The organism is Parahoeflea alexandrii (assembly GCF_027214025.1).
Classification (GTDB): Bacteria; Pseudomonadota; Alphaproteobacteria; order Rhizobiales; family Rhizobiaceae; genus Hoeflea; species Hoeflea alexandrii_A.
This window is the reverse complement of sequence record NZ_JAPWHB010000006.1, coordinates 1-112,915: the sequence shown is the minus strand read 5'-3', so window position 1 is coordinate 112,915 and position 112,915 is coordinate 1. Positions and strand designations below refer to the sequence as shown.

The window sequence follows — 112,915 nt, the reverse complement described above, 5'->3', positions numbered from 1 at the left end:
ATGGCTCATCGTTGCCTTGGTCACCTGCATGGCGCTGGCGAGAGCCCCGGGCGTCTTGCCGTTGCCTGCACGGGCGAGATGCACGACGATGGCAAAATGGGATGGGTGAACACCGTCAGGCAATACCTTGCCAAGCAGCGTTGTCCCGAGCTGATCAATGATGGCTATTTCATTGAAGAACGCGAAAACCTGACCTGCCTTGTTCCCCGAGTCCATTCCGCTCAAAAATCCCTTGCCCTCAACGCCATCAGTCTTCGGGGGCTGACAATATAGTTAAACGACCACACTATTTTTTGAAACCGGTATATGCGACCGTCCACCCTCCGTCGTCAACACCAACTGCCCCTATCTCTGATCATCCACCTTCAGGTCATTGCGGGTGCGCAGACAAAATGACCGCTTATGCATCAGTCACCGCATCATGCGGAGCCCCTCCTGAAAACCGGGCCGGGGGCAGCCCCTGCACCGCTCGGGCAGGTGCAGGAGGCAGCGCTGCCCTGCGGGCCGTAATTCGTGCTGCGCTCACGGTCGACGTTCATTGCGATTACCCCCTCGGCGATCGCCGGCATGCCGAGAAGCCGTCAGCCTGGCGTGGCAGCCTGCATCCGCGGTGCCTTCGAAGCGGCATGCCGGTTTCCACTTGTTTGACATCGAACATTTTTAATTCGACATCAAGCAAATAGAGTTCAAGGCCCGGCATTCCCGCTCATTCGATGCGTCAGGAACCAGGATCAGGGTTTTGAATGTGCGACGGGCTTGACATTGCGGCCCTTGGCCAGCCAATCGCGATAGGCCTCGGCATCGCCGAATTCCATGAAACCGTCGAAAGACCCATGCGGATCCAGCGTCCGGCGGGCATGCTTGATCGGACACCAGTGGGCTTCCGTACGGCCGGCAATCTCGCGCGCATAGGCGATGACGCCGTTGCCGTAGCCGCAATAGACGCAGTTGATCTTCTCGATGAGGTTGAGATAGGCGAGCATGTGGCGATCAATGACCACATGATCGGAGCGGCGAACCAGATCGATGCCGTAGACTCTGAAACAGATATGCTGGTAGATCGTCACCGACAGATCCAGCAGGGCGAGCGGCACGATCAGGCCGTAGATGACCGGGGCGGTGAGAACGGTGGCAATGCGCGCGCCGGTGATGTAGCGCCACAGGCCGGTCCGGTAGGTTTTCTGCAGCGCCTGCACCTCGCGGTCGAAGCGTACCTTGCCGCGCTGTATCCTGTACCGGAACTCCGCCCGGCGTTCCTCAAGCTGCCGGTCAAGCTCCTGCTCCAGCTCCTGGCGCGCGGCGCGCAGGCGATCCTGGATCTCTTCAAGCAGGGGTTTGTCCATGGCGCGACGTCTCCGGTTTCGTGCCGGGACAGTAGCACCGATTTGCGGGCCGGCGACATGCGTCAGATCAAACGGCACCCTGGCCGCTTCAGCTCCGCCCGGCGACCACAGGGGCTTTGACCTGTTGTACCCCCGGTGTTCGGTCGAGGAGCCTTCGAAACCCTCCTCCCAGCGGGCGGGATTTCGGACGGGCGAATGCAGACCGCAAGATCCGCTTGGCAACAGCCATGCGAACATAAAAATGCCGGGACGAGCCCGGCATTTTTTCGGAGCGGTGATCGCGCGGCCGGGCCTAGAGCATCCCGCGTTCAGGTGAACCCGTCTGAACGCAGACAAGATGCTCTAGATTCAAAGTGTTAGAGCGTCCTTTGTGCGTCCAAGTGGACGCACGGCACTCTAGTGCGACGGCCTGATGAAGGTGCCGTTCTGCAATTCGGTCACGGCCTGGATCAGTTCCTGGCGGGTGTTCATGACGATGGGGCCATGCCAGGCCACCGGCTCCTGGATCGGCTTGCCGGAGACCAGCAGGAAGCGGATGCCCTGCTCGCCGGCCTGAACCGTGACCTCGTCGCCGGTGTCGAACACCACCAGCGTACGGTCGCCGGACATGTCGCGGATCTGGATTTCCTCGCCCTCGACTTCCTTTTCGACCAGCACGCCAAACGGCCTGGAGGCATCGCGGAACGTACCGGAGCCGGCGAAGATATAGGCGAATGCCGAACGGTAGGCGTCGACCTTGAAGGTCTTGCGCTTGCCCGGCGGCACCGAGATGTCGACATAGGACGGCTCGGCGGCAATGCCGTCGACCGGGCCGCGCTTGCCCCAGAACTCGCCGCAGATGATGCGCGCCGCAGTGCCGTCGTCATCGATTTCGACCGGAATGTCGGCGGCAGTGACATCCTGGTAGCGCGGCGCCGTCATCTTCATCGACGACGGCAGGTTGGCCCAGAGCTGGAAGCCGTGCATCTTGCCGGCGAAATCGCCTTTCGGCATTTCCTGGTGCATGATGCCGCTGCCGGCGGTCATCCACTGCACGTCGCCGGCACCGAGCGTGCCGGTGTTGCCGAGGCTGTCGCCATGCTCGACGGTGCCGGCCAGCACATAGGTGATGGTCTCGATGCCGCGATGGGGATGCCAGGGAAAGCCCTTGAGATACTTCTCGGGCTGGGAATTGCGGAAATCGTCAAACAGCAGGAACGGATCGGTGAGCGACGGATCGTCGAAACCGAAAGCGCGCTGAAGATGCACACCGGCACCTTCGAGATGCGGCACGGCAGTGGACTGGTGACGGACTGGCCTGATGGACATGGAAGTCTCCTGAAGATCGTTGCCGGATAAAGGGCCGGCAGGATTTGCGTTGACCGGAATGTAGCGGCCTGGGCGGCCTCTTATAAGGGTCTACATGGAAACGGATTGTTCAATTTCGGGCACCCATCGCAGGAACTCCGGCGGGTGGCATGCGTTGTCTGTCTATCAGCAGGAAAGGAGACAGAGATGAGCCTCAAGATGGATTCCAAGCTGGAGACCGAACTGACGCCGGAAGAAGTGTCCGAGCACGACAGACTGACGACCGACGAGAAAATCGAACGGATCACCAGCATGAAGTTCGACCTCGAGCGGCAGACAGGCCGTGGCACCGCGGATCTCGACCAGGTCGAAGCCCGCATGGCGTCGATCAATATGGCGCTGTCGCGCCTGAAGGACCGTAAGGACTGACGTAAGGCCTTGCGCGCCCCTTGATCTGATCAGCTGCGGCCGAGCGCCGCCAGCGGGATCTGGGTTGTCTCCTTGATCTCCTCCATGACAAAGGAGGCCGAGACGTCTGCCAGCTTTACCTTTGCGATCAGCCGCTGGTAGAGCCGGTCATAGGCCTTGACGTCAAAGACGCGGGCGCGGAGCACGTAATCGAGATCGCCGGAGGTGCGGTAGACCCCGACGATCTCGGGAAAGCCCGCCACCGCCTCGCGGAACTGCCTGAGCCAGTCGGCGTCGTGGCTGGCCGCTCGCACGAAGATGAACACGGAAAGGCCGCAGCCGGCGGCTTCCGCGTCGAGGATGGCGACCCGCTCCTTGATCAGCCCGCGCTCCTCCATCAACTTGACGCGGCGCCAGCAGGCATTGCGCGACAGGTTGACCCGCTCCGACAGCGCATCCACCGACAGGGTGCCATCGCGCTGCAGCTGGCCGAGGATTCGGATATCCATATCGTCGATCTGATGCATAGAGGGATATATATCCCAATATTTCTCCGCACTAAAGGACAAATGGGACATTTCTCCTTTTGAATCGGGCTATCCTCTCAGGAACCAATTCAAACGAGGGATACAAGCGCATGTCCAACCAGATCGCCCGGCTTTTCACCGCCCACCCGCAATCGGTCGACGAGACCTATTTCGAGCATCTTGTCTTTGCCGGCAAGTTTTCAGCCAAACTGTTTGCCGCCGGCTTCTGTGCCCTGATTCACGCGATCCTGCCGTTTACCTTTGAGAAAACTGCAAGCCGTATGATCAACGAGATGCATCACCGGATGCACAACCGGAGCAAATAGAAACGCATGTGCCGATGGGCCGCCTACCGTGGAACACCGATCCCGCTGGAGCAGATTGTCTCCGCCCCCGGCCATTCGCTGATCGAGCAATCGCATCACGCCACCCAGGCCAAGACCGCCACCAATGGTGACGGCTTCGGCGTCGCCTGGTATGGCGAGCACCCCGAACCGGGGCTTTACCGCGACGTGCTGCCGGCCTGGTCGGACTGCAATCTGAAATCCCTGGCGCGGCAGATCCGCTCACCGCTGTTTCTCGGCCATGTCCGCGCCTCGACCGGCGGGGCGACCAGCCGCGACAATTGCCATCCCTTCGTCAACGGCAAATGGTCGTTCATGCACAACGGCCAGATCGCCGGCTTCGAGACAATCCGCCGGCCGATGGAAGCAGCCCTTTCCGACCGGCTCTACCAGGCGCGGCACGGCACTACGGATTCCGAACTCCTGTTCCTGCTGGCGCTCGAATTCGGGCTCGAGACCGATCCGGCGGCGGCTTTCGGCGAAGCCATCCGCTTCGCACTTTCGGAAGCGGCCCGCGCCGGCGTGCGCGAACTGGTGCGGTTCACCGCGGCCTTCTCCGACGGCGATGCGCTCTACGCGATCCGCTACGCCAGCGACGAATTCGCCCCGACGCTCTATTCCGCGCCGACCGGCAACAACCAGGGCCATTGCCTGGTGTCCGAACCGTTCAAGGACACCGACACCAAATGGCACGAGATCCCCGCCGGCAGCATCGTCACGCTCACGGCATCCGGCATGAACTCGAAGCGGTTCGAACCGATGCAGGCGGCGGTGAAGGTTGCCGAGGTGGCTTGAGGGCCAAAGTGGTCTGCGGACGGGCTGAAGTTGGCCGCGGACGCCGCCACGAAGTCGTCAAACCTTGCTCAGAGGCACATCCTGCATCTACCGAGGGCACTTTCGGCCCAAAGCCGACGTTGAGTGCTGTCAGGCAGAAATTGTGAAGCTAGCTAATCCGGAGTCCAATTTGCAACGCGCCCATCTGAGATCGTTGTGTCGTACCGCTCAATGAACTTCAACATTTTTTCTGTATCCGCATACGTCTCTGCCCACTTAGTCGCACCGTCTGCGACGGCCAACATAAGTAGATAGAGGTTAAACGGCTTCGGCAGGCGCGGGTCTAACTGTTCCATAGAAGCGACCCCTCCGATGTAAGGCATTATGGACGATACCTTTCCAGCGAGCACCTGTCTCGATGCGAGGTTGGTCATGTGAAGAACCGAATTTCGAAATTCCCAAACCTCAGCGGCACTAATTCCGATAGGCGTGAGGTCTACATATGTGTCCAGCCAGTTAGTGAAATTGCGCGGGACGTCTCCATGTTCCACAAAAGCGAGCGTATCCACGCACGACATAAGCAATTTTGCCGATGATACGTGGTGGCCCGCATTGAAAAGCAATTTGATGGCTTTGAAATAGTCGTCGTTGAGCAACTCGGTTAAGTGGAATTTGTTATCCCGCACATATGCGGTCAAATAATCCGGTACTGATCCACGTCCTTCAATATGTGAAACAACATCCCCACGAAGCGGACCTGTAGAAATCTGCTTATCTACGGTTGGAATGCCGTCGACAACTGGTGTTACGCAATGTATCACTGTTTGAGGCGCTCTATAGTGCAAAAACGCCTCCTCAAAATAGTGAGTTACCTCGCTAAAACGTTGCGCCGATAGCCACTCATCGGGAGTGAAGGTCCTTCTGAAGTCGAAACGCCTGGCCTTCGTGTGGTCAGTCTCTACGTTGGCTAGCAGGTGCTTTAGTTTGGCCTCGTCACTGCCCGCTATACGGTGATGGCGAGCACCATATTGCCGAGCTAATCCCTCATCGAAATAAATAAAAATATTGAAGGCGCGTTCCTCGAACATCGATGCTCTTGTATCTGTCTGATCATGAAATTTCTGGACAATTTAAGGTGGCGTTACAACTAACTGCAACGTAAATCTACAATGTTTGCACCGATAGTTTCTTCCTTCACAGCGGCGTAGAGGCGAGCGGCTAGGTGTTTGATCCAGGCATTTGATAGATCGGATTTGACCTGAAGTGCTCTGTTTCGCTTGTCCATCATTTGCAGTTGAATTCGTATGCGGCGCAAGTCCGCTCTCCGCCCATTCCTGACGCTGGTGCAATTCAAGCCAAGACCGCATTGTCCGGAACTCGGACAGTTACAGTTCCTTTTGTTGAAAAGCATCACGATGGCTTACGCCATATTCTCCGCAATCCTCTCGGCCAATCTTGCCGCTGTCTCGTCCTTGCTCAGATCCGGCCAGTCCTCGACGCCGTCCTTCGAGACGATGCGGACGCGGTTGCGGTCGCCGCCCATGATGCCGGTGGCGGGGGAAACGTCGTTGGCGACGATGAAATCGGCACCCTTGCGGGCGAGCTTGGCTTGCGCGTTGGAAATCACGTCGGCGGTTTCGGCGGCGAAGCCGACCACCAGTTTCGGGCGGCTCGCATGGTGGCCGATGGTCTTGAGGATGTCGGGGTTTTCGGTCAGTTCGAGCGGCGCGGGGCCCTCGCCTTCCTTCTTCTTGATCTTGTTGTCGGACGAAGCTGAAACGCGCCAGTCGGCCACGGCGGCAACAAAGACGGCGATGTCGGCGGGCAGGGCCTTGGTGACGGCTTCGAGCATGTCGCGGGCGCTTTCGACATGGATGACATTGACGCCGGCGGGATCGGGGATCGTCACCGGGCCGGAGACCAGCGTGACTTCGGCGCCAAGGCGGGCGAGATGGGCGGCGATGGCGTGGCCCTGCTTGCCCGACGAGCGGTTGGCGATGTAGCGCACCGGGTCGATCGGCTCGTGCGTGGGGCCGGAGGTGACGATCGCGGTCTTGCCGGCAAGCGGCTTCGGCGCGTCATCCATTAGCGCCTCGATACCGGCCACGATCTGCAGCGGCTCGGCCATGCGGCCCTCGCCGGCTTCACCGGATTCGGCCATCTCGCCAGCCATCGGGCCGATGAAGCGGATGCCGTCTTTTCTGAGCGTTTCGATATTGCGGCGGGTGGCGGGATGGGACCACATCGCCGGATTCATCGCGGGCGCGATCAAGACCGGCCTGTTGGTGGCAAGCAGCACGGTGGAGGCGAGGTCATTGGCAAGGCCGTTTGCCATTTTCGCCATCAGGTCGGCGGTGGCGGGGGCGACGCAGATCATGTCGCAGTCGCGCGCCAGCCGGATATGGCCGACATCCTGCTCGTCCTCGCGCGAAAACAGGTCGGTGTAGACATGGCCGGAGGACAGCGCGCCGACGGCCAGCGGCGTGACGAATTCCTGCGCACCGGCGGTCATCAGCGGCCGCACCTCAGCCCCGCGCTCGCGCAGGCGGCGGATCAGGTCGAGCGACTTGTAGGCGGCGATGCCGCCGGAGATGATCAGGAGGATACGTTTGCCGGAGAGAGTCATGGAGCAGGGTCCCAGGGGTTGATGAGGGTGACGCCACACCCTTCGAAATCGCGGACATTGCGGGTGGCGATCGGCAGACCGCGCCGGACCGCGATGGCCGAGATCTGGGCATCGAGGACGGAAACGGGACGGCCCTTGGCTTTCCGGGCGCTTACGACCCGGGCGTAATATGGCGCATCCGCGTCCTCGAAGGGCAAGATGCGGCCCTGCTCATAAGGGAGGAGGAAGTTTGCTACAAAGCTTTCCAGGGTCGACCTGCGCCAGCCTTCGGGAAGAAGTTCGATACCGAGCAGAATTTCGGCTTTCACGATAGCAGGGACATAGAGCCCGTCTTCAGGCACCGAACTGAACCAGTCGACAACCGCGCTTGAAGGAACCGGAGCTGCAAACTCCGAAATGACATTGGTGTCCAGAATCATTGCCGGTCTTGCCAATCAGCAAAAACCTTGCGTTCGCCCGCCAGTTCGGTCCGCTCCGGGATCTCCAGTTCTGCGGTTCCGTATTTCTCACGCAATCTGGCGACACGATCCCAGAGGCTTTCCTTTCCCTCAATGGCGGCTTTGTCAGCCCCGGAAAGACCGGCGCGCAACAGCACGCGGGCCTCTTCTTCCATGGACACGCCATGACGGGCGGCGCGCTCGCGCAGCGCCTGCTTCACAGAGTCATCCAGATTGCGAATGGTCAGAGTTGCCATGGTGAACCTCCCCAAGCTGGGGTCTTCCTGTGACTGCAATGTAGGCATTGCATGCATTGCAGTCAAACGGGACGCAGGCCGGACTCTGTGAAGCATCCTCCCCGGGCGGCTATCGCGACGGAAACGCGCTGGCCAGAGGAAAACGGCAACCCGGCCGATGCCGGGCTGCCAGGTCTCGTTCGGTCAGGCCGCCTTGACGATCTCGACCACCTCGATTTCGAACACCAGGTCCTGCCCGGCCAGCGGGTGGTTGGCGTCGACGGTGATTTCCTGTTCGCCGATGGCGGTGATGACAAGCGCCACCTGGCCTCCCTGCGGCGTCTGGGCCTGCAGCTGCATGCCTGCCTGCGGCTCGAGTTCCGGCGGCAGGGCACTGCGCGGGATCTGCTGAACTTTCGCCGCATCATGCGGACCGTAGGCTTCCTCGGCCGGAATGGTGACCGTCTGCCTGTCGCCGACCTTCATGCCTTCGACTTCGCGGTCAAGACCGCTGATGATCTGGCCGGAGCCAAGCTGGAACTCCAAAGGCTCGCGTCCCTCTGAACTGTCGAACCGGGTGCCGTCTGGCAGTTTGCCGGTGTAGTTTATCCGCACGGTGTCGCCGGATTTGGCCTCGCTCATATGTTCATCCAATGCTTGTGTGTGTCCCGGCGCGTCAAAAAGATGGAAGCGCCTGTGGCGTTCCGCTGCCGGGTTTCCTGCCCTGACGGCACATGTTTTGCCGTCGGCGAATGCTGGACCGGCGCCTGATGGCCGGTCCAGTGCGTCCATTTTGCGCGAAAAGGACCGGAATTGCAAATCCGGCGGCTCGTTTCGGCATCACCCCCGTTCCGGGTTCAGGATGGCGGAATTCACCTCAGCCGCTTGGCGTGCGTCGCCTCGGTCTCCTCGACCACCTCAAACCCGAGCTGCTCGTAGAAGCTTCGTGAGGCAGGCGTCGAGCGGAGGCGGACGCGGGGAAACCAGATCGAGGCGCCGTCGAGGGCCCGGGCGACCAGCGCACGGGCGACGCCCGCGTGACGATGGTCAAGGCTGACATAGAGATGGCGGATGCGACCGGCGTTCTCGCTCACATAGGGATCGCGGTTGAGGCCGCAGAAGCCGATCAGGGTCTCGTCTTCGAAGGCGCCGATCAGCCGCTCGCCGGGACCGTCGAAGCGATTTTCGCCCGACTTCCAGTCATGCCGCATGCGCTCGACAAAGGGGTAGCCATCGGCCCAGGCCTCGTCGGCCAAGGGCTCCACATCGATGTCGTCAAGGGAAATGGGCCGGTAGAAGGTCACACTCACCATATAGGGTGGAAGGCGAGCGCCATCCAGACCGCGGCGGCGGCAATGATCCACAGCGCCACGCGACCGGACCGGGTATGGCGCGCCTCGGCCTTGCCGATGGCCTCGGATGTGGCGGCATCAAAACGCAGGCCGTGCTCGGCCATGTCGCCGACCTCCTGCGAGAAGCGCTCGGTGCGGGCCGCAAGCTCCGGCAATTGCTCGGCCAGCCTGAAGGCGGCGATGGCGCCTTCGCGGATGTCGCCGGCGATGCGCTTGGGCCCGAGATTGTCGCGGATCCAGTCGCCGACCACCGGTTCGGCCGCCTTCCACATGTTGAACTTCGGGTTGAGCGTGCGGGCCACGCCCTCGACCACGACCATGGTCTTCTGCAGCATCACCAGTTCTGGCCGGGTTTCCATGTCGAACAGTTCGGTGACCTCGAACAGCAGCGTCAGCAGCCGCGCCATCGATATGGTCTCGGCCGGCTGGCCGTGGATCGGCTCGCCGATGGCACGGATCGCCTGGGCGAAACTCGCCGGATCGTGCCGGGCCGGCACATAGCCTGCCTCGAAATGCACGTCGGCGACACGCCGGTAATCGCGGGTGATGAAGCCGTAGAGGATTTCGGCGAGGAAGCGGCGTTCCTTCTTGCCGAGCCGGCTGACGATGCCCATGTCGACGGCGACGATCATGCCCGCAGGATCGACGAAGAGATTGCCCTGGTGCATGTCGGCATGGAAGAAGCCGTCGCGCAGGGTATGGCGCAGGAAGGACTGGATCAGCGTGTCGGCGAGCTGATCGAGATCGTGGCCTGCAGCCTTCAGACCGGCGACATCGCTCATCTTGATGCCATCGATCCATTCCATGGTGACCACGTCGCGGCCGGTGCGCTCCCAGTCGACGCTGGGCACCCGGAAGCCGGGATCGTCGCGGGTATTGTCGGCCATTTCCGACAGGGCGGCGGCCTCGAGCCTCAGATCCATCTCGATGCGGGTGGTCTGCTCCAGCGTCCTGGTGATTTCCACCGGGCGGAGCCGGCGCGAGGACGGGATGAACCGCTCCTGCAGTTCGGAGACCAGGTAGAAGGCCTCGAGATCGCGCTTGAAGCGCTGGCGCACGCCGGGGCGGACCACCTTGACGGCGACCTGGCGGGTGCCGTTTTCGTCGGAAACCTCGGCGGGATGCACCTGGGCGATGGAGGCCGCGGCAATCGGCGGATCAAAGCGCGAGTAGAGATCGCTGATCGACCGACCAAGCGAGGATTCGATGGCGGCACGCGCCTGAGCCTCGGGGAAAGTCGCCATCCGGTCCTGAAGGCCCGACAGATCATCGGCGATATCGGCGCCGACCACATCGGGGCGGGTGGCAAGAAACTGGCCGAGCTTGACCCAGGACGGGCCCAGCCGCTCGACCGCGCGGGCCAGCCGGTCGGTGCGCTCGGCGCTTTTTGCCCTGCGTTTGGCCAGCAGGCCCGCCACCCGGTGGCCGAATTTCGCGGGCGCGGGAAGCTCGTCGGCGGGCAGCGAGGAAACCACGCCCTCGCGCACGAGGATCAAGCCCGCCCGCATCAGGCGCAGATAGGTGCCAAGACTTGCCATGCCGGTCAGATCTTCCAGGCCGAATGAAGGGCCGCAATGCCGCCGGTGTAATTGGTGTAGCCGACGCGGGAGAAGCCGGCGCGTTCGATCATCCTGGCGAAATCGGCCTGGCGCGGGAACTTGCGGATCGATTCAACCAGATACTGGTACGGCTCGGCCTCGCCGGCAATCGCCTTGCCCATGGCGGGAATGCCGTTGAACGACCAGGCATCATAGACCCGGTCGAGAATCGGCATCTCCACCTCCGAGAATTCAAGGCAGAGAAAACGACCGCCGCGGCGCAGGACCCGGTAGGCTTCTCTCAACGCCTTGTCGATGTCGGGGACATTGCGGATGCCGAAGGCAATCGTATAGGCGTCGAAACTCGCGTCCGGAAACGGCAGTTCCTCGGCATTGGCTTCAACAAACTCGAGGTTGTCGGCATAGCCCTTTTTTGCGGCGCGCTCGGCGCCGACGCCGAGCATCGAGCCGTTGATGTCGAGAACAGTGCCCTTTGCCTGCTTGTCGGAGGCGGCGACGATGCGGAAGGCGATGTCGCCGGTGCCGCCGGCCACATCGAGAAAGCGGAACCCGGGACGGCGCGGCGGGTTGAGGCTTGCCACCATCGCATCCTTCCAGACCCGGTGCAGCCCGCCCGACATGACATCGTTCATGATGTCGTAGCGCTTGGCGACCTTGTGGAAGACGTCGTTGACCAGGCCCTGCTTTTCGCCGTCCGACACGGTCCGGAAGCCGTAGCTGGTCTGCATCCCGCCATCCGTGGAAACGCGCTGTTCTGACATCTTCTAATCCCGTACTTCTTCCACTCAGCATCAAACCGGCCGGCACCTGGTCAGGAAACCGGCCAATTGTGCCGCGACCATAGCGGATCGCTCCGCTCCACGCTATCTAGGCATGACACACCAGCCTGCGGCATAGCGCTTCGCCTTATAGGCCAGCCATCCGCATATTGCCACCAGCCCGGGGAGGCGCTTTTGCCCGAATTGCCAGAAGTCGAAACGGTCCGCCGCGGCCTCGCGCCGGTGATGGAGGGGGCCGATATCGTCCGCGTCGAGCAACGGCGCGGCGACCTGCGATTTGCCTTCCCCGCCGGCTTCGCCGAACGGCTCACGGGCCGGCGGATCGTTTCGCTCGGCCGCCGGGCGAAATACCTGGTCGCCGATCTCGACGACGGCATGGTGCTGGTCAGCCATCTGGGCATGTCGGGTTCGTTCCGGATCGAGGCGGACGGGGACGGCAGCCTGAAACCGGGCGTGTTTCATCACGCCCGCTCGAAGGACGACAAGCACGATCACGTGGTGTTTCACGTCGACGGGCCGGCGGGCCGGGCGCGGGTGATCTACAACGACCCGCGCCGCTTCGGCTACATGGACCTGATGGCGCGGACCGCGCTGGCGGAGCATCCCTGGTTCAGGGGTCTCGGGGTGGAGCCGACGGGCAACAGTCTCGATGCCAATGAACTGGCGGCGCGGCTGGCCGGCAAGGCGGCGCCGCTGAAGGCGGTGCTTCTCGACCAGCGGATCATCGCGGGACTTGGCAACATATATGTGTGCGAGGCGATGTGGCGGGCGGGCCTGTCGCCGCTCAAGCCGGCGGGAGCGCTGGTGACCCGGACCGGCCGGCCGCGCAAGGCGCTCGAGGTGCTGACCCAGGCGATCAGGGAGGTGATCGACGAGGCGATCTCTGCCGGCGGCTCGTCGCTCAGGGACCATATCCGTACCGACGGGACACTCGGCTACTTCCAGCACGGATTTTCCGTTTATGACCGCGAGGGAAAGGCTTGCCCCCGGCCCGACTGTGGCGATACGGTCCGCCGCATCGTGCAGAGCGGGCGATCGACATTCCATTGCCCGCGCTGCCAGAAAAGCTGACCGGACCATATTGCCTGCCGGGAGCCGGCCCGAAAGGCTGCAACAAGGAGAGACACGCGATGGCGCTCAAGACTTTGAAGACTGAAACACGCGGCCGGGTGGCCATCATCACGCTCAACCGGCCGGACGCGCTCAATGCGCTGAATTCGGAACTGCTGGGTGAATTGCGCGAGACGCTAGCGCAGTATGGCGCCGACGACAAGATCGGCGCGATCGTGCTGACCGGTTCGGAAAAGGCCTTCGCCGCCGGCGCCGACATCAAGGAAATGCAGCCCAAGGATTATGTCACCGTCTATATGGAAGACTTCTTCGAAGGCTGGAGCGCGGTTTCCTCCGCCCGCAAGCCGGTGATTGCGGCGGTGGCCGGCTATGCACTCGGCGGCGGCTGCGAGCTCGCCATGATGTGCGATTTCATCATCGCCGCCGACACGGCGAAATTCGGCCAGCCGGAAATCACCCTCGGGGTGATCCCGGGCATGGGCGGCACGCAGCGGCTGACCCGCGCGGTGGGCAAGGCAAAGGCGATGGACCTGTGCCTGACCGGACGGATGATGGACGCCGAGGAGGCAGAGCGGTCCGGACTTGTGGCGCGCGTGGTGCCGGCGGCCGAACTGCTGGCGACAGCGACCAAGGCGGCAGAGAAGATCGCCGGGTTCTCGCTGCCGGTGGCGATGATGGTGAAGGAATCGGTCAACCGCGCCGACGAGGTGACACTGGCCGAGGGCCTGCGCTTCGAGCGGCGGCTGTTTCATTCGCTGTTTGCGACCGAAGACCAGAAGGAAGGCATGGCCGCCTTCATCGACAAGCGCAAGGCACAGTTCAAACACCGCTGACCAAAAGCGGTGCGGGTGGCGGGTATTAAGGATTTTCGCGTTGACGAAAGCCGCGATACCCGGTATACGCCCGCCATCGAATGGCAGCTTTAGGGCTCGCCGTGGTTTTCTCGCATTCCGCATGTCAAAGCGACACACCTCGCAAGAGGCGCTTTCCGGTCGGAATAGAGCATGTGACACTTTGAGAGGCATTCATGGCCAATACAACTTCGGCGAAAAAAGCGACCCGCAAGATTGCCCGCCGCACTGACATCAACAAGGCACGCCGCTCGCGTGTCCGTGGTTTCCTCCGTCTCGTCGAGGAAGCCATCAGCTCCGGCGACCAGGCAGCTGCAGCCGCGGCGCTGAAGGCCGCCCAGCCCGAACTGATGCGCGCCACCAGCAAGGGCGTGGTGCACGCCAATACAGCGGCACGGAAGATTTCGCGGCTGTCGAGCCGGGTGAAGGCGCTGAGCGCCTGATCGACCGAAAATACAGTTAGTCGACTAAAGGCCCGGCTTGTCCGGGCCTTTTTCGTTTTGCCACAACGACTTGCGCAAAACCGATTCCGGCAGTCCGTTCCGCATTGTCACGCCGCTGTCACGGTGACATCAAATATTAATTATTTTCAATGGTTTGCGGGAGGTCACAGATTCGCCTCTGGATAATCAAACCGGATTGAGCGGATATCCTGTCAAGCCCTGAAATTTTGTATCCAAGGCTTCCTGCCGGACGCAAAAACAGCTGAGCCGGTGAAAAGGCAATGAATCCAATCGCCTGTTCGGCAGGCCCGTCGAGAGCTTTTTTCAACCTTTGCGAGTCAATCCCTAAAGTGTGAATGAAACGTAAATAAGCTGCTTGATCTGACCATCCCATCCTGCCTAAATAGCCCTCGACAAGGGGCACGGAGCCGGTCGGTTCCAAGGATAGTTTGCTTCATTTCAGTAAGTGTTTTCCACCCTGCTCCTTGTTGCGCGGCGCTCGTGCCGGGCAAACCCAGATAAAACCATCAGTTGCACTGGCTCTCTCTTTCGCCATGCGATGGACCTTTGACCCGCCGGAACCGAGGTTTCAGCGGAACGGTGAAGATTTGTCCAATCCGGCGATACGAGGTCGCAGGAAGGGACGCAAACAGGAGGAACGCGCAAACGACGGCGGGGGGCACCCGCAGCAGAATGGACATGACGATCGGGACACTGTCCGAGCCGGACCATGATGGTCGGGACGGCTTACCTAAATGTGGCAACAGGGAATACAGCGGCGATGCAAACACAGATGACAACAGCGCGTAAAGCGGCACAATGGAGCGCACAAGAAACCAGCGCCCAACCGCTTGGCGGGGATGTTTGCCCGACGACTGACAAAGGGGCGGACATGAACAAGAATACCAAGGCCTTTGATCGGGTCATGGCGCGGTTGAAGGCGCAGGTCGGACCGGAAGTTTTCACAAGCTGGTTCGGACGGCTCAAGCTTCAATCGGCATCCAAGAGTGTCGTGCGGCTGTCGGTGCCGACCGCATTCCTGAAATCCTGGATCAACAACAAGTATCTCGATCAGATCAGCGCGCTGTTCAGCGAAGAAGACCCGGATATCCTGAAGGTCGAGATCGTCGTGCGATCGGCGACCCGGGCGAGCCGCCAGGTGCCGGAGACGGAAGCCGAGGCGCCCGCCAACGCATCCACCACACAGCCGGCGCCGGTGGCCGCACGCAAGGACATGCACCTGTCGGTCAAGGGCGTGGGAGCGCATCTTTCGGCCTTTGCGAAGGGACCGCAGGCCGCCAACACGGTGATCGGGTCGCCGCTCGATCCGCGCTACACATTCGAGAGCTATGTCGAAGGCTCGTCGAACCGCGTGGCGCTCGCGGCGGCCAAGACCATTGCCGAAGCCGGCACCGGCGCGGTGCGCTTCAACCCGCTGTTCATCCATTCCAATGTGGGCCTCGGCAAGACCCACCTGTTGCAGGCGATCGCCGCGGCTGCCAGCCGCCATGCGCGCAATCCACGGGTGGTCTACCTGACAGCCGAATATTTCATGTGGCGCTTCGCCACCGCGATCCGTGACAATGACGCGCTGTCGTTCAAGGAATCGCTGCGCAATATCGACCTGCTGGTCATCGACGACATGCAGTTCCTGCAGGGCAAGTCGATCCAGCACGAGTTCTGCCATCTTCTGAACATGCTGCTCGATTCCGCCCGCCAGGTGGTGGTCGCCGCCGACCGCGCGCCGTGGGAACTGGAATCGCTCGATCCGCGTGTCCGGTCGCGGCTGCAGGGCGGCGTCGCCATCGAAATCGAGGCGCCGGACTTCGACATGCGGCTGGAGATGCTGCGCCAGCGGCTGGCGATCGCGCAGATCGAGGACGGCACGCTGGATATCGGCGAAGACATTCTCGCCCATGTGGCGCAGAACATCACCTCGAGCGGCCGGGAACTGGAGGGTGCGTTCAACCAGCTCCTGTTCCGCCGCAGCTTCGAGCCCAACCTGACGCTCGAGCGGGTCGACCAGCTGCTCGGCCACCTGGTCAATGCGGGCGAGCCGAAGCGGGTGCGCATCGAGGACATCCAGCGGGTGGTGTCACGGCACTACAATGTCTCGCGGCAGGAACTGGTATCCGACCGCCGCACCCGCGTCATCGTCAAGCCGCGGCAGATCGCAATGTATCTGGCCAAGACCATGACGCCGCGTTCGTTTCCGGAAATCGGCCGCAGATTCGGCGGACGCGACCACACGACAGTGCTGCATGCCGTCCGGAAGATAGAAGAGCTGATCAATTCGGACACCAAGCTCGGCCACGAGATCGAACTGCTCAAGCGGCTGATCATCGAATAGACCGCAAACCCGGGCGCTTATCCCCAGAATCCCGGTCCGGCCCGAAAGGTCCGGGCCGGTTTTTGTTGCATATCAGGGGCATAATCTGCCATTTTGCTCGCCCGGGCCTGGCGCAGCCAGCGCCAGTCTATGGCCCAGACCGGACAAAAGCCGGACAAGACAGAATTTGAAAGGCCTGCGCAGCCACGCGCGGGCCCCCAGCCAAGCGGTAGTCAAATCATGCGTGTCACCCTCGAGCGTTCCAATCTCCTCAAGTCGCTGAACCACGTGCATCGCGTGGTCGAGCGCCGCAACACCATTCCGATCCTGTCGAATGTGCTGCTGAAGGCAGAGGGCGCAACGCTGGACATGAAGGCAACCGACCTGGATCTCGAAATCACCGAGGCGACGGCCGCCATGGTCGAACAGGCCGGCTCGACCACGGTGCCTGCGCACCTGCTCTATGACATCGTGCGCAAGCTGTCCGACGGGTCTGAAGTGCTGCTGTCGACCGATGCCGACGGGGCGACGATGACGGTTGCCTCCGGCCGCTCGAAATTCTCGCTGCAGTGCCTGCCGGAATCGGATTTCCCGGACCTGACCGCCGGTGCCTTCAGCCACACCTTCCGCCTGCCCGCGACACAGCTGAAGATGCTGATCGACCGGACCCAGTTCGCGATCTCGACCGAGGAGACGCGGTATTATCTCAACGGCATCTTCATGCATTCGATCGAGAGCGACGGTGCGCTGAAGCTGCGCGCGGTCGCCACCGACGGCCACCGACTGGCGCGCGCCGACGTCGACGCGCCTTCGGGATCCGAGGGCATGCCGGGCATCATCATTCCGCGCAAGACCGTCGGCGAATTGCAGAAGCTGGTCGACAATCCGGATGTCACCGTGACCGTAGAGCTGTCGGACGCCAAGATCCGTTTCACCATCGGCTCCGTGGTGCTGACCTCGAAGCTGATAGACGGCACATTCCCGGATTACCAGCGAGTGATCCCAACCGGCAACGACAAGGAACTGACCGTCGATTGCCAGACCTTCGCCCAGGCGGTCGACCGGGTGTCGACGATCTCGTCCGAGCGCGGCCGCGCGGTCAAGCTGGCGATCGCCGACGGGCAGCTGACGCTGACGGTGAACAATCCGGATTCAGGCAGCGCCACCGAGGAGCTGGCCGTGGGTTATGACCGCGATCCGCTGGAGATCGGCTTCAACGCCAAGTATCTGCTCGACATCACCAACCAGTTGTCCGGATCTGACGCGGTGTTCATGCTGGCCGACCCCGGTTCGCCGACGCTGGTGCGCGACACAGCCGGCGATGACGCACTCTACGTGCTGATGCCGATGCGGGTGTAGGGGCGCTTGTCCTTACGCACCGAAACGGGCTGCCGGCCGCACTGCGGCTGAGCGGGGAATTGCATGGCCGCCAGGGTGCACATCGAAAAACTCAAGCTTACCGGGTTTCGCAATTATGCGAGCCTGTCGCTCGATCTCGATGAGCGCCATGTGGTGCTGACCGGCGACAATGGCGCGGGCAAGACCAATCTGATGGAAGCGGTTTCGCTGCTGACGCCCGGCCGGGGCATGCGGCGGGCTCCCTATGGCGACCTGATCAGGACCGGACCGGGCGCAGATGCGGAACCGGCCACCGGTTTCAGCGTCTTCGCCAGGCTTGAAGGCATGGCCGGCCCCGTCGACATCGGCACCGGGGTGGACGGCGGCGAGGAGAGCGGATCGCGCCGGGTGCGGATCAACGGCGCTCCGGCGCGCACCACCGACGAGCTTCTGGACCATCTCAGGCTGTTGTGGCTGACACCGGCAATGGACGGGCTGTTCACCGGATCGGCGGGGGACCGGCGGCGGTTTCTGGACCGGCTGGTGCTGTCGGTGGATCCGGCGCATGGCGGCCGGGCGCTGAACTACGAACGCGCCATGCGCAGCCGCAACCGGCTGTTGTCCGAAGGCCGGACCGACCCGACCTGGCTTGACGGGCTGGAAGCCCAGATGGCGGAACTCGGTGTGGCCATGGCGATGGCGCGCAATGAAGTGGTGAGCCTGCTGTCGGACCTGATCGAAAGCAATGCGGAGCACAGCGTGTTTCCCGCAGCCACCGTCCGGCTCGAAGGTTTTCTCGAAGACGAGGCGCTGGCATCGGCGAGCGACATGGAGGCCGCCTTTGCCAACATGCTCGAGACCGGGCGGCGGCGCGACGCGGCCGCCGGACGGACGCTGTCGGGACCGCACCGCTCGGACCTGATCGTGCATCACCGGGCCAAGGGAATGCCCGCGGCGCTGTCCTCGACCGGAGAGCAGAAGGCGCTTCTGATCGGGCTGGTGCTGGGGCACGCGCAACTGGTGCGGGCGATGACCGGTCATGCGCCGATCCTGCTGCTCGACGAGATCGCCGCCCATCTTGACGAAGGCCGCCGGGCGGCATTGTTTGACCTGATCGAAGCGCTCGAGTGCCAGGCCTTCATGACCGGAACCGACGTTTCGATGTTTGCAAGCCTGGGGCCGCGCGGACAGATCTTCTCGGTGGCAGGCGGACAGCTGACGCCGCACGGGAATGGTTCCGCCGGTTGAACCGTGAACATAAGCTGGCGCCCTCTCGCGTCCGGAGACTGCCGATGGATAGCTCACACCTCAATCCCGACGAAGTCGCGCGCTACGCCCGGCACATCGTGCTTGCCGAGATCGGCGGGGCCGGCCAGCAGCGGCTGAAGGCGGCGCGGGTGCTGGTGATCGGCGCGGGCGGGCTGGGCTCGCCGGTGCTGAGCTATCTGGCTGCGGCCGGCATCGGGCTCTTGGGGGTGATCGACGACGACACCGTCTCGCTGTCCAACCTGCAACGGCAGATCCTGCACGACACGGCAAATGTCGGCATGGCCAAGACCGAGAGCGCCCAGCGGGCGCTCAAGCGGCTCAACCCGCACACAAGGGTGGTAACCCACGAATTGCGGCTCACCCCGGACAACGCGGTCGATGTGCTGACCGGCTACGACATGGTGGTGGACGGGTCGGACAATTTCGAAACGCGCTACCTGCTGGCCGACACCTGCGAGGCGCTGAAGATCCCGCTCATCACCGCCGCCGTCGGGCGCTTCGACGGCTCGGTCACGGTGCTGACCCCATATGAGACCAAAGCGGACGGCACACTCTGCCCAGGTTACCGCGACCTGTTTCCCGAAGCGCCGCCGGCGGGGCTGGTGCCCTCCTGCGCTGAAGCCGGCGTTGTCGGCGCGCTGACGGGGGTGATCGGCACGCTGCAAGCGATGGAAGTGATCAAGCTGATCACCGGCGCCGGAGAACCGCTGATCGGCCGGCTGTTGCTCTATGACGGGCTGGCAGCGAGCTTCCAGACCATCCGCTACGGGCGGAAGGGCTGACCTTCTTCAGTTCCTGATCGGCAGCACGCGATCGGGTGGACGGTGGCCGTCGAAGAAGGTGCGGATGTTGATGATCACCTTGTCGCCCATGTCGATGCGGCCCTCGATTGTGGCCGATCCCATGTGCGGCAACAGCACCACCTTGCCCTCCGTGGCAAGCTTGACCAGCCGCTTGTCGACGGCGGGCTCATGCTCGAAGACATCGAGGCCGGCACCGGACAGGCGGCCGTCGCGCAGCGCCTTGATCAGCGCGTCCTCGTCTATGATGCCGCCGCGGGCGGTGTTGACTATGTAAGCGCCGGGTTTCATCAGCTCCAGCCGGCGCGCCGACAGGAGATGGAAGGTGGCGGGGGTCGAGGGGCAGTTGACCGAGACGATGTCGACGCGCGCCAGCATCTGGTCGAGGCTGTCCCAATAGGTGGCCTCGAGCTGGTCTTCGGTGGCGGGATCGACGCGGCGGCGGTTGTGGTAGTGGATCGACAGGCCGAAGGCCTTGGCGCGGCGGGCCACCGCGGTTCCGATGCGGCCCATGCCGATGATGCCGAGCCGCTTGCCGCCGATGCGGTGACCGAGCATCCAGGTCGGCGACCAGCCTTTCCAGGCGCCGCCGGAACCGACGATCACATTGGCGCCCTCGGTCAGCCGCCGCGGCACGGCAAGCATCAGCGCCATGGTCATGTCGGCGGTATCGTCGGAGAGCACGTTGGGGGTGTTGGTGACGGTGATGCCCTTTTTCTGCGCGGCCTCGACATCGATGTTGTCGACGCCATTGCCGAAATTGGCGATCAACTTCATCTGCGGGCCTGCCTGCTCGATCAGCGCCGAATCGATCTTGTCGGTCACGGTGGGGACCAGGACATCGGCCGAGCGCATGGCGGCGACCAGGTCTGGCTGGGTGCGCGGTTCGTCGTTGATGTTGAGCTCGGCATCGAAAAGCTCGCGCATACGGGTTTCGACTGCGTCGGGCAGACGGCGGGTGATGTAGACCTTCGGTTTTTTCTTGTTCGGCATCTTATACAGGTCCGGCGTTGAGAGCTTTTTAACCAAACTCGGCGACAGTGACGTATGCGTAACGCTTTTTCTATCAGACCCTCCGGCGATGACAATCCAAAGCGCCGGTATTGCTGTTTAAAAAGCGCTGCAAGCCCGCTCCCGGTATTCGTCGGCACTCGCCGCGCCTGATGCCGCCGGTCGCACAGCGTCCGGCCAGAGAGCCGGGAAACACGGGCTTGAAACAGGAACAGAGCGGCGCCGCGTTGCCTGGCGCCCCAACCCAAAAGGTGTGAGTCATGCGTCGCCTTTCCCTTTTTGCCGCAACCGGCCTGGCCCTGACCGGCCTGACCCTCAGCCCGATGCTCGGCACAGGTCCGGATTCGGGCTTTGCCGCCCGGGCACAGGCCGCGGCCAAAGGCCCGAGCGGATTGCCCCTGCCCCGGTTCGTCAGCCTCAAGGCCAAGCGCGTCAACCTGCGTGTTGGCCCGGGCCAGGATTATGCGGTGGCCTGGCTCTACACCAAGTCCGGCGTGCCGATGGAGGTGATCCAGGAATATGACAACTGGCGCCGGGTGCGCGATGCCGAAGGCACCGAGGGCTGGGTCTACCAGTCGCTGCTTTCGGGCGAACGCACGGCGATGACCGCACCCTGGAAGAAGGGTGATGCGACGGACGATTTCATCAACATGCATCGCGAGGCGCGCAGCAATGCCGATATCGTCGCGCGGCTGGAGCCCGGCGTGGTCGTATCAGTCAAGGCCTGCGACGGCGACTGGTGCGAAGCCCAGGCCGACGGAACCAGCGGGTGGGTGCAGCAGAGCGAGATCTGGGGCGCCTATCCGGGCGAGGCCTTCAAGTAGGATTGCCGCACCGGTTTCCCCGGAAACCCGGGCGGAACGCGATTCAGGCGCAGTTGCCCACGCCTGAATGCAAATCACACTCGATTTCGAAATCCATCCCGCCGCTCGCGCAAGGCGCATGCGGCGGTCGATCCACGTTCGCCTCAGAGAATGCGCACGGCGCCCTTTGCGGCGCTGCTGGCCATTGACGCATAGGCCTTGAGCGCGGTGGAGACGGCCCGCTTGCGCGGCTTTGACGGCTGCCAGCCTTCCGCCTCGCGCTTCGCACGGCGTTCGGCAAGCGTCGCCTCGTCGACGGCCAGGTGAATGCTGCGGCCGGGGATGTCGATCTCGATCATGTCGCCGGTTTCGACCAGGCCGATGGTGCCGCCTTCGGCGGCTTCCGGCGAGACGTGGCCGATCGACAGGCCGGAGGACCCCCCCGAGAAGCGACCGTCGGTGACCAGTGCGCAGGCCTTGCCCAGCCCCTTGGATTTCAGATAGCTCGTCGGGTAGAGCATTTCCTGCATGCCGGGTCCGCCGCGCGGCCCCTCGTAGCGGATCAGCACCACGTCGCCGGGCTTGACCTTGCCGGTCAGGATGTCCGAGACGGCATCATCCTGGCTTTCGAAGATCCGCGCGGGGCCCGAGAACTTCAGGATCGAGTCATCGACGCCGGCGGTTTTGACGATGCAGCCGTCCTCGGCGAGATTGCCGAACAGCACGGCGAGGCCGCCATCCTGCGAAAACGCATGCTCGGCATTGCGGATCACGCCGCCGGTGCGGTCGAGATCGACGTTGGTGTAGCGGCGGGACTGCGAGAAGGCGGTCTGGGTAGGAACACCGCCAGGTGCAGCGCGATAGAAATCATGCACTTCCGGATCGTTGGACTGGACCACGTCCCATTTCCTGAGCGCGTCAGCCATGGTCTTTTCATGGATGGTGCCGACCGAGACATCGAGCAGTCCGGCGCGGTCGAGTTCGCCCAGGATCGCCATGATGCCGCCGGCACGATGGACGTCTTCCATGTGCACATCGCTCTTGGCAGGCGCGACCTTGCACAGCACGGGAACCTTGCGCGACAGCCGGTCGATATCGGCCATGGTGAAATCGACCTCGCCCTCATGGGCGATGGCCAGCAGATGCAGCACCGTGTTGGTGGAACCGCCCATGGCGATGTCGAGCGTCATGGCGTTCTCGAAGGCCGCGAAGGATGCGATCGAGCGCGGCAGGACGCTGGCGTCGTCGCCGTCATAGTACTGCTTGGCGAGAGAGACGATTGTGCGGCCGGCCTCCCGGAACAGCCGCTCGCGGTCGGCATGGGTGGCGAGCGTCGAGCCGTTGCCGGGCAGCGCCAGCCCCATGGCCTCGGCGAGACAGTTCATCGAGTTGGCTGTAAACATGCCCGAGCAGGAGCCGCAGGTCGGGCAGGCCGAGCGTTCGATAGCGGCGACGTCGGAATCGCTGATGTTGTCATCGGCGGCGGCGACCATGGCGTCGACCAGATCGAGCGCCTTCTCGGTGCCGTCCTCGAGGATGACCTTGCCGGCTTCCATCGGACCGCCGGAGACGAAGATCACCGGGATGTTGAGCCGCATCGCCGCCATCAGCATGCCGGGCGTGATCTTGTCACAGTTGGAAATGCAGACCATGGCGTCGGCGCAATGGGCGTTGACCATGTATTCGACGGAATCGGCGATCAGTTCGCGAGAGGGCAGCGAATAGAGCATGCCGTCATGGCCCATGGCGATGCCGTCATCGACGGCAATGGTGTTGAATTCCTTGGCGACGCCGCCGGCCTTTTCGATTTCGCCGGCCACCAGCTGACCCAGATCCTTGAGGTGAACATGGCCGGGCACGAACTGGGTAAAAGAGTTGACCACGGCGATGATCGGCTTGCCGAAATCGCCGTCCGCCATGCCGGTTGCCCGCCAGAGCCCGCGGGCGCCTGCCATGTTGCGGCCATGGGTGGATGTTCTCGAACGATAGGGCGGCATGTGTTTTCCTCTTGGCTCCCGAAACAAAGTCTCGCACACGGCAGGGCGCGCACGGATACGTCGACACCCTAGTAATCGGTTATCGGCGGCATTTCCAGAGCGGTCGGAACGATGATTGCAGCAAAGCCATCACACCAAGATCGGGTTTTCCCTGAAGGGCTTCCCCTTCCCTCACCGAAACCGGTGCGGCGCGGCACGGGCTGCCAGCGCGGGCCGGGCGTCGATCCGGCGAAGCCCGGACGCCGGGCAGGTGTGGTTTTACTCCGGTCCCGGTGTCATTCGCGGTTCACAATGACATGGCAATGGCTGCCGCGGGGATATGTTTCCTCTGTGAACGTGCAGGAGGTCATTATGGCTGGTACAACAATTCAATTTTCTCGTCGCAATCTCTTGAAATCAGGCGCCGTCGTCGGCTTGACGGCGGTTTCGCCTTTTCTGACTTTTCGCGCCGGCGCCGCCGCAGAGGGAGAGCTGCAGATGGTGCCCGCCACACCCAATCCGAATGGCGCTTTCGAACGGCTGTTCCTGCTGAAGGGAGACCCTTTCTCCGGACCGATCAGCACGATCATCACGGCGGAAGGCAATCCGGTGCCGCAATCGTCGCTGGAACCGGGCGAGCGCCGGGTGTTGCGGCTGATGCATTTCAATGATCTTCACAATCACATCACCGACACCCATGGCAAGAAGGGCGACACGCACCGGCTGTCGCAGATGGTCAAGAAGGTTCGCGAAGCCAAGGCCGCGGCCAAGGACAACGAAGCCGTGCTGTTCCTCTCGGGTGGCGACGACCATACCGGCTCGGTGTTCGACGAACTGCTTGGCTGGTCGCCTGAAGGCTTTGTCGCGGACCCGGCCTATCGGAGCTATTCGGCGGCAGGCGTCGACATCGCGGTACTCGGCAATCATGAGTTCGATCGCGGCTGCGAGATCCTGAAGGCCGGCCTCAAGGCCGACGCGAAGTTCCCCGTGCTTTCCGCCAATGTCCGGGGTTCGAAGTTCATGTCGATGAACGAAGACTACGCCTGCGCGGCGATTGCCGAAGTGAAGGGGATGCGCATCGGCTTCATCGGCCTGACGACAGCGGTCGACACCCGTGTCGGCCAGCCTTCGGATCCGGACCTGACGGTCTCCAGCCCGGTCGAGGCGATCCGCAACGTGCTTCCGGCGGTGGCCTCCGTCTCCGATGTCGTCGTTATCCTGTCGCATTGCGGCTACGGCTCGGGCAACCACATGAGCGGCAAGGCCGCAACCAACCGGATGATTGGTGAAGGCGACTTCGACATCGCCGCGGCGGCCGGGCCGCTGACCGACAAGCCGATCGTGCTGATCGGCGGCCATTCGCACACCCGCCTCAATGCCGAAGGCATCGACCCTGACAACGTGATCGATGGCGTACTTCTGACCCAGGCCGAAGCCAACGGCTCTCATCTCGGCGAGATCGCAATGTCGATCGCGGCCGACAACGGCCGCAAGGCCTGGTTCTCCTCGGTCGGCCTGCATCCGGTGAAAACCCGCGATGACCGGGTTGCCGCCGACGATCCGAAATACGCGGGCCTCGAGCATGACGGCGATTTCGACGCGGAGTTCGAAGCCGAGCACATCGCACCACTGCTCGCAGCGCTTGACGAGAAGCTCACGGAAGTCATCGGCAGCGTCGAGCAGGACGAACTGGTATCGACCGAACGCACGATCGCCGATCGCTACATCCGCGAATGCGCCATCGCCAATTTCATGAACGATGCGCTGGTCGAGCGGTCGTCGACCTTCGCCAATGGCAAGATCGACATCGCCATGTTCAACGCCACCGGGCTTTCCGCCGGCGTCAGCGAGGGGCCGTTGACCTTCAAGCAGTGGTTCGACGTCATGCCCTATGCCGACAATGTCCATGTCGCGACCATGACCGGGACCGAGATCCAGGAGATGCTCGACAACAACGCCAAGCGCATCCTGCGTCCGGAAGAGCTGGCGGGCGGCGAAATCAAGCTCGAAAGCTTCGTGTCACGCGGCTTCCTGCATTTCTCCAAGGCCATCCGCTATCGTATCGAATACGGCACCTCGGCGGCCGAAGCGCGCGCTGTCGATGTGGAAGTGAACGGCCGGCCGCTGGCGGAGCAGATGGACAAGAGCTTCACCATCGCCTTCAACACCTACATCTCGCTCGGCGGTTTCGGCGAATCCTGGAACGGCAAGCCGATCGGTGGCGGCGTTGCCGGCGATATCCCGAGCATGGATCTGCGCAAGCTGAACTATCTGCACACCGGACTTGTCTACCGCAACGAGATCATTGCCTTCATTCGCGATGCCGGTGTGATTTCGGCAAAAACCGGCGCAGTGCTGGACGGACGGCTGCAGACCGCCAACGCCTGACAAGTCTATCATGGGCCGGCCGGATCCGGTCGGCCCATGAGACCCTGATCCCTGGAGCGATCTTGCCGTGACGTGCACAGCTTAACGTCTCACAAGGAGGATGCCGCACGGTCTCTGCGTCGGGATGTCAGCGCCTGGGACGGACGCGGATGACCACGTCGACATGGGTGATTTCCATGCCTTCGGGCGCATCGGGCAGATCGGTCACCGAAATGTTGCCGACCGGGATATCGAGCACGCTGTTGGAGCCTTCCACCACGAAATGATGGTGATCGGAGACATTCGTGTCGAAATAGGTCTTGGCGGTTTCCAGCGACAACACCCTGAGAAGGCCTGCTTCTGTGAACTGGTGCAGCGTGTTGTAGACGGTCGCCAGCGAGCAGGGTACGCCGACGCCGACGGCCTCTTCGTGCAGTTCCTCGGCGGTGAGATGCCGGTCGCCCTTGGCAAACAGCAGATCCGCCAGAGCGACGCGCTGACGTGTCGGGCGAAGCCCTGCCCCGCGCAGCCGCAAGGCCGAATCGCGGTCGGCTGATTTTGATCCGTGCGCACCTGGCATGTTCAACGGCGTCCGATCGATGGATTTCATGTGTTTCATATATCTTTTGTGGGCATTGCTTTCAATAGACCGGCGAAATCCACTTTCCGCCGCCCCTCCCTCTTTCACTTGAAGGCCTCATCCGGTATTCGGGGATGCCGTGCGCGCTGGTTTCACCCAGGTGCGGGCCTGTGCTAGTTTGCACATGACAAATTCAAGCCGCGCGGAAAGACGGCGAACGAGGAGACGCTTTTTTCATGGTCGACAGGCAATCGAGCTACACATACGAAGAGATCCTGACATGTGCGGAAGGCGAACTATTCGGCCCTGGAAATGCACAACTGCCGTTGCCGCCGATGCTGATGGTACACCGTATCACCGATATTTCGGAAACCGGTGGCGCCTTCGACAAGGGCTACCTGCGCGCCGAATTCGACATCACGCCAGACCTCTGGTTCTTCCCCTGCCATTTCAAGGGCAACCCGGTGATGCCCGGCTGCCTTGGCCTTGACGGCATGTGGCAGCTGACCGGCTTCTATCTTGGCTGGCTCGGCGAACAGGGCCGCGGCATGGCGCTGTCGACCGGCGAAGTGAAGTTCAAGGGCATGGTGACGCCTTCGGTCAAGAAGCTCGAATACGGCATCGATTTCAAGCGGGTGATGCGCGGACGGCTGGTGCTCGGCATCGCCGATGGATGGCTCAAGGCCGATGGCGAGACGATCTACAACGCCACCGATCTGAAGGTCGGCCTTGCTAAGGACAAAACCGCCTGACACCCCCGCTGAAGGCGTGCGAAAGAGGCGCCGGGAAAATTCAGGACCCTCACCATGAAAGGGCAGGACATGAGACGAGTCGTCGTCACGGGCATGGGGATCGTATCCTCTATCGGCAACACCGCTAGCGAGGTGACCGAGTCGCTCCGCAACGCCAAATCAGGCATCAGCTTCAGCGAGGACTTCGCCGAACATGGCTTCCGCAGCCAGGTATGGGGCGCACCGACGCTGGACCCGACCGACATGGTCGACCGCCGCGCCATGCGCTTCCTGTCGCGCGGCGGCGCCTGGAACCATGTCGCCATGAAACAGGCGATCGAGGATGCCGGCCTTGAAGAGGGCGACATAAGCAACGAACGCACCGGGATTGTCATGGGTTCGGGCGGACCGTCGACACGGACGCTGATCGACGCCGCCGACATCACCCGCAAGAACGGCAGCCCGAAGCGCATCGGCCCGTTCGCGGTGCCCAAGGCGATGTCATCGACGGCATCGGCGACGCTTGCGACCTGGTTCAAGATCCACGGCGTGAACTACTCGATCTCGTCGGCCTGCTCGACCTCGGCGCATTGCATCGGCAATGCGGCGGAACTGATCCAGTGGGGCAAGCAGGACATGATGTTCGCCGGCGGCCACGAGGACCTGGACTGGACCATGTCGAACCTGTTCGACGCCATGGGCGCGATGAGTTCGAAATACAACGAGACCTCCCCCTCCACGGCCAGCCGCGCCTATGACGTCAGCCGCGACGGCTTCGTTATTGCCGGCGGCGCCGGCGTACTGGTGCTCGAGGAACTCGAGCACGCCAAGGCCCGGGGTGCCAAGATCTATGCCGAACTGACCGGCTACGGCGCGACGTCGGATGGCTACGACATGGTGGCCCCCTCCGGCGAAGGCGCCATCCGCTGCATGCGCCAGGCGCTTTCGACGGTGAAGGGCCGGGTCGACTACATCAACACCCACGGCACCTCGACGCCGGTGGGCGATTCCAAGGAAATCGGCGCGATCCGCGAAGTCTTTGGCACCGACATGCCGCATGTGCAGTCGACCAAGTCGCTGACCGGGCACTCGCTCGGCGCCACCGGCGTGCAGGAGGCAATCTACTCGCTTTTGATGATGAAGGAGAACTTTATCGGCGAAAGCGCCCACATCACCGAACTCGACCCGGAATTCGACGGCGTGCCGATCGTGCGTTCGCGCATCGACAACGCGAAGATCGACACGGTGCTGTCGAACTCGTTCGGCTTTGGCGGCACAAACGCGACGCTCGTCTTCCAGCGTCACAACGGGTGATGGGCATGGACGGGATCATGAAGGGCAAGCGCGGCCTGATTATGGGCGTGCTCAACAACCACTCGATCGCCTGGGGCATCGCCCAGCAACTGGCGGCAGCCGGCGCCGAGTTGGCATTCACCTACCAGGCCGAAGCCTTCGAAAAGCGGGTCAGGCCGCTGGCCGAAAGCGTCGGTTCGAAACTGCTCTTGCAGTGCGACGTCGAGGACGTGGCGACCGTCGATGCGGTGTTCGAGACGCTCAAGGCCGAATGGGGCACGATCGATTTTGTCGTGCACGCCATCGGCTTTTCCGACAAGTCGGAACTCAAGGGCCGCTATGCAGACGTGACCACGCGCGAGAATTTCTCCCGCACCATGGTGATTTCGGCCTACTCGTTCACGGAAGTTGCGCAGCGCGCGGCACCGCTGATGAGCGAGGGCGGTTCGATCCTGACGCTGACCTATGGCGGCTCGATGCGGGTGATGCCGAACTACAACGTGATGGGCGTCGCCAAGGCCGCGCTTGAAGCCATGGTGCGCTATCTCGCCGCCGATTACGGCCAGGATGGCATCCGCGTCAACGCCATCTCGGCAGGCCCTGTGCGGACGCTCGCGGGCGCAGGCATCGGTGACGCGCGGGCGATGTTCAACTACCAGAAGAAGAACGCACCGCTCAGACGCACCGTCGACATCACCGATGTCGGCAAGTCGGCGCTCTACCTGCTGTCGGACCTGTCGTCGGGTGTAACCGGCGAGATCCACTACGTGGATTCGGGTTTCAACATCACCTCGATGCCGATCGTCGAGGAGCTGAAGCGGACCGATACGGAACAGGCCTGAGGCGTCCCCGCCAGCCGGAAACCAGAGGCCCCGGATAGGAAAATCCGGGGCTTTTTCATGCACAGGCCGTCTGACTACTCTTCGAACACCAGCGCGTCCGGATCAGCGCCGAGTTGCTTGAGGGCGTCGTTGACGCTTTCGATCATCGGGTCAGGTCCGCAGACATAGAAGTGCTGCGAGGTATTGCCAATCAACCGTTCGAGCATCGCCTTGTCAACATGGCCGTACTCGAAACCGTTCTTGTCCTCTTCACTGAGCACATGGATCGTTTCCAGACCGGGCATCGCCTCGAACTCGTCGCGCAGGATGATATCGTCTTCGCGCTTGTTGGCGAAAATCAGGCGGTGGCCGGAGAGCTCGCCTCGCTCCCGGAGCATGCGCAGGATGGCGATGAACGGGGTGACACCGGCGCCGCCGGCGATGAAGGTGCCCCTGCCCTTGTACTCGATCGTGCCCCACGGATCGCCGACGATGAACCTGTCGCCGACACTCATATTGCCGATCTGTTCGGTCAGCCCGTTGTGCTCGGGATAGATCTTGATGGTAAACTGCAGTTCGTCCCATTCAGGAAGCGCGGTGAAGGTGAAGGGGTTGTCCGCGTCACGCCAGCCATCCTTGTCGATGGCAACCTCCGCAGCCTGCCCCGGCGTAAACGCAAAGCCCTCGGGCTTTTCGAAGGTCAGTTGGCGGACATTGTGGGTGACTTCCTCGATCCTGGTAACGGCTAGCGTGTGGCCCATGGAGTGTGCTCCTGCGTTGGTGTTGCAGGGGCAATGCATGAGCAAGGCGGATTGTTCCGGGAGCAAGCGGAATAGCAGCCGGGCAACCGAAGCCCGGCTCAGAACGCTTTCGAAAACCGGGCGGCAACCGCATGGCTTTCCGTCCGGGCTCCGAGCTCGCCGAGATAATCCACATCGAGGTTTGCATCATTGGCAAAGCGCAACTTCAACCCGGCCTGGATCTGCGCAGTGTCACGATCGATCGGCGTGCCGGAGATGCGGAAGGCGTTTCCGCCGGCAAAGCGCATGGTCGAGGCCGGGTCTGGATCGCCAATCACATGGGACCAGCCGAGTGAGCCGCTGACTGTGGCGGTGTAGCCCTCTCCGACCGCCAGCTGCCGTTCGGCGCGCAGGCCGAGGGTAGTGAAGCCGAGGGTCTGCGATGCCGCTGCCATCGAGAGCGCTGCGGCGCCGCCGCTCTCGGTAAAGGCGCCGCTGTGCTGATGGACAAGGGCGAAGCCGGCGAAGGGCTCGAACCGGGCAAGCGGCGTGTGGAATGAATAGCCTGCCTCGCCGAAGACCTGGGTGGTGGAGGCCCTGTAGTCCGCGCTCAATGCGTTGCTCAGCGCGCCGACAGCCACATTGCGGCTGGTTGCGACATCGTGCAGGGCATAGCTGGCGCCCAGCCGCACGCCGAGCGCGCCGACCTGACCGCCTGCATAGGCGCCGAACGTGTAGCTGTCGGCCTTGCTTGAAGATGACCGGGGCCCGACATTGAAGCCGGCGTTGCCATAGCCGGCCATCAGCCCGCCGCGCCAAGCGTCGAAAAGTTCGACATCAGCGCCGACGAAAAGGCCTCCGGTGCGGTGTCCGATAGCGGCGGCATTGCCGTTGCCCCGGCTGTTGCCCCAGCTGCCATAGGCCTGCCCCCAAACGGCCACGCCGCCGCTGACATTGAGTGCGTCGCCGGAGCCGCCAAGCGAGGTCATCGGCATGGCGCCGGCGTCCAGTCCCTCGAAGGCGCTGCGAATGCGGTTGCTGGCAGCGTTGCGGGCAAAATGGCTGTCCTGGACAAACCGGCCGGCGGTGGACGGGTAAATTTCTCCCGACAAACTGTCGAAAGCTGTTCTGGCGCCATCGGCGCTGAGCCCGACAACGGCGTCATAGACCGCATTGCCGGCGGTCAGGCTGGCCACGCCACTGGCCACCGCGCGCTGGTTTGCCGTGCGGCCGACGGATGCAAAGTTTGATGCATTGCGGGTCAGCGTCAGGGTCACAGCGCTGGCGGTGTAACCGAGAGCAGCATCGAGAAAAGCAAAATTCTCGCTGACCGAGCCGAAGGTGCCGGTGACACCGGTGCCCGCGGTTATGATTGTGTAGGTGGTGGACGGGGCATAGGTGGAGCCATCATCTATGCCGTTTTCCGCCGAGACGCTGACTGTTGCGCCATTGTCGATGGTCACCGAGCCGGTGGCGGCGATCCGGTCCGAATTGCCGTCCTTGTCGACCTCCACGGCATAGGCGGAGCCGGCGGCGAAGCTGGTATTGCCAGTCACATTCAGCGTACCGATGGAATTGCCCGGCGCGATGGTGCTGCCGGAGTTGGCGGTGAAACCGCCGATCGTGCCGGAACCGCCCAGACTGCCGCCATTCAGGGTCACGGCACCAACGCTGCCATTGACCACCAGCCTGCCAGCCGAAACCGTCGTGCCCCCGCTATGAGTGTTCGCCCCGGTCAACGTCAGAGTGCCAGCACCCGATTTGGTCAGCGAGCCCGTACCGCTGATCACGCCGCCATAGCTGGTGGTGCCCGACTGGTTCACCGTGAGCCCGGCATTGCCCAGTGCAACAGTTCCGCCGGTGCCGGAAAGCGCCGACATTGTGAGAGCATGACCGTTGAGATCAAGAGTGCCGCCATTGACCGTATAGGCCGTATTCGCGGCGAATGCGCCCGCCGAGCCAGCCCGCAATGTACCGGCCTCAACCGTCGTGCCGCCGGTAAACGTGCTCGTGCCTGTCAGGGTCCAGGTGGAGGTACCCGTCTTCGACAGGCGTTCGAAGCCGGTGTATTTGGTGCCGATTTGGCCCGCATCGAAGCTCGCGCCCGGGGTGGTATCGCCTCCAAAGACAAGCGTGTCGCTGCTGCCACCTGCAACCACATTGCCGGTGATCGTCGATCCGTTTCGAAGTTCCAGCGTGTTGGTGCCGGAGGTGAATACGATTGCATTGGCGCGGGTGCTTGTGCTGCTGGAGAGCCCGCCGGAAATCGTGCCGCTGTTGATGATGATCAGGCCTGAGCCGGTGACGCCGACGCCTCCTGCGGCATCCCCCCTTCCCGAGCCGCCGTCGCCGCCCGTAATGTCATTGTTATTGATCACGGTCACGCCAGACACCGATGTGGACAGACCGGCCCCACCCGTGCCGCCATAGCCACTGGATGCGCGAACGCTGCCAAACCCTACACCGCCCAGGCCACCTTGACCGCCGTGGCCGCCTGTGATGACGGAGCTATTGGTGACAGTCACAGCAGCAGTCACCGCGACGCCATGACCACCTTCGCCGCCGCCGCCACCGCCGCCGCCCCCGTGAGTGCTGCCGTGGTTGCCACCAACAGCCCCATTACCGCCGTCCGCCCCCGTTCTGGCCCCTATAATCATTACCGGGATGGGGATTACTGCTCCGTGCGCGCCCCCCATGCCGCCATCACCGCCGACACCTCCAGTACCACCCGTGGCACCGGCTCCACCTGCGAAGCCACCGGCACCGCCTCCACCACCACCGCCATTGCCCGCGGTATTGGAGCCGATGTTTCCATTGGCTCCGCCGCTTCCCGCTTCACCACCGCCACCGCCACTCCCCGGATTGCCGAAAATGCTGGCTGTGCCCAGTCCGCCATCGCCACCCCTGCCACCACCGGCCTGAGCGGCTCCTGCACTCATGCAGACCGAAACGGCAAGCGCGGTGCTGAGTAGCAGAGCAGACCTGAAACTGCGTAATGTGCCCGGTCGTGCCCGGCCCGCCGTTGCGCAAACCGCGCCAGTCGTTGTGTTTCGTGTGACCATGGTTTCCCCTCGGCGCGTTGCCACGGGCAAGCCGCCGGTTCCGCACGAAGGCAGCCGGCGCGGCTCTGTCGCGGCGCAAATTGAGTCATTTGCTGCCTTATGGCGCTTGAAAAGCGGAGAGAGTATCCCCTGTTTAGGGGTTATTGTTTGTTTTCAATTCCTTGCCGAGCCAAAGAGCCATCAGGCTGGAGCGGCTGGACACCCCGTATTTGCGAAAGATCCGCTTCACATGGTCATGGGTGGTGTGCGGGCTCTGGGTGTTCTGCGCAGCGATCTGCTTCTCGGACAGACCAAGCAGGAGGCCCTGAAGAACCGCTTGCTCGGTCGCGGTCAGCGGAGACGAGGCAACCCCTGCACCTTCTCCAAGCATCTGGTGCCGGAAGAACCAGCGCAGCCCGCGCAACGCATGTGAGACAAATCTCAGCTCCTGCACTGAGAAATCCGGCTTGCTGAAGCTGCGATGAAACCCGATCTGGATTTCCGCATCCTGATTGATCGGAATGCCGGCCCAGATCGAGTCCTTGCGGTCAAGCGCCCGATAGTAACGCTGGTAGGACGGCCCCTCGAACCATTCCGGCGTCGCCAGCTCGTTCAACAGCAAAACCCGGAACCTGCCCGCCAGCTCGACATTGCGCGTGGTGGTGATATCCGGTTCGCCCTTCTCCATTTCGGCGAAGGCCTCATCGATCGCCTCGCTGGTATTCCTGCCAGGAACCAAAGTGAAACTTGTGAGCGGACGCCAGCCTTTCATCGGGTCTCGGCTTTGGCTCGATCCGAGCCGGACACACCCGATCCAGTCCGCATTCTGGGCGTCGATCAAATCGCAGAGTGTTCTGAGCAGGAACGAGCGGGACGCCCAGATGTCGCCGGCATCAAAATCTGCCAGGTCATCCCAGAGAGCGTAAATTTCGTCCGCATTTGGCAGGTCGGAAAGCATGCAAACTAGGTAGTTCAAACACCGCGCGCTGCACAATCCCGATCGTGCCTCACACCGGGAAATACCAGGGTTTTGCACGACGCATGTCCGGCACCGTCAACAGTATCCTCGCTTCAGGGCAACAGGTCACCGGTCAAACAAGACAAGCCCCTGAGTCATTCATCCCAGGGATTGCGGGATGTGATGGGGTTTCGAGAACGAATTTCCTGAACCGCGCGCCATCGTGATCGATCTCGCCGGCAAGACGGGCGCCCAACCGGGCCAGCGCTCCGAGATTACGGCGCGAAGGCGGCAGCAGGAAGGTCACGAAGGGAATCCGCTCGTCGGCTCGTGCAAAGGCCAGTGCCTGGCGGGCGATGCGCGCACCCAGGCCGAAAGATTGCGGCTTCAGCACCAGGCCAAAGTCCCATTCTTCCCCCTCCTTCTGAAAGCCACCCCAGCCGACATAACGATCGCCGTCAAAGATCGCCCAGTGGCCCAGTCCATCGCGACGCCAGCAGGCTTCCTTGGCGGCAACAAAGCTCTGGGCGACCTCGAGATCCCATGCAGATGTCAGCAAGGGCATGTGGTCGCGCATGCGCGGATCGGACATGTGCGCGACCAGCACTTCCGGCGCCAGGTCCGCAAGACGCCCGAAGCGGATGTCCGGATCCGGTGCCGGCTCCATGTCAGTTGGTACCGACTTGGGAACGGGCTTCGCGGACTGCGTCCTGCCTGTCGGCATGCATCATCCGGGACAGCGCGGTGCCGCGATTGCGCAGGAAGTCGAACAACCGGGCGTCATAGTCGGCGCCGACCGCAGCGCGCACCGACGGCCTGCGGGCGAGTTCGGCGCGCCAGGCAACGAGCTTGTCCAGGCCGGCGAAGAAGCCGAAATCGGCAATCTGCTCGACCGTGTCGAAATAGCGGAAGACCGGAGCGTAAACGGCGTCAACCAGGCTGAATTGCTTGCCTGCAAACCAGGGGCCCTCACCCAGTTGTGCATCGACACGGCGGAACCGGTTACGCAGCACGGTTGCCCGGGCATCAAGCGCTTCGGGGCCGTGTGCGGTATAGAAGGCCGCGATATCGGCCAGGATCTCGGCCCCGAAGCCGATCCAGGCGCGGTGGCGGGCGCGCTCGACCGGATCTTCGGGGTGTAGCGGATGCGCCTGGGTGTCCTCCAGGAACTCCAGAATGGCACCGGATTCGAACAGGGCCGCCTCGCCAACCTTCAGCACCGGCGTGCGTCCCAGCGGCGAGATGGCCAGAAACCAGTCGGGCTTGTTGGCGAGATCGACGGTGATGCGGTCGTGGGCCACCTGCTTTTCGGCAAGCGCTATGGCTATGCGCTGGACATAGGGGCACAGCGCGTGGCTCACGAGTGTGAGTGAATTGGTCATGGATTTCTCCCGAGATTGGCCGGGCCGGCGCGGCGAACACCGGCCCGGCGCTCACGCCGCAGATTACAGCTCGACTGCTGCGGTGTGTTCGATGGTCTTCCAGTTCGCGTCGGCCTTGGAAATGGTGCCGGCCTTGTCCTTCAGGAACGCCTCGTAGACGTCCTTGTTGAGGAAGACGTAGAGCTTGTCTTCGACGACTGCGGCGTAGCGCGGATCGCCGTCGAACTTCTTACCGACGGACACGCCGAAGGCGCAGAAACCGCCGTGCTGGGGCGCATAGCGGGCCGGGTTGGCCTCAAACTTCTTCAGGTTCTCCTCGGAGGAAAAATAGAAGGCGACGCCATCGTGGGCGGCAGCATAGGACGCGTTGCCCTCGAGGTGCTTGCCGCCATCGAGCAAGGCTACCGGATCGGCGCCATGCAGGCCGAGCGGCGCGCCGCCATAGGTGAGTCCCGGAGCGACGTTGAATTCGTCGGCGGCCATGGCCGAACCGAAGGCGCAAAAGGCGCTGAGCGCGGCGACAGCGAAAGTGAGTTTGCGGGTCATGGTCATTCCTCTTCTGTGTAACGGGGGTATCGGTTGGTGTGGTTGGGTGGAACAACCCCGATCCTCGCGGATCGGGGGCGTTGTCATCTGCGGCGGGGAAAGGGGAACCTCACGAGCAGCGTCGACGCCGCTCCATAGAGCCCCAGATCCTGCCGTTTTTTAATGTCAGAAAGTCCCGTTTTTACGCTCGATCGTCCGAAGATCTGTACGAAGACGAATAATCCTGTAATCTGGCCTCATGTTGGACCTGCTCAGCGATATCCTCACCCGCCTGTCCCTTCGCGGTACGCTCTATTTCCGGACGAGCTTCACCGAACCATGGGGCGTGCGCGTTCCGGCCCACCGCGACGTGGCGCGCTTCCACTTCGCCCACCGCGGCGAGGCGGTCGTGCGGGTCGAGGGGCAAACCCATCCGGTCGTCCTGGCCCAGGGGGACCTGGTGATCATACCGCACGGGGCGGCGCATGTGCTGTCCTGCCGGCACACCGGACCGGAGGAGGCGCTGCCGCTTGATGACGTGCTGGCGCGTTCGGGTTTCTCCGGACACGGCACGCTTGTATGGGGCGGCGAGGACGGACCCCAGGACACGCAGTTGATCTGCGGCCATTTCGCGCTGGCGGAGGGATCGCGGCACATGCTGTTCGACCGGCTGCCGCCGCTCATTCACCTGCGCGGCTATGGCGAGGAAGCCGGCCCCTGGCTAGAGGCGACGCTGCGGGTGATCGGCGCCGAGGCCGGCGGCGCCCGGCTCGGCGGCGACCTGATCGCTCTCAAGATGTCGGAGGCGATCTTCGCGCAGGCGATCCGGGCGCATATCGAACAGACCAGCGGCACCGAGAGCGGCGTCGCGGGTTTCGCCGATCCGCACCTGTCGCGGGCACTGGCCGCCTTTCACCGGCGGCCGGCGTCCGACTGGAGCGTCGAGAAGCTCGCCCGCGAGGCCGCACTGTCGCGCACCGGTTTTGCCGAGCGCTTTGCCTCCAGGCTGGGCGTGACCCCGATGGCCTATGTCACCGCATGGCGCATGCAGATCGCCCGCGAGGCACTGGCGACGCGCGGTTTCTCGGTGGCGGAGGCGGCGGAAGTCTCCGGTTACGCCTCGGAATCGGCCTTCAGCCGCGTCTTCAAGAAGGAGATCGGGCTTTCACCCGCGGCCTTCCGGCACGCCTGCACCGAACGGCAACGCGCCGCCTGACCCTTCGTCCGGATTTCCGGACGAACTGACCAATATCCCGAACAATCGAATGTTCATCGTTCCCGTCAGGCAGCCTAGTCAGATGGGGCGGCGGATGGTCCGTCGCCTCATCACCTGCCGAAAGGACTTACCTCATGCGCTTTGTCACCAAGACCATCCATGCCTGGCTCGACTATCCGGTCGCCTTCGCACTCGTCGCGCTGCCGTTCCTGCTTGGACTGGGGGCCGACCAACCACTCGCGCTGGCGATTTCGCCGTTGGTCGGCGTGGCGGCCTTCCTGCTGACCGTGTTCACGGATCACGAGCTGGGGATCATTCGGGTGCTGCCGTACCGGCTGCATCTGGCTGTCGATCTCGCGGTGGGGCTTTTGTTCCTGGCGCTGCCCTTTGCGCTGGGTTTTACAGGGCTCGATGCGGGCTACTACTGGCTGAACGGCGCCGCCGTTGTTGCCGTCATCGCCCTCTCCAAACCCGAAGGCGAACCGGAAGCCGAAAGCTTTGCCAACTGATCCGGGCAATCGCCCGATCACGGGGCCGTGCAGGCTGCCCCCGCAAGGCTCAAATGCCGTCCGGCAATGCCGCCCCGCAATTCCGGTCTGAAAGATATCCCGGGCCCGCCGCTCCACGGGCCTCTTTCATTTCATCTCCCCAAAAGAGACGTTCCTGCCTGGCGAAGTCTTTTTGGTGTTCGCGCGGCCGGGCGGCGCTTACGCTGAAAGTTCCCGCGCAGACGAGGTCCCGGGCAGCGTGGTCTCTTGTGCCGGCACCGGCCCCTCCGCGGAGCCCGGCGGCGGGGCGGTCCGGGTCAATCCCATACGGCGCCCGATCAGGCTCGCGGCCCGCCCGAACGGCGCCACCAGGCTTCCGATCAGGGTTTCGAGCGGCTCGTCGCGCTCGCCGAGCCCAAATTCGAAACGCTCGTCCTTGCGCGGCACGTAAAGCGTGCCGAACAGCCAGTCCCAGAGGGACAGGCAATAGCCGAGATTGCGGTTGAAATGACGCGGATCGGTGCTGTGGTGGACCTGGTGATGCGCGGGCGTCTGCAGAATCCGTCCCCAGAAACCCTCCAGCGTGAACGGTATGTGCGAATGGCGCAGGTGCAGCACCGTATACCAGAACACGACCAGGATGGCATTCGCCCCGCCGAGCGCCAGGGTCTGGGATTCGCGGCCAAACAGGTAGATCACCGGCGCGTGGACCAGCGCCACCGCCGCCCCCATCAAGGCCGGGAACATGAACAGCTCGACCGGGTGCTGGCGCCATTCGGTCAGCGGCGTCATCACTTCGGCGGAATGATGGACCTTGTGAAACTCCCAGAGCCAGTCGACGCGGTGCATCAGCCAGTGACTGAACCAGTAGCCGAACTCGAGGGCCAGGAAGCTCAGGAAGACAGTCATCGCGGTCAGCAGGTGGCTGGGTGTGCCATTGGTCTTACCCGGTCCGAACAGGGCTTCAAGGCCCGCCAGAGAAGTTTCGAGCACATGCGGCAGGGCGCCGAAAATCACTGTCCCCTGCACCAGGGCATAGATGGTTCCGACCAGATACAACTTGAAATCAAGGCGCGTCGAGGGATGGTTGAAGATTCTGCCGGGCAGCACGAAGGCGCGCAGACCCCGCCAGCTCCGGCGATGGCCGCGCCGGAAAACAAGATAGATCGCCGCCGCCGTCAGCGCGGCACCGAGATAGGTGGCCCAGAAATACTGGCCCTGAACCGTCAGCAGCGTGAGCAGCGGCGCAGCCAGATAACTGAGAATTTCGGTCAGAGCGTGTTCCATGCTGGCCCCCAAGCAACCGGGCCAGCATGAACTTTCACGGTTAATGTCCGGTCAATAAAAAAACCCCCGGACCTGTTCGATCCGGAGGTTTGATTCATTCAGCGGGCTCGAGCATTTGTCGGCCCAAGCCTGAAGCCCGGGCTTATTCGCCGGCTTCGACTTCCTTGCCGGTTTCCTGGTCGACGACCTTCATCGACAGGCGGACCTTGCCGCGTTCATCAAAGCCGAGCAGCTTGACCCAGACCTTTTGGCCTTCCTTGACCACGTCGGAGGTCTTGGAAACGCGCTCTGCAGCGAGCTGCGAGATGTGGACCAGACCGTCCTTGGGGCCGAAGAAGTTCACGAAGGCGCCGAAATCGGCAACCTTGACGACCGTGCCTTCATAGATCACGCCGACTTCAGGCTCGGCGACGATCGAGTGGATCCACTTCTTGGCGGCCTCGATTTCCTTGCCCGAGGACGAGGCGATCTTGATGGTGCCATCGTCGTCGATGTTGATCTTGGCGCCGGTCTTCTCGACGATTTCGCGGATGATCTTGCCGCCGGTGCCGATGACGTCACGGATCTTGTCGACCGGGATGTTCATGACTTCGATGCGCGGAGCGAATTCGCCCAGCTGGCCACGGCTTTCCGAGAGCGCATTGCCCATTTCGCCGAGGATGTGCAGGCGGCCGTCCTTGGCCTGGCCAAGTGCGATCTGCATGATTTCCTCGGTGATGCCATCGATCTTGATGTCCATCTGCAGGGCGGTGATGCCGTCGGAGGTGCCGGCGACCTTGAAGTCCATGTCGCCCAGGTGATCCTCGTCACCGAGAATGTCGGAGAGAACGGCGAACTGTTCGCCTTCCTTGATCAGGCCCATGGCAATGCCGGCGACGGGCTTGGCCAGCGGCACGCCTGCATCCATCAGCGCCAGCGAGGTGCCGCAGACGGTTGCCATCGAGGAGGAACCGTTGGATTCGGTGATCTCGGAGACGACGCGCAGGGTGTAGGGGAACTGCTCTGCGGACGGCATCATCGGGTGGATGGCGCGCCAGGCGAGCTTGCCATGGCCGATTTCGCGGCGGCCGGGCGAACCGGTACGGCCGGTCTCGCCTACCGAGTAGGGCGGGAAGTTGTAGTGCAGCATGAAGGTGGCCTTGTAGGTCCCCGTCAGGCTGTCGACATACTGCTCGTCCTCGCCGGTGCCGAGCGTGGCAACGACGATGGCCTGGGTCTCGCCGCGGGTGAACAGCGCAGAGCCGTGGGTGCGCGGCAGCAGGCCGACTTCCGAGACGATCGGACGCACGGTCGACAGATCACGACCGTCGATGCGGCTCTTGGTGTCGAGAATGGCGTTGCGGACGACCTTGGCCTGCAGCGACTTGAAGACGGCGCCGATGACTTCGGAGGTGAAGCGGGGCTCTTCGCCGTCAGCCGGAGCGAAGTGCTCCTTGACCTTGGCCTTGACCGCGTCGATGGCCGCATAGCGGGCAGCCTTGTCGGTGTTGGTGTAGGCGGCGCGCAGATCGACTTCGCACATGGCGAGCATTTCGGCTTCGAGTTCGGAATGATCCGGAGCGGTGAAGTCGCGCGGCTCCTTGGCAGCGGCTTCGGCGAGCTTGATGATCGCGTCGATGACCGGCTGGAAGCTCTTGTGGCCGAACATGACGGCGCCGAGCATGACGTCTTCGGCCAGTTCCTTGGCTTCGGACTCGACCATCAGAACGGCTTCCGAGGTGCCGGCGACGACCAGATCCAGCGAGGATTCAGGCATTTCGTCGACATGCGGATTGAGCACGTAGTCGCCGTTGATGTAGCCGACGCGGGCGCCTGCGATCGGGCCCATGAACGGGATGCCCGAGATGGTCAGCGCAGCGGAAGCGGCGACCAGAGCCAGGATGTCCGGGTTGTTTTCCAGGTCGTGCTGCAGAACGGTGATGATGATCTGCGTGTCGTTCTTGTAGCCATCGGGGAACAGCGGGCGCAGCGGGCGGTCGATCAGACGCGAGGTCAGCGTCTCGTTCTCGCTCGGGCGGCCTTCGCGCTTGAAATAGCCGCCGGGGATCTTGCCGGCTGCATAGGTCTTTTCCTGGTAGTTGACGGTCAGCGGAAAGAAATCCTGGCCGGGCTTCGGCGACTTGGCGGAAACGACGGTGGCGAGTACGGTGGTTTCGCCGTAGCTGGCGATAACGGCACCGTCAGCCTGACGGGCAACCTTGCCGGTTTCCAGGGTGAGCGGACGGCCGCCCCATTCAATCTCGACCTTGTGGGTATCGAACATGTCTTGTCCTTCGTATGCGGGTAAGTGGGCGTGGGCCGCTTTCCGGCCGCGCACTTCACTGTCCCGTTGGTTTCGAGCGCATCTCGGGCAAGACAGCGGGAGGCTTTGAGGGGCCGCGTTCGAAGAGCGGCGAAAGCATCCGGCAATCCTGCCCCATGACAGGCTATCTTAATGTCTTGCGAACCGGACTACCCGGTTCTTCGGACGGTTGTGGCGCGAGTTTCAGGCGATTGAGCCCGGTGGCGCGCGCCTTGGCGCCAGGATCCCGTTCCGGATCCTTGAGGACCGGAGGCGGGGAAAATGGTCCGGCGGGCGGAGCACATGGCCCGCCCGCCGGAAAACCGTTTAGCGGCGGATGCCCAGACGGGCGATCAGCGCTGCATAGCGCGCTTCGTCCTTGCGCTTGACATAATCAAGCAGCGAACGGCGCGTGGACACCATGGTCAACAGCCCGCGACGCGAATGGTTGTCCTTCTTGTTGTCCTTGAAGTGGCCGGTCAGGTTGTTGATCCGTTCGGTGAGAATGGCAACCTGGACTTCCGGCGAGCCGGTATCGCCCGGCTTGGTGGCGTATTCCTGGATCAGCGCAGCCTTGCGCTCAGCAGTAATCGACATCGTCAAATCCTTTCAGTCTGGATGGATATGGCGCCCGCTGCCGGGATGTCGTCCAGCAAGGGCCTCGAAACGTCAGGCAGGCAGGACCTGTCATGACGGCTGGGCTATAGGCCAATTAAAGCCAAAATGAAAGGGAAATGTGGCCAACGCCCTTGCCGGGCCCATCCAGGCTCCGGTCAGGCCTTGAACACCCGGCGGGGACGGAACTCGCCGCCGGCGACTTCGCCGATCGAGAGCAGTTGCCCGCGGACGAAGGCGCAGGCGTCATCGGTGGCGACCGGCGCGTCGCGGCCGCGCAGGATGATCGGATTGCCCATGCGGATGCGATGGGCCTGATCCTCACTGACATCGATGCGCGGCAGCATGCCGAGCGCCTCGCCGGCTGGCACCAGAAAAGCGTCGAGGGCTGCCAGCCGTTCGGTGTCGTCCTCGATCTCCTCGAGTGCGACCAGATCGGCGAGCGGCACCATCGCGTCTTCCGGGAACGGAGCAACCATGGTGCGGCGCAGGGCCGAGATATGGCCGTAGCAGCCGAGCTGGCGGCCGAAATCGCGGGCCAGCGCGCGCACATAGGTGCCCTTGCCGCATTCGACCTCGAACACGGCGTGATCGGCGTCGGGACATCCCAGCAGCGTGATGCGGTGAATCTCGACCTCGCGGGCGGGGATCTCCACCAGCTCGCCGTCGCGCGCCATGTCATAGGCCCGCTCGCCGGCGATCTTGACGGCGGAAAAGGCCGGCGGAACCTGTTCGATCACGCCGGTGTACTGGGGAAGGATCGCTTCTATGGCGGCCTTGTCAGGACGCGCATCGGAACTGGCGATCACCTCGCCCTCGAAATCGTCGGTGTTGCGTTCCTGGCCCCAGGCGACGGTGAATTCATAGATCTTGCGGCCATCCATGACGTAGGGAACCGTCTTGGTGGCGTCGCCGAGCGCGATCGGCAACATGCCCGAGGCCAGAGGATCGAGCGTGCCGGCGTGACCGGCCTTTTCGGCCTTGAACAGCCATTTGATCTTGGAGACAGCCTCGGTGGAGCCGAAATCCCACGGTTTGTCGAGAACCAGCCATCCGGAAATCGGCCGGCCCTTCTTCTTGCCACGACGACCCATCTCAGGCTTTCCCTTCGCCTTCGGACCCGGGGCTTTCAGCCGTCCCTTCCGCGTCGTCGCCGTGATCGAGATCACGGGCGACTTCGGGCGAGCGCAGAAGCGCGTCGATCTTGGAATAGTTCTCGAAGCTGGTGTCGTCGCGGAAGCGAAGTTCCGGGATGCTGCGCATCTGGCGCAGATCCGGCGACACGCGGCCGCGGATGAAGCGGGCGTTCTTGTTGAGCGCCGCAATGGTTTCCGAGTGATCCTCCACGCCGAGCGGCGTGACATAGGCGGTTGCCACCGTCAGGTCCGGCGACATGCGCACTTCGGTCACCGAGATGAGCGTGTTGGACAGGATCGGATCGCGGATTTCTCCCCGCTGCAAGACCTGGGTGATGGCCGCCCGGACCTGTTCGCCGACGCGCAACATGCGCTGGGAAGGAGCCGAGGAAGATGACTTGGGCATGGTGTTCCAACCGAAATTGCGGGCTCAACGGCCCGAGGCAGCGCAAGATGGATGGCGACCCGGCGCGTAAGGCGCGCCGGGCGTCAACCGATCAAAGCGTGCGTGTGACGTGCTCGACGCGGAAGCACTCGATGACATCGCCTGCGCGGATGTCTTCGTAGTTCTCGAACGCCATACCGCATTCCTGGCCGCCATTGACTTCGGCGACTTCGTCCTTGAAGCGCTTGAGCGTCTTGAGCTTGCCTTCATGGATGACAACGTTGTCGCGGATCAGGCGGACGCCCGAACCACGTTCGACCTTGCCTTCGGTGACGCGGCAGCCGGCAACCTTGCCGACCTTGGTGATGTTGAACACCTCGAGGATCTCGGCATTGCCGAGGAAGGTCTCGCGACGTTCCGGCGACAGCATGCCCGACATCGCCGCCTTCACGTCATCCACCAGATCGTAGATGATGTTGTAGTAGCGGATTTCGACGCCGTCGCGTTCGGCCGCATCACGGGCCTGCTTGTTGGCACGGACGTTGAAGCCGATGATCGCCGCGCCCGAAGCTTCGGCAAGGCTGATATCGGATTCGGTGATGGCGCCGGCGCCGGAATGAATGATCCGGGCGCGGACTTCGTCGGTGCCGAGCTTGTCGATGGCGCCTGCGATGGCTTCGATCGATCCCTGCACGTCGCCCTTGACCAGGAGCGGGAATTCCTTGCTGCCGGTATCCTGCAGCTGGGTCATCATCTGCTCGAGAGAACCACGCGTTCCGCTCTGACGGGCGGCTGCCTTGTCGCGGGCAAGCCGCTGGCGGTATTCGGCGATTTCACGCGCCCGGGCTTCGTTTTCGACCACGGCAAAGCGGTCACCGGCCTGCGGTGTGCCCTGGAGGCCAAGGATTTCGACCGGGAAAGCGGGTCCCGCTTCCTTGACGTGTTCGCCGCGGTCATTGACCAGAGCGCGCACGCGGCCCCACTGGTCGCCGGCCACGAGGATTTCACCGGGCTTGAGCGTACCGGTCTGGACCAGAACGGTGGCAACCGAGCCGCGGCCGCGATCAAGCTTGGCCTCGATCACCACGCCTTCGGCGGTGCGATCCGGATTGGCCTTGAGATCGAGCACTTCAGCCTGCAGCAGGATGGCATCGAGCAGCTTGTCGAGATTGAGCTTCTTGGTCGCCGAAACCTCGACGTCGAGAACCTCGCCGCCCATGCTTTCGACGAAGACCTCGTGCTGCAAGAGATCGGTCCGGACCTTCTGTGGATCAGCCGTCGGCTTGTCGATCTTGTTGATCGCCACGATGATCGGAACGCCGGCAGCCTTGGCATGATTGATCGATTCAATCGTCTGCGGCATCACGGCGTCATCGGCGGCAACCACCAGAATGGCAATGTCGGTGGCCTGGGCGCCACGGGCACGCATCGCGGTAAAGGCGGCATGGCCAGGCGTATCGATGAAGGTGATCAGCTGACCGTTCTTCTCGACCTGGTAGGCACCGATATGCTGGGTGATGCCACCGGCCTCGCCCGAAACCACGTTGGCGTCGCGGATGGCGTCGAGCAGCGAGGTCTTGCCGTGGTCGACGTGACCCATGATGGTGACCACCGGAGGCCGGGAAACCATTTCGCCACCTTCGTCCTCGACATTGAAAATGCCAAGTTCGACGTCGGATTCCGACACGCGGCGGACAGTGTGGCCGAATTCACCGGCAATCAGTTCGGCAAGGTCGGCGTCGATGACGTCGCCCGGCTTCATCATCTGGCCTTCCTTCATCAGGTACTTGATCACATCGACAGACCGTTCGGCCATACGCTGCGAGAGTTCCTGGATGGTGATGGTCTCAGGCAGCTGCACTTCGCGGGCAATCTTCTCGCGAGGCTCCTGCATCATCGAGCGGCGCATCTTTTCCTGACGGCGGCGCATGGCAGACAACGAGCGTCCGCGCGAATTGCCGTCATCATTGAGAGCGGCGGTCAGGGTCAGCTTGCCGCGACGGCGGTCTTCCTCGGCCTTCGGACGTGCAGGCTTGGGCGTTTCAGGGCGAACCACCTTCGCACCCGGACGCGCCGGGCCACCGGGACGGGCAGCGGCGCCGGGACGTGATGGAGCTTCTTCTTCCTCGCTTTCGCGCCGGCGGCTGCGAGGAGCTTCCTCGGCTGCGGGCGGGACAGCTTCGGCCGGTGCGTTGACCGCCGCTTCCTGGGCGGCGAGTGCCTCGGCTTCGGCTTCCTTTGCAAGACGGGCGTCTTCGATCGCCTGGAGGCGGGCCTTCTCGGCTTCCTCCACTGCGCGACGGGCGTCTTCCTCGGCGCGGCGCGCGGCTTCTTCCTCGGCGCGCTTGCGTTCCTCGACGTCACGGATGCGGCTGTCCTGCAAGGCGCGGCGACGCGCTTCGACTTCGCTTGCGGAGAGCTGGTTGAGCACCGCGCCACGTGGCGCAGGCTTGGGCGCCGGTGCGCGCGGCGCGGCTGCAGGAGCCGCGGCGGATGGCGCCGCGGCGCTTGGCGCGGCCTTGGGGGCTGCCGCAGGCGCTGGCTCAGCCGGTTTTTCGGCGGCAGCAGCCGGCCGCGGCTTGAGGGTAACCGGCGGCACCGGCTTGTCATCCTCGGGACGGTTGATGCGGCGCTTGCGCGTCTCCACCACAACCGCCTTGGTACGGCCACGGCCCATCTCCTGGCGAACCATCCCCTGTTCCACAGAGGGGCGCTTCAGCGAGAAGGTCTTCTTGCCGGTAACACTGATTGTCTTGTCGTCGTTGCTGTCGCTCATTCCGTATCCGTTTCCGCGGGAAACCGCATCGCACCCATGCGCGCCGGCTTCTTGATCGATCGCTCAGGGGCTTTACACCCCTTAGCCCGTTTTAGGCCGGCCCCGCATCGGGACCGTTCCTGTAGCGCGCAAGCATCTTTGCGCGCTTCACTACACCCTCACCGGCCTGCCCTGCAAGCGCGGCGGCATGGATAAAAGCGCCTTCGCCCATGACAAGCGCCAATTCGTCGGCCGAAAACAGCCGAAAGACGGGTATCTCCGCCTCAGTAACCCCCATGGCCCGCGCCGTATTGGCCTGGCGCAATTTGCGTACGCCGTCGTCCGCCGCATCGGTCGCATGCATCAGCGCGAGTGCCGCGCCGGAGCGGATGGCGTCATCCACCTTACCAGATCCGGTGATGAACTGGCCCGATTTTCGCGCCAGGTTCATCATACCGAAAAGGCTGTCGCACAGCAGCCTGTCAACCATACCACCCAAATCGGGATCGGTGGTCACTTCCGTCTTGAGCGCCCGGCCGAAAAGCTTGCGCTTGACCGCCAGGTCAACCACCGACCGCTCCGCCGTCACCCAGCAGCCGCGCCCCGGAAGGGCGTGGCGCAAGTCGGGAACCACGGACCCGTCGGGCCCTGCGACAAACCGGATCAGATCATCCGGCTGGCCACGCTCCCTGGTCACTATGCACATCCGGTCGTTCACGGGTTCGATCCTGACCTTCACCGCACTGCCTCCGGGAACGACGGGCCTCAGGCCTCGTCGCCGGCCGCTTCCATTTCAGCGTCAGCGTCCTCTGCTTCCTCGGCGACCAGTTCGTCCTCGGTGATCCAGCCTATGGCAAGACGCGCCTGCAGGATCATCTGTTCGGCTTCAGCACGACTCACGTCGAGACCGGTGAACAGGCCGTCGAACCGCTTGGTTTCGCCATCCTTGCGCTCCGACCAGCCGGTCAGGTCGTCAACAGCGCAACCGGCGAAGTCCTCGACCGTCTTGATGCCGTCGCCACCGAGCGCCACCATCATCTGCGTGGTCATGCCCGGGATCGAGCGCAGCTCGTCCTCGACGCCCAGCTCCTTGCGCTTGGCATCGAGCTCGGCCTCAACCTTGTCGAGATACTCGCGGGCGCGGGTCTGCAGCTCGTTGGCGGTTTCCTCGTCGAAGCCCTCGATCGCGGTGATTTCGCCGATATCGACGTAAGCCACTTCCTCGACCTGGCTGAAGCCTTCGGAGGCGAGCACCTGGCCGACCATCTCGTCGACATCGAGCGCTTCCATGAACAGCTGCGTGCGCTCGTTGAATTCCTTCTGGCGGCGCTGGCTTTCCTCTTCCTCGGTGAGGATGTCGATGTCCCAACCGGTCAGCTGCGAGGCGAGGCGGACATTCTGGCCGCGACGGCCGATGGCCAGCGACAGCTGCTCGTCGGGCACCACGACCTCGATGCGCTCGGCGTCCTCGTCAAGCACCACCTTGGTCACTTCGGCCGGCTGCAGCGCGTTGACGATGAAGCTTGCAGGCGACGGCGACCACGGGATGATGTCAATCTTCTCGCCCTGCAGTTCGCCAACGACGGCCTGCACGCGGCTGCCGCGCATACCAACGCAGGCGCCGACGGGATCGATGGAGGAATCGTTGGAGATGACGGCGATCTTGGCGCGGCTGCCCGGATCGCGGGCGACCGAGCGGATCTCGATGATGCCGTCGTAGATTTCCGGCACTTCCATCTGGAACAGCCTGACCATGAACTGCGGATGGGTGCGCGAGAGGAAGATCTGCGGGCCGCGCTGTTCGCGGCGGACATCGTAGACATAGGCGCGGACGCGGTCGCCGTAGCGGAAAGCCTCGCGCGGGATGGTCTCATCGCGGCGGATGATGCCTTCGCCACGGCCGAGATCGACAATGACATTGCCGTATTCGACGCGCTTGACGGTGCCGTTGACGATCTCGCCGATGCGGTCCTTGAACTCATCGAACTGGCGGTCGCGCTCGGCTTCGCGCACCTTCTGCACGATCACCTGCTTGGCCGACTGTGCGGCGATGCGGCCAAAATCCATCGGCGGCAGCGGATCGGCGATGAAATCGCCGAGCTGCGCATCGGGGTTGCGGTCGCGGGCCAGCGCCAGCGGGATCTGCAGCGAATAGTCTTCGGCGTGATCGACGACTTCCAGCAGGCGCTGGAGGCGGATTTCGCCGGTCTTGGCATTGATGTCGGCGCGGATGTTGGATTCCGACCCGTAGCGCGAGCGTGCGGCTTTCTGGATCGCGTCCGCCATTGCGGCAATGACGATCTCGCGGTCAATGGACTTCTCGCGAGCGACCGCGTCAGCGATCTGAAGAAGCTCAAGCCTGTTTGCACTGACTGCCATGTCTGTCTCCATATGTCGGGCCGCGGCTTGCGGCCCTGCTCTGGTTTGGGTCCGTCAACCGGACCGGATCAAAGGCGCCCCGAAGGGCGTTCCCAAATTCGTTCAACCCGTCTCAGGCCGGATCGCCGGCTTCGGGATCTTCCGGGATTTCCCCGGCGTCGTTCTCATTGGCCGCCTGCGCCGCCTTCGCGGCCTTGTCGGCGCGCAGCGATTCGCGGATCAGATCGTCGGTCAGCACCAGCTTGGCCTCGGCGAGCGCCGAAAACGGAATGACCGCGATGTTCTCTTCGCCGTAGGCCGGCTGGTCGCGCTCTACCGAGAAACCGGTTTCGGTTACATCGCGGATGTAGCCGCGGAACCGCTTGCGGCCGTTGATCAGCACGGACGCGTCACAACGGGCGAGATGACCTTCCCAGCGGATAAAATCGGACTTGCGCACCAGCGGGCGGTCAATGCCGGGCGACGATATTTCCAGATGATACGCCTTCTCGACCGGGTCCTCAACATCAAGCACCGGGGAGATGGCACGGGATACCGCCTCGCAATCCTCAACACTCATGGTGCCGTCGTTGCGCTCGGCCATGATCTGCAGGGTCAGGCCGTTCTGGCCAGACAGGCGAACCCGCACCAGGCGCATGTCCAGCGCCTGGATCACGGGCTCGACGATTTCGGCAATGCGCGCGTCAACGCCGGTTTCCGTAACCAGTCTGTCATCATTGGGCATCGCGGTTTCGTCTGTCATCGGGACCTTGTCCTGGCTGCTGCATGCACCCGCCAACCTCCCGGAGGATTCGAAGGATAAAACATGCAGCACATTGAAAGTGCTGCAGCGTCCTCTGGTGTCCTCCCCGAGGCAACGCGCGCTGCGATGGTTCAACTGATCGCCTGGCAACAAAAAAGAGCGGGTCCTCGCGGGCCCACCCTTGTTCATAGCGATCAAGAATTTGAAGTCCATATAGACTCATTCGACCGCTTCGGCAAGGGAATTCCGGTATTCGGGCTGCGGCGCCCGTCAAGTACGCCGATGCCGGCGGCCTGTCAGCCGAGGCGAACGAATTCCAGGTAGCAGGGCGTGCGGCCCTCGCGGATGGCCTTGGCCTCGTAGCGGGTGCCGGGCCACCCTTCCCACGGCATGCGCCAGTCCGCGGCCTTGCGGGCGGTCCACTCAAAGTCCGGATGGGCGGCAATGTGGGCCAGCGTCCAGTTCACATAGGTATCAATATCGGAGGCGAAACAGAACCGGCCGCCGGGCTTGAGGACGCGGGCAAATCGGTCGAGGTTGAGCCTGGAAACGAAACGGCGTTTCCAGTGCTTCTTCTTGGGCCAGGGATCGGGGTAGAGCAGATCGATGTGGTCGAGGCAGGCATCGGGAAGCCAGTCGAGCACCCGCGTGGCATCGTCGTCATAAAGGCGGATGTTCTCCAGCCCTTCGGTTTCCAGGCTTGCCAGCAGCTTGGCCATGGAATTGACGAAGGGTTCAACGCCGATGAAACCGGTGCCGGGGGCATGGCGGGCCCGGTGAAGCAGATGCTCACCGCCGCCAAAGCCGATTTCAAGCCTTGTCGTCGAGACCGGTTTCGGCCAAAGCGCCGCCAGCGGATCGGGCGGAGGAGAAGACAGATCAAGCTTCAGCACCGGCAGAAGCGCCGACAGCGCCTCGGCCTGCGGAGCCTTGAGCGTCTTCCCCTTGCGGCGACCGTAAAATGCCTCGGTCGACCGGCTGCGCCGTTGCGGGCTGGTCATTGCATTGAACCTGCTAGTGCATGTCGCGCTCAAATGGATTCATTTGAGCGATAACGTACATGCATGACTTCACGAATCCACAGCATTGCGCATCCAATTGGATGCGCAATGCTGTAGAGAGCGTCAGCCCTTGAGGGCTTCCTTGAGCGGCTTGACCAGGTCAAGCTTCTCCCAGGAGAACGAGCCGTCACGGCCCGCCTTGCGGCCGAAATGGCCATAGGCTGCGGTGCGCGCATAAATCGGCTTGTTGAGATCGAGATGGGCACGAATGCCGCGCGGCGTCAGGTCCATCACCTTGGGCAGCGCCTCTTCGAGGGCAGCCTCGGAGACTTTCCCGGTGTCATGGAAATTGACGTTGATCGACAGCGGCTGGGCAACGCCGATGGCATAGGCCAGCTGGATGGTGCAGCGCTCGGCGAGACCGGCGGCAATCGCGTTCTTGGCCAGGTAGCGCGCGGCGTAAGCCGCGGAGCGGTCGACCTTGGTGGTGTCCTTGCCGGAGAAGGCGCCGCCGCCATGGGGAGCTGCGCCGCCATAGGTGTCGACAATGATCTTGCGGCCGGTCAGGCCTGCATCGCCATCGGGACCGCCGATTTCGAACTTGCCGGTCGGATTGACATACCACTTGCAGTCGTCGGCGATCTTGAGGCCGGTCAGCGCCTCGCGGATGTAGGGCTCAACGACCTGGCGCACCTTGGCCGAATCCCAGCTGCCGTCGAGATGCTGTGTGGACAGCACGATGGAGACCACTTCCGACGGCTTGCCATCGACGTAGCGCACGGTGACCTGGCTCTTCGCGTCCGGGCCGAGCTTGCCGACATCGCCCTCGCCCTTGTGGCGGGCGGCGGCGAGCAGTTCGAGGATCTTGTGGCTGTAGTAGATCGGCGCCGGCATCAGTTCCGGCGTCTCGTTGCAGGCGTAGCCGAACATGATGCCCTGGTCGCCAGCACCTTCAGAGCCCTGATGATCGGCCGCATTGTCGACGCCCTGCGCGATGTGGGCCGACTGGAAATGCAGCAGCACCTCGACCTTGGCGGTCTTCCAGTGGAAGCCCTCCTGCTCGTAGCCGATCGACTTGATGGCCTTGCGGGCGGCGGACTTGAACTTGGCCGGATTGATGACTTCCTTGCCGTTCTTGTCGAGCTTGACCAGCGATGGCGGCACGCGAACCTCGCCGGCGATCACAACGCGGTTGGTCGTCGCCAGCGTTTCGCAGGCAACCCGCACGCTCCACGGATCAACACCGGTTTTCTTCGCCTCGCGATAGACCAGATCGACAATCTCGTCCGAAATGCGGTCGCACACCTTGTCGGGGTGACCTTCGGATACGGATTCACTGGTGAAAAGGAAAGTCGAGCGCTCCATGGCAGGCTCCATCAGATTGAAGTGGTCGAGAACGTTTAGTGGCAACGCATGATTCTGACAAGGTCAGAATGACATAAATATATCTTGATATGATTAGATTAGATCCCTGACCCAGCCGGCCCGTCTGGCATCTGGCCAGGGAAGACCGCCGGAACAAAAGCGCCGCGTCCGAACTCGGCGAGTACGGCACGCGGCGCTTTTACAGCTGAAATCCTGCCCGAACCCATCCGGGGACGGGAACAGGAGGTTCAGTCGGAGTCCGGTTCGGATGCCAGCGACTTGACCAGATCCACCAGCTTGCGCCGGACCTTGGGGTCAGGGATCTTGATGAAGGCCCGGTTGAGCTGCAGCCCTTCGGACGAAGACAGGAAGTCGACCACATAGTTCGAGCTGTTGGCCTCGGCCATTCCCGGCTGGGCCGTCGCCGGATCGCCCGGGGCATCTTCAAAGAAGAAACTGACCGGAACATTCAGAATGGTCGAGATGTTCTGCAGGCGGCTGGCACCGACACGGTTGGTGCCCTTTTCATATTTCTGGATCTGCTGAAAGGTGATGCCTAACGCTTCTCCGAGCTTCTCCTGGCTCATGCCCAGCATGGTGCGCCGAAGACGGATCCGGCTGCCGACATGGATGTCGATCGGATTGGGCTTTTTCTTGTTTTCAATCATACTTTCGTCCTGACAAGAGCCTCGGCTCTATTGTTGCTTTATCCCGTTTTGATTGCAGTTCAAAAAAACCGGAGGAACCCGGTCAGTTGGTCCATGATCAAGACGGGAATTGGGTTGACGAAAACAACTATGCTATTTTGGGGGTTTTGCGTCAATCAAACCGTTGATTTTTACTTTTGCGAGCAAAGAGCGCCATCACCACCATTATGGCGATTATCAATCCAAAGTTAAATCGCCTAATTCTTATAAGCGAAAATTGATCAGCGCGGGACGGCAACCGGACATCGAAAACGCCGGCCTCGCCAAGCGGCAGACTGCCGACAATGCGGCCGCCGGCGTCGACCACGGCGGAGATGCCGCTATTGGCTGCGCGGACCAGCGGAAGCCGGGTCTCGACAGCCCGCAGCTGCGCCTGGTGCAGGTGCTGATAAGGGCCTGGCGTGATGCCGTACCAGGCGTCATTGGTCAGATTGAGCAGCAAATCCCCCCTGCCTTCAGGCACGACCGACAGATCCGGGAAGATCGCCTCGTAACAAATCAGCGGAACGGCACCCAGTCCGCCCGGCAAAGACAGCATGCCGCGCCGGTCGGCGGCGGAAAACCCGCCAAAGGTTTCGGCCACCGGAGTCAGACCGAGACGCCGAAGCGACGCCTCGAATGGCAGATACTCGCCGAAGGGAACCAGATGAGCCTTGTCGGCGGATCCGATGATCTGGCCCTCGTCGTCAATGACGTAGATGGTGTTGTAGTAACGTTGTGCCGCGCCTCCGGCCCCGTCCTCGAACCGGACTGCGCCGGTTATCAGGGTCTGGCCCACCTGCAGCATGTCGGCAATGCGCGAGAGAGCGCCGGGATTCTCGGTGAGCAGGAACGGCAGCGCGGTCTCGGGCCAGACAATGTGGGTGGGACGCGGCTCGCCCTCGCGCGGCGCCAGGGCGCTGAACGCCAGCAAACGCGAGAATATCCGCTCGCGCTCTTCCAGATCCCACTTCTGCGACTGATCGATAGCCGGCTGCACAATCCGGATCACGGCCTCGGCGGGCGTCAGCCCGGAGCGATCGAGACGATGAAGCGCAAACCAGCCATAGCCGACATGGGCGGAGAAAAGTGCCAGCGCCGCGACCATCCCGGCAACCGCGCCGCGCCTCGTGCCGATCAGGGCGGGCGCCGAAAACACGAACACAGTCAGCGCCGACATGCCGAAAATGCCGACAAGCTCGACCGACTGCATCATCAGCGGCGCCGGCATCGCCGCATAGCCGATGGCGTTCCAGGGGAAACCGGTCAGGACAAAGCTGCGGCCCCATTCAATCAGCCCGAAAGCCGCACCAAGCGCCGCGATACGCCCGATTCCATCCGACCACAGCAGCCAGGCAAGCGAGGTGGCCACGCCATAGAACAGCGCCAGCAGCGCTGGCAGACCGAGCACGGCAAGCGGCAAGGCCCAGGCGAAGCCGTTCGCATCGACCAGCAGCGCATTGCCCAGCCACCAGAGGCCGGCCACGAAATAGCCGAAGCCGAACCACCAGCCGGTGGCAAAGGCAGGGCGCATCCGCCCGAGTATGCCCCGCTCAGCCGAACCGCTGGCGCCATCGAGCAACCAGACCAGAACCGGAAACGAGACGAACAGAACGGCAAAGAAATTGAACGGCGGCAAGGCCAGAACAGACAGCGCGCCGGCGGCGAAAGCCAGGAGCAGGCGTTTGAAGCCCCAGCTCAACATGATGGATTCAGCGATCCGTTCCAAATCCGGTCTACTCCCAGCCAACAGGGATCCGGCTTGTCCGGCGCGTTCCGGCCAAGCGAATCAGTTGCGGTATCCTTTCAAAAAACCGCGGCGATGTCCGTCGCTGCTCCCGGCTTTTTTGTCCGGCCGGCCGCGGATCCGGGCGCTTGCCGGGCGGGACCGGGATGCAGGGTTACCGCGACAAAGACCGCCACCGCCTCATGCGGCGCTGGCGTTACCGGGACCGGAGTCTTTCTTGGGAGCCGTCTCGCCACGGGAAAGGCGACGGCGCGGAGCCTGGCGTTTCCTGATGATACGCACGCGTTTGACGCGGCGCGGATCGGCATCCATCACATGAAATTCGAAACCGGGCAGTGCCTGGACGACCTCGCCGCGGGCCGGCACGCGGCCGAGTTCGGAGAAGATCAGTCCGCCGATGGTGTCGACCTCCTCGCTTTGCTCGCGAATGTCGAAATCCGGTCCGATCTCCTCGGCCAGGTCCTCAAGCTCGGCCTTGGCGTCGACAACCCAGATGTCCTCGCCGGCCTTGCTGATCAGCGTTTCCTCTTCATCGTCATGCTCGTCGGCAATGTCGCCGACCACCATCTCGACAATGTCCTCGAGCGAGACCAGTCCGTCGGTGCCGCCATATTCGTCGATGACCAGCGCCATCTGGATGCGGTTGGCCTGCATGCGCTGCATCAGGTCCGACGCCAGCATCGAAGCCGGCACGAACAGCACCTTGCGGGTGATGCCCGATTCCTGAAGCGTCTTGCTCAGGTCAACCCGGGACAGCTCCAGCGCATTGAGCGAGTTGACCTTTTGAAGGCTGGCGGCATTCTTGGCCGTGGACTTGCGCTTGGTGCGCGCCTGCTTTGTTATCCAGGCAAGAAGGTCGCGGATATGGATCATGCCGCGCGGATCATCGAGATTTTCGGCATAGACCGGCATGCGGGAGCGGCCCGATTCCTCGAAGATCTCGAGTAGACGACCAAGCGAGGTGGTCTGATCGACCGCCTCGACATCGGCGCGCGGAACCATCAGGTCCTCGACACGGACCTCGCGGAGCCGGAGGATGTTGTGCAGCATGGCACGTTCGTCGGGCGAGAACGCCTCATGCAATTCACCGCCGGACTGCAACGCGTCGTTGAGGTCCTCGCGGATGGATTCGCGGTCGGAGGGCGGAAACATGGCACGCATGAGACGTTGCCACAGCCCCATTCCAGAGCGTTCGTCCTGCTGGACGGCCACCTCTTCCCTGCGCACAGGCACGGGAAGATAACTGGGAGCTTCTTCGGTAGATGAAGCGCTTGAAGCGCCTTGCGCGTCTCCGGTCTCGGCCGGGGCATTGCTCTCTGTCATCGTCTCTTCAATATCAAACCGGCTCTGTATCGCCGTATGGGTCAGATAGGTTAAGCGAGGTCAAAATGCGAGTCTCGATCGCTTCCATTTTCTCGGCATCGCTGTTTTCGATGTGATCGTAGCCGAAAAGATGAAGAAATCCGTGCACGATGAGGTGCGTGATGTGCTCGTCGACCGGCTTGCCCAGGTCGGCGGCCTCGCGCTCGATCGTCTCGCGGGCCAGGATGATGTCGCCAAGCATCGGGCCAGGCTGGCCGCCCGGCGCCAGCGGAAACGCCGGAAAGGACAGCACATTGGTCGGCTTGGGCTGATTTCGCCACTGGCTGTTGATATCGGCCATCATCGCATCATCGGCGAGAACCAGCGACACTTCCGGCGGCTCTTCCGGAAAGGGCTGGCCCTCCCGTTCCGTCAGGTCGCGCACGGCCGCCGCAAGCGCGGTCTGCGCCAAAGCCTCGATTGCCCCGACGTCCCCCCACTCCCCGGCCTCGACGGCAATCGCCAGGCTGACTGACGGGTCAACGCTCATGTTTCGTCGTCGGACTTGGGGTAGATCCGCTTGTCATAGGCCTCGACAATGCGCTGGACCAGCGGGTGGCGCACCACGTCGGCGCCGCGGAAGCGGCAGGTGACGACGCCATCGACGCCCTCAAGGATCGACAGCGCCTCGACCAGGCCGGAGGTGACGCCGCGCGGCAGGTCGACCTGGCTCGGATCGCCGGTGATGATCATGCGCGAGTTCTCGCCCAGACGGGTGAGAAACATCTTCATCTGCATCTGCGTGGTGTTCTGCGCCTCGTCGAGGATGACCGCCGCATTGGCGAGCGTGCGGCCACGCATGAAGGCCAGCGGCGCGATCTCGATGACGCCGGCGGTGATGGCGCGTTCGACCTTGTCGCCCGGCATCATGTCGTAAAGCGCGTCATAGAGCGGCCTGAGATAGGGATCGACCTTTTCCTTCATGTCGCCGGGCAGGAAGCCCAGCCGTTCGCCCGCTTCCACCGCGGGACGCGACAGGATGATGCGCTCCACCGAGCCGCGTTCGAGCAGCTGCGCAGCGTGGGCGACCGCCAGATAAGTCTTGCCGGTGCCGGCGGGACCGACGCCAAAGACCAGCTCGGAACGCTCCATGGCGCGCATGTAGGCGTCCTGGGTCGGGGTCCGGGCGATAACGGTTTTCTTGCGCGTCGAAATCTGCGCCAGCGTCATCTTGCCCTTGCGTTCAAGTGTCGGCAGCACCAGCTGATCGTCCGCCGCCAGCGCCATGCGAATGGCGCCCTCGACGTCGGAACTCTCGACGCTGGCGCCCTTGAGCAGCCGGTCATAGAGATAATCCAGCGCCCGGCGGGCCTGGTTGGTGGCGATATCCTCGCCCCTGAGGGTGACCGTGTTGCCACGGGCCCGGGCGTCTATCTTCAGCTTCTGCTCGATAAGCGCCAGGTTCTGGTCAAACTGGCCAAAAAGTTCACTGGCGAGACGGTTGTTTTCAAAGGTGAGCGCGAGGTGGGTCGCGTCCGACGCGCCCGAGGCGGGCTTGGCGGCTTCTGTCCGGGACAGGTGCTCAGCTGTCAAACGATCTGGCTCCATAATTGCACGTGGCGGTCATTCCACAAGCTCCGCGTAAAGACCGGTCGTGCCGGGTTGCGTGATTCGCACCCTCACAATGTCACCGATTTCCCCCAGCTTTGCATCAACTATTACCGGCTGCAGCCAGGGAGAACGGCCAAAGAGTTGGTCGGTGTTGCGTCCGGGTTTCTCCAGGAGCAGATCCACCACTTTTCCGACGCATTCGCGGCCGAAGGCGCGGGTCTGCTGATTTATCAGATCCTGAAGCTGCGCCAGGCGCTCGGTCTTGACCGCCTCGTCGACCTGGCCCTCCATGTCGGCGCCCGGCGTGCCTGGCCGGATCGAATACTTGAAGGTGAAGGCCGAGGCGTATCTAACCTCGCGAACCAGTTGCATGGTGTCTTCGAAATCCGCATCGGTTTCGCCGGGGAAGCCGACGATGAAATCGCCCGACAGCGCGATATCCGGACGGGCTGCGCGGATACGCTCGACAAGCTTCACATACTCGGCGGCGGTGTGGCGCCGGTTCATCGCCTTGAGAATCCGGTCCGAGCCGGACTGCACCGGCAGATGCAGATAGGGCATCAGTTCGGGCAGATCGCGGTGCGCCGCGATCAGCGCGTCATCCATGTCGCGCGGATGGCTGGTGGTGTAGCGGATACGGTCGATGCCCTTGATGGTGGCCAGCCGGCGCACCAGTTCGCCCAGTCCCCATTCGCGGCCATCGGCGCCCTTGCCGTGCCAGGCATTGACGTTCTGGCCAAGAAGCGTGATCTCGCGGACACCGGCTTCGGCCAGCCGCTCGGCCTCGCCGAGGATGCGGTCGACGGGACGGGACACCTCGGCGCCACGGGTGTAGGGCACGACGCAGAAGGTGCAGAACTTGTCGCAGCCTTCCTGGACCGTGAGAAAGGCGGCAACGCCGCGGGCGCGAATGGCCTTTTCCGGCGCGTTCGGCAGGCCGTCGAACTTGTCCTCGGCGGGAAACTCGGTCTCCACCACGCTTTCGCCGTTGCGCGCCCTGGCCAGCGCCTCGGGCAAGCGGTGATAGGTCTGCGGGCCGATGACGACATCGACGACCGGCGCGCGGCGGATGATTTCCTGGCCTTCGGCCTGGGCGACGCAGCCGGCGACCGCGACCATCAGGTCGCCGCCTTCGGCATTGCGCTCCCGCTTGAGCTTGGCCAGACGTCCGAGCTGCGAGTAGACCTTTTCGGCTGCCTTTTCGCGGATATGGCAGGTGTTGATGAGGATCAGGTCGGCCGCCTCGACCGTGTCGACGGTCTGATAGCCGTCGCGCACCAAGGCGTCGCCCATGCGCTCGCTGTCATAGACATTCATCTGGCAGCCATAGGTCTTGACGAAGACCTTCCTGGACTGTCCGCCGTCTTGTGCGGCAGGGGCAGTCTCCGGTTTGGCATCAGGCGTGAGGGTTGCGTGTGTCATGCCGGGCTTTTAGCGACAAAATCACGGCTTGAAAATGGCCATTCAGCCATTGAATCTGCCACGCAGCGCGGCGTTGAGGCCTTCGCGCACACGGGCCTCGACGAGCCGCGCCGTCTTCTTGCGGTCGGTGGCCGCATCGAACGGGACAGCCTCACTGATGACCACCTCGACATCGAGCGCGCCGTCGCGGATGACGCGCAGCATATGCGGCCCCAGCGCCACGTCGCCGGGCCAGCCCGCGACCGGCCGGTGGTAGCGTCCCATCGGCATGCCGTGGATGCCGGTATAGGCGATCGACACCGGCTGGATGTTGACCCTGCCTTCGGGCGTGAACGGCAGCGCGGCGCTTGCCGCACCGAACAGCGAGGAATTGAACGGCATCACCCGGTTGCCGTCCGACGTGGTTCCCTCGGCGAACAGCACCACCACTTCTCCCGCCAGCAGCCGGCTGGAGACTTCAGAAATCTGGTCGCCGGTCTTGCGCCGGACCTCGCGCTCAACGAACACCGAGCGCTGCAGCCGGGCGAGCCAGCCCAGCACAGGCCAGGTGCGGACTTCCGACTTGGCGATGAAGACGACGTCGGCAACCGATCCGAGGACCAGGATATCCTTCCACGAGACGTGATTGGCGACCATCAGCAGCGGCCGGTCCGGTGACAGGCTCCCCCTGACATGCACTTTGAGGCCGATGATCCGGCACATCGTCCGATGCCACCAGCGCGGCAACCGCCGCATGACCGAATGGCCAAATCCAAGCGCGATCAGCTGTACCGGCAGCAGCACCAGCGTCAGGGTCAGGAAGGCCGCCAGAACGAAGGCAATGCGCAGGCCGGCGATCATGGGCGGACCGGCAAGGCTGAAAAACAGACGAAATCCGGCATCGGGGCGCTATTTCTTGTCGGGCTTGATCGGAATTCCATAAAGTTCCAGCCGGTGATCGACCAGCCTGAAGCCATGTTCACGGGCAATGCGCTCCTGCAGCGCCTCGATCTCCGGGGAATGGAATTCGATCACCTGGCCGGTGCGCAGATCGATGAGATGGTCGTGATGTTCTTCGGGCACCGTCTCGTAACGCGAGCGGCCATCGCGAAAATCATGCCGCTCGATGATGCCGATGTCCTCGAACAGTTTCACGGTGCGGTAGACGGTGGACATGGAAATGCGCGAATCAACCAGCACGGCACGGCGGTGCAGTTCCTCGACGTCGGGATGATCATCGGCGCCATCAAGCACACGCGCAATGATCCGGCGTTGCTCGGTCATGCGCATGCCGCGTTCGGCGCATCTGTCTTCCAGGGATTTCTGCTCGTCCATCGCCTGCCCCGCCGGTTGATGTGGAGAGGTTATGCCGGCGATACCTTAGCCGACGATCCCCTGCGGACTAACGAAGATCGCGGCGCATGACAAGCGCCGTCGTGCTCGGCGCGCCTTGCTGTGAATAATAGGCGCGCCGCTCGCCGACCTGGACGAACTCGAGCTTGCGGTACATCGCAACCGCCGCCGTGTTGGTTTCGTCGACCTCGAGGAACATCTCCTCGGCGCCGCGCCGCTTTGCCTCCTGCATGGCGCTGCGCATCAATCGCCACCCCAGACCGGCGCGGCGCTGTTTCGGCGAAATTCCGATCGACAGGATCTCGGCCTCGCCCGCCGCTTCGCGCGACAGCACGAAACCCGCGGCCGCATCGCGGGACCGGCCCTCCGGGCAGGCCAGAAAGCCGAAGACGGATTGCTGGGAAATCAGGCTCTCGAATTCGCCGTCGCCCCAGGCGCGGGCAAAGGCCTCGCCATGAATGCGCGAGGCGGTGCGCGCATCCTGCATCTCGATGGACAGGATCAGGCATTCGGGCTGACGCGAGAACAGACTGAAGACCATCAGACCACTGCCTCGTGCGGCAGCACGAAGCCTGCTTGCGGCTTGGCGTCGGCATCGCGAAGATAGCGTGGCTCGGCCGGGTTGGCGGCGGGATCGAGGCCAGCGGCGAGACGGGCCACGTCGTCGATCTCCGGGGCGACGAGGTCGCCAACGATGCCGGCCGCGAGGGCGTTGTCGATGTCGGCCAGCAGTGCCGCGCCGCTGCCGGTGATGGCGCAACCGTGCTTAAGAGCCAGCGCGGCGGCGGTCTCGGGCGAGAGTTCGCAGGCAGGCTCGACGATCGCGCCGCGGGCATCGACGATGATGGCCCAGACGTGACTGCGCCTGGCGTCGAGCACGGCCATTGTGGCTTTTCCGTTCCGGCACGCGGCGGGGACGGCGATGGCTTCCAGCGAGCCGACGCCGACAACCGGTACCCCGAGCGCAAGCGCCAGGCCGCGCGCGAAGGCGACGCCCACCCGGATGCCGGCAAAGGAGCCGGGGCCGATGGTCACGCCGATGCGGTCGACCCGGGACAGGTCAACGCCGGCATCCGCCAGCACCGATTGAAGTACGGCCGGCAATTGCTCGGCATGACCGCGGCCGATGTCCGGACTGGCGGATGCCAAAATGCTATCCGCGCCCGCGTCATAGAGGGCGACGGCACAAAACCTTGCGGAACAATCAATGGCGAGCGTCAGCACCGGGCACATCCATGGCAAAGGGCCATGCGGACAGCGCATGGCAACCTGTTGCCGATGTTCATAGGCACAGCGGCAGGCGCGGTAAAGGCCGAGTGCGTCAGACGGCTTCGACTTCGCGCACTTCCGGCACGAAATGCTTGAGCAGGTTCTGGATGCCGTGCTTGAGCGTGGCGGTCGACGACGGGCAGCCGGCGCAGGCGCCCTTCATGTGCAGGAACACCTTGCCGTCGCGGAAACCGCGGAAGGTGATGTCGCCGCCATCCTGGGCGACGGCGGGGCGGACCCGGCTTTCGAGCAGTTCCTTGATGGTGGCGACAATGGTCTCGTCGCCGGCCTCGAAGAATTCCTCGTCGGTCACCGGGGCGCCGTCATTGCCGGCGGCCATGATCGGCGCTCCGGACATGAAGTGCTCCATGATGGTGCCGAGAATGGCAGGCTTGAGGTGCTGCCAGTCGGGTCCATCCTTGGTGATGGTGATGAAGTCATAGCCGAAGAACACCCCGGTGACGCCGGGAATGCCGAACAGCTTGGCGGCGAGCGGGGAAGCCGGGCCGGCCTCGTCGGCGTCGCGGTAATCGGCGGTGCCCTGATCCATCACCACCTTGCCGGGCAGGAACTTCAGGGTCGCGGGATTGGGGGTGGATTCGGTCTGGATGAACATTGTCGGTCTCCCTGCCTGGTGCGTTGACCGGCCAGTTTAGAATTCTTCAAAACAAGATAAGCCTCGAGAGCCTCGCAATCAAGGGCGGATATGGCTTAGAGCATCGTACGATGCTCTAACTCAGCGCGTCGATTTCGTCATCGGACAGGGCGTCGGGGATGACGGTGACCGGAATCGGGAAGGCTGCGCCGCGTCCGGCGATGGAGGCGACAAGCGGCCCGGGGCCATCCTTGGCGGAGCCGGCGGCCAGTACCAGGATGGCTATATCCTGGTCTTCCTCGATAACCGCGTGGATCTCCTCGGTGGTCTTTCCCTGCCGGATCACCACTTCGGGATCGATGCCGATGATCTGGCGCATCTTCTCGCTGGCCTTGGCAAGCGTCGCCTCGGCCTCTTCCATCGCCTCGGCGCGCATGATTTCCTCGACACCGAGCCAGTGCTGGAAATCGCCGGGCTCGATGACATAGACCAGAACCAGTCCGCCGCCGGAATTGTAAGCCCGCATCCCTGCGTAGCGCATGGCGCGCTCGCATTCCGGCGTGTCATCGATGACTGCGAGGAACTTGCGGCGGTGGCCGGCCTCGCGTGAACGTCTTCTTGATACCATGGGCGGGACAATGCCATCAGAGCGGGCTGTCCCGCAAGTGCGATTTTGAGACTCCCGCGGGCGCCCTCGCCAAGCCGTCCCGACAGGGGCGCGCGGCCTGGCAGCGGCCCCGGGCCGGTGCCTAGACGAAGCCGATGATTTCGCGAACGTCGGCCATGGTCTTTTCGGCAATGACGTTGGCGCGGGCGCTGCCTTCCTTGAGGATTGCATCGATGTGGCTCGGATCGTCCATCAGCCGCTGCATCTCGGAGGTGATCGGCCCGAGAACGGCGACCGCCAGCTCGACCAGGGCAGGCTTGAACACCGAGAACTGCTGGCCGGCATATTCTTCCAGCACATCCTTGCGGGTGCGGTCGCTGAGCGCGGCATAGATGCCGACGAGGTTCTGCGCCTCGGGGCGTCCTTCGAGCTCCTCGAGTGTTTCCGGCAAGGGTGCGGGATCGGTCTTGGCCTTGCGGATCTTCTTGGCGATGGTGTCGGCATCGTCGGTAAGATTGATGCGCGAGAGGTCCGACGGGTCGGATTTCGACATCTTCTTGGTGCCGTCGCGCAGGCTCATGACGCGCGGCGCCGGCCCCTCGATCAGGGGTTCGGTCATCGGGAAAAAACCGGAGATCTTTTCCTCGCCGACCATCATCTCGACGCCGAGACCGGCGGCACGGATGCGGTCGGAGAAATCGATGTTGAACTTCTGCGCGATGTCGCGGGCGAGTTCGAGATGCTGCTTCTGGTCTTCTCCGACCGGCACATGAGTGGCGCGGTAGAGCAGGATGTCGGCGGCCATCAGGCTAGGATAGGCCAGCAGCCCGAGCGAGGCATTTTCGCGGTCCTTGCCGGCCTTGTCCTTGAACTGGGTCATGCGGTTCATCCAGCCGATGCGCGCGACGCAGTTGAAGATCCAGGCCAATTCCGCATGGCCGGAGACCGCCGACTGGTTGAAAACGATGTGCTTTACCGGATCGATGCCGGAAGCGATGAACGCCGCGGCAATAGAGCGGGTCTGGCCCTTCAGGTCCTCATGGACGAGCTGCGCGGTGATCGAGTGCATGTCGACCACGCAGAAGATGCAGTCGTGCTGCTCCTGTAGAGCCACGAACTTGCGGATGGCGCCAAGATAGTTGCCCAGGTGCAGATTGCCGGTCGGCTGGACACCGGAGAAGACGAGCGGCTTGAAAGTGGCGGACATGATGTACTCCCCGCCGGGCTTGTGGAGGGCCCGGATACCTCGTTGAAATCGGGCGGGGTTATGCGGCTGCAGCGATGTCAGGTCAAGAGGCTATCAATCCGGGTGGTCCCAGCCTCAGGCCTTTTTGCGGCGTCTGAGCACCCGGGCGAATTCACCCCGGTCGAGCGCACCGGTGGCAAAGGCGAAACCGAAATAGACAACGGCAGCCGCGGCCACCGTCAGCAGCACCGAGGCCAGCCGGACCGGAAGCGACGCGTCGAGCAGCAGATGCGGGAAGCTTGCCTCGGCCCACCACAACAGCGCGCCCATCAGCGCCGCGCCGGTGACGATGAGCACGATGCGGCGAATTGTGACAGCAGCGGGCCGGAATAGGTCGCGCGCCACCAGCTGCTGGCCGAGATAGAGCGCCGAGAGCCAGCCGGCGAGGCTGGTGGCGATCGCCAGGCCCATCACGCCCAGACGCGGAAACAGCAGCAGGCTGCCGGAAATGTTGACGACGACCGACAGGGCCGAAGCCCACAGCGGCGTGCGCATGTCCTGGCGGGCATAAAACACCGGCGTGAAGATCTTGGTGAGCACGAAGGCCGGCAGGCCGATGGAGAAGGCGGCGAGGACCTGGGCCGTGACGATCGTTGTGTCCCGGCTGAAGGCGCCGCGTTCGAACACCAGGGCGATGATCGGCTCGGGCAGCAGCGCAAGGCCGAAGGCGGCAGGGACGGTGATCGCCATGCCGAATTCCAGGCTGCGGTTCTGCAGGTATTGCGCTTCCTTCATGTCGCCGGCCTTGAGCGCGCGGGCCAGTTCGGGCAGCAGCACGACACCGATGGCAATGCCGATGACACCCAGCGGCAGCTGGTTGAGGCGGTCGGCATAGTTGATGACGGCAATGGCGCCGGCCTCGGCCGAGGCGATGATCTGGCCGACCAGCAGGTTGATCTGGGTGATGCCGCCGGTCACGGCCGCCGGCAGGGCCAGCCACAAAAGGCGCCTGACGGCCGGCGTCAAGCGCGGACGGACGAAACCGATACTGAAGTTCGCGCGCCGGAGCGCCCAGACCAGCAGGCCGAGCTGCAGCACTCCCGACACGGAGACCGACCAGCCCAGGACCTTGCCGATATCGGGCGCCGCCAGGCTAAGGTACCCCGACGCCGCCAGCCCCGCCACCAGAACCACGTTGAGCAGGATCGGCGCCAGCGCCGCGAGGAAATAGCGCCGCAGCGAATTGAGGATACCGGCCAGCATCGCCACCAGGCTCATGGCGGCGAGATAGGGGAACATGATGCGCGCCAGCAGCACGGTGAGATCGAATTTCTCCGGGTCCGATGCGAATCTCGGCGCGATGACGGTGCCGACAAGGAACGGCATGAAGATCATCGCCAGGGCGGACAGCACGAACAGCGACAGCAGCAGAACCGAGAGAACCTGCTCGGCGAATTTCTTCGCTGCCGCCTGCCCACCACCCTCGATCTCGCTCGCAAACAGCGGCACGAAGGCCGCGTTGAACGCGCCCTCGGCAAACAGCCTGCGAAACAGGTTGGGGAAGCGGAAGGCAGCATAGAAGGCATCGGCGACCGGTCCGGCGCCGAGAAAAGCCGCGATCATCGCCTCGCGGACGAAGCCCAACACACGGCTCGCCATGGTGGCGCCGCCGACGCTGGCGAATTTTCCGATCAGGCTCATGCCGGGGTCTTGCCCCGCCGCGCCGAGCCCTGCGGCGCGATCATTCCCGGAGGCATCTTGTCCCGCACCTCGTCCTCTTCCTTGGCAAGCACGGCCTTGAGCCGGGCGACGATGTTGGTCTGGCGATTCTCGTTGGTGATCTTCTGGCCGACCAGATCGCGAACATAGAACGTGTCGACGACCTTTTCGCCAAAGGTGGTGATGTGAGCCGAAGCGATGTCGAGCGACAGATCCGACAGTACCGAAGCGACCTCCGAGAGCAGGCCGGTGCGGTCAAGACATTCGATCTCGATGACGGTGAACTTGTTGGACAGCGTGTTGGAAATCGTCACCTGCGGCTTGATGATGAACGGCCGCTTCCTGGTCTTGCCGCGGGTCTTGCGGGCAATCACCTCGGGAATGTAGGCCCGGCCGGCCAGCACATCCTCGATCATGCGGCCGACCGAGGCGCCGCGCCGCAGTTCGTCCTCGTCGTCGGGCAGTTCGCGGTTAATCAGGATGGTATCGAGCGCCCGTCCGTCGGAGGTGGTGAAGACCTGCGCATCGGCGATGTTGGCGCCGGCGGCGGCACAGGCGCCGGTAACGATCGACAAGAGCCGCGGATGGTCGGGCGACAATAGCGTGATTTCGGTAATGGCATGGAAGGCATGGGTGCGCACCATGGTGGCGAGCGGCTTCTTCGCCTTGTCGGCCTCGCGGACGAAATTGGCGTGGCGCACCTGCTCCTCGAGCGGCACGGCCAGCAGGTAAGGCTCGTAGTGCAGCTTCAGATAGGCCTTGCGCTCCTTCGGGCTCCAGTCGGACAGCGCCTCGCCGAGTGCATCGCGGGCATGGGCGGCACGCTCCTTGCGCGAGACTTCCGAAAAGCCGCCGGAAAGCATCAGTTCTGTCTCGTAGTAGAGCGTGCGCAGCAATTGCCCTTTCCAGCCGTTCCAGACGCCGGGTCCGACGGCCCGGATATCGCAGACCGACAGGATCAACAGCAGTTTCAGCCGTTCCAGCGTGCGCACCTTCTCGGCAAAATCGCTGATGGTCTTGCGGTCGTTGAGATCGCGGGTCTGCGACACCATCGACATGGTCAGGTGCTCCTCGACCAGCCAGGCAACGAGCTCAGTCTGGTTGGCGGAAAGGCCAAGCCGCGGGCAGAGCTTGCGCGCCACCTTGGCGCCGGCGATGGAATGATCCTCCGGCCGCCCCTTGGCGATGTCGTGCAAGAAGACGGCGACATAAAGCGCCTCGCGCTCCTCGATCCCGGGCATCAGCTTCGAGGCCAGCGGATGCTCGCGTTCACCTTCGCCCTTGTCGATGCCAGAGAGCACCGAAACGGTGCGGATCAGGTGCTCGTCGACCGTGTAGTGGTGATACATGTTGAACTGCATCATCGCGACGATCTTGCCGAACTCGGGAATGAAGCGGCCGAGAACTCCGGCCTCGTTCATGCGCCTCAAGATCACCGCCGGCTGCCGCTTCGAGGTCAGGATCGACATGAACAGCCGGTTGGCTTCCTCGTTTTCGCGCAGCTCCGCGTTGACCAGCCGCAGCGAGCGGGTGACGCGCTTGAGCGCATCGGGATGGAACTCCAGGCCGCGGATGTCGGCCAGGTGGAACATGCGGATGATGTTGACCGGATCGCGCTTGAAGACCTCGGCGTCGGCCAGATTGATGCGGCCCTTGTCCTCGAGAAAGTCGAGCGTGCCGGGAATCTTGCGCGGACGATTGGCAAAGCGGCTGATCACACCCGTTAGCCCCGGCGCCTGCTTGGCCTGCTGGTCCTCCAGCCCGGCGCAGAAGATGCGGGTCAGGTCGCCGACATCCTTGGCGACGAGGAAATAGTGTTTCATGAATCGCTCGACCGCCGACAGGCCGGGGTGATCCTGGTAGCCAAGGCCGGCAGCAATGTCACGCTGGATATCGAAGGACAGCCGCTCTTCGGACTTGCCGGTGAGATAGTGCATGTGACAGCGCACGGCCCAGAGGAAATCCTCGGCCTTGACGAAGAGGTTGAACTCGCGGCGCGACAGCACGCCGAGGCCGACAAGCTCCTCGGTGTCGCGGATGTGGTAGAAATACTTGGCGATCCAGAACAGCGTGTTGAGGTCGCGCAGGCCGCCCTTGCCTTCCTTGACATTGGGCTCGACCAGATAGCGGGTGTCGCCGGCCTTGCGGTGGCGCTCGTCGCGTTCGGCAAGTTTCGCGGCGATGAATTCGGGTCCGGTGCTGTCCACCACCTCGCTTTCGAAGCGGCCGCCGAGGTCATCGAAGAGCGCCCGTTCGCCGCAGAGAAAGCGGGCTTCGAGAATGGCGGTGCGGATGGTCATGTCGGAGCGCGACAGCCTTATGCACTCGTCGACATTGCGGGTGGCGTGGCCGACCTTGAGCCCCATGTCCCAGAGAATGTAGAGGATCCATTCCACCACCTGTTCGGTCCAGGGCGTGTTCTTGTAGGGCAGCACGAACAGCAGATCGATGTCGGAGCCCGGCGCCAGGGTACCGCGGCCATAGCCGCCAACGGCGGTGACGGTCATGCGCTCGGACTTCGAAGGGTTTTCGACCCTGTAGACGTGAACGCTGGCGTAGTCGTAGAGCGCGGCGGTGATGACGTCCTGCAGATGCGAGATCCGCATGGCGCAGGCGGTACCACCGCCATCCTCGAACAGCATGGTGCGGGCGGTCTCGCGGCCGAGCGCGTTGACGCGCTTGACCTCCGCCAGCACGTCCATCCTGGCCTCGTTGCTGGCGCCGCCATGCCTGGCGGCGATGGCGTTGAGCGCCTTGCGCAGTTTTGCCGGATCGACAATCTTGGTGAGATCGAGGTTGTCTTCGGCGGCTTTGAGCATCAAGTTTGTCCTGGTCGCGGTCAGTGGTCCGGCTCAGCGCGCCAAGCCGCGGCTGCTATAGCCTGTTTCGGAGGGAAACGACAGTCCGCCCGAAGCCGGAAGCGGAAAGCCGGCCTGCCGGACCCGGGTCAGGTGGCGATCCGCTCGATGAACCAGTTGGTCAGCCGGGTCCAGACCTCATCCTTCTCCGCGGCATCCTCGACACCGTGCTCGAGATTGGGGTTGTCGTTGACCTCGATGACGAAGACGCCGTCATCGGTTTCCTTGAGATCGACGCCGTAAAGACCGTCGCCCACCGCGCAGGCGGCGCGCAGGCCGGTGTCGAGCACCAGCGGCGGCACCTGCGCCAGCGAGAACGACTTGAAGCCGCCTTCGAGCGGCTTGCCGCCGGTGTCGTGCTTGACGATCTGCCAGTGCTTCTTGGCCATCAGATACTGCACCGCGAACAAGGGCTTGCCACCCAGAACGCCGATGCGCCAATCGAAACTGGTGGGCATGAATTTCTGTGCGATCAGCACTTCCGAATCATGCAGCCAGGCGCCGGCCAGTTCTTTCAGTTCGGCCATTGAGGCAACTTTCTTGACGCCTCTGGAAAAGGAGGAATCGGGCACCTTCAAGACCATCGGGAAGCCGAGCTGATCGGCGGCGCGCTGGAAGTCCTCCGGCCCGATCAGCATCACCGTGTCGGGCACCGGTATGCCGTTGGAGGCCATCAGTTCGTCGAGGTAGACCTTGTTGGTGCAGCGGATCATCGACACCGGATCGTCGATCACCGGCATGCCCTCCTGCTGGGCGCGACGAGCGAAACGGTAGGTGTGGTTGGAGATCGAGGTGGTTTCGCGGATGAACAGCGCATCGAAATTGGCCAGCCTCGGCAGGTCCTTGCGGGTGATCGGTTCGACCGAAACGCCCATGCGCGCGGCAACGCGCGACCAGTGCTTGAGGCTTGCAATCGAGGACGGCGGCAGGGCTTCGTTGGGATCGACCAGGGTGGCAAAGGAGTAGCGCGCAGGCGCCCGCGACTTGGCGTCCTTCCACTGCCGCGCGGTGTAGCGGGCCATGGCCTGAAAGAAGGCCTCGCGGCCCGGCTCATCGAGCTTGCTGATCGGCAGAAGCCCGATCTTGGTGATCGCCGTCCAGTCTCCGTCCTTCAGCGTCAGTTCGAGGATCGGCGCCCGGAACCAGTCGAACAGCAGCCTGCCGAAGCGCTCGAGCCGCGCATCGGTCGAGGTTCCGAAGAATATCCGCAACCGTGACGGCAACGGTTCGCCGCCGTGTTCGCGCAGGCTCTTGTTGAGCGAATCCTCGAGTTCGGGGATGGCATTCTCGTAGAGCTTGCGGGCCGACAGGTCGATGATGGTCTCGACGGACGGGATCACCCGCTGGCCGCGGGCCGCCGCCAGCAGCGAGGCGTAGTAGCCGCGGCTCTGGTAGGCGTAAGAGCGCGACAGGTTGATGATGTTGGGCCGGGCGCCGCGGAACAGCTCGGGCCGGGCGAGATAATCGCGGGTGGCGAGCACTTTGTGCTTGGTGGCGGCATGATCGAAGCCCGCCAGCGCGGTGGACAGGATGATCCAGTCAGACATGGGGAGACTTTCCCTTGATAAGCACGGCGGCGCGCAGGCCCGTGCGGCCGAAACGGGCGATCCGGTCAAGGACCGCATAGGGGACCGGGATATTGGCGGCGTCGGCCACGGTTTCGCCGACCTCGTCCTCGACCCAGGGATCATGCACGAAAATGTGGCGGCCGTCATCGCCGTGGGCAAGCACCCAGTGGGGAACCTTCTTGCCCATCATCAGGTAGCCGCTGACCAGGATGATGGCAACGTGACCTTCGGCGAGGCGGGCGCGCAGCCAGTCGAGCGTGAAGGCCTCGGTGTGCACCGGCGTGCCGGCTTCGGCAACCCGGGCGCGGAAATCGGTCTGCGCCAGTTCCATCACCCGGCGCTTTTCCGGATCGCGCACCGTTTCAAGGAACAGCAGCTCCTCGGTCGAGCACCAGACCTCGGGATCGAGGCCGTGCTCGCGCGCCACCATGGCAAGACCGAACGGCTCGCAGCCACCTGGCCCCGAGAGCATGAAGACGGTGGTGGCCTCGCGCCAGAGCCGGATTTCCCAGACGGGATCGAGAAATTCCGGTGAGCGGAAGCGGGCGAGCGCCATCAGCAGGCAGCAGGAGCCGCAGGTGAAATCGGTGGACTGTTCATAGAACGGCGTCAGCACATCCGGAGCTTCGGGTCCGCGCAGCAGCTTTTCGAAGCGGAGGGCTGCCATGCCATCGGCATAGTAGTCGGCGACGCGGCCGATACGGCGGTAGCCGGTGGTCTTGTAGAGCGCGATGGCGGGCGCATTGTCCTCGCGCACCTCGAGCCTGAGCAGGATGCGGTCATGCTCCATGGCGGCTTTTTCGGCGGCGGCAAGAAGCGCCCGACCATAGCCCTTGCCGGCATGGCCTGCGGCCACGGCGAGCGAATAAAGCCGGGCAAGAGCCGCACCGGCACGAAACAGGATCATGGCGTAGCCGCGGATCTCTCCATCGGTCTCCAGCACCAGCGTTTCGGCGGTGGGGCGGTCGATCAATGTGCGGAAAGAGCGGCGCGAAATCCGGTCCGCGGGAAACACGGCCTTCTCGATCGCGTCCAGGGCATCGATGTCGGAAAGTGTGGCAGGACGTATCCGCTGTGCGGACATGGGCGTTCCCGAAAGCGAGTGATTACAGCCATTGGCGGCCTGCCCGTGAGGCGCTCGAATCATGGCTGATTTGTGTCGATCTGTCATCCGACACGATGAAATTCGGGCAAGACGGTGGAGCCGGCGTCCACGGGAAAATGTTGACCCGGATGGCCGCAATCCCCACATGGAACCGGCCACCGGTCAGGCACGGCGGGAGAACTCCCGCGCGCACCGACCGGGATGGCGCGCAGATGTTGAAGAAGGGAAGCCGCCGATGATCATTGAAGCCGCCAGACTGGGCGGATCCAACCTGTTCGCACCGGCTTCGCGCTCGGTGCTGTTCAAGTCGCTGGGGCTGACCATCCTTTTGCTGGCCGGACTCTGGTTCGGTCTGGGCGAGGCGTTTTCGGTGTTTGCCATGCCATGGCTCGAAAACCTGCTGCCGGGATTGCCCGACTGGGCCGGATGGGCCGGTACGGTGGCGGCAATCATTGCCGGCGTCGGGCTCGCTCTGGTGCTGGCGCTGTTCGTTGCGCCGGTGACGGCGGCGATGGCCGGCCTGTTTCTCGACGACATCGCCGAGGTGATCGAAACCCGAGACTACCCTGGCGAGACACCCGGCCGGCCGATGCCGCTCGGCCAGTCGATCCGGCAATCGCTCGGATTCTTGCTGGTGGTGGGGCTCGGCAACCTGTTTGCGCTGATCCTGCTGCTGGTCCCCGGCATCAACCTGGCGGCCTTCTTCCTGGTCAACGGCTACCTGCTGGGCCGGGAGTATTTCGAGTTCGCCGCCATGCGCTTCATGAGCCCGGCCGACGCCAAGCGGCTGAGGTCGCGCAACTCGACGACGATCTTCTTCGCCGGCCTGATCATCGCCGCCTTCCTGTCGGTGCCGCTCCTGAACCTGCTGACCCCGATGTTCGCAGCCGGCATGATGGTGCATCTGCACAAGATGATCGCGGGGCAACGGCGTGCTAAGGCCGGGACCGATTAACAGACTTTCTTCTCATGGAGAGAAAGCCCGAAATAGGCCTGATATGGACATAAACGTGGCTTTAGCCGCAACCTAGGCGAAGTTATCTTCGCCGATCTTAAGGCTGTGGACCTGCCTCCGGGCAGTTGCGATGGCAATTCCGTGGCGTCCCGCGACTTTCAGCATCTGAGGTTCCATCACAACAGCTAATCAGCTGTGAGAAACTCGCTCGAAATCCAACCCTTTTTGCCACCCCCAACATCAACGTGGCTCCAATTGCCATTTTGCCCGAGGATTTTTACCGCAGCACCTTTGGGAATTGTCATTAGAATTCTGTTTTTCGTACTTGGCCCCTCGCGAAGGTTAACCGCAGTTCGAGCATGGTTGGTGATGTCTACAGGTGTTTCACTTCCGCCCTCTGGCGAGACATCCTGCAAGCTGGTTTCGATGGTGTTTGGCGACTGGTCAGACAATGGCGGAGTTGGCTCTGTTGTGCGGATACCCGCACCTTTTGGTGATGAACTGGGAGCACGCGGGGACGGGATATCAGCGGACGGTCCCACTTGCTCGAACGCGTCAGGTGCATTTTCAATGGCAGCGAGAGGTTTCGTAGCAACTGCCGAATTGTGGTTTTCGATTACCGTGGCCGCCTCCCTTTTTACCGCAGGGTCGGGAAGAAGAGCTCCAAGCACGGGTAGTCCGACGCCTATCGCAAGCACTATATACAGGAATTTACGAAGCGGTCGGCGTTTCACTGGCACGTGCAGCTCCAGGGAACCGGAAACAGGCTCAATGGGCCGCGCAGGCGGTAGTGAACGCGTGGTCTTTTCTTTGGGAAGGCGAGAGAGAAGATTGCAGCCATCGGCAAATACCGCGGCTTTGCCTGTCTGCGAGAATTCGACGAGTTCGTTGATGCCATTCTTGCTCTGGAAATGGATGGTCTCATAAAGGCAGATCGGGATTTGCCTGTTGTCTCGGAAGCGCCTGTCCGGGCCACCACTTTTGTTGGGATGCTTCCAGGTGTAATCGACAATACGAGCATCGCTTGGCACCCGACCATCTTCGATGAAACGCGAGTCCTGCCAGCGGAGCGTAAGTTCGCCGTATGGCACTGCACCAAATCGTGCTCCGTCCTGAATCAGTACGATATCGGGCATGAAGAATAGCGTCTGTTTGCCTACGCCAAGCGCGGGCGGCGTAACGTTGCTCTTGATGACGGCAGGCAATTGATAGGAGAGGGTAGTCGCGTTCTTCTTGACGAGGTGAGAAGCGCCTGCGTTGCGTTTCCAAGCGGTCAGGTTTGTAACGGCGCCACCCGCTTCAATGTGCCACTTGCCAGCGCAGCCGAGAAGTCCATCGAAACCTTGCGTCAACCGCTTGTAAGCTTCCTCAGCATCGCCTTCGAGATCGTAGTAGAGCACCGTGCTCCGGCGATAGGAATCGAGCCACCCTCCGATTGCCAAGCCCGGAAGGGCAAGAAGTGTCAGAAGCAAGCCGGCACCGCCGAACGCGAAACCGGCGAATATTCCAATTATGATCGCAGACCAGCAAAACGCGGCAGACATCTTAACTTGGCTGCTTTTCTCATTGATTTCATCGAGCAGCTGACCAAAGGTTACATCGCGCATCTGGATGACGTCGCCTGAATCGATTTCGATCATTGCGACGTCGGTTTGGTCGTAAATTTCCCTCGGAATTTCCGGCGCGGTTTCCGCTACCGCCCCGCGCCTTCCGGCCCGTCTGATGGAAGACCTATAATAAAGGCCCCCAACGCCAGCGTGAATGTAGTGCCCCCTTGGGCCTGTTCCTATTCGCAGTCCGCGGACGCCTACAGATACCCCAACGCCGGATTTCGAAAAATTGAATCGAAAAGGCCCTGCAGAAACCGATTTACGGATATAGAACGGCAATGCTTCCCCCCATTCAAAACATGCGATTGAAATCACATGTGGAGATAAGCTTACAGTTGAAAACCATTGCCGTTAAGTCAGAATACCTAGGACTACGGTCTTGAAAGCAGCAGAGTCGGCAATTTCACTCCAGCAGATTGCAATCCCCCTCACACCACCTAAGCCGGCAGTTCCACCAGCGGCGCGGGCACGTCGGTGGTCTTTTCCTTCGACTTGCAGATATCGGCGATGACACAGCGCTCGCATTCGGGTTTGCGGGCCTTGCAGCAGTAGCGGCCGTGCAGGATCAGCCAGTGGTGGGCGTGGAACAGGTAGTCCTCGGGGATGATCCTGAGGAAGGCTGCCTCAACTTCGTCCGGTGTCTTGCCCGGCGCGATCCTGAGCCGGTTGCCGATGCGGAAGACATGGGTGTCGACGGCGAGCGTCGGCACGCCGAAGGCCATCGACATGACCACGTTGGCGGTCTTGCGGCCGACGCCGGGCAGGGTCACCAGTTCGTCTTCGGTGCGGGGCACCTCGCCGCCGAAATCATCAACCAGCTTCCGGCTCAACGCGATGACGTTTTTCGCCTTGTTGCGGTAGAGCCCGATGGTCTTGATGTAGTCGCGGACCTTGTCCTCGCCCAGCGCCAGCATCTTTTCCGGCGTGTCGGCCACGGCGAACAGGGCACGGGTCGCCTTGTTGACGCCGGCGTCGGTCGCCTGCGCAGACAGCGCCACGGCCACCACGAGGGTGAACGGATTGACGTGTTCGAGTTCGCCCTTGGGTTCGGGCCGCTGGATCGAGAAACGGCGGAAGATCTCCCTGATCTCGTCCTTCGTGTAGGGGATCCTGGGGCGGCGTGCGGCGGGCTTGCGTTTGACCGCCGTCTTGCGCTGAGCCGGCATTTTTTCCGCTGCGGACGCAAGCGGCGACATTTTGACGTGTTTCGGGCTCTTGGGCTTTTCCATTTCATCCCTATAATCTGAGCAAGAGGTTGATGGCAAACCCTGGGACAAAACCCGGCTGGAGACGATTGCAGCAATGAACGACGAACCGCTGTTTGAAGCCGTTCTGAGCCCCTACCGATCGCTCGGCCGGCTGGGCTTCGTGTTGCTGATGGCGATTACGACCGTCATTACCGCCTTGCACATGGTGATCTTTGCGCGGGTCGGGGCCTGGCCGGTGTTTGCATTCTTCGGACTCGATCTGGCGCTGCTGTTCGGGGCGTTCTGGCTGAGCTACCGGTCGGGGCGGATGCGAGAGTTCATCCGCATGTCCCGCACCGATCTGGAAGTGAAGAAGGTTTCGCCGTCGGGACGGGCGGTCGACCACCGCTTCAACCCGTTCTGGGCGCGGTTCAACGTCGACCGCCACGACGAGATCGGCATTACCCAAATGCAGATCAGCGGCCAGGGCAGGCAGACCGATGTCGGCTCGTTCCTCAATCCCGACGACAAGGAAAGCTTCGCGACCGCGTTCCAGCGGGCGCTGGCGACCATCAAGAAGCGCTAAGGCGTTTCGGGAGCACCCGGCGTATTTCGGGTGGCGGCGCGAACCGGTGCGTGATTGATTGGGCCCGTTGCCAAACGTGCAGCAGCGCATTCGATCGCGCTGCGAGGAGCCATAAGATGACCGTGACCGCCCAGCTTGACCGCGACATCACCCCGAAGGGCGCTGACTACGAGCTTGTCCGCAAGACCATCGAGCGCATCTCGCTCGACTACCGGGCGCAACCGTCGCTGGAGGAGATCGCCTCCGATATCGGCGTGGCGCCTGGACGGCTGCAGAAGACTTTCAGCCGTTGGGCCGGTCTGACGCCGAAGGCCTTTTTGCAGGCGGTGACGCTGGATCACGCCCGGCGGCTGCTCGGCCACGAAGGCCTGCCGCTGCTCGATGCGAGCTACGAACTCGGCCTGTCGGGACCGGGTCGGCTGCACGACCTGTTCGTCACCCACGAGGCGATGAGCCCGGGCGATTTCAAGACCGGCGGCGCCGGACTGGCGATCCACTACGGATTCCATCCCTCGCCGTTCGGCACGGCGGTGATCATGGCGACGGAACGCGGGTTGTGCGGCCTTGCCTTTGCTGATCCGGGGGAGGAGCAGGCGGCGCTTGAGGATATGACCAGGCGCTGGCCCGGCGCTCGCTTCTCGCCCGACCAGGTGATGACCGCGCCCTATGTGGCCCGCATCTTCTCGCCGGAGCAATGGCGTGCCGACCAGCCCTTGCGGATCGTCATGATCGGCACTGATTTCCAGGTGCGTGTCTGGGAGGCGCTCTTGAGGATCCCGCTCGGGACTGCGTCGAGCTATCAGGATGTCGCTCGAGCCATCGGCAACCCCAAAGCCTCACGTGCCGTCGGTGCCGCGGTCGGGCGCAACCCGATATCCTTCGTGGTGCCCTGCCACCGGGCCATGGGCAAGTCCGGCGCGCTCACCGGCTATCACTGGGGCATCACCCGCAAGCGGGCGATGCTCGGCTGGGAAACGGGGTGTGTGCAGGCGGGTGCCTCTCAAGGCTCCTGAGCCGGTATCAAAAAATCCGCCCGGCGATGCCAGACGGATTTGATGTCGTCACAATCCCGTTACGGCGCTGTCAGTGCGCCTTGGACATGTCGCCCAGTACTTCCTTGGAAGCGACGGTGGAGTCGGCGTTGAGCTTGTAGACCATGGGCACGCCGGTAGCCAAATTGACCGAGAGGATCTGCTCGCGGTCGAGGCGGTCGAGCACCATCAAGAGCGAGCGCAGGGAATTCCCATGGGCTGCGACCAACACGGTTTCGCCGCGCAGCACGCGGGGCAGGATCTCGGTCATGTAGTAGGGCCAGACGCGGGCGCCGGTGTCCTTGAGGCTTTCGCCGCCCGGCGGCGGCACGTCGTAGGAGCGGCGCCAGATGTGGACCTGCTCCTCGCCCCATTTCTTCCGCGCATCGTCCTTGTTGAGGCCTGAGAGATCGCCGTAATCGCGCTCGTTGAGCGCCTGGTCGCGGATCACCTCGAGACCGGTCTGGCCGATGCCTTCCAGGATCAGGTCGAGCGTGTGCTGGGCGCGGATCAGAACCGAGGTGAAGGCGACGTCGAACTTGAGGCCGGTTTCCTTGAGCGCCTGGGCGCCAGTCTTGGCTTCCTCGATGCCGAGCTCAGTCAGGTCAGGGTCCTTCCAGCCGGTGAAGAGGTTTTTCAGGTTCCATTCGCTTTGGCCGTGGCGGACAAGGACGAGCGTTCCGGACATGGTGATTTCCTTTGTTCAGGCAGGTTGGGTTCAGGCGGTTCCGATCAGCGGTCGTTCAGACCGAGCACGTCGAGCATGGAGTAGTAGCCCGGCTTCTGGTAGCGGGCCCAGAGAGCGGCACGGACGGCGCCGCGGGCAAAGATCGAGCGGTCGGTGGCACGGTGGGTCAGTTCGACGGTTTCACCCTCGCCGGCGAGAATGACCGAGTGCTCGCCTATCACCGAACCGCCGCGCAATGTGGCGAAGCCAATGCTGCCGGGCTCGCGCGGGCCGGTGTGGCCGTCACGGACTCTCACCGAGTGCTGGCCGAGCCCGATGCCGCGGCCTTCGGCTGCGGCCTCGCCGAGCAGCAGCGCCGTGCCCGATGGCGCGTCGACCTTGTGGCGGTGGTGCATTTCCAGCACCTCGATGTCCCAGTCGCCGGCATCCAGCGCCTTGGCCGCCTGGCGCACCAGCACCGAGAGCAGGTTGACGCCGAGGCTCATGTTGCCGGACTTGACGATGCGGGCGTGGCGCGAGGCGGCATGCAGCCGGGCCTCGTGGCTTTCGTCCATGCCGGTGGTGCCGATGACGTGGACAATGCGCGCCTGGGCGGCGAGATCGGCGAATTCCAGCGACGCCTGAGGCGCGGTGAAATCGAGCACACCTTCGGCGCCGGCGAAAACCGGCAGCGCGTCCTCGGTGATGATCACGCCGTTCGGGCCGAGCCCGGCGAGTTCACCCGCATCCTTGCCGAGCACATCCGATCCGGGCCGTTCGATGGCGCCGGCCAGATGGACGCCGTCGATCTCGGCGATGGTGCGGATCAGCGCCTGGCCCATGCGGCCGGCGGCGCCGACAACGATAAGCCCCATGCTTCCGGTTGCTGTTGTCATGGCTTGCCTCCGTTCGTGTCCGTCACGGCGTCGGCGGCTTCGGAAACCACATCGCCGCCGGTTTCGCTGTAGGCCTGAAGCCGGGCATAGAGCCCGTCCTTGTTGGCGCTCAGATCGGCGTGGTTGCCGATTTCCACCACCCGGCCCGCCTGCATGACGACAATACGGTCAGCGCGGGCGATTGTCGAAAGCCGGTGGGCGATCACCAGCACCGTGCGGTTCTGCATGGCGCCCTCGAGCGCCTTTTGCACCGCGGCTTCGGATTCGTTGTCGAGCGCCGACGTTGCCTCGTCGAGAAGCAGGATCGGCGCATTGCGGACAAGCGCACGGGCGATCGAAATGCGCTGGCGCTGGCCGCCGGACAGGTTGACGCCGTTTTCGCCGAGCATGGTGTCATAGCCCTGCGGCTGGGCGAGAATGAACTCGTGCGCGTTGGCCAGTCGTGCCGCCTCCTCGATCTCTGCGTCGGTGGCGTCGGGCCGGGCGTAACGCAGATTTTCGCGGATCGAGCCCTCGAACAGCCAGGGCTGCTGGGAGACATAGCCGATCTGGTGGCGCAGCGATGTCTTGGTGACGGTGGCGATGTCGGTGCCGTCGATCAGCACCTGGCCGGAGGCGGGATCGTGAAACCGCGGCACCAGCGAGATCAGTGTCGACTTGCCCGCGCCCGATGGCCCGACAATCGCCGTCGTCCTTCCGGCCTCGGCGACGAAGCTCACATCATCGAGAACGATATCGCCGCGGCCGTAGCCGAAGCCGACACCGCGGAATTCGATCTCGCCACCCTTGACCACAAGGGTTCCGGCATCCGGACGGTCGCCCTGGGTCGGTTCCTCGTCGAGGATCTCGTAGATCATCCTGGCATTGACGACGGCGCGCTCGAGATTGACCTGAAGCCGCGCCAGCCGCCTGGCCGGGTCGTAGGCAAGCAGCAGCGCCGTGATGAAGGAAAAGAAGGCGCCTGGCAGCTGGTTGCCATAGACCGAGCGGTAGGCGGAATAGGCGATGATGCCGGATATCGCGAAGCCGGCGATGGTTTCGACAAGCGGCGCGGTGCGCTCGGTCAGCCGGGCGATGCGGTTGGAGCGGCTTTCGGCAGCCTTGATCAGCTCGGATGACCGGGCGCTGATCTGCTCTTCCATGGTGAAGGCCTTGACGATGGAAATGCCCTGCACCGTCTCCTGCATGGCGCTGAGCACCCGGCTGTTGAGGTCGACCGATTCGCGCGTGGCGCTCCTGAGGCGCCTGGAAATGTAGCGAAGGCCGATGAGCACCGGCGGCGCGCCGAGGAACACCATTGCACTAAGCACCGGGTCCTTGGTCAGCATGACGACCACGAGCGCGATCAGGGTCAGCAGATCGCGCGCAAAGGAGGTGATCGTCAGGTTCATCACGTCGCGGATGCCGGCAACATTCTGGGAGATCTGGGCTGCAATATGGGCCGAACGGGTGTCGCCGAAATAGCCCATCCCGAGACGCATCAGGTGGTCGATCAGGCGCTGCTGATAGCGGGCGACGAGGTTGTTTCCGACCTGCGCCAGCGCCACGGCCTGGCCGTAGGACGCGGCGCCGCGAATGATGAAGGCGCCTAAGATCGAGCCGCAGATCACCCAGATCATATCGGTGTTTCGCTTGGCGAAGGTCTCGTCGATGACGGCTTCCATAATCCAGGCCATGAAGGCCGTGGATCCCGCGACCAGGGCCAGGCAAATGGCCGCAAATATGTAGGTCTTGATGTAATCGCGGCCATTCTCACGGATGATCCGGCGGATCACCATCGTCAGCGATTGCACATCCAGCTTGATGTTCCTGCCAAGCTTCACGTCTTGTCATCCTGTCAGGCGTTCCGCCAGGATCGCCATCTCAATCAGGCAGGAATGTCCCCGCGCTGTTCATGGCGGCTCTATAGCGGGTTGAATTCCGTTTGCCTATGCTTTCCAGCGGCGGCCTTCGGTCGCGACGCCGAAACGGACCGGGGTGCGGGCATAGGCCGCAAGACCGGACAGGGCGGCCAGCGGATGGGTGATGACGAAGGTCGGGATCGTCCTGAGGATGGCACTGTGCGGCGCCTTGTCCTCGAACGCCTGGCGGAACCGCGGCTGATTGAGCGCCGGCAGGATCTTCTGGACGATGCCGCCGGCGAGAAACACGCCGCCGCGCGCCATGAAGATCAACGCCAGGTCGCCCGCGACCCGGCCGAGATAGGTGACAAACAGCTCGATCGTCTCGACCGCGGCCGGATCCGACCCGGATGCCCAGTGCGCAGTCACTTCCGATGGCGTGGCGGCTGCCGGCTTGACGCCGTTTGCCTTGCAGACCGCGTGGTAGATATTCATCATGCCGCGTCCGCACAGCAGTTGCTCGGCGGAAATCCGGCCTTCGATGGGTTCATAGAGCGGAAACAGCTCGTAGTCCCGGCCGGTGCGCGGGCCGATGTCGACATGGCCGCCTTCGCCGGGCACCGGAAACCAGGTATGGCGCGCATGCACCAGGCCCGAAACACCGAGTCCGGTGCCGGGTCCGACCACCACACGCGAGGTCGACGGCCGGATCTCGCCGCCGCCGATCTTTTCCAGATACTCAGGCCCGAGCGAAGCCGCCGCCAGCCCCTGAGCCTCGAAATCATTGATCACCGTCACGCTCTCGAAGCCGAGATCGCGGATCATCACCTTGGGCTGGATCACCCAGTCGCAATTGGTCAGGTCGATTTCATCGCCCTTGATCGGGCCCGCAACCGCGAGGATCGCTGATCTGGGCTGCAGCGACGTGCGGTCGAGCACGCCGGCCTGGATCGCCTCGTCGATGCTGGGGTAGTCGGCGGTGGCCAGAATCGGGAATTCCTTCGGCTCCGCATTGGCATCCGTGAGGATGGCAAAACGGGCATTGGTGCCGCCGATATCGCCAATCAGGATGGGAAAGGCGATGGAATGTTCGGTGTCGTGGGAAATGGGCATGCTCTGGTCCCTGTAAGCCTGGTCTGGTTGCGGCGCGGCCCGGCAGGCGGCGCCAGGTAAGGTCCGCGCGTTATCCGAGCGCTTTCAGCAAGGTATCGGCGGTCGCGCGGTTGAGCGCCATCGGAATATCATAAACGATGGCAAGCCGCATCAGCGCCTTGACATCGACATCATGCGGCATCGCCGTCAGCGGATCGACAAAAAAGATAACAAGGCCGACATCGCCGGTGGCAATCAGGGCGCCGATCTGCTGATCGCCGCCCAGCGGCCCGCTCTTGAGCCGCTTGATATCGAGATCGGGACACGCCTCGGCAATGCGGCCGCCAGTGGTCCCGGTGGCAACGATCGGAAACCGCGCCAATGCCGCCTGATGGGTCCTGGCGAAGTCCGCCAGGTCATCCTTCTTCTGGTCATGCGCGATCAATGCAATGGCTTTTCGAACGGTCATGGCGGCTCGTTATCTCGAAGAAACCGGCCAAAATACCGGATTCGACATTTTCAATCGATTTGATCAGGCATTCTATAGCTTGTCCCCGCGGCAAACAAAAGCCGTCGAGACCGCGATAATTCACTGCCTGCCGGGGCGAAAACCCTAGTTGGCCGGCCGGGGCACCGGCAGCGGGATGCGACCCGGCAGGGGAACAGGCGCGAAGGCGGACGCGCCCACGGGAGCAGCATTGGCATTCGCCCTGGCGATGCGGGCAATCGGGTCTGCTCCAAGCGTGACTTCAGCCTCAGATGCAGGGGACGGTGCTTCGATCACGACTCTACAGGCCTGCGGAAGATCCGACAGCTGGATGTCGCGCTTCTTTGGTGCGGGCTTGGTGTCTTTCTTGGGCTTGGCAGGCGCCCAGGGCTCATCGGTGAACCACCAGGCGAGCGACTTGTCGCATCCCGATCCTGCAGGTGGCGGGCTCTGGTCCTTGCAGCCGCTGACGCCGGGCGGACACTTGATGCGGATGTGGAAATGATAGTGATGCCCGTAATAGGGCCGGATCTTGCCCATCGCGGCACGGTTGCCTGTCCAGCTGTCGCACAGCTTCTTCTTGATGCCGGGATGAACGAAAATGCGCTCGACCTCGGGGTAGCTTGCCGCTCGCATCAGAAGCCTTGCATGGGCCGGGGTCCATATCCGGTCATCGACATAGAGCGTGCCTTTCTTCAGCATCGAGGTGGCCGAAATGTTTTCCCGCTCGGCAGCGGACAGGGTGCGGCCGGGCATCGGTGTGAGCCAGACATCTGCGTCGAGACCAATCTGATGCGACGCATGGCCGGACAGCATCGGGCCACCGCGCGGTTGCGCAATGTCGCCGACGAGAAGTCCGGGCCAGCCATCCTGGGCGGCAGCGTCTCGCGACAATCTCTCCACCAGCGTGATCAGATCGGGGTGTCCCCAGCGGCGATTGCGCGACAGCCGCATGGCCTGCCAGGTCGGTCCGTCCGTGGGAATGGCGATGCCGCCGGCAAGACAGCCCTTGGAGTAAAATCCGATTGCGCGGGGGGGAAGCACGGCCGGCAGTTTCGCCGCGCCGAATATCTGCTTGGCCGGCTGATCGGCGGCCGCCGGCTGCACGGCAGCGGCATTCGGGCCGCATGCGATCAGGACAACCAGCATCGTCTTGCGGGCAATCGTTACCAGGCTGCGGACGGCGTTCATAAGATTCGGTCTCCAGGCTCTCGGGCAGCATGATGCACACATCACCTTGCCCGAGGATAGCGCGCCACGGTCCTCAAGAAAACCGCGGCATCCGCCGGCATGCCTTTCCTTACGGCTTGACGCGGAAGAGCTGCAGCGGCTGATCCTGCGTTCCGGGCACCGGTTCGAGCCAGACCGGCACGATTCCCTTGCCCAACTCAGCATACAAACCGTCGGGCGCCACTTTCGCGATGGTGTCGACTTGCGGATCGGTCTTGCAGAACGCGACGACCGTTACACCGGCGCCACGCAGGAACTTGACGGCATCCTTCGGCGTCGCCATCGCGGCATGCAGCTCGGTGAGCATGCCGCCCTGGTTCCGGTGATAGGGCGCCGACAGAACGCGATGCGGCGTGAAGCGCAGGATGTGCGCGCCAAGATTGGAGGGCCCGGCGACCACGCCCGCGGGCTCGCGCGCCAAGGCCCGCATCGCCGCGGCATCCGTGCAGATGATCTGCTCCTCCGGAAACAGGCCGGCAACCTCCTCGCCCACAACCTTTCCGGCCGCCATTGAGAGAAGGGCGCCGGCCAGGGCCCAGACAAACGGCACGGCGGCGAGAGCCGAACCGGCAAAGGCCAGCCCCTTGCGCAAGTTTTTCGGATCAGCGTTGGCGCGCGTCCGCATATCGGCCACCAGCGCCGCCATCGGGATCGCCGACAGCAGGTTGCCGAAGACCGCGCCACGAACCTGGACCAGGGCGATGGCCCAGGAGACCGCCAGCAGCGCCAGCAAGGCACCGTGGGCATGGACATTGCGGCGCTGACGGATCCGCCAGATGCACAGAGCCATGGCCAGTACCGGCACCAGGTAGAACCCGCCTGCGCTCCAGGGCTCTTCTGCAACTTGCGACCATACCGGCTGGGCTTCGATCACGCTGTCGAGCCACATCGAGACCAGCAACGGATCGAGGTTTCCGAGCGGATTGCCGAGACATTGCGGCGCAATCACCACAGCGGCGCCCAGCGTTGCGGCGCCGGCGAGGCCGAGCGCCGTCAGGCGGGAGGCAAAGCCACGCGCGGAAACCGTCGCCACCGCGAGGAAGAAGCTTCCTGCCCCCAGGACTCCGAGAGAGTAAAATCCCGTCGACAGGGCGTCACAGGCGACCATGCCATAACGGGCAGGAGGAACGGTGAGAAAAAACACGGCGGTCAAGGCCGCGGCCATGGCAAGGGAAAAGGCCGCCGCCGCGGCGTTCACCCGGTTGCCGAGCCAGAGCCACTGCACAGCGACAATGAGGGCGGCGACAAGAACATGCGGCGTGGTTTCGGCGCCGATGGCTATGGCCAGCGCCGCGGCCACACCGGCAATCGCGTGCGCAAGCGGGGGGCGCCCCGGAAGAATGAGACAGGCAGCAATGGTGGCGATCAATCCGAGCTGGACGTTATGATGATCGATCGAGCCGGGCTGAAACCTGTTGACCCCGAGCACGAACAGGAACGCCAGGGCGAGCGCCATCAGCCGGCCCTGTCGACCCGCCAGCACACCGCCGCCGATACCGAGCGCATAGAAGATCGGCAATGTCGTCAGCAATGGCCAGACAAACAGCGCCGAGGCTTCCGCCATGACCGGGTTCATGAACAGGGAGAAGAACAGGATCAGGTTGGCGATCGGAAGGTCGATCAATCTCGACCAATGCATCAATGTGCCGCCATCCAGCCCCAGACGGTGCTGCATGAGATCGAACCAGTCCTGGCCGGCGAGCAGATCGCGCACCTCGACGAGGCGCATGACATCGTCATTGTCGGCCCCGACATAATCCACGTAGGAGGCAAAATGCATGGCTGCCGTTACCGCGACCAGCGCAGCGAAGGCCAGAAGAACCGGCATGTGCAGCGGCGCCAGCGGACTGATGCGGTGTGGCCGTTCGACCTTCCCGGCAGACACAAAGCCGGGTTCCCCGGCGGCAGGGCTGGTACTGGTCAATGGGAACTCCAACGCAAATTTGTCCGAGACATTCAACCTAGCCTTAACCTTCTCAAGAAATAGTAAAGCGACGGGCGAATCCGGCCCGCAGCTAACGGGGATCCCCATGACGGACGGTTTGCTTGAAGGCCTCGAAATCGCGGTGCTTCTGCCCTGCTACAATGAAGCGGCAACCATCGGCGACGTGGTCGCGGGTTTTCGCGCGGCCATTCCCAGCGCCCGGATCTATGTCTACGACAACAATTCAAAGGACCAGACGGCGCTTCGCGCGGCGCTCGCAGGGGCCATTGTTGTGCGTGAACCGCGCCAGGGCAAGGGACATGTGGTGCGCCGGATGTTTTCCGACATCGATGCCGACATCTACCTGATGGCCGATGGCGACGGCACCTATTCGCCGAACGACGGCCCGGAGCTGATCCGCACGCTTTTGACCGAGAGCTGCGACATGGTTGTCGGCACCCGCCGCGGGGTTACCGACGACGCAGGCCGCCGCGGCCATGCCTTCGGAAACTCGATTTTCAACACCCTGTACAAGTCGATCTTCGGCAATGACTTCACCGACATCTTCTCCGGCTACCGGGCCTTCTCGCGCCGTTTCGCCAAGAGTTTTCCGGCGATGTCCGGCGGCTTTGAAATCGAGACCGAGATGAGCGTGCATGCCTCCGTGCTGAAGATCCCGGTGACCGAGCTGGCGCTCGACTACGGGCGCCGGCCGGAAGGCTCGCACTCCAAGCTGTCAACCTTCAAGGACGGCGCGAAGATCCTCTGGATGTTTGCCATGCTGATGAAGGAAACCCGACCGTTCACATTCTTCAGCTATATCGGCGGCATCACGCTCGCCGTGTCGATGATGTTCATGGTGCCGGTGCTCAACGAGTATTTCCTCACCGGCCTGGTGACGAGGATGCCGACCTGGGTGTTGGCCATGGCGCTGATGATGATGGCGCTGATGATCTTCTCGGCCGGGGTGATCCTGGATTCGGTGGCGCGCGGACGGGCCGAACAGAAGCGGTTTCACTACATGTCGATCACATCGGCACCGCGCAACCGCCTCGATCCCGCAGTGCTGGCCAGCCAGACCGGCAAGACGGTCGGGAAGCCGCGCAAGGTCGCCTAGAACCGATCAGGCTTTCAGGCCGCTGACGACGATGCCGACGCAGATGATCAAGGCGCCGATGATCTGGGTGACGGAAATCGATTCGGACAGGAACACCAGCGACAGCAGCGGGATGTAGAGATAGGACAGCGCCATGAACATGTAGGCGCGACCGATCGGCATGTCGCGGATGACGAAGACCCAGGCCACGGTGGCCAGCCCGTACATCACCAGCGCTATCCAGAAATGAGGGCTGCCGATCAGTCCCCACAGCGGCCCGCCCGGTCCGCTCAGCGTCTCGCTCGAGCGCTTGAACAGGATCTGGCCGATCGAAATGACCAGCGGCACGGCGATGACGCCGGCCAGTGTCGTTGTCTTCATCATAGCGGCGCCGTCCTGTCTTCCATGAAATAGATGTCACGGCCGATGTCGATGCACTTGAACCGGTGTTCGAGCGGCTGGATGGCGCGCAGGAAACTGTGCTTGTAGGGGAAGAAATTGAAATGCGGGTTGAAGGTGTAGATCGCCTCGCGCTCGCGCGGCACGACGATGATCAGCCGCTTGCGGGCAACGCGCCTCAACTCGGCAAGCGCCCGCCGATAGTCGAGAATATGCTCGATCACGTGGGTGCAGATGACGGTATCGAACGCGCCATCCTCGAACGGCAATTGCTCGATCGGCGCCTTGACGAATTCGATGCCCTGGTCGCTGAAATGCTCGGGAATGACGAAATCGACACCGACATAGCGGCGGGGCGTCTCGTTGCGCCGTTCAGCCAGCGCCCTGAGCAGGTATCCGGTTCCGCAGCCGACATCGCAGACGCTGTCGCCGGTCAGATCAGCTGCGATTTCCGCGATGCAGGCTTGCGAGTTGTCGGTCTCGTCATGCACCCGCGGGTGCTTGGTATAAAGATCTTCATATTCCTGGGGTGTCAGGAACGGGGCCCGGACACGGAAGTCCGCCAGTTTGTCGATGTGCTTGCCCCAGACCATGCGGGCCAGCGCGGTAAACAGGACGGAATCGCGCACGATCGGCGGCAGCAGTTCCTCGATTACAAACCTGATCCTGTTGGTCTGTTCCCGGTTCATGTTTCTGCTCGCCCCGCTGCTTGACTGAATCCCATGCCTGCCGTCCAGAAATTCCAAATATTCTCTACTGAGATCAAATATTTAGATGGCGGTACTGATTCGGCCAAACACGAGCCGGACGGGCAATTTGCATACATCAGGCCTTCGCCTGTTGCAAACCAACGTCCTAGCGCGACTGCAAACGCTCTCGTGCGGTCAGACCGTCTCCCAGCCGTCATGGCTGGCGGCCCGGTAAACGGCGTCGATGAACTTCTGATTAAGAACGGACTGCTCGAGCGTGAACACCTCGTCGTCGCTGCCGCCGACCTTGCGGACGAAGGCTTCGGCCTCGAGCCGGTACTGTCGCACGCCGCCGAAGCGGAAGGTGGTGGCCTGGTCGTGGCCACGGCTTTCGAGCGTGACCGTAGGGTGGCCGTAGTCGCCCGAATTGAACGGCGCCGTCACCTCGATGAAGCCATCATCGCCGTGAAAGACCATCGACTGGCGCGCCGCCATCTGGGTGGAGCAGTAGAAGCTCATCTCGAACGCGCCGAAATCGGCCTTGACGCTGGCATAGCGGTCGGTGCCGAAAGCCGGATCCATCTCGACGGTTGCCTGCACCCGCAGCGGTTCGCAGCCGGTTGAGAACCGGGTGGTAACCGTCGGATAGACGCCGATGTCCGGCAGGCCGCCGCCACCGAGCGCGGCATCGTTACGCATGTTGGCGGGATCGGTGTTGAAATAGGAAAAGGCGCCCTGGACATGGCGCAGGCGGCCGATGGCGCCTTCGGCGATCAGCGAGCGGACCTTGTGCCATTGCGGGTGGTAGGTGACCATGAAGGCTTCGCTGACCAGAACCTTGTTGGCGTCGCGTGCGGCAATCAGCGGTTCGATCTCGCCAGCCCTGAGCGAGATCGGCTTTTCGCACAAGACGTGCTTGCCGGCCTCGGCCGCCTTGATCGACCATTCGATGTGCTGCGAGGTGGGCAGCGGGATATAGATGCCGTCGACCTCCGGCGAGGCCAGCAGTTCCTCGTAGCTGGCGAATGCCAGCGGAACGCCGAACCGGTCGGCGAGCGCGCGGGCGCGGCCGTGATCGCGGCTGGCGATGGCGGTCACCACGCCGTTTTCGGAATCCTGCAATTGCGGGATCACATGCTCGCGGCCGATCTTGGCGGTGGACAAAATTCCCCATCGAAACATGTTCTTTCCTCCCATTCATGCGGATGTGTGCCAGCACAGGACGCTGCAGCAAGTCAGGGTGCATTCAAGCCCGCCGGAGGCGGGGCATGTCAACACCCGGGTTGCATTCACGCTCCGGATCGGGGGATATGGATGCATGATTTTTGGAGAACCCGGCCCTGCGCGGGTTGACGCTGGCGGCTTTGTAAGCGAGGACTTCCGGGATTCCGGTCGGGCCGAGGCTCTGGCTGTCAAACCCGAAGGCCGAAAACCCGCTTCATGAGAAAACTTTCATTCTTTCTGTTTGCGGGCGCGGTGGGCTTCGTGGTGGACATGAGCGTGCTCTGGCTGCTGCTGGAGTTCAAGCTGCTCGATCCCTTCAGCGCCCGGGCGCCGGCGATCGGATCGGCGCTGGTGTGCAGCTACATCATCAACCGCACCTTCACCTTCGGCGCCTCGCACCGGAAGGTCGCGGTGGAAGGCGTGCGCTATGGCGGCGTCGGCCTTGTCTCCACGCTGATCAATTATTCGGTCTATTCCGGCCTACTGCTGATCCTGCCGGGCATCTCGCCCTACCTGGCGTTGATCTTCGGATCGGGGTCGGCGACCACGTTTGCCTATCTCGGCTATTCGCGCTTCGTGTTCGGTCCCGGCCGCGAACCGGTGGAAGATCCTGTAACCGGCCGGGACGACGGCTGACACGAGCCTGCCCGCCTTCTAGCCGCCGCTTGCGGCCCGCTCGCGGATCTGTGCGAAAGTCCAGTCGACCAGCAAGTTTCCATCCTGCCAGACCGGCTGCAGCAGGTTCTGGCGATCGCCGATGTCCTTGAGCGGCACAGCCAGCAGGGTTCCGTTTTCGCGCACCACCGCCTGCCGGTAGCGTTTTGACGCCTTGCCGGGATCGGTCTTGGGGTTCTTGTTGATGCCGTGCCACTGGCCATCATCGTCCTGGCGGGCATTGGCCTTCATGGCGAAGCGCAGCGTGTCGCGGTTGACCTTCTGCAGCAGGCCGGCGCCCATGCCGAAGGCGATGTTTTCCGCCGACCAGCCCTTGTCCTCAAGCCGACCAAGAATGATCCTGATCGTCTCTGGAGTGACGCCATCGCCCTGGATGACGCGGACCGCCGGATTGAGCACCTTGTAGCCCTTGGCGTTGACCGAAAAGCCGAAAATCTCGCCCAGCATCTGCACGGTGTCGACCGGCACCCGGGTGGCGTCGCCGGAATCGGGCCTGACCACCAGCGTGCCGCCCGAGGCCTCGACCTCGGCCTTCAGCTCCTCGCCCCAGATGTTCTTGACCGCGCGGTAGAGATCGTAGGAATCCGACACCACGGCGACCAGCTTGCCGGGACCGGCGAACTGGGTGAGCATGTTGCGATAGGCCTCGGTCTCGCGGTCCTCGCCCCAGCTGGTCATGGTCGAGTGCTCGGCGGCCGGGATCGAGAAACCTGCCATCTGCTCGTGATAGAACCGCCGCGCATAGACCAGAGCGCTCACGGTATCGGTGCCCATGAAGCTGACCAGGTGGGCGACGCCACCGATACCGGCCTGCTCCAGCGAGGTGGCGCCGCGGGCGCCGAAATCATGCAGGCGGAAGGGCAGAACCTCGGCCGGCGCATCGCAGGTGCGGTCGAGCGAGGCGGAAATGATCTGGCGCGCACCGTGCGAGACCGTGGCGACGGTGGAGGGGTACCAGACGGCGCGCAGAAGTGCTGTTTCGATGAAGGTCGGCAGCCAGAAGAAATCCGGATCGGTGTTCCTGACCTGCACCAGCGGCGTGCCCGTGGGCGCGACCATGCCTTCGGGCAGCGCCTCGATCAGCAGCGGAAAATGGCCGTCATGGCGGGTAACGATCTTCTCGAAACCCTCGCGGTGAAACGGCAGGCCGTGCGCCGTGATCATCTCTTCCGCCTCGTCGACATCGGCCATGGTGATTTTTCGCGAGAGGTAGTCCTTGAGGAACATCTGCAGCCCGAAAAACAGCACATGGTCGTGCTTGCCGCCGGGTCGCGCCTCGACATAGGCCGAGATCGCCGCCGTTTCGGGCGGATACTGGGCGAAATGTGAGTATTTATAGCTGTCTGAGTTGAGAATGAGGTTCATTATACGCACTACGCTCCGCCGCCCTGCTCCATTGGCGCGCAGCATGCAACCGGCAGACACGTTCCTGCAAGGGCACGTCGCCGATTGAGTGAGCGGAACATGGAAATTCTGTTGATTTCACCAACCGGCAGCTACCGGAACGGCCTCATGTCGCAGAAGCGCAAGAAGCGGCCCCGACATGGAGCCGCTTCAGGCAAATCAGCCCCTCAACACCCCGCCCGAGGATTTTTCGACATTGGCGATGACGGATTTCGCCAGCTTGTCGAGATCCTCGTCGGTCAGCGTGCGGTCGCGCGGCTGGATGGTGATCTCGATGGCCACCGACTTCTTGCCTTCGCCGAGCGAGGGTCCGGCGAACAGGTCGAACACATTGACGCCCGTGATCAGCGCCTTGTCGGCGCCCTGCGCAGCACGCACCAATGTGGCGGCCGGCACACCGGTATCGACGACAAAGGCAAAGTCACGGCGCACGGCCTGGAAGGCCGAAAGGCTCAGAACCGGCTTGGTGCGATTGGCCTTTCGCTTGGCCTCGGGGATCGCATCGACAAAGACCTCAAAGCCGCAGAGCGGGCCGGAGACATCGAGTGCATCCAGCGTGTTGGGGTGGAACTCTCCGAAATGGCCGAGCACGGTTTTCGGGCCGAGTTTGATCAGGCCGGAGCGGCCGGGATGATACCAGTCGGGGGCGCCCGGCTCGAAGCTCAACCGGTCCGCGGGCGCCCCGCAGGCCTCGAGAGCGGCAATCGCGTCGGCCTTGGCGTCGAACACACCGACGGATTTTGCCGCCCCGTCCCAGTGGCGGCCCGAGCCGGTCATCTGCGCCGATCCGCGGCGGATGCCGCTTGCAACACGGCGCTGTCCTTCGGGCCTATCGTTTTCATAGGTGCCGGACACCTCGAACAGCGCCACGTCGCCAAAGCCGCGGTCGGCGTTGCGCTGGGCAGCCAGGATCAGACCCGGCAGCAGCGAGGGCCGCATGTCGGACATGTCGGCGGCGATCGGGTTGACGAGCTTGAGCGCGCGGCTTCCACCGCCGAACAACCGGGCGTGGTCCTCGGCAATGAAGGACCAGTTGACGGCCTCGAGCATGCCCCGCGCCGCAAGCGCGCGCTTGGCAAGCCGGGTGCGGATCTGCAACGTGGTGAGGATCTTGCCGTTGACCGCGCCCATCGACGGCAGCGGCTCGGGCTTGATGTTGTCGACGCCATGGACGCGCATGACTTCCTCGACCAGATCTGCCTTGCCATCCACATCGGGCCGCCAGGAAGGAACCGCGACGCTCACGGTCTCGCCCTCGCCGGACACTTCGAAGCCGAGGCCGGAAAGGATCTCCCGGGACTCGTCGTCGGAGACTGTCAGGCCGGTAAGGCGCTTGACCTCGGAGAAGGGGAATTCAACGATCTTCTTTTCATGCCCCTTGTAGCCCACGACGCGGGCTTCCGCGGCGGTGCCGCCGCACATATCGAGCACCAGTTCGGTGGTACGCTCGAGGCCCGGCATCATGTATTCGGGATCGACGCCGCGCTCGAAGCGATAGCGGGCATCGGTGATGATGCCGTGGCTGCGGCCGGTCTTGGCGATGTTGATCGGATCCCAGAGCGCGGATTCGATCAGCACATTGGTGGTGTTCTCGTCACAGCCGGAATGCTCGCCGCCCATGATGCCGCCGATGGACTCGGGTCCGTTGTCATCGGCAATCACGACGTTTGCGGGATTGAGCTTGTAGGTGCGGGTGTCGAGCGCGAGGATTTCCTCGCCCTCCTGCGCACGGCGCACGACCAGATCTCCTTTGACCTTGTCGGCGTCGAAGACGTGCATCGGCCGGCCCTGGTCGAAGGTCATGTAGTTGGTGACGTCGACCAGCGCCGAGATCGGCCGGAGTCCAATGGCGATGAGCCGCTGCTGCATCCATTTCGGACTCGGGCCGTTCTTTACCCCGCGCACCATCCGCCAGGCGAAGCCTGGACACAGGCTCTCGTCGTCGAGCACGATCTTCACATTCTGCGTCGTCTCGCCGTCGACGGCAAAGTCGGGCGCTTTCGGGGTTTTCAGCCTGCCGAGACCCGAGGCCGCCAGGTCGCGGGCGATGCCGTGGATCGAAGTGCAGTCGGGACGGTTGGGCGTCAGGTTGATCTCGATGACCGGATCGTCGAGGCCGGCATAGGAGGCAAAGGACGCACCGACCGGCGCGTCGTCGGGCAGATCGATGATGCCGTCATGATTGTCGGACATGTCGAGCTCTTTTTCCGAGCACATCATGCCGTGGCTTTCGACACCGCGGATGTTACCGACAGAAAGCGTCACATCGATGCCCGGCACATAGGTGCCCGGTTCGGCCAGCGCGCCGATCAGGCCGGCGCGGGCGTTGGGCGCGCCGCAGACGATCTGCACCGGCTTGCCGTCGCCCTTGTCGACCATCAGCACGCGCAGCTTGTCGGCATTCGGGTGCTGCTCGGCGGAGACGACCCTGGCGATGGTGAAGGGCCTGTAGGCCGCCTTGTCATCGACGTCCTCGACCTCGAGGCCGATGGCAGTCAACCGTTCACAGATCTCGTTCAGCGTGGCGTCGGTTTCAAGGTGATCCTTGAGCCAGGAGAGGGTGAATTTCATTCTGTTTTCCTCGGACCTTTATTCTTCGACCAAGTCGATTTCATCAGGCTGCTTGGCGGCCCATTCGAAACATTCGCTTTGGCATTGTTTCAAGAACTCAACCGGTTCGGAAACCGAAACGCCAAGCCGCCGGATACCGGCAACGAATCCGTCAATGGTGTCCTCATCCATCTCACCACTGTCGAGGTGATCGCGTCCAACCACGATGGACGTCAGGAGGGGCATTTCGTGCGAGTGGCAGTAGGCGAGAAGATCATCCAGGTGACCATGTTTGCCATTCATCAACGGCCGTGCCTTGCTCCAGGTCATTCCATTCGAGGCGGCCAGATCACCATAGCTGATATAGCGGTTCTCTCTGGCGGACCTGGACATCGCCGCGATTGACGTGCCGATGTCCAGACCCTTTCCATGGCGCCGGTTCCGCTCGACGATCAGTTCCTGGAACAACGGCGCACGCGTCTTGCCCGCACGCTCGTGGTTGATGATCCACTGGTCGATGTCGGCGTCAGACTTGTTTTCGAGGCTTGTCATTTGGAGTGCCGATCTTTGCGTTGATTGATCAAGTGCTCAGGCCGCCGAACAATGTCGGCAGGTCGAGCGGACGGAAACCGTAATGGCTGATCCAGCGAACATCGGCGCTGAAGTAGTCGCGCAGATCCGGCATGCCGTATTTCAGCGTTGCCAGGCGGTCGATGCCGATGCCCCAGGCAAAGCCCTGGTACTCATCGGGATTGATGCCTCCAAACCGCAGAACGTTGGGATGCACCATGCCGCAGCCGAGGATCTCCATCCAGTCGCTGCCCTCGCCGAACTTGACGGTGGGGCCGGACCGATCGCACTGGATATCAACTTCGAAAGACGGCTCGGTGAACGGGAAGAACGACGGCCGGAAACGCATGGTCACGGTGTCGACCTCGAAGAAGGCCTTGCAGAACTCCTCCAGGGCCCAGCGCAGGTGACCGACGTGAATTGTCTTGTCGATCACCAGGCCTTCGAGCTGATGAAACATCGGCGAATGGGTGGCATCGCTGTCCTGCCGGTAGGTCTTGCCCGGAATGACGATGCGGATCGGCGGCTGCTGCGCTTCCATCGTGCGGATCTGCACCGGCGAGGTGTGGGTGCGCAGAACCTTGCGGTCGCCGTTTTCATCGGGCTCGAGAAAAAACGTGTCGTGCATTTCCCGGGCGGGATGGCCGTCGGGGAAATTGAGTGCGGTGAAATTGTAGTAATCGGTCTCGATGTCGGGGCCTTCCGCGATGGAAAAGCCCATGTCGGCGAATATGGCGGTGATTTCGTCAACCACCTGGCTGATCGGGTGGATCCGGCCACGCTCGACCGGAGACTGGCGCACCGGCAGGCTGACATCGACGGTTTCGCGCGCCAGCCGCTCGGTGATGGCGGCGTCCCGGAGCTCGGCCTTGCGGGCCGTGATGGCATCGGTGACGCGGGCCTTCAACCCGTTGATCGCCGGCCCCGCCTCCTGGCGCTCCTCCGGCGTCATCTTGCCAAGGCCCTTGAGCAGTTCGGACACGGAGCCCTTCTTGCCAAGGGCTGCGACGCGCACGGCCTCGATGGCCGCCTCATCGGCGCTGGCGGCGATCTCGTCCATGATGGAGGTTTCAAGGCTCTGGTACTGGCTCATGGTCTTTGACTACCTGTTCATTGCGGCCGTATCTGGCGGGCGGCCGGCCTGTGCTTAAACGACTTGGCACTTCCGAGAAACAGGCGAATGCCCGGTTCCGATACGAAAAATCCCGCGCCAGCCGTGCCAGCGCGGGATCCCAAAATTCAAACTCTGCGGGAAAACGCTGGCTTAGGCGACAGCGCTTTCAAACTCGTTCGGAGTCTTGTCCTTGAGGTATTCGAGCGCCTTCTTCGCAGCGGCAACCAGAACACCGAATGCTTCCGCGTCATGGATCGCCATGTCGGAAAGAACCTTGCGGTCAACCTCGATGCCGGCCTTGGTCAGACCGTCGATGAAGCGGCCGTAGGTCAGGCCGTGCTCGCGCACAGCGGCGTTGATGCGCTGAACCCAGAGTGCGCGGAAATTCCGCTTCCGGACCTTGCGGTCGCGGTAGGCGTACTGCATCGACTTGTCGACGGCAGCCTTCGCGGCGCGGATGGTATTCTTGCGGCGCCCGTAAAAGCCCTTGGCTTTCTTCAGGACCTTCTTGTGCTTTGCATGGGCGGTAACGCCCCGTTTTACGCGTGCCATATCATGATCTCCTTAAAATCGCTGGTCCCGGCTCTGCTTACAGGCCGTTGGGAAGGAACTTCTTGACGATCTTGGCGTCAGGTTCGGAAAGAACCATGGTGCCGCGTGCGTCGCGAATGAACTTGTTGGACCGCTTGATCATGCCATGGCGCTTGCCGGCGGCTGCAGCGAGGACCTTGCCGCTCGCCGTGATCTTGAACCGCTTCTTGGCAGACGATTTCGTCTTCATCTTGGGCATTTCGCTACTCCTTGTCAGACCTCAGGGTACCGCGTGGGCACCGCATGGCCATTTCTTGTTGGGTGAGACGCAAAAGGGCGAAGACCCCTTTTTGCATCAAGCGTTGGAAACCGCCTCGGCATGCCCTGCCGGCCGGTTTGAACGCGCGCCTTATAGCCGTAGGCTGACAAAAGCGCAACGGGCGTTCGGATGAATCAGCGCGATAAAAGCAAAAACCGGCCATGGCATCCGCCGGACCGGTTCGCATCAGGCTGTCCAGAGTGTTATTTCGGAGCCAGAACCATCATCATCTGACGGCCTTCAAGCTTCGGCTCCGCTTCCACCTTGGCGATGGTGGCAGTGTCGTCCTTGACTTTCTGAAGCAGTTTCATGCCGAGTTCCATGTGGGCCATTTCACGGCCGCGGAACCGCAAGGTCACCTTCACCTTGTCGCCTTCGTCAAAGAAGCGGTTCATCGCACGCATCTTCACGTCGTAATCATGCGTGTCGATGTTGGGGCGCATCTTGATTTCCTTGACCTCGACGGTCTTCTGCTTCTTGCGCGCCTCGGAGGCCTTCTTCTGCGATGCGTATTTCAGCTTGCCCAGATCGACGATCTTGCAGACGGGCACGTCGCCCGCAGAGTTGATCTCGACCAGGTCGAGGCCAGCTTCTTCGGCCATCGCCAACGCCTGTTCGGTTGGCACGACGCCGTGGTTCTGGCCTTCGGAGTCGATGAGCTGGACCGTCGGGGTCCGGATATTCTGGTTCGCGCGGGGGCCTTCGTTGGCGGTTGGCGGCGCTCTGAATGGTCTGCGAATGGCTTTGGTCTCCTGATTAACTCGTGCAATTCAGCCGGTTCCGGCGCACGAGTATAGATGTCTCGAGCGCAATGTCGTGATCGGCTGGCCGGTGTCAATAGCATGGCTTTGCGAAAAAATCACCACAGGGCCGGTAACAGGCGTCCGAATCTTGTAAAAGATGCAGAAACGACAAAATGGGAGCGCACTGAAGATGACGGAACCGGTCGCCAGCAAACTGGATGTGGGCACGGGCGCGGACCAGCGTCCGATCGCGGCACTGACCCGCAAGGCAATGGCGAAAGGCGCCGGCTTGCCGGGTGTGGTCTGGCTCGGCGGCTACCGCTCGGACATGACCGGCTCAAAGGCCGAAGCACTGTGCCAGCAGGCCGGGCGCAACGGGCAAGCCTGCCTGCGGTTCGACTATTCCGGTCACGGCGCATCCGGCGGGGATTTTCGCGACGGCACGATATCGCGGTGGCTGGAAGAGAGCCTGGCGGCGTTCGAGCATTACACGTCAGGTCCGCAGATCCTCGTCGGCTCGTCGATGGGTGGCTGGATCGCGCTGCGCATGGTACAGGAACTGAATGCGCGCGGCCAGGGTGACCGGGTGGCCGGACTGGTGCTGATCGCGCCGGCGCCAGACTTCACGCTGGAACTGATGGAGCCGGAACTGACGGACGCGCAACGCGCGGCGCTCGAGCGGGACGGCTATTATGAGGAGCCCACCCCCTACGGCCCCGATCCGAACGTCTTTACCCGGGCGCTGTTCGAGGACGGCCGCAAGAACAGGGTGCTGGACGGGCTGATCGAGACCGGTGCGCCGGTCCACATCATCCAGGGCATGGCGGACCCTGATGTGCCGTGGCGCCACGCGTTGCGGCTGGTCGAGCACCTGCCATCGGAGAATGTCACGGTGACGCTGATCCGCGACGGCGACCACCGGCTGTCGCGGGACGAGGACATTGCCCGGATTCTCGCGGCCGTGGACGGGATCGCTGCCAAGGGCTGACTGGCAAGCCCGACCCTTCCGATTGGCGCTGCCCGGGCATATTCCTCCGGGGCTGCGGTCTCGCGCCGTTCAAGCGCCGCATCTCAAGAATGTCCCGGAACGGATCATTTCCCACCCTTGCCGGCAGGTGTGGCGCAGAAGCCGCGGCCAGTAACCATGTCTCGACAAGGATGCGGCCGCGCCGTTGACTCTTCCGCCCATACGATCTTAACTCTTTGTTAACGAAATGGGACGGCGTGGAGTAAACCGGCGATGTTGTGCGGACCGGGACGAGCAAAGCGGGCAATGATTGCCCTGTTGGCGTCGATTATGATGCCAGCGAGCGCGATGGCTTCCGGCCTGTCGATGCAGGTCGGGCGGGTGACATCGCAACCCATCGGCCACTACGAGTTCTGCAAGAAATTCACGTCGGAATGCGAGCCGGTCAAGGGATCTGGGGCCGCGCCGAAGGTTACCGATTACGGCTGGGACGTGGTCCGGGAAATCAACCGCGCGGTCAATTTCTCGGTGATGCCGAAGACCGACATGGAGCTGTTCGGCAAGGAAGAGGTCTGGACCTATCCCAACGTGGCCGGCGACTGCGAAGATTATGTGCTGCTCAAGCGCCACATGCTGATCGAGCGCGGATTTTCGCCCGCCGACACCCTGATCACGGTGGTCCGCAAGCCCGACGGCGAAGGTCATGCGGTGCTGACGCTGAGGACCTCCGAAGGCGATTTCGTGCTCGACAATCTGGTTGACGAGGTCAAGAACTGGCGCGAAACGCCCTACAGCTATCTCAAGCGCCAGGCGTCAACCAATTCCGGCCGCTGGGTCACCATCGAGAACGGCTCGGACGTTCTGGTCGGCGCGCTGGACTGAGGCTGGACGACTGCACCGACAGAGATAATTGTCAGGCAGCTGATTCGACCGCTTCTGCGGCGGCCCGTTTTTCAATCACGAACAGAGCCCAGGACGCCGCGACGCTCATGGCGGCCACAAGCATGAGCAGGGCGAAGGTCAATCCGATGCCGGCATGGCTGATGGCCAGCGCCGTGCAGACCGGCGCGCCGGCCATGGCAAACAGGCGAACAGTGGCGAGATTGCCGGTCATGGCGCCATAGCCATCGGTGCCGAACAGCCGGGCCGGAAGAATGGCGCGGGCGATGAAATTCAATCCCTGGCCAATGCCGAAACTGACGGCAAACGCGATCACGATCAGTTCTCCATCAAACCAGAGCCCCGCCATCAGACACGCCAGGCCGGTCAGCAGCGTCGTGCTCGAGATCACGCCGACGACCGAGGAGGACACCCGCTCGCCGGTCAGCATCTCGACAAGCCTTGCAGCCACCTGCATCGGGCCGATGACCGCGCCGGCAAGCGCTGCGAGCGCCGCGCCACGGCCCATCTCCTCCAGGATCAGGAAAAACGACGTGTGCACGGCCGACATCAGGAAACTGCCGCCAGCAAAGGCAAAGGCCATGAATACGAACGCCGACGTCCGGTTTCCTGGCCTGAGCAGGCCCGGGTCCCGGTTCTGCACTGGCGCAGGTTGAGGATTATCGCGCGTCCTGATGATGCCCGGAACCGAGGCGTGGATCGGCAGCGCGATCAGGAAATTGACGGCAGCAAGCACAAGGCAGACGCCGCGCCAGTCCATGAAGCCGAGCAGCCAGTGGATCAGCGGCCAGAACACGGTCGAGGCGAAGCCCGCAACCAGCGTGACATGAGCAATGGGACGCCGGGCATTGCGTCCGTGGATGGCGGTCAGGGCCGCAAAGCCGGTTTCGTACTGCACCATGCGGGAGGCAAACTCGATCACCAGCATGGCAACAACGAAGCCGGTCATCGACTGGACCAGCGACAGGTTGACCAGCGCAAGCGCTGCCAGACATGACCCGGTGACCATTACCGGCCGTGCGCCATAACGATCCATGGCCCGCCCCACCAGCGAAGCGGTGACCGCGCTGGTCAGCAACGCTGCGGAAAAGACCCCGAACACGAAACCGGTGCTCCAGCCCTGCGCACGGGCGATCTCCGGTCCAAGAATCGCAAAGGGGTAGTACAGCGTCCCGTAGCCGATCGTCATGGATATGCCGATGAGCAACGTCAGCGGTTCGACGCGGCGGGCGGGAGGGATCATGACACCCGCCGGTGAAGGGGTCCGTTCGATGTCATGCCGATCGAGCCCCGCTGTTTCATTCCGCGCGCAGGCCCATTCCGGCAACGCGGCGCAGGAATGCGATCAGGCCGGGATGGTCTTCACTGGTCGTCAGATCCTGAAGCTCCCTGTAGATCTCGGCCATGTCGAAGCCGTCGGGTGCGGATTCGGCGGCGACCGATATCTTCTGGTGCGATGTCGGCTTTGCCGCCTCGACGGAGAAGAAAAGCTCTTCATGCAGCTTTTCGCCGGGGCGCAGCCCGATTTCCTTGATGACGATATCCCCGCCGGGATTGGTCTCGTCGCAGACCGTCAGATTGGACAATTGCACCATCTTGATCGCCAGATCGCGGATGCAGACCGCGTTGCCCATGTCGAGCAGAAAAATGCGGCCAGGGGAATGACCGTTCTCGTCGTTGCGGCGGGCCAGGCTGCCGGCCTGGATCACCAGTTGCGCCGCTTCCTCGATCGACATGAAGTAGCGCGTGGTTTGCGCATGGGTCAGCGTGATCGGTCCGCCATTGCGGATCTGTTCCTTGAACAGCGGAATCACCGAGCCACTGGAGCCGATGACGTTTCCGAACCGGACAGCGCAGAACACCTTTGCCTTGTTGTTGCGTTTCGCCTTCTCGGCGAAATCCTGAACCACCAGTTCGGCTACCCGCTTGGACGCGCCCATGATGCTTGACGGCCTGACCGCCTTGTCCGTCGATATCAGCACGAAGACCTCGACGTCGCTGTCATAGGCGGCTGACGCCACCGAGAAGGTGCCCATCACGTTGTTCTTGACGCCCTCGAACGGGTTCGCCTCGACCAGCGGCACGTGCTTGTAGGCGGCGGCATGGAACACTGTGCGAACCGCGTGGTCGCGCATGACACGCCGCAGCAACGCCTGATCGTCGACCGATCCCAGCACCGCGACCTTTTCAAAGCCGGTCTGCTTGGCGAGTTCGCGGTCGATCTGGTAGAGCGCGATCTCGCTCGCATCCAGCATCACCAGCTTGGACACGCCAACCGCGCTCAATTGCCGGCACAGTTCCGAACCGATCGACCCTCCGGCTCCGGTCACCAGAACCACCTTGTTGCGGGTGTTGGCTTCCATCAGGCCAGAATCCGGAGGCACGGCGTCGCGGCCCAGCAGATCGCCGATCTCGACATCACGGATCAGATCGACGGTGTGCTTGCCATCTGCGATGTCGACAAAGGCCGGCAGGATGCGAACCCGCAGTCCCAGATCGCTCAACCGCTCGACGACCTCGGCCCTGCGAGCGGTGTTGGCGCTGCGCATGGTCACGATCGCTTCGCTGATGCCCTTCTTCTCGATCAGCCGTTCGAGATCGGCAGGATTGCTGATCCTGATACCGCCAACCGTGGCGCCCCACATTGCCGGGTCGTCATCAACCTGGAAGACGGTAATCCGGTTGCTGCTTTGCTTCAGGGTCGCGGCAATCTGGCGTCCGGCGTCGCCTGCGCCGTAGACCAGGATGTTCCGGCGCTGGGTCGGCTCCTGGGTAAATTCCAGGATCAGCCAGCGCGAGATGTAGCGAAAGCCGGACACCATCAGAAGCGACAGCAGCCAGAACAGCGCCAGCACCGATCGGGGCACAAGGGTGGAACCTTCAAGCCGCGCCACATAGGCGACCACTGCCCAGAGAATGGCAGTCAGCCCGACCGCCTTGAAAATGGTCCACAGCGCCTGTTCGCCGACATACCTGGTAATCGAGGTGTACAGGCCGGAGGCGTACATGATCGGGATGCCGATGACAGGCGCGGCCAGGATCAGAAGCGCCTGGTTGATATCGGGATTGTAAAGGGCGTTGAAGCGGAGCGAGTAGGCCAGCCAAACCGCGCCGGAGAACAGAACAAAATCGATGATGATCAGGATGAATTGCTTGGAGCGCCGATTAATCGCAGCAAGCCAATGGATCACCTTACGAATCATGCCCGAAGTCTCTTCTTGAAAAACAACTCGCCATCGAAACCCAATCTAGCCAGGGCGCTCAATGGCACACACCCCAGCGCTTGGCAACTCAAGCAGCAGGGTTTGCCTGATCCACTCTTCTTAAAGGATTAATGCGCCTGACGCTGCGGTGAAGCAGCAACGGTTCCGGCCGGCCGGAACCCGGCGTCAATTCGCCGGACCTCCGATTCGCGCTGGTCACAGATCAGGCATTGCCGATCAGCAGGCCTGCGGCAAAGACCAGGGCGCCACCCAGGACCACCTGAAAAATCGCCCTGCTCCACGGCGTCTCCATCCAGTGGTTCTGGATCCAGGCGATGGCCCAGAGCTCGACGAAGACCACCGCGATGGCCACGGAGGTGGCGATGGTGAAATCCGGGATCAGGTAGGGGAGCGCGTGACCAAGACCGCCGATCGCGGTCATGATGCCCGAAGCCAAGCCGCGCTTGAGCGGCGATCCGCGGCCGGAGATCACCCCGTCGTCATGGGCGGCCTCGGTGAAGCCCATGGAGATGCCGGCCCCGACGGATGCCGACAGTCCGACCAGAAAGGTTGTCCAGGTGTCGCCGGTGGCAAACGCGGTAGCGAAGATCGGCGCAAGGGTGGAAACCGAGCCGTCCATCAATCCAGCCAGCCCGGGCTGGACATAGGTCAGGATGAATTTGCGGCGGGCGGTCTCCGCTTCTTCGGACTTCACGTCTTCGGGCGTGTGTTCAAGGCCAAGCCGGCGCGCCAGGGATTCATGGCTCTTCTCCGCCAGCGCGAGATCGCCGAGCAGCTTGCGGGTGTCCGCGTCCGAGGCGCGGCCCGCGGCGGCAAGATAGAAATTGTGGGCCTGGGCCTCCATGTCCTCGGCGATCTGGCGGATCCTGTCGACGGACTGGTTCTTGACCAGCCAATCCGGCTTGCGTTCGTAAAACCCTCGCACATGCTCGCGGCGAATGAGAGGAATGCGATCTCCGAACCGTGCCTTGTGGCGCTCGATCAGCCGCGCGCGGTGCACGCTTTCCTCCGCCGCCATCTCCTCGAACACCCTGGCCGATTGCGGATAGTCATCTCTCAGGTGATCCGCATAGGCGAGGTAAATGCGAGAATCGTCCTCTTCGGACGATATCGCCAAAGCGAGAATTTCCTGCTCGCTCAGGGAGTTGAAGGACCTGCGGTTGAAGCCGAGAATGCGATTGAGCATGGGAACCCCACAAATTAGAATGGTTCTAAATTATGAGGTTCCGGCGAAGTTATCAAGCCGCGAAAACGCAAAGTTGATCCCTGCCGGGTTGATCCAGGGCACGGTCGCGTCCAAGTGTTTCAGCATGACTGAAGCACGCGAGATGAAAGACAGCCTGCTCGACCGCCTTGGACGGTTTCTGGCGCGGCGGCTGCATTCAGCCAACCCGGGCTACGAGCCCTATACGCCATCCGATCCGGAAACCCTTTCGCGAACCCTGCAGCCAGGCGATATCCTGCTGGTGGAGGGGAACCAGAAGGTATCCGCGGCGATCAAGTATCTGACCCAGTCCACCTGGTCGCATGCGGCGCTCTATGTCGGCACCGCGCTGATACCGGAGGATGGAGGGTCCGGAGAATACCCGCAACTCGTCGAAGTCAATCTCGGCGAAGGCTGCGTTGCGGTGCCGCTGTCCAAATATGCCCGCTTCAACACGCGGATCTGCCGGCCGGTGGGCCTGACCCCCGAGGACCGGGCGACTGTTGTCGCCTACATGGTGGAACGGCTCGGCGTCCGCTACGACATGAAGAACATTTTCGACATGTTGCGGTATTTCTTTCCCACACCGCCGGTGCCGGTGCGCTGGCGCAGACGGATGATCGCCTTCGGGTCAGGCGACCCGACCCGCGCCATCTGCTCCTCGATGATCGCCCAGGCCTTCCAATCGGTGCACTATCCGATCCTTCCCGAAGTCACGCGTGCACCGGGCAGGCAGCGGGCGGATTCGGACTATTCCCGCCGCGAGATCCTGCACATCAGGCATCATTCGCTGTTCGCGCCGCGGGATTTCGACCTCTCTCCCTATTTCAAGGTGGTCAAACCGACGCTTGAATACGGCTTTGACTACAAGCGGATCGAATGGGCGCACAAGCAATTGCCCGAGCCAGGCACAAGCCCGCAGGCCTTGTCGCAAGGCGAGTGACATCCCCGGAAGAGCGCCGGAGCCCACCTGCCGCAGGCTTTCACGACGGGGTGCCATCGGAGACGGCTTGCATCACGTCTGACATGGTAGTATTGATGTTTAAAGCATGAGTATGCGCGTAGCATGCATCTATATAAAGCCTTTAAACATGAGCCCGCATCATGATCACCGCCTCACAGTTGCGCGCCGCCCGGGCTCTGCTTGGAATCGACCAGAAGGACCTGGCCGCGCTGGCCGGGGTATCGCTGCCGACGATCCAGCGGATGGAAGCCAGTGACGGCAATGTCCGCGGCACCATAGATACGCTCACCAAGGTGGCGGAGGCTCTCGACAAGGCCGGCATCGAACTCATCGGGGATCACGCGGCCAGCACCGCCGGCGGGCGCGGGGTCAGGCTGAAAACCCCTGCATCCGCATCCGGAATGCCGCACTGAAATTCAATCAAGTCGCGACGGCGACCGCCGACAGCCCTGCCGACGATCCTGCCGCTCGAAGCTGCACAAAGAGAAACATAGACTCTGGCAATTTTGGCAATGGGCTCTCGAAAAATGCGTCAACCAAAGATACTCACGACACTTCAGACCTACAGCTGGCAGCTTTTTGTCAGTGACCTGCTGGCCGGGGCGACGGTCGCCATGGTTGCGCTGCCGCTGAGCCTCGCCATCGCCATCGCTTCCGGCGCCGGTCCGGAGAAGGGGATTGTCACCGCCATTGTCGGCGGTTTCCTGATTTCGCTGCTTGGCGGAAGCCGCGTCCAGATCGGAGGCCCGACAGGGGCCTTCATCGTCGTCGTGTTCAGCGTGATCTCCCAGTTCGGTTATGACGGCCTTGTGCTCGCAACCTTCATGGCGGGCATCATCCTGCTTGTCGGCGGCTATTTCCGGGCCGGAAGCCTGATTGCATTCGTGCCGGAGGCGGTGGTCAACGGCTTCACCATCGGCATCGGCATCATCATTGCCACGAGCCAGCTCAAGGATTTTCTCGGCCTGGCCGTCGACAAGGAGCCGGCGGACTTCTTGGAAAAGATTCCGGTGCTGTGGGAGGCGCGGGAGACTTTCAGTCCCGCGACTTTCGCGATTGCGATTGTCACGCTGATACTGATCGTCTTCCTGCGGCGCATCGCTCCCCGCTTCCCCGGCCTCATCGTGGCCGTCGGGGTCGGGTCGGCGCTCGTGGCGCTGATGGCGCTGCCGGTCGATACGCTTGGCTCCCGGTTCGGCGAACTTCCGAGCCAGATGCCATGGCCGCAACTGCCGGACCTCTCCCTCTCGCGAATGATCGAGTTGCTGCCGTCCGCCTTCATCATTGCCTTCCTGGCAGGGGTCGAATCGCTTCTCTCAGCCATGGTCGCCGACAAGATGATTCAGGGACAGCACAGGCCGAATGCCGAGCTGACGGCGCAAGGCATCGCCAATATCGGCTCTGCGTTGTTCACGGGCCTTCCGGCGACCGGTGCGATTGCGCGAACCGCGACCAACATCAAGGCCGGCGGCAAGACACCGGTCGCAGGGCTTGTGCATGCGGTCGTCATCCTGCTGGTGATGGCGTTCGCCGCGCCGGCGGCGAGCTACCTGGCGATGCCGGCGCTTGCAGCCCTTCTCATCATCACGGCCTGGAACATGACGGAACCGCACAAATGGCGTGAATACGCGCGCGGCAGGAAAAGCGACATACTGCTTCTGGTTCTGACGCTGGTCCTGACGGTTCTTGTCGACCTGACCGTGGCCATCGGCGCCGGCGTATCCATTGGCCTCGCGCTGCGCCTGAGCCGCCGCAAGTCCGTGGAAACCGACTGGACCCCGCCTGACAGGTGAGGCTTCAGCGGGCGCTCATTGAGCGACCTTGTCGCCCTGCCCCCGGCCGACGAGCGTCGACAGGCCAATCGAGATGTCCAGGCCGAGCGATTGCAAGGCCAGATACCTTGCATCCCATTTTGCCAGCCGTTCCGGATCGCTCATGTCGATGCCATTGATCTGTGCCAGGCCGGTGATGCCCGGCTTGGCCTTGAGAACGCCGAGCCGGTCGCGCGCCTCTATCAGCGCCGTCTGGGTGGGCAGGCAGGGCCGCGGCCCGACAAGGCTCATCTGGTTGCACAGGATGTTCCATGCCTGCGGCAGCTCGTCGAGCTTGGTGGCCCTCAGGAACCGCCCGAAGGGGGTGATCGCCGCGGCCGAGATTTCATGGGTCCCCGCCTGGCGGGTTCCGAGCTTCATGGTCCGGAACTTGTAGCAGACGAATTCACGCCCGTTGGTGCCGACGCGTTTCTGGGCAAAAATGCCCGGACCCGGCGACTGGACGCGGATGACAGCCCAGATCAGCAGCATGGCCCACCACAGCACGACGAACACCCCGATCGCCACGGCCAGGTCGATCAACCGCTTGAAGAAGGCGAACCAGACATTGTGCTGCTGGCCGTCCGACAGGACAAGGCCGGTTGCGGAAACCGCCGATTCTCCCGACAGGATAAAATCGGCGAGCCTGTGCACATGGACAGTCGGCCGGAACATCGCGACAAGGCCGAACAGGCCGTGCGCCAGCCATTTTGGCAAGCTATTGAGCCTTCGTAACCGCCCGCTCCATCGGTCTCCGTAGACTGCGGGCAGATAGATGGTCGTCACATTCACTCCGTCCATCAATGCCAGTTGTTCCGCCGCCTGCCGCTTGCTGGCGGCATATGCAGATTTATTGGCCTGGTTGAGAGCATGGGTAGAAGACACATTGAGCACCCGGCCGATGCCTGCCTCGCGCGCCTTGCCGGCAACCTCAACCCCGAAATCGACATTCACGCGGCTGAAATCCTGACTGTCGAGTTTCGCGTCAGTGTTGGCAACGGCAAGATGGAGCAGCAGATCCCATCCGCGCGCGCGCTCTACAAGATGGTCATACGCGCAGGAATCAATGTGGGGGAACAAGGCCGCCAGTCTTGCCGGATCGCGGCCGACCAGCAGCAGCTGCACTCCGGGTCTCGCAAGAAGCGGCACCAGGCTTTGCCCCACGAAGCCCGATGCTCCCGTAATCACTATTCTCATGTTATTCCCAGACCACCCATCCGCGGACTCCTGACCCCTCCGAACTGCCATCGCTCAGGCCAGTCCGGGCGATGTTTGCCGCATGAACTCAATTCTTGTCCAGTATGCGCTCCGGCCTCGTCCGCAAACATGGGAACCAGATACACCCTAAGGCCGCAACGCGGACAGCACCAATTGTACCATCACTGCCCACGCAGCCGTTTCACGCGATCTGCCTGTAGGGCGGTCGCCAGCCGCGATTTGCGGTGGTCAGCAAGACAAAATAGAGCGCGTAAAGCGCGACATGCCGGTCGATCACAAGCAGGTAATGCAACATTCCGAACGAGATGGTCAAAGCCAGCATCAGCAGGACATTCTCTTTCGTGGCGGGGCCGCCAAGCACATAGATCCGGTTGAAGCAGAATCCGAAAAAGCCGAGCATCAGCATCAGGCCAACAAAGCCACGCTGCAGGATTTCATCCAGGATGAAATTGTGAACGAAGGTGTATTTTCCAAGGTTCTCCTGGTTGTAGGACGGGCTGTGCCGAGCGATCTCAGCCGAAATTCCGTATCCGCCCCGACCGAAGAACGGGTGTTCCGGGATCAGGTCAAGGGCAGCCTGCCACTGGACAAGCCGGGTTGAAATGCCCGACGTGCCGGTGAATTCCGAGAATTCGAGCGTGACGTTCACTTCCTTGATGGTGGCGTGGACTCTCTGCGTCAGGATCGGGGTTACCAGCCAGATGCTGCCCGCCGCAAGCGCCAGCAGGACACCCCAGACCGCCCACGCCCGCCGGTCGGTGAGCTTCCAGCCTTTCATGTCGGCCCGGGCGAGACTGAAAAGATCCCAGACCAGACCGGCGATGAAGACGGGAAGCACCGACCGGGTGCCGGAAATCAGGATCGGGATCAGGGCTATGTAGAAAAACAGTCTCCGGTTGGCCAGGAGCTGCGGAGCCGGCTTCACCTCCAGGCGGGAAACCACCGCCAGAAACGCAATCGCAAACGACGCATTGGCGGCGTTTGAGCCGAAGCCGAAACGCCCGCCTTCCATCACAGTCACCGCAAGCCCCCAGATTGCCAGGACCACGAGGCCGGCGCGCGTGCCCAGCACAAACTGGCGCAGCGGATCACGCACCAGCACCGCGCCGACGGCAAGCGGGATGATCAGGAGATAATAGAGCGGATAGGACGACCACCGCATGTCTTCAGGCAGGCTGCCGTTCAACAGGTTTATCGCCAGGCATCCTGTTGAAAAGGCCAGGGTCGCAAGAACGTATTTCCTGTCCAGGTGCCGCAGGGACTTTGCAGGCCGGAACAGCAGCAGGTACATCCCCATGACCACGAAAACACCAAACACCACCGCGCTGGTTTCTGTCGGGAGCAGAAACATGAAAGCCCCGAGCGCGAAGATCCAGCCATCCAGTCTGCGGCGAAACAGGAAGATTCTCTTCGACGCGGACTTTGACGGAAACGGGAATCGCATTCGGACTTTTCCTGAACAGGGATGGACGTGACGGGTTCATGTATCGATCAAGCGATCGGAGTGGATATGGAAACCGGTGACCCCGTCCTCCCCGGGGAGTATCAAGACAACAGCTGTCGCGGATCTGCCCGTCGCGGCAGATCCGGTGTCGATGTATGGAGCGATGGTTTGCGCAGGTCAAGAAATTGATCCCGGCTCGTTGCCGCCTGCCCCCATGTGCTGCCCGGTTCGACGAGATGCGAACACATCGCAGCGGGCCGGGTCACGCCGCCCGGTTCGCCTGCCAGACGGCGGTCTATCCAATTTGGCTGGAAATCCTGCCACCCTGATCTATAAGGGCAGGATGCCGGGACAGCACGACGCGCTCAGCCGCATCGGCGCATGATGATTGGATTGGGTTGATATGAGTAGGTGGTTTGTCACAGGCGGCAACGGGTTCATCGGGACCAACCTGGTCCGTCTCCTGGCCGGCGCCTCCGGAACCGCGGAGCCGCTGGCCCGGGAAATCGTCATCTACGATTCAACGCCGGCGCCCGCGGGCAGACATGCCGTCGCGCTCGGGGCGGACGGCGCGCCCGAGATCACCCACGTGACAGGAGACATTCTGGATCCCGCGGCCCTGACGCAGGCGATGGAAGGTGCCGACTACGTCGTCCATCTTGCCGCCTCCTCCAGCGTCAACCGGTCCGTCGAGGACCCGTTCTTCGATCTTCAGAACAACGTCATCGGGACCCTGAATGCGCTTCAGGCGGCGCGGACGGCCGGCGTCAAGAAGCTCGTCTTCGCCTCCTCCAGCGCGCCGCTCGCCAATGCGGCGCCGCCGATCCACGAGCAGATGGCGCCCGATCTTGGCAATCCCTATGCTGCGGGCAAGCTGGCCGGCGAGGCCTATTGCCAGGCCTTTTCCAGCTGCTACGGCCTGCAAACCACCGTGTTGCGCTTTTCCAACGTGTTCGGCCCCTATTCGGAGCGCTCGAGCGGCGTCATCCCGACCTTCATCCGCAAGCTTCTCGCAGGACAGCCGATCGAGATCTACGGCGACGGCTCGGCGACCCGCGACTTCATCCATGTCAGCGACATCTGCGCCGTCATTGCGAAAGCCGCGACCGACACGCGGCCATCCAGAGGCACCGTCTTTCACGTGGCGACCAGGACCGAAACCAGCATCCTGAAGATCGCCACGCTGCTGGTCGAGGCGATGCGGGCCCGCGGGTTTGAGACACCCGAACTCCTGTTCAGGCCCGAACGCGTCGGCGACGTGCCGCGCAGTTTTTCGGAAAACAGCAAGGCTCGGCAATTCTTCAACTGGGAGCCCCGCAACACGCTGGAAAAGGACGTCGGCGACCTGGTCGACTGGTTCATCGCGCTGAACACGCCCAAGGGCTGAGCCGTTCCGGATTTGCCGGAGATGGCGGCGGGAGGGCAATGACCGCTGTGGCAAGGCCGCAAATGATTGTTTTTCTTGCGAAAGGCCAAGCCGCGCAACCACTCAGGCCGCAAGCGGGTCACCAGCCGCGTGCCAACAGATCCGCAATGGCAACACGAAACGGGGCCATTCAACGGCTAGATTGACTCGCTTTGATCTAGAAGGTACTCGCTCTGTGCATCATCACCGGATACGATCGAAAGCCATAATGTCCAGAATGATAAGCCGCTGTCGCATTTGTGGAAATGAGCATTTGGCGCCCATATTGGATCTGGGCGAGCAGGTGATGAGCGGCATCTTTCCGCGATCCGAAGCGGAACAGGTCGACACTGGCCCCCTGCAACTGGTGAAATGCACTGGCAAGCCCGAAGAGGTTTGCGGTCTGGTTCAGCTGGCTCACACATTCGATCTCGAGGCCATGTACGGCGAAAGGTATGGCTATCGCTCCGGGCTCAACGCCAGCATGGTGAAGCATCTCCACGCCAAGGTAGGCTACATTCAGGAGACCGCTCCGCTCCGGGCCGGAGACCTGATTGTTGACATCGGCAGCAACGACGGAACGACGCTGTCGGCCTATCCCGCCGATCTCTATGACCTTGTCGGAGTCGATCCAACGGGCCGGAAATTTGCGTCCTACTACAAGCCTCACATCCGCCTCATACCGGACTTCTTTTCGGCTGAGACCCTGCGTCGCCATCTCGGCGAGCGGCGCGCACGGGTGATCACATCGTTCTCGATGTTTTATGATCTGGAGGCGCCGGCCGAGTTCATGCATGAAGTCATCCAGATGCTCGAGGACGACGGCATCTGGGTTCTGGAGCAGAGCTATCTTCCGACCATGCTCGCCCGGAACAGTTATGACACGGTATGCCACGAACACCTTGAGTATTACGCCCTGGCCCAGATCAAATGGATGACGGATCGCGCCGGAGCCAAGATCATCGACGTTTCGTTCAACGATGTGAACGGAGGGAGTTTTTCGCTCACCGTCGCGCGGAAAGAGGCTCCGCAGCCCGAGTTCTACGGCCTGTCGGCAATTCTCGAGCATGAGACCGCCCTGGGTCTTGACGGCCTTGCTCCCTTCCGCGCCTTTGCTGATCGCGTTGAAAAAAGCCGGGATGCGTTGCGTGAGTTTTTCCAGATGGCGCGTCAGAAAGGCGCCTATGTCGGCGCGCTTGGAGCATCCACGAAGGGCAACGTTCTGCTCCAGTATTGCGGTGTTACCACGGATGATATTGCCGCTGTCGGAGAGGTGAACGAGGACAAGTTTGGAGCCTTTACGCCAGGAACACTCATTCCCATCATCCCCGAAAGCGAACTGCTCAAGCGCAATCCGGACTACCTGATCGTGCTGCCCTGGCACTTCAAGCAGTTCTTTGACAACGCGCCTCACCTTGCCGGGCTGAAACTGGTCTACCCATTGCCGGAAATCCAAATCCATCAAACAAACTAGCCCCGATTGAAAGGACCTTTTCATGTCGAGCAGGGATTACTGGGAACGAAACATCAAGGGCTTTTCGGGCTTTTATGACACCGGCTCTGAGGAAACCTTGCGAGGATCTTGGCTGTTTCGCGCATTCTACCGGACGTTTCTATTGCCCGTCGAGAAGGCTTACATGCGCAAGCGCTACGCCATGGTCCGCAGCTTCATTGACAGCAACTCCGAAGGGGGAACCGCTGCGGACATCGGTTGTGGCAGCGGCATTTTTTCGATCATCATGGCGGAGCGACAGGCCCGCGTGTATGCTTTGGATTTCGCAAAATCGGCGGTTGAGCTGACCCGCGAAAACATCCCTGCCAATCTCACTGAGCGTATCACAGTCGATCAACTGGATATCTTGAACGACTCAATACCAAGAGTCGATACCGCCATTGCCATCGGAGTTCTACCTTATGTGGCTGACGAAGCGACATTTATTGATCATATTGCGCCGAATTGCGACCGGATACTGTTCAACTTTCTTGATGCTGACAATCTGCTCAACCGCCTACGCAAGTTCATGGTTCAACTAGACGCACGCGGCTACTGCTATCACAGCAAGGATAAAATCGCCGCGCAGCTCGGGCATCACGGTTTCGATATAGAAAAAGAGGAAGCCTTGGCAACCGGTTGGATGATCACCGCGCGCCGCCAGCCGTTGAAAGAAACGGGGCTTTATGGCAAATAAGCAGGCGGCATCAGGTCGACGTATCCCTTGGGCGAAGGCTGAGTTCTGGGGCAATGAAGAGAAGTACGTCATTGATGCGCTTCAATCCAGCTGGATCTCCGGCGGCCCTTATGTCGAACGGCTGGAAGCTGCCTGCGCCCAGTTGCTAGGCGTTCCCCATGCCCTTGCTGTCGCCAACGGTACGGCGGCTCTGGACCTGGCCTTTCTGGCTCTCGACGTAAAACCGGGTGACGAAATCATTGTGCCGGGTTTCGCCTTCATGGCGGCCGCCAACGTGGCGCTTCAGAAGGGCGCCGTCCCGGTCTTCTGTGACGTCGATCCCCGAACCTGGTGCATCCAGCCAAAGGCCGTGGAAAAGCTCATCTCCAAACGGACGCGCGCAATCGTCGCCGTTCACAGTTACGGCAACATGTGCGACATGCCCGGATTGCTCGCTCTCGCCGCTGCCCACGATATACCTCTCATAGAGGACGCGGCCGAAGCATTCGGCTCAAGGATGGGCTCTCTCATGGCCGGGGCACGGGGCCAGATCAACACTTTCAGTTTTCATGCCACGAAGACGGTCACAACCGGCGAGGGTGGCCTGGTGACCACTCATGACAGTGGCCTTGCAGAAAGAATGCGTCTCTATCGCAGCCATGGCTTGCGCCGTCACCGCCACTATTGGCACGAGTTGCCGGGCCACAATTTTCGCCTCACCAATCTTCAGGCTGCGCTGGGTGTCGCCCAGCTGGAAAAAATAGAGACGATTCTGGAACAGCGAAACAGAATGTACCGGCGGTACAAGGAACGGCTTCTGTCAATTCCGGGCACGCAAATGCAGATGATCACCGAGACATGCGAGGCAGCAATCTGGGCCATCGCACTGAAGCTGGACGCCGCCACATTCCCTCAGGGCCGGGACGACGTGATGTCAGCCCTGTCGAACAAGGGAATAGAAACCCGTCCTGGATTTCAGCCGCCGGCGGAAATGGACTATTTTGGCCCCAGCTCTGTTCCGGTGAGCGAGGATCTCGGACGCTGGGTGATCAGTCTGCCGAGCTACCCGAGCCTGACCGACGGCGAGATTGATTATATTTGCAACGAACTTGCGATGTTGGGCAAAGCGGGATGACCTTACAAACCTCTTCACGAGCATTTTCGGTTATCTTGCCGACCTACAATGAAGCCGGCAATATCGTAACGCTCGTCGACAAGATCCGCTCAGCTGTCCCGGAAGGAGCCGGCTTTGAAATCTTGGTGGTCGATGACAACAGCCCGGACGGCACCTTCGATCTCGTGCGTGAGACGTTCAAGGACGATCCGTCCGTCCGGCCGATCTTGCGAAGCACCGACCGCGGTTTTGCGAAGTCCATACGGCATGGGATCGAGATGGCAGCGCATGAGCGGATTGTCGTCATGGATAGCGATCTGACGCATGATCCGATCGAAATTCCGAGGCTTTTGCACGTTGGCGAGATCTACGATATTGTCAGTGGTTCGCGGTTCTGCGCTGGCGGCCGGATGACGGACACAAAGCATTACATGATCAGCCTGATATACAACTGGATTTTGCGGCTGTTGCTGCGCACTCAGGTTCAAGACAATCTCGGTGGATATTTCACCGCACGGCGCGACAGCATCCTGCAATTGCCATCGGACGAAATCTTCTTCGGTTACGGTGAGTACTATTTTCGACTGCTCCATTTCGCACAGCGGGCAGGGCTATCGATCGTGGAGGTACCGTCGCACTATCTGCTGCGCGGAGCGGGCACCAGCAAGTCGAACTGGTTGCACATGATCTGGAGCTACACAACGGCAGCGCTACGGTTGAAATCAAGAATAGCATTCTCTTACGATAGCAAGAACGACGGCCCTTCATCGACGACGCCACACTCCTCATGAGCACGAAACCGGCCACGGGAGCAATGAAGTATGCCGCTTTTGCAGTACGCCTGTTGTTTACAGTCGGCCTCCTGGTGGCCGTGTTGCGCACTGTTGATCTTGAGCTCGTCCGGTCAGGCCTTGAGGGTGATCTTGGCTTTGCCCTGATAAGGTACTGTAACTTGACGTCTGGAAATTGCTTTTGCGCAGGTGCCATGAGCCCCTGCCAAGGCGTGGCCCGGCAGGGG

The 112,915-nt window shown here is 62.7% G+C and carries 107 protein-coding genes and 1 pseudogene (1 of these 108 cut by a window edge); 33 read left to right on the top strand and 75 right to left on the bottom strand.

Features of this window, described 5'->3' with window-relative positions:
* The 3 genes from O4H62_RS19710 to O4H62_RS19700 form a co-directional block, all read right to left on the bottom strand.
* Nucleotides 1-216: the beginning of a MarR family winged helix-turn-helix transcriptional regulator gene (locus O4H62_RS19710; RefSeq protein WP_269390457.1), read on the bottom strand. 246 nt of this gene lie to the left of the window's left edge; only the first 216 of its 462 coding nucleotides appear in the window; its start codon is at nucleotides 214-216; its stop codon lies beyond the left edge, outside the window.
* A 515-nt stretch (nucleotides 217-731) separates the two neighbouring features.
* Nucleotides 732-1,343 carry a hypothetical protein gene (locus tag O4H62_RS19705; protein ID WP_269390455.1) on the bottom strand — a complete coding sequence of 204 codons (612 nt, stop codon included), beginning with the start codon at nucleotides 1,341-1,343 and terminating at the stop codon, nucleotides 732-734.
* 396 nt (nucleotides 1,344-1,739) lie between these two features.
* The gene (locus O4H62_RS19700) at nucleotides 1,740-2,651 is read right to left on the bottom strand and encodes a pirin family protein (RefSeq protein ID WP_269390453.1); all 912 of its coding nucleotides are present in this window, start codon (nucleotides 2,649-2,651) and stop codon (nucleotides 1,740-1,742) included.
* Between the two features lie 186 nt (nucleotides 2,652-2,837).
* Here O4H62_RS19700 and O4H62_RS19695 point away from each other — a divergent pair, with 186 nt between their 5' ends.
* Complete coding sequence (locus O4H62_RS19695) at nucleotides 2,838-3,059, top strand: hypothetical protein (RefSeq protein ID WP_269390451.1); 222 nt, start codon at nucleotides 2,838-2,840, stop codon at nucleotides 3,057-3,059.
* Nucleotides 3,060-3,088: 29 nt separating this feature from the next.
* On the opposite strand, the gene O4H62_RS19690 is transcribed toward O4H62_RS19695, so the two are convergent.
* Nucleotides 3,089-3,565, bottom strand: coding sequence for an Lrp/AsnC family transcriptional regulator (locus O4H62_RS19690; RefSeq protein WP_269390449.1), 477 nt, complete (start codon nucleotides 3,563-3,565; stop codon nucleotides 3,089-3,091).
* Nucleotides 3,566-3,675: 110 nt separating this feature from the next.
* On the opposite strand from O4H62_RS19690, the gene O4H62_RS19685 reads away from it, so the two are divergent.
* Both O4H62_RS19685 and O4H62_RS19680 read left to right on the top strand, forming a co-directional pair.
* The gene (locus tag O4H62_RS19685; RefSeq protein WP_269390448.1) at nucleotides 3,676-3,891 is read left to right on the top strand and encodes a DUF6356 family protein; all 216 of its coding nucleotides are present in this window, start codon (nucleotides 3,676-3,678) and stop codon (nucleotides 3,889-3,891) included.
* A gap of 6 nt (nucleotides 3,892-3,897) precedes the next feature.
* Nucleotides 3,898-4,704, top strand: a complete 807-nt coding sequence (locus O4H62_RS19680) for a class II glutamine amidotransferase (protein ID WP_269390446.1) — start codon at nucleotides 3,898-3,900, stop codon at nucleotides 4,702-4,704.
* Between the two features lie 152 nt (nucleotides 4,705-4,856).
* Here O4H62_RS19680 and O4H62_RS19675 read toward each other — a convergent pair whose 3' ends face one another.
* The 8 genes from O4H62_RS19675 to ubiE form a co-directional block, all read right to left on the bottom strand.
* Complete coding sequence (locus tag O4H62_RS19675) at nucleotides 4,857-5,771, bottom strand: hypothetical protein (protein ID WP_269390445.1); 915 nt, start codon at nucleotides 5,769-5,771, stop codon at nucleotides 4,857-4,859.
* A gap of 332 nt (nucleotides 5,772-6,103) precedes the next feature.
* On the bottom strand, nucleotides 6,104-7,309 hold the full coding sequence (gene coaBC, locus O4H62_RS19670) for a bifunctional phosphopantothenoylcysteine decarboxylase/phosphopantothenate--cysteine ligase CoaBC (protein WP_269390443.1): 1,206 nt from the start codon (nucleotides 7,307-7,309) through the stop codon (nucleotides 6,104-6,106).
* Nucleotides 7,306-7,728: a type II toxin-antitoxin system VapC family toxin gene (locus O4H62_RS19665; protein WP_269390442.1), complete on the bottom strand. Its 423-nt coding sequence runs from the start codon at nucleotides 7,726-7,728 to the stop codon at nucleotides 7,306-7,308. Before O4H62_RS19665 ends, coaBC begins: the two co-directional genes overlap by 4 nt.
* Nucleotides 7,725-8,003: a FitA-like ribbon-helix-helix domain-containing protein gene (locus O4H62_RS19660; protein WP_269390440.1), complete on the bottom strand. Its 279-nt coding sequence runs from the start codon at nucleotides 8,001-8,003 to the stop codon at nucleotides 7,725-7,727. The genes O4H62_RS19665 and O4H62_RS19660 overlap by 4 nt, the downstream gene beginning before the upstream one ends.
* A gap of 183 nt (nucleotides 8,004-8,186) precedes the next feature.
* Nucleotides 8,187-8,624: an FKBP-type peptidyl-prolyl cis-trans isomerase gene (locus O4H62_RS19655; protein WP_269390439.1), complete on the bottom strand. Its 438-nt coding sequence runs from the start codon at nucleotides 8,622-8,624 to the stop codon at nucleotides 8,187-8,189.
* A gap of 230 nt (nucleotides 8,625-8,854) precedes the next feature.
* Complete coding sequence (locus O4H62_RS19650) at nucleotides 8,855-9,295, bottom strand: GNAT family N-acetyltransferase (protein ID WP_269390437.1); 441 nt, start codon at nucleotides 9,293-9,295, stop codon at nucleotides 8,855-8,857.
* A complete protein-coding gene (gene ubiB / locus O4H62_RS19645; RefSeq protein ID WP_269390436.1) occupies nucleotides 9,289-10,872 on the bottom strand; it encodes a 2-polyprenylphenol 6-hydroxylase in 1,584 nt (527 codons plus the stop codon). The genes O4H62_RS19650 and ubiB overlap by 7 nt, the downstream gene beginning before the upstream one ends.
* A 5-nt stretch (nucleotides 10,873-10,877) precedes the next feature.
* Nucleotides 10,878-11,654 carry a bifunctional demethylmenaquinone methyltransferase/2-methoxy-6-polyprenyl-1,4-benzoquinol methylase UbiE gene (gene ubiE / locus O4H62_RS19640; protein ID WP_269390435.1) on the bottom strand — a complete coding sequence of 259 codons (777 nt, stop codon included), beginning with the start codon at nucleotides 11,652-11,654 and terminating at the stop codon, nucleotides 10,878-10,880.
* Nucleotides 11,655-11,846: 192 nt separating this feature from the next.
* Between ubiE and mutM the strand changes: the two genes are divergently transcribed.
* From mutM to rpsT, 3 genes are all read left to right on the top strand, one after another.
* Nucleotides 11,847-12,743 (top strand): bifunctional DNA-formamidopyrimidine glycosylase/DNA-(apurinic or apyrimidinic site) lyase, encoded by an 897-nt coding sequence (mutM, locus tag O4H62_RS19635; protein WP_269390432.1) that lies wholly within the window; start codon nucleotides 11,847-11,849, stop codon nucleotides 12,741-12,743.
* Nucleotides 12,744-12,802: 59 nt separating this feature from the next.
* Complete coding sequence (locus tag O4H62_RS19630) at nucleotides 12,803-13,576, top strand: enoyl-CoA hydratase (RefSeq protein ID WP_269390430.1); 774 nt, start codon at nucleotides 12,803-12,805, stop codon at nucleotides 13,574-13,576.
* A gap of 194 nt (nucleotides 13,577-13,770) precedes the next feature.
* Nucleotides 13,771-14,037 (top strand): 30S ribosomal protein S20, encoded by a 267-nt coding sequence (gene rpsT / locus O4H62_RS19625; RefSeq protein ID WP_269390429.1) that lies wholly within the window; start codon nucleotides 13,771-13,773, stop codon nucleotides 14,035-14,037.
* Between the two features lie 136 nt (nucleotides 14,038-14,173).
* Here rpsT and O4H62_RS19620 read toward each other — a convergent pair whose 3' ends face one another.
* Entirely contained in the window at nucleotides 14,174-14,479 is a 306-nt protein-coding gene (locus tag O4H62_RS19620) for a hypothetical protein (RefSeq protein WP_269390427.1), read from the bottom strand.
* A 288-nt stretch (nucleotides 14,480-14,767) separates the two neighbouring features.
* On the opposite strand from O4H62_RS19620, the gene dnaA reads away from it, so the two are divergent.
* From dnaA to O4H62_RS19600, 4 genes are all read left to right on the top strand, one after another.
* Entirely contained in the window at nucleotides 14,768-16,387 is a 1,620-nt protein-coding gene (gene dnaA / locus O4H62_RS19615) for a chromosomal replication initiator protein DnaA (protein ID WP_430538482.1), read from the top strand.
* 219 nt (nucleotides 16,388-16,606) lie between these two features.
* Nucleotides 16,607-17,725: a DNA polymerase III subunit beta gene (gene dnaN / locus O4H62_RS19610; protein WP_269390424.1), complete on the top strand. Its 1,119-nt coding sequence runs from the start codon at nucleotides 16,607-16,609 to the stop codon at nucleotides 17,723-17,725.
* A 63-nt stretch (nucleotides 17,726-17,788) separates the two neighbouring features.
* Nucleotides 17,789-18,952, top strand: coding sequence for a DNA replication/repair protein RecF (gene recF / locus O4H62_RS19605; protein WP_269390422.1), 1,164 nt, complete (start codon nucleotides 17,789-17,791; stop codon nucleotides 18,950-18,952).
* Nucleotides 18,953-18,996: 44 nt separating this feature from the next.
* Nucleotides 18,997-19,755 carry a molybdopterin-synthase adenylyltransferase MoeB gene (locus O4H62_RS19600; protein WP_269390420.1) on the top strand — a complete coding sequence of 253 codons (759 nt, stop codon included), beginning with the start codon at nucleotides 18,997-18,999 and terminating at the stop codon, nucleotides 19,753-19,755.
* 6 nt (nucleotides 19,756-19,761) lie between these two features.
* Here the strand turns inward: O4H62_RS19600 and O4H62_RS19595 are convergent, their stop codons facing one another.
* Nucleotides 19,762-20,766 (bottom strand): 2-hydroxyacid dehydrogenase, encoded by a 1,005-nt coding sequence (locus O4H62_RS19595; protein WP_269390418.1) that lies wholly within the window; start codon nucleotides 20,764-20,766, stop codon nucleotides 19,762-19,764.
* A 341-nt stretch (nucleotides 20,767-21,107) separates the two neighbouring features.
* On the opposite strand from O4H62_RS19595, the gene O4H62_RS19590 reads away from it, so the two are divergent.
* Nucleotides 21,108-21,608, top strand: a complete 501-nt coding sequence (locus O4H62_RS19590) for an SH3 domain-containing protein (protein WP_269390904.1) — start codon at nucleotides 21,108-21,110, stop codon at nucleotides 21,606-21,608.
* A 143-nt stretch (nucleotides 21,609-21,751) separates the two neighbouring features.
* Here the strand turns inward: O4H62_RS19590 and ilvD are convergent, their stop codons facing one another.
* Nucleotides 21,752-23,584, bottom strand: coding sequence for a dihydroxy-acid dehydratase (ilvD, locus tag O4H62_RS19585; protein ID WP_269390417.1), 1,833 nt, complete (start codon nucleotides 23,582-23,584; stop codon nucleotides 21,752-21,754).
* Nucleotides 23,585-23,935: 351 nt separating this feature from the next.
* Here ilvD and O4H62_RS19580 point away from each other — a divergent pair, with 351 nt between their 5' ends.
* Nucleotides 23,936-25,951: a bifunctional metallophosphatase/5'-nucleotidase gene (locus O4H62_RS19580; RefSeq protein ID WP_269390415.1), complete on the top strand. Its 2,016-nt coding sequence runs from the start codon at nucleotides 23,936-23,938 to the stop codon at nucleotides 25,949-25,951.
* Nucleotides 25,952-26,078: 127 nt separating this feature from the next.
* On the opposite strand, the gene irrA is transcribed toward O4H62_RS19580, so the two are convergent.
* On the bottom strand, nucleotides 26,079-26,510 hold the full coding sequence (gene irrA / locus O4H62_RS19575) for an iron response transcriptional regulator IrrA (protein ID WP_269390903.1): 432 nt from the start codon (nucleotides 26,508-26,510) through the stop codon (nucleotides 26,079-26,081).
* A gap of 236 nt (nucleotides 26,511-26,746) precedes the next feature.
* Between irrA and fabA the strand changes: the two genes are divergently transcribed.
* From fabA to fabI, 3 genes are all read left to right on the top strand, one after another.
* Nucleotides 26,747-27,262 carry a 3-hydroxyacyl-[acyl-carrier-protein] dehydratase FabA gene (gene fabA, locus O4H62_RS19570; RefSeq protein ID WP_269390412.1) on the top strand — a complete coding sequence of 172 codons (516 nt, stop codon included), beginning with the start codon at nucleotides 26,747-26,749 and terminating at the stop codon, nucleotides 27,260-27,262.
* 69 nt (nucleotides 27,263-27,331) lie between these two features.
* A complete protein-coding gene (gene fabB, locus O4H62_RS19565; RefSeq protein WP_269390410.1) occupies nucleotides 27,332-28,555 on the top strand; it encodes a beta-ketoacyl-ACP synthase I in 1,224 nt (407 codons plus the stop codon).
* Between the two features lie 5 nt (nucleotides 28,556-28,560).
* A complete protein-coding gene (gene fabI, locus O4H62_RS19560; protein WP_269390409.1) occupies nucleotides 28,561-29,376 on the top strand; it encodes an enoyl-ACP reductase FabI in 816 nt (271 codons plus the stop codon).
* Between the two features lie 74 nt (nucleotides 29,377-29,450).
* Here fabI and O4H62_RS19555 read toward each other — a convergent pair whose 3' ends face one another.
* Both O4H62_RS19555 and O4H62_RS19550 read right to left on the bottom strand, forming a co-directional pair.
* Entirely contained in the window at nucleotides 29,451-30,116 is a 666-nt protein-coding gene (locus tag O4H62_RS19555; protein ID WP_269390407.1) for a flavodoxin reductase, read from the bottom strand.
* A gap of 98 nt (nucleotides 30,117-30,214) precedes the next feature.
* Complete coding sequence (locus O4H62_RS19550; protein ID WP_269390405.1) at nucleotides 30,215-32,479, bottom strand: autotransporter outer membrane beta-barrel domain-containing protein; 2,265 nt, start codon at nucleotides 32,477-32,479, stop codon at nucleotides 30,215-30,217.
* 102 nt (nucleotides 32,480-32,581) lie between these two features.
* Here O4H62_RS19550 and O4H62_RS19545 point away from each other — a divergent pair, with 102 nt between their 5' ends.
* The gene (locus O4H62_RS19545) at nucleotides 32,582-33,067 is read left to right on the top strand and encodes a hypothetical protein (RefSeq protein WP_269390404.1); all 486 of its coding nucleotides are present in this window, start codon (nucleotides 32,582-32,584) and stop codon (nucleotides 33,065-33,067) included.
* A 223-nt stretch (nucleotides 33,068-33,290) separates the two neighbouring features.
* Here O4H62_RS19545 and O4H62_RS19540 read toward each other — a convergent pair whose 3' ends face one another.
* The 4 genes from O4H62_RS19540 to O4H62_RS19525 form a co-directional block, all read right to left on the bottom strand.
* The gene (locus O4H62_RS19540; RefSeq protein WP_269390402.1) at nucleotides 33,291-34,094 is read right to left on the bottom strand and encodes a helix-turn-helix transcriptional regulator; all 804 of its coding nucleotides are present in this window, start codon (nucleotides 34,092-34,094) and stop codon (nucleotides 33,291-33,293) included.
* Between the two features lie 133 nt (nucleotides 34,095-34,227).
* Nucleotides 34,228-34,761 carry a GNAT family N-acetyltransferase gene (locus O4H62_RS19535; RefSeq protein ID WP_269390400.1) on the bottom strand — a complete coding sequence of 178 codons (534 nt, stop codon included), beginning with the start codon at nucleotides 34,759-34,761 and terminating at the stop codon, nucleotides 34,228-34,230.
* Between the two features lies 1 nt (nucleotide 34,762).
* Nucleotides 34,763-35,476, bottom strand: coding sequence for a glutathione S-transferase family protein (locus O4H62_RS19530; RefSeq protein ID WP_269390399.1), 714 nt, complete (start codon nucleotides 35,474-35,476; stop codon nucleotides 34,763-34,765).
* A 63-nt stretch (nucleotides 35,477-35,539) separates the two neighbouring features.
* Nucleotides 35,540-36,022: a YHS domain-containing (seleno)protein gene (locus tag O4H62_RS19525; RefSeq protein WP_269390398.1), complete on the bottom strand. Its 483-nt coding sequence runs from the start codon at nucleotides 36,020-36,022 to the stop codon at nucleotides 35,540-35,542.
* Between the two features lie 238 nt (nucleotides 36,023-36,260).
* Between O4H62_RS19525 and O4H62_RS19520 the strand changes: the two genes are divergently transcribed.
* Together O4H62_RS19520 and O4H62_RS19515 are read left to right on the top strand one after the other, a co-directional pair.
* Complete coding sequence (locus tag O4H62_RS19520; protein ID WP_269390396.1) at nucleotides 36,261-37,217, top strand: AraC family transcriptional regulator; 957 nt, start codon at nucleotides 36,261-36,263, stop codon at nucleotides 37,215-37,217.
* Nucleotides 37,218-37,351: 134 nt separating this feature from the next.
* Nucleotides 37,352-37,726, top strand: a complete 375-nt coding sequence (locus O4H62_RS19515) for a hypothetical protein (RefSeq protein ID WP_269390395.1) — start codon at nucleotides 37,352-37,354, stop codon at nucleotides 37,724-37,726.
* A 198-nt stretch (nucleotides 37,727-37,924) separates the two neighbouring features.
* Here O4H62_RS19515 and O4H62_RS19510 read toward each other — a convergent pair whose 3' ends face one another.
* The 28 genes from O4H62_RS19510 to O4H62_RS19375 form a co-directional block, all read right to left on the bottom strand.
* A complete protein-coding gene (locus O4H62_RS19510; protein WP_269390394.1) occupies nucleotides 37,925-38,992 on the bottom strand; it encodes a sterol desaturase family protein in 1,068 nt (355 codons plus the stop codon).
* 142 nt (nucleotides 38,993-39,134) lie between these two features.
* On the bottom strand, nucleotides 39,135-41,255 hold the full coding sequence (pnp, locus tag O4H62_RS19505; protein WP_269390393.1) for a polyribonucleotide nucleotidyltransferase: 2,121 nt from the start codon (nucleotides 41,253-41,255) through the stop codon (nucleotides 39,135-39,137).
* A 345-nt stretch (nucleotides 41,256-41,600) separates the two neighbouring features.
* Nucleotides 41,601-41,870: a 30S ribosomal protein S15 gene (rpsO, locus tag O4H62_RS19500; protein ID WP_269390392.1), complete on the bottom strand. Its 270-nt coding sequence runs from the start codon at nucleotides 41,868-41,870 to the stop codon at nucleotides 41,601-41,603.
* A 176-nt stretch (nucleotides 41,871-42,046) separates the two neighbouring features.
* A complete protein-coding gene (gene truB, locus O4H62_RS19495) occupies nucleotides 42,047-42,982 on the bottom strand; it encodes a tRNA pseudouridine(55) synthase TruB (RefSeq protein WP_269390391.1) in 936 nt (311 codons plus the stop codon).
* Nucleotide 42,983: 1 nt separating this feature from the next.
* Complete coding sequence (rbfA, locus tag O4H62_RS19490; protein WP_269390389.1) at nucleotides 42,984-43,430, bottom strand: 30S ribosome-binding factor RbfA; 447 nt, start codon at nucleotides 43,428-43,430, stop codon at nucleotides 42,984-42,986.
* 91 nt (nucleotides 43,431-43,521) lie between these two features.
* Nucleotides 43,522-46,185, bottom strand: coding sequence for a translation initiation factor IF-2 (gene infB, locus O4H62_RS19485; protein WP_269390387.1), 2,664 nt, complete (start codon nucleotides 46,183-46,185; stop codon nucleotides 43,522-43,524).
* Between the two features lie 91 nt (nucleotides 46,186-46,276).
* On the bottom strand, nucleotides 46,277-46,903 hold the full coding sequence (locus O4H62_RS19480) for an RNA-binding protein (protein WP_269390386.1): 627 nt from the start codon (nucleotides 46,901-46,903) through the stop codon (nucleotides 46,277-46,279).
* Between the two features lie 26 nt (nucleotides 46,904-46,929).
* Nucleotides 46,930-48,543, bottom strand: coding sequence for a transcription termination factor NusA (gene nusA / locus O4H62_RS19475; RefSeq protein WP_269390385.1), 1,614 nt, complete (start codon nucleotides 48,541-48,543; stop codon nucleotides 46,930-46,932).
* Nucleotides 48,544-48,655: 112 nt separating this feature from the next.
* Nucleotides 48,656-49,285 (bottom strand): ribosome maturation factor RimP, encoded by a 630-nt coding sequence (gene rimP / locus O4H62_RS19470; RefSeq protein WP_269390383.1) that lies wholly within the window; start codon nucleotides 49,283-49,285, stop codon nucleotides 48,656-48,658.
* A 296-nt stretch (nucleotides 49,286-49,581) separates the two neighbouring features.
* Complete coding sequence (gene trmB, locus O4H62_RS19465) at nucleotides 49,582-50,286, bottom strand: tRNA (guanine(46)-N(7))-methyltransferase TrmB (protein WP_269390381.1); 705 nt, start codon at nucleotides 50,284-50,286, stop codon at nucleotides 49,582-49,584.
* 123 nt (nucleotides 50,287-50,409) lie between these two features.
* Entirely contained in the window at nucleotides 50,410-51,651 is a 1,242-nt protein-coding gene (gene metK / locus O4H62_RS19460; RefSeq protein WP_269390380.1) for a methionine adenosyltransferase, read from the bottom strand.
* A 248-nt stretch (nucleotides 51,652-51,899) separates the two neighbouring features.
* Complete coding sequence (locus O4H62_RS19455; RefSeq protein ID WP_269390379.1) at nucleotides 51,900-52,319, bottom strand: helix-turn-helix domain-containing protein; 420 nt, start codon at nucleotides 52,317-52,319, stop codon at nucleotides 51,900-51,902.
* A gap of 151 nt (nucleotides 52,320-52,470) precedes the next feature.
* On the bottom strand, nucleotides 52,471-54,066 hold the full coding sequence (gene lnt, locus O4H62_RS19450; protein WP_269390378.1) for an apolipoprotein N-acyltransferase: 1,596 nt from the start codon (nucleotides 54,064-54,066) through the stop codon (nucleotides 52,471-52,473).
* A gap of 198 nt (nucleotides 54,067-54,264) precedes the next feature.
* Complete coding sequence (locus O4H62_RS19445; protein ID WP_269390377.1) at nucleotides 54,265-55,407, bottom strand: hemolysin family protein; 1,143 nt, start codon at nucleotides 55,405-55,407, stop codon at nucleotides 54,265-54,267.
* A gap of 13 nt (nucleotides 55,408-55,420) precedes the next feature.
* Complete coding sequence (ybeY, locus tag O4H62_RS19440) at nucleotides 55,421-55,936, bottom strand: rRNA maturation RNase YbeY (protein ID WP_269390376.1); 516 nt, start codon at nucleotides 55,934-55,936, stop codon at nucleotides 55,421-55,423.
* The gene (locus O4H62_RS19435; protein ID WP_430538479.1) at nucleotides 55,933-56,979 is read right to left on the bottom strand and encodes a PhoH family protein; all 1,047 of its coding nucleotides are present in this window, start codon (nucleotides 56,977-56,979) and stop codon (nucleotides 55,933-55,935) included. Before O4H62_RS19435 ends, ybeY begins: the two co-directional genes overlap by 4 nt.
* 30 nt (nucleotides 56,980-57,009) lie before the next feature.
* Complete coding sequence (gene miaB / locus O4H62_RS19430) at nucleotides 57,010-58,419, bottom strand: tRNA (N6-isopentenyl adenosine(37)-C2)-methylthiotransferase MiaB (protein ID WP_269390373.1); 1,410 nt, start codon at nucleotides 58,417-58,419, stop codon at nucleotides 57,010-57,012.
* A 42-nt stretch (nucleotides 58,420-58,461) separates the two neighbouring features.
* Nucleotides 58,462-59,259, bottom strand: coding sequence for a lysophospholipid acyltransferase family protein (locus tag O4H62_RS19425; RefSeq protein ID WP_269390372.1), 798 nt, complete (start codon nucleotides 59,257-59,259; stop codon nucleotides 58,462-58,464).
* A gap of 48 nt (nucleotides 59,260-59,307) precedes the next feature.
* Nucleotides 59,308-59,733 carry a Fur family transcriptional regulator gene (locus tag O4H62_RS19420; RefSeq protein WP_269390371.1) on the bottom strand — a complete coding sequence of 142 codons (426 nt, stop codon included), beginning with the start codon at nucleotides 59,731-59,733 and terminating at the stop codon, nucleotides 59,308-59,310.
* Between the two features lie 67 nt (nucleotides 59,734-59,800).
* Complete coding sequence (locus tag O4H62_RS19415) at nucleotides 59,801-60,292, bottom strand: GNAT family N-acetyltransferase (RefSeq protein WP_269390370.1); 492 nt, start codon at nucleotides 60,290-60,292, stop codon at nucleotides 59,801-59,803.
* Nucleotides 60,292-60,984, bottom strand: coding sequence for a tRNA (adenosine(37)-N6)-threonylcarbamoyltransferase complex dimerization subunit type 1 TsaB (gene tsaB / locus O4H62_RS19410; protein ID WP_269390902.1), 693 nt, complete (start codon nucleotides 60,982-60,984; stop codon nucleotides 60,292-60,294). The genes O4H62_RS19415 and tsaB overlap by 1 nt, the downstream gene beginning before the upstream one ends.
* A gap of 88 nt (nucleotides 60,985-61,072) precedes the next feature.
* Nucleotides 61,073-61,636 carry a NifU family protein gene (locus O4H62_RS19405; RefSeq protein WP_269390369.1) on the bottom strand — a complete coding sequence of 188 codons (564 nt, stop codon included), beginning with the start codon at nucleotides 61,634-61,636 and terminating at the stop codon, nucleotides 61,073-61,075.
* A gap of 115 nt (nucleotides 61,637-61,751) precedes the next feature.
* Nucleotides 61,752-62,243, bottom strand: a complete 492-nt coding sequence (locus O4H62_RS19400; protein WP_269390368.1) for a universal stress protein — start codon at nucleotides 62,241-62,243, stop codon at nucleotides 61,752-61,754.
* Nucleotides 62,244-62,364: 121 nt separating this feature from the next.
* Nucleotides 62,365-63,429 (bottom strand): tryptophan--tRNA ligase, encoded by a 1,065-nt coding sequence (gene trpS / locus O4H62_RS19395; protein ID WP_269390367.1) that lies wholly within the window; start codon nucleotides 63,427-63,429, stop codon nucleotides 62,365-62,367.
* 114 nt (nucleotides 63,430-63,543) lie between these two features.
* On the bottom strand, nucleotides 63,544-65,109 hold the full coding sequence (gene murJ, locus O4H62_RS19390) for a murein biosynthesis integral membrane protein MurJ (protein WP_269390366.1): 1,566 nt from the start codon (nucleotides 65,107-65,109) through the stop codon (nucleotides 63,544-63,546).
* Nucleotides 65,106-67,946: a [protein-PII] uridylyltransferase gene (locus tag O4H62_RS19385; RefSeq protein ID WP_269390365.1), complete on the bottom strand. Its 2,841-nt coding sequence runs from the start codon at nucleotides 67,944-67,946 to the stop codon at nucleotides 65,106-65,108. Before O4H62_RS19385 ends, murJ begins: the two co-directional genes overlap by 4 nt.
* 128 nt (nucleotides 67,947-68,074) lie before the next feature.
* Nucleotides 68,075-69,532 (bottom strand): RimK family protein, encoded by a 1,458-nt coding sequence (locus O4H62_RS19380; protein ID WP_269390364.1) that lies wholly within the window; start codon nucleotides 69,530-69,532, stop codon nucleotides 68,075-68,077.
* The gene (locus O4H62_RS19375; RefSeq protein WP_269390363.1) at nucleotides 69,525-70,637 is read right to left on the bottom strand and encodes a GNAT family N-acetyltransferase/peptidase C39 family protein; all 1,113 of its coding nucleotides are present in this window, start codon (nucleotides 70,635-70,637) and stop codon (nucleotides 69,525-69,527) included. The genes O4H62_RS19380 and O4H62_RS19375 overlap by 8 nt, the downstream gene beginning before the upstream one ends.
* Nucleotides 70,638-70,893: 256 nt before the next feature.
* Between O4H62_RS19375 and O4H62_RS19370 the strand changes: the two genes are divergently transcribed.
* Nucleotides 70,894-71,613: a sulfate transporter family protein gene (locus O4H62_RS19370; RefSeq protein ID WP_269390362.1), complete on the top strand. Its 720-nt coding sequence runs from the start codon at nucleotides 70,894-70,896 to the stop codon at nucleotides 71,611-71,613.
* 185 nt (nucleotides 71,614-71,798) lie between these two features.
* On the opposite strand, the gene O4H62_RS19365 is transcribed toward O4H62_RS19370, so the two are convergent.
* From O4H62_RS19365 to nth, 3 genes and pseudogenes are all read right to left on the bottom strand, one after another.
* A complete protein-coding gene (locus O4H62_RS19365; protein ID WP_430538490.1) occupies nucleotides 71,799-73,253 on the bottom strand; it encodes an SH3 domain-containing protein in 1,455 nt (484 codons plus the stop codon).
* A gap of 102 nt (nucleotides 73,254-73,355) precedes the next feature.
* A pseudogene (locus O4H62_RS26535) lies at nucleotides 73,356-73,538 on the bottom strand (DUF4236 domain-containing protein); the annotation flags it as partial.
* A gap of 122 nt (nucleotides 73,539-73,660) precedes the next feature.
* Nucleotides 73,661-74,389: an endonuclease III gene (nth, locus tag O4H62_RS19360; protein WP_269390901.1), complete on the bottom strand. Its 729-nt coding sequence runs from the start codon at nucleotides 74,387-74,389 to the stop codon at nucleotides 73,661-73,663.
* 136 nt (nucleotides 74,390-74,525) lie between these two features.
* Between nth and O4H62_RS19355 the strand changes: the two genes are divergently transcribed.
* Together O4H62_RS19355 and O4H62_RS19350 are read left to right on the top strand one after the other, a co-directional pair.
* Entirely contained in the window at nucleotides 74,526-74,996 is a 471-nt protein-coding gene (locus O4H62_RS19355) for a DUF2244 domain-containing protein (protein WP_269390360.1), read from the top strand.
* 116 nt (nucleotides 74,997-75,112) lie between these two features.
* Complete coding sequence (locus O4H62_RS19350; RefSeq protein WP_269390359.1) at nucleotides 75,113-76,009, top strand: bifunctional helix-turn-helix domain-containing protein/methylated-DNA--[protein]-cysteine S-methyltransferase; 897 nt, start codon at nucleotides 75,113-75,115, stop codon at nucleotides 76,007-76,009.
* A 70-nt stretch (nucleotides 76,010-76,079) separates the two neighbouring features.
* On the opposite strand, the gene O4H62_RS19345 is transcribed toward O4H62_RS19350, so the two are convergent.
* The 7 genes from O4H62_RS19345 to O4H62_RS19315 all read right to left on the bottom strand — a co-directional run bounded on the left by O4H62_RS19345 (nucleotide 76,080) and on the right by O4H62_RS19315 (nucleotide 84,164).
* Nucleotides 76,080-76,715, bottom strand: a complete 636-nt coding sequence (locus O4H62_RS19345; RefSeq protein WP_269390358.1) for a 2,3-bisphosphoglycerate-dependent phosphoglycerate mutase — start codon at nucleotides 76,713-76,715, stop codon at nucleotides 76,080-76,082.
* A 44-nt stretch (nucleotides 76,716-76,759) separates the two neighbouring features.
* Complete coding sequence (gene dapB, locus O4H62_RS19340; RefSeq protein WP_269390357.1) at nucleotides 76,760-77,590, bottom strand: 4-hydroxy-tetrahydrodipicolinate reductase; 831 nt, start codon at nucleotides 77,588-77,590, stop codon at nucleotides 76,760-76,762.
* The gene (locus O4H62_RS19335; protein WP_269390900.1) at nucleotides 77,587-79,368 is read right to left on the bottom strand and encodes an ABC transporter ATP-binding protein; all 1,782 of its coding nucleotides are present in this window, start codon (nucleotides 79,366-79,368) and stop codon (nucleotides 77,587-77,589) included. Before O4H62_RS19335 ends, dapB begins: the two co-directional genes overlap by 4 nt.
* Before the next feature lie 150 nt (nucleotides 79,369-79,518).
* A complete protein-coding gene (locus O4H62_RS19330) occupies nucleotides 79,519-80,544 on the bottom strand; it encodes a glucokinase (protein WP_269390356.1) in 1,026 nt (341 codons plus the stop codon).
* A gap of 70 nt (nucleotides 80,545-80,614) precedes the next feature.
* A complete protein-coding gene (locus O4H62_RS19325) occupies nucleotides 80,615-80,992 on the bottom strand; it encodes a methylglyoxal synthase (RefSeq protein WP_269390355.1) in 378 nt (125 codons plus the stop codon).
* 144 nt (nucleotides 80,993-81,136) lie between these two features.
* A complete protein-coding gene (gene mepA, locus O4H62_RS19320; protein ID WP_430538478.1) occupies nucleotides 81,137-82,201 on the bottom strand; it encodes a penicillin-insensitive murein endopeptidase in 1,065 nt (354 codons plus the stop codon).
* Between the two features lie 109 nt (nucleotides 82,202-82,310).
* Nucleotides 82,311-84,164: a hypothetical protein gene (locus O4H62_RS19315; protein ID WP_269390354.1), complete on the bottom strand. Its 1,854-nt coding sequence runs from the start codon at nucleotides 84,162-84,164 to the stop codon at nucleotides 82,311-82,313.
* 106 nt (nucleotides 84,165-84,270) lie between these two features.
* Here O4H62_RS19315 and O4H62_RS19310 point away from each other — a divergent pair, with 106 nt between their 5' ends.
* A complete protein-coding gene (locus O4H62_RS19310; protein ID WP_269390353.1) occupies nucleotides 84,271-85,281 on the top strand; it encodes a glycosyltransferase in 1,011 nt (336 codons plus the stop codon).
* A gap of 6 nt (nucleotides 85,282-85,287) precedes the next feature.
* Here the strand turns inward: O4H62_RS19310 and O4H62_RS19305 are convergent, their stop codons facing one another.
* The 3 genes from O4H62_RS19305 to O4H62_RS19295 form a co-directional block, all read right to left on the bottom strand.
* A complete protein-coding gene (locus tag O4H62_RS19305; RefSeq protein ID WP_269390351.1) occupies nucleotides 85,288-85,644 on the bottom strand; it encodes an EamA family transporter in 357 nt (118 codons plus the stop codon).
* Nucleotides 85,641-86,348, bottom strand: coding sequence for a class I SAM-dependent methyltransferase (locus O4H62_RS19300; protein WP_269390350.1), 708 nt, complete (start codon nucleotides 86,346-86,348; stop codon nucleotides 85,641-85,643). The genes O4H62_RS19305 and O4H62_RS19300 overlap by 4 nt, the downstream gene beginning before the upstream one ends.
* Nucleotides 86,349-86,543: 195 nt before the next feature.
* Nucleotides 86,544-87,530, bottom strand: coding sequence for a Gfo/Idh/MocA family protein (locus O4H62_RS19295; RefSeq protein ID WP_269390348.1), 987 nt, complete (start codon nucleotides 87,528-87,530; stop codon nucleotides 86,544-86,546).
* Nucleotides 87,531-87,788: 258 nt separating this feature from the next.
* Between O4H62_RS19295 and O4H62_RS19290 the strand changes: the two genes are divergently transcribed.
* Nucleotides 87,789-88,208 carry a GtrA family protein gene (locus O4H62_RS19290; RefSeq protein WP_269390346.1) on the top strand — a complete coding sequence of 140 codons (420 nt, stop codon included), beginning with the start codon at nucleotides 87,789-87,791 and terminating at the stop codon, nucleotides 88,206-88,208.
* 18 nt (nucleotides 88,209-88,226) lie between these two features.
* On the opposite strand, the gene O4H62_RS19285 is transcribed toward O4H62_RS19290, so the two are convergent.
* From O4H62_RS19285 to infC, 7 genes are all read right to left on the bottom strand, one after another.
* Entirely contained in the window at nucleotides 88,227-89,612 is a 1,386-nt protein-coding gene (locus O4H62_RS19285; RefSeq protein WP_269390344.1) for a nicotinate phosphoribosyltransferase, read from the bottom strand.
* Between the two features lie 198 nt (nucleotides 89,613-89,810).
* Nucleotides 89,811-92,222: a phenylalanine--tRNA ligase subunit beta gene (gene pheT / locus O4H62_RS19280; protein ID WP_269390343.1), complete on the bottom strand. Its 2,412-nt coding sequence runs from the start codon at nucleotides 92,220-92,222 to the stop codon at nucleotides 89,811-89,813.
* An 18-nt stretch (nucleotides 92,223-92,240) separates the two neighbouring features.
* A complete protein-coding gene (locus O4H62_RS19275) occupies nucleotides 92,241-92,753 on the bottom strand; it encodes a hypothetical protein (protein ID WP_269390342.1) in 513 nt (170 codons plus the stop codon).
* A 28-nt stretch (nucleotides 92,754-92,781) separates the two neighbouring features.
* Nucleotides 92,782-93,864, bottom strand: coding sequence for a phenylalanine--tRNA ligase subunit alpha (gene pheS, locus O4H62_RS19270; RefSeq protein ID WP_269390339.1), 1,083 nt, complete (start codon nucleotides 93,862-93,864; stop codon nucleotides 92,782-92,784).
* A 171-nt stretch (nucleotides 93,865-94,035) separates the two neighbouring features.
* Complete coding sequence (rplT, locus tag O4H62_RS19265) at nucleotides 94,036-94,437, bottom strand: 50S ribosomal protein L20 (protein WP_269390338.1); 402 nt, start codon at nucleotides 94,435-94,437, stop codon at nucleotides 94,036-94,038.
* 37 nt (nucleotides 94,438-94,474) lie between these two features.
* Nucleotides 94,475-94,675 (bottom strand): 50S ribosomal protein L35, encoded by a 201-nt coding sequence (rpmI, locus tag O4H62_RS19260; protein ID WP_152010794.1) that lies wholly within the window; start codon nucleotides 94,673-94,675, stop codon nucleotides 94,475-94,477.
* 263 nt (nucleotides 94,676-94,938) lie between these two features.
* A complete protein-coding gene (gene infC, locus O4H62_RS19255) occupies nucleotides 94,939-95,475 on the bottom strand; it encodes a translation initiation factor IF-3 (RefSeq protein WP_269390898.1) in 537 nt (178 codons plus the stop codon).
* 193 nt (nucleotides 95,476-95,668) lie between these two features.
* Between infC and O4H62_RS19250 the strand changes: the two genes are divergently transcribed.
* Complete coding sequence (locus O4H62_RS19250; RefSeq protein ID WP_269390333.1) at nucleotides 95,669-96,466, top strand: alpha/beta hydrolase; 798 nt, start codon at nucleotides 95,669-95,671, stop codon at nucleotides 96,464-96,466.
* Between the two features lie 309 nt (nucleotides 96,467-96,775).
* The gene (locus O4H62_RS19245) at nucleotides 96,776-97,327 is read left to right on the top strand and encodes a transglutaminase-like cysteine peptidase (RefSeq protein ID WP_430538477.1); all 552 of its coding nucleotides are present in this window, start codon (nucleotides 96,776-96,778) and stop codon (nucleotides 97,325-97,327) included.
* A 31-nt stretch (nucleotides 97,328-97,358) separates the two neighbouring features.
* Here O4H62_RS19245 and O4H62_RS19240 read toward each other — a convergent pair whose 3' ends face one another.
* The 3 genes from O4H62_RS19240 to mbfA all read right to left on the bottom strand — a co-directional run bounded on the left by O4H62_RS19240 (nucleotide 97,359) and on the right by mbfA (nucleotide 101,755).
* On the bottom strand, nucleotides 97,359-98,588 hold the full coding sequence (locus tag O4H62_RS19240; RefSeq protein WP_269390329.1) for an MFS transporter: 1,230 nt from the start codon (nucleotides 98,586-98,588) through the stop codon (nucleotides 97,359-97,361).
* Nucleotides 98,589-98,643: 55 nt separating this feature from the next.
* Complete coding sequence (locus tag O4H62_RS19235) at nucleotides 98,644-100,548, bottom strand: polysaccharide biosynthesis protein (RefSeq protein WP_269390328.1); 1,905 nt, start codon at nucleotides 100,546-100,548, stop codon at nucleotides 98,644-98,646.
* A gap of 223 nt (nucleotides 100,549-100,771) precedes the next feature.
* A complete protein-coding gene (gene mbfA / locus O4H62_RS19230) occupies nucleotides 100,772-101,755 on the bottom strand; it encodes an iron exporter MbfA (protein ID WP_269390326.1) in 984 nt (327 codons plus the stop codon).
* Nucleotides 101,756-101,879: 124 nt separating this feature from the next.
* Here mbfA and O4H62_RS19225 point away from each other — a divergent pair, with 124 nt between their 5' ends.
* The 3 genes from O4H62_RS19225 (at nucleotide 101,880) to O4H62_RS19215 (ending at nucleotide 104,530) form a co-directional block, all read left to right on the top strand.
* Nucleotides 101,880-102,716, top strand: coding sequence for a YiiX/YebB-like N1pC/P60 family cysteine hydrolase (locus O4H62_RS19225; RefSeq protein WP_269390325.1), 837 nt, complete (start codon nucleotides 101,880-101,882; stop codon nucleotides 102,714-102,716).
* Between the two features lie 161 nt (nucleotides 102,717-102,877).
* A complete protein-coding gene (locus tag O4H62_RS19220) occupies nucleotides 102,878-103,150 on the top strand; it encodes a helix-turn-helix domain-containing protein (protein WP_269390323.1) in 273 nt (90 codons plus the stop codon).
* 114 nt (nucleotides 103,151-103,264) lie between these two features.
* Nucleotides 103,265-104,530: a SulP family inorganic anion transporter gene (locus O4H62_RS19215; protein WP_269390322.1), complete on the top strand. Its 1,266-nt coding sequence runs from the start codon at nucleotides 103,265-103,267 to the stop codon at nucleotides 104,528-104,530.
* Nucleotides 104,531-104,545: 15 nt separating this feature from the next.
* Here the strand turns inward: O4H62_RS19215 and O4H62_RS19210 are convergent, their stop codons facing one another.
* Both O4H62_RS19210 and O4H62_RS19205 read right to left on the bottom strand, forming a co-directional pair.
* Nucleotides 104,546-105,745: a sugar transferase gene (locus O4H62_RS19210; protein ID WP_269390321.1), complete on the bottom strand. Its 1,200-nt coding sequence runs from the start codon at nucleotides 105,743-105,745 to the stop codon at nucleotides 104,546-104,548.
* A 202-nt stretch (nucleotides 105,746-105,947) separates the two neighbouring features.
* Nucleotides 105,948-107,210, bottom strand: coding sequence for an O-antigen ligase family protein (locus O4H62_RS19205; RefSeq protein ID WP_269390319.1), 1,263 nt, complete (start codon nucleotides 107,208-107,210; stop codon nucleotides 105,948-105,950).
* Nucleotides 107,211-107,613: 403 nt separating this feature from the next.
* On the opposite strand from O4H62_RS19205, the gene O4H62_RS19200 reads away from it, so the two are divergent.
* The 5 genes from O4H62_RS19200 to O4H62_RS19180 all read left to right on the top strand — a co-directional run bounded on the left by O4H62_RS19200 (nucleotide 107,614) and on the right by O4H62_RS19180 (nucleotide 112,688).
* Nucleotides 107,614-108,597, top strand: a complete 984-nt coding sequence (locus O4H62_RS19200; protein ID WP_269390317.1) for an NAD-dependent epimerase/dehydratase family protein — start codon at nucleotides 107,614-107,616, stop codon at nucleotides 108,595-108,597.
* 214 nt (nucleotides 108,598-108,811) lie between these two features.
* The gene (locus O4H62_RS19195; RefSeq protein WP_269390315.1) at nucleotides 108,812-110,089 is read left to right on the top strand and encodes a class I SAM-dependent methyltransferase; all 1,278 of its coding nucleotides are present in this window, start codon (nucleotides 108,812-108,814) and stop codon (nucleotides 110,087-110,089) included.
* 22 nt (nucleotides 110,090-110,111) lie between these two features.
* Nucleotides 110,112-110,804, top strand: coding sequence for a class I SAM-dependent methyltransferase (locus O4H62_RS19190; protein ID WP_269390314.1), 693 nt, complete (start codon nucleotides 110,112-110,114; stop codon nucleotides 110,802-110,804).
* The gene (locus tag O4H62_RS19185; protein ID WP_269390312.1) at nucleotides 110,794-111,918 is read left to right on the top strand and encodes a DegT/DnrJ/EryC1/StrS family aminotransferase; all 1,125 of its coding nucleotides are present in this window, start codon (nucleotides 110,794-110,796) and stop codon (nucleotides 111,916-111,918) included. The genes O4H62_RS19190 and O4H62_RS19185 overlap by 11 nt, the downstream gene beginning before the upstream one ends.
* A complete protein-coding gene (locus O4H62_RS19180; RefSeq protein WP_269390311.1) occupies nucleotides 111,915-112,688 on the top strand; it encodes a glycosyltransferase in 774 nt (257 codons plus the stop codon). The genes O4H62_RS19185 and O4H62_RS19180 overlap by 4 nt, the downstream gene beginning before the upstream one ends.
* Nucleotides 112,689-112,915 lie beyond the last annotated feature (227 nt).

Bases quoted from the DNA above. Each gene is read 5' to 3' on its own strand.
- O4H62_RS19660 (WP_269390440.1), bottom strand. From the start codon at position 8,003: ATGGCAACTCTGACCATTCGCAATCTGGATGACTCTGTGAAGCAGGCG.
- fabB (WP_269390410.1), top strand. From the start codon at position 27,332: ATGAGACGAGTCGTCGTCACGGGCATGGGGATCGTATCCTCTATCGGC.
- ilvD (WP_269390417.1), bottom strand. From the start codon at position 23,584: ATGCCGCCCTATCGTTCGAGAACATCCACCCATGGCCGCAACATGGCA.
- O4H62_RS19295 (WP_269390348.1), bottom strand. From the start codon at position 87,530: ATGTTTCGATGGGGAATTTTGTCCACCGCCAAGATCGGCCGCGAGCAT.
- pnp (WP_269390393.1), bottom strand. From the start codon at position 41,255: ATGTTCGATACCCACAAGGTCGAGATTGAATGGGGCGGCCGTCCGCTC.
- dnaN (WP_269390424.1), top strand. From the start codon at position 16,607: ATGCGTGTCACCCTCGAGCGTTCCAATCTCCTCAAGTCGCTGAACCAC.
- O4H62_RS19215 (WP_269390322.1), top strand. From the start codon at position 103,265: ATGCGTCAACCAAAGATACTCACGACACTTCAGACCTACAGCTGGCAG.
- trmB (WP_269390381.1), bottom strand. From the start codon at position 50,286: ATGACCAGCCCGCAACGGCGCAGCCGGTCGACCGAGGCATTTTACGGT.
- mepA (WP_430538478.1), bottom strand. From the start codon at position 82,201: ATGAACGCCGTCCGCAGCCTGGTAACGATTGCCCGCAAGACGATGCTG.
- O4H62_RS19535 (WP_269390400.1), bottom strand. From the start codon at position 34,761: ATGGAGCCGGCACCGGATCCGGACATCCGCTTCGGGCGTCTTGCGGAC.
- O4H62_RS19400 (WP_269390368.1), bottom strand. From the start codon at position 62,243: ATGGTATCAAGAAGACGTTCACGCGAGGCCGGCCACCGCCGCAAGTTC.
- O4H62_RS19180 (WP_269390311.1), top strand. From the start codon at position 111,915: ATGACCTTACAAACCTCTTCACGAGCATTTTCGGTTATCTTGCCGACC.
- O4H62_RS19705 (WP_269390455.1), bottom strand. From the start codon at position 1,343: ATGGACAAACCCCTGCTTGAAGAGATCCAGGATCGCCTGCGCGCCGCG.
- O4H62_RS19235 (WP_269390328.1), bottom strand. From the start codon at position 100,548: ATGATTCGTAAGGTGATCCATTGGCTTGCTGCGATTAATCGGCGCTCC.
- O4H62_RS19700 (WP_269390453.1), bottom strand. From the start codon at position 2,651: ATGTCCATCAGGCCAGTCCGTCACCAGTCCACTGCCGTGCCGCATCTC.
- rpsO (WP_269390392.1), bottom strand. From the start codon at position 41,870: ATGTCGATTACTGCTGAGCGCAAGGCTGCGCTGATCCAGGAATACGCC.
- O4H62_RS19345 (WP_269390358.1), bottom strand. From the start codon at position 76,715: ATGTCCGGAACGCTCGTCCTTGTCCGCCACGGCCAAAGCGAATGGAAC.
- rbfA (WP_269390389.1), bottom strand. From the start codon at position 43,430: ATGCCCAAGTCATCTTCCTCGGCTCCTTCCCAGCGCATGTTGCGCGTC.
- miaB (WP_269390373.1), bottom strand. From the start codon at position 58,419: ATGACACACGCAACCCTCACGCCTGATGCCAAACCGGAGACTGCCCCT.
- O4H62_RS19310 (WP_269390353.1), top strand. From the start codon at position 84,271: ATGACGGACGGTTTGCTTGAAGGCCTCGAAATCGCGGTGCTTCTGCCC.
- O4H62_RS19590 (WP_269390904.1), top strand. From the start codon at position 21,108: ATGCTCGGCACAGGTCCGGATTCGGGCTTTGCCGCCCGGGCACAGGCC.
- O4H62_RS19680 (WP_269390446.1), top strand. From the start codon at position 3,898: ATGTGCCGATGGGCCGCCTACCGTGGAACACCGATCCCGCTGGAGCAG.
- ybeY (WP_269390376.1), bottom strand. From the start codon at position 55,936: ATGAGCGTTGACCCGTCAGTCAGCCTGGCGATTGCCGTCGAGGCCGGG.
- trpS (WP_269390367.1), bottom strand. From the start codon at position 63,429: ATGTCCGCCACTTTCAAGCCGCTCGTCTTCTCCGGTGTCCAGCCGACC.
- O4H62_RS19225 (WP_269390325.1), top strand. From the start codon at position 101,880: ATGACTGAAGCACGCGAGATGAAAGACAGCCTGCTCGACCGCCTTGGA.
- metK (WP_269390380.1), bottom strand. From the start codon at position 51,651: ATGGAGCGCTCGACTTTCCTTTTCACCAGTGAATCCGTATCCGAAGGT.
- pheS (WP_269390339.1), bottom strand. From the start codon at position 93,864: ATGAGCCAGTACCAGAGCCTTGAAACCTCCATCATGGACGAGATCGCC.
- O4H62_RS19335 (WP_269390900.1), bottom strand. From the start codon at position 79,368: ATGGTGATCCGCCGGATCATCCGTGAGAATGGCCGCGATTACATCAAG.
- O4H62_RS19240 (WP_269390329.1), bottom strand. From the start codon at position 98,588: ATGATCCCTCCCGCCCGCCGCGTCGAACCGCTGACGTTGCTCATCGGC.
- O4H62_RS19385 (WP_269390365.1), bottom strand. From the start codon at position 67,946: ATGCTCAAAGCCGCCGAAGACAACCTCGATCTCACCAAGATTGTCGAT.
- O4H62_RS19555 (WP_269390407.1), bottom strand. From the start codon at position 30,116: ATGGGCCACACGCTAGCCGTTACCAGGATCGAGGAAGTCACCCACAAT.
- O4H62_RS19405 (WP_269390369.1), bottom strand. From the start codon at position 61,636: ATGTTCATCCAGACCGAATCCACCCCCAATCCCGCGACCCTGAAGTTC.
- fabI (WP_269390409.1), top strand. From the start codon at position 28,561: ATGGACGGGATCATGAAGGGCAAGCGCGGCCTGATTATGGGCGTGCTC.
- O4H62_RS19275 (WP_269390342.1), bottom strand. From the start codon at position 92,753: ATGACAAGCCTCGAAAACAAGTCTGACGCCGACATCGACCAGTGGATC.
- O4H62_RS19325 (WP_269390355.1), bottom strand. From the start codon at position 80,992: ATGACCGTTCGAAAAGCCATTGCATTGATCGCGCATGACCAGAAGAAG.
- O4H62_RS19515 (WP_269390395.1), top strand. From the start codon at position 37,352: ATGCGCTTTGTCACCAAGACCATCCATGCCTGGCTCGACTATCCGGTC.
- nth (WP_269390901.1), bottom strand. From the start codon at position 74,389: ATGCCGGCTCAGCGCAAGACGGCGGTCAAACGCAAGCCCGCCGCACGC.
- ubiB (WP_269390436.1), bottom strand. From the start codon at position 10,872: ATGGCAAGTCTTGGCACCTATCTGCGCCTGATGCGGGCGGGCTTGATC.
- O4H62_RS19455 (WP_269390379.1), bottom strand. From the start codon at position 52,319: ATGATTGAAAACAAGAAAAAGCCCAATCCGATCGACATCCATGTCGGC.
- O4H62_RS19375 (WP_269390363.1), bottom strand. From the start codon at position 70,637: ATGTCCGCACAGCGGATACGTCCTGCCACACTTTCCGACATCGATGCC.
- dnaA (WP_430538482.1), top strand. From the start codon at position 14,768: ATGATGGTCGGGACGGCTTACCTAAATGTGGCAACAGGGAATACAGCG.
- O4H62_RS19650 (WP_269390437.1), bottom strand. From the start codon at position 9,295: ATGGTGAGTGTGACCTTCTACCGGCCCATTTCCCTTGACGACATCGAT.
- O4H62_RS19355 (WP_269390360.1), top strand. From the start codon at position 74,526: ATGAACGACGAACCGCTGTTTGAAGCCGTTCTGAGCCCCTACCGATCG.
- O4H62_RS19425 (WP_269390372.1), bottom strand. From the start codon at position 59,259: ATGATCGCCGGCCTGCGCATTGCCTTCGTTCTGGCGGCCTTCCTGACC.
- O4H62_RS19250 (WP_269390333.1), top strand. From the start codon at position 95,669: ATGACGGAACCGGTCGCCAGCAAACTGGATGTGGGCACGGGCGCGGAC.
- irrA (WP_269390903.1), bottom strand. From the start codon at position 26,510: ATGCCAGGTGCGCACGGATCAAAATCAGCCGACCGCGATTCGGCCTTG.
- O4H62_RS19205 (WP_269390319.1), bottom strand. From the start codon at position 107,210: ATGCGATTCCCGTTTCCGTCAAAGTCCGCGTCGAAGAGAATCTTCCTG.
- infB (WP_269390387.1), bottom strand. From the start codon at position 46,185: ATGAGCGACAGCAACGACGACAAGACAATCAGTGTTACCGGCAAGAAG.
- O4H62_RS19655 (WP_269390439.1), bottom strand. From the start codon at position 8,624: ATGAGCGAGGCCAAATCCGGCGACACCGTGCGGATAAACTACACCGGC.
- rimP (WP_269390383.1), bottom strand. From the start codon at position 49,285: ATGACAGACGAAACCGCGATGCCCAATGATGACAGACTGGTTACGGAA.
- rpmI (WP_152010794.1), bottom strand. From the start codon at position 94,675: ATGCCCAAGATGAAGACGAAATCGTCTGCCAAGAAGCGGTTCAAGATC.
- O4H62_RS19445 (WP_269390377.1), bottom strand. From the start codon at position 55,407: ATGACAGAGAGCAATGCCCCGGCCGAGACCGGAGACGCGCAAGGCGCT.
- fabA (WP_269390412.1), top strand. From the start codon at position 26,747: ATGGTCGACAGGCAATCGAGCTACACATACGAAGAGATCCTGACATGT.
- O4H62_RS19380 (WP_269390364.1), bottom strand. From the start codon at position 69,532: ATGTCTGACTGGATCATCCTGTCCACCGCGCTGGCGGGCTTCGATCAT.
- O4H62_RS19530 (WP_269390399.1), bottom strand. From the start codon at position 35,476: ATGACCAATTCACTCACACTCGTGAGCCACGCGCTGTGCCCCTATGTC.
- recF (WP_269390422.1), top strand. From the start codon at position 17,789: ATGGCCGCCAGGGTGCACATCGAAAAACTCAAGCTTACCGGGTTTCGC.
- O4H62_RS19520 (WP_269390396.1), top strand. From the start codon at position 36,261: ATGTTGGACCTGCTCAGCGATATCCTCACCCGCCTGTCCCTTCGCGGT.
- O4H62_RS19665 (WP_269390442.1), bottom strand. From the start codon at position 7,728: ATGATTCTGGACACCAATGTCATTTCGGAGTTTGCAGCTCCGGTTCCT.
- O4H62_RS19525 (WP_269390398.1), bottom strand. From the start codon at position 36,022: ATGACCCGCAAACTCACTTTCGCTGTCGCCGCGCTCAGCGCCTTTTGC.
- O4H62_RS19415 (WP_269390370.1), bottom strand. From the start codon at position 60,292: ATGGTCTTCAGTCTGTTCTCGCGTCAGCCCGAATGCCTGATCCTGTCC.
- O4H62_RS19365 (WP_430538490.1), bottom strand. From the start codon at position 73,253: ATGATCGAAATCGATTCAGGCGACGTCATCCAGATGCGCGATGTAACC.
- O4H62_RS19370 (WP_269390362.1), top strand. From the start codon at position 70,894: ATGATCATTGAAGCCGCCAGACTGGGCGGATCCAACCTGTTCGCACCG.
- O4H62_RS19420 (WP_269390371.1), bottom strand. From the start codon at position 59,733: ATGGACGAGCAGAAATCCCTGGAAGACAGATGCGCCGAACGCGGCATG.
- O4H62_RS19595 (WP_269390418.1), bottom strand. From the start codon at position 20,766: ATGCCGAACAAGAAAAAACCGAAGGTCTACATCACCCGCCGTCTGCCC.
- O4H62_RS19305 (WP_269390351.1), bottom strand. From the start codon at position 85,644: ATGATGAAGACAACGACACTGGCCGGCGTCATCGCCGTGCCGCTGGTC.
- O4H62_RS19300 (WP_269390350.1), bottom strand. From the start codon at position 86,348: ATGAACCGGGAACAGACCAACAGGATCAGGTTTGTAATCGAGGAACTG.
- O4H62_RS19630 (WP_269390430.1), top strand. From the start codon at position 12,803: ATGGCGCTCAAGACTTTGAAGACTGAAACACGCGGCCGGGTGGCCATC.
- O4H62_RS19200 (WP_269390317.1), top strand. From the start codon at position 107,614: ATGAGTAGGTGGTTTGTCACAGGCGGCAACGGGTTCATCGGGACCAAC.
- O4H62_RS19220 (WP_269390323.1), top strand. From the start codon at position 102,878: ATGATCACCGCCTCACAGTTGCGCGCCGCCCGGGCTCTGCTTGGAATC.
- O4H62_RS19245 (WP_430538477.1), top strand. From the start codon at position 96,776: ATGATGCCAGCGAGCGCGATGGCTTCCGGCCTGTCGATGCAGGTCGGG.
- O4H62_RS19695 (WP_269390451.1), top strand. From the start codon at position 2,838: ATGAGCCTCAAGATGGATTCCAAGCTGGAGACCGAACTGACGCCGGAA.
- O4H62_RS19600 (WP_269390420.1), top strand. From the start codon at position 18,997: ATGGATAGCTCACACCTCAATCCCGACGAAGTCGCGCGCTACGCCCGG.
- O4H62_RS19290 (WP_269390346.1), top strand. From the start codon at position 87,789: ATGAGAAAACTTTCATTCTTTCTGTTTGCGGGCGCGGTGGGCTTCGTG.
- dapB (WP_269390357.1), bottom strand. From the start codon at position 77,590: ATGACAACAGCAACCGGAAGCATGGGGCTTATCGTTGTCGGCGCCGCC.
- tsaB (WP_269390902.1), bottom strand. From the start codon at position 60,984: ATGTGCCCGGTGCTGACGCTCGCCATTGATTGTTCCGCAAGGTTTTGT.
- O4H62_RS19330 (WP_269390356.1), bottom strand. From the start codon at position 80,544: ATGCCCATTTCCCACGACACCGAACATTCCATCGCCTTTCCCATCCTG.
- rplT (WP_269390338.1), bottom strand. From the start codon at position 94,437: ATGGCACGCGTAAAACGGGGCGTTACCGCCCATGCAAAGCACAAGAAG.
- O4H62_RS19185 (WP_269390312.1), top strand. From the start codon at position 110,794: ATGGCAAATAAGCAGGCGGCATCAGGTCGACGTATCCCTTGGGCGAAG.
- mbfA (WP_269390326.1), bottom strand. From the start codon at position 101,755: ATGCTCAATCGCATTCTCGGCTTCAACCGCAGGTCCTTCAACTCCCTG.
- pheT (WP_269390343.1), bottom strand. From the start codon at position 92,222: ATGAAATTCACCCTCTCCTGGCTCAAGGATCACCTTGAAACCGACGCC.
- O4H62_RS19580 (WP_269390415.1), top strand. From the start codon at position 23,936: ATGGCTGGTACAACAATTCAATTTTCTCGTCGCAATCTCTTGAAATCA.
- O4H62_RS19285 (WP_269390344.1), bottom strand. From the start codon at position 89,612: ATGAACCTCATTCTCAACTCAGACAGCTATAAATACTCACATTTCGCC.
- O4H62_RS19685 (WP_269390448.1), top strand. From the start codon at position 3,676: ATGTCCAACCAGATCGCCCGGCTTTTCACCGCCCACCCGCAATCGGTC.
- O4H62_RS19210 (WP_269390321.1), bottom strand. From the start codon at position 105,745: ATGAGAATAGTGATTACGGGAGCATCGGGCTTCGTGGGGCAAAGCCTG.
- O4H62_RS19690 (WP_269390449.1), bottom strand. From the start codon at position 3,565: ATGCATCAGATCGACGATATGGATATCCGAATCCTCGGCCAGCTGCAG.
- O4H62_RS19540 (WP_269390402.1), bottom strand. From the start codon at position 34,094: ATGCTTTCCGACCTGCCAAATGCGGACGAAATTTACGCTCTCTGGGAT.
- nusA (WP_269390385.1), bottom strand. From the start codon at position 48,543: ATGGCAGTCAGTGCAAACAGGCTTGAGCTTCTTCAGATCGCTGACGCG.
- O4H62_RS19350 (WP_269390359.1), top strand. From the start codon at position 75,113: ATGACCGTGACCGCCCAGCTTGACCGCGACATCACCCCGAAGGGCGCT.
- ubiE (WP_269390435.1), bottom strand. From the start codon at position 11,654: ATGTCAGAACAGCGCGTTTCCACGGATGGCGGGATGCAGACCAGCTAC.
- rpsT (WP_269390429.1), top strand. From the start codon at position 13,771: ATGGCCAATACAACTTCGGCGAAAAAAGCGACCCGCAAGATTGCCCGC.
- murJ (WP_269390366.1), bottom strand. From the start codon at position 65,109: ATGAGCCTGATCGGAAAATTCGCCAGCGTCGGCGGCGCCACCATGGCG.
- O4H62_RS19675 (WP_269390445.1), bottom strand. From the start codon at position 5,771: ATGTTCGAGGAACGCGCCTTCAATATTTTTATTTATTTCGATGAGGGA.
- O4H62_RS19510 (WP_269390394.1), bottom strand. From the start codon at position 38,992: ATGGAACACGCTCTGACCGAAATTCTCAGTTATCTGGCTGCGCCGCTG.
- O4H62_RS19190 (WP_269390314.1), top strand. From the start codon at position 110,112: ATGTCGAGCAGGGATTACTGGGAACGAAACATCAAGGGCTTTTCGGGC.
- coaBC (WP_269390443.1), bottom strand. From the start codon at position 7,309: ATGACTCTCTCCGGCAAACGTATCCTCCTGATCATCTCCGGCGGCATC.
- truB (WP_269390391.1), bottom strand. From the start codon at position 42,982: ATGGGTCGTCGTGGCAAGAAGAAGGGCCGGCCGATTTCCGGATGGCTG.